Genomic DNA, 106258 nt, shown 5'->3' on the forward strand with positions numbered 1-106258 from the left:
AAGGCTATGAGTTTTAATGCTCATAGCCTTTTTCTTATATACTCTTGAAAGTATTATCTGAGTTTTCGTTTATTGTTTTAAAACCACTTTTTATTGCAAATAAAACTCCTGCAGTCATAAATACAAATACTACTATTAGAGGGATATAATTCATATTTGTTATCAGACCTTTTATCGCAAATTCTAATTCATAGTTACTTCTATAGGCTCTCAATGCAATTCCAATAATGAACATAAAGATATAGGCTAAGAAAATATTTTTAAACAATATTTTCCCCTCTCCGACGACCATCTTTTCCATTTGTTTTTCTGTCATACCTGCTGTTGATAGAAGTTTAAAGTCATTGAATCTTGCCCTAAGGTTTCCTTTGAAACTATTGTAGGCATTGGAAAGAGCAATTGTTATAAGAATGATTTGGATAGCTAGATTTAGGAGTCTTTCATTCCTTGTTTGTTCTTTATCCATGGCTGCTCTAATAATTTCTGTAGAAGTGCCATGATCTGATTTTGGAACATAGGTCGAAATCACTTTTTCTGCATCTTCAAATACTTTTTCCTTGTTTTTATCAGCCTTTATTTTTACAAAATAATAGTAAACAGGATTTGATTCATCTATTCCATACTCGTCAATAAATTTTCTCATATTACTTGCGCTAGTAAATATAGGTATTTCGTTGTCATTATAGGCTTCTAAATCATAAGGTATTTCTTCTATACTTCTATCTATATTTAAATTTATGGGTTGTCCCTGTGCATTATATTTTAAGGTAAGATTTCCTGTATCCTTATCAGAAATTTTTATATACTCACTAAAAGCATACGGAGTTTCATTATCTTTTCTTATCTTATTAAGTAATAAATAAGATGCATGAGAGATGTTATTTTCTTTTAAAAGCTTTTCAAAATCTTCATCTGTTAAGGCGTATATGCTTGCATATAGTCTATCTTTTGCTATTTTTCCATTATCAAGAGAATTTTTTAAATCCTTAGACATAAAATCTTTATTATCGTCAAGGTAAAATTTGGTGTCATTTCTTTGATATAGGTGAAACTCTTTTATACCTTCGACTTTTTCTAAGCCATCTAATAAGTTTTCATCTAAACTCTTATCAGTGTAAATACTTGAATTAAAATTGTAAGGACTTTTATAAGAGTTATATTTTTCATTCAAAGCTCTATAGGACTGGCTAACTAAAACTGCTGTCAAGGCAAAGGCAGACAGAGCCATTGAAATTACAATAATTCGATAGGTTGAACGATAAGACCTGTAATAATCTTTTGCTAAAGTCTTTTCAATAGGTCCATTTATTTTTGACTTACCCAATTTAATGCTTTTTTCTGTAATCCCATTTAAGCCTTCTATTATTTTTATTTTTGCACTTTTCCTAGCAGGAATTATCGCAGATAAATAAACTGTTAGGATCGACAATAATATAATCATTATTATAGAAATAGGGTTTGGATAGACAAAATAAAAACCTGGCGATTTTAAAGTTTCTCCCAATATCTCAGACATATTTTTATAGGATATTGAATTATTAAGCCACATCAAGTATAAGAGAAGATTTGCAAATGCCAAAGATAGAATTGTTCCCAAGGCTATTGGTAAGGTTGAAAGTTTAAAAGCTTTCTTTCGAATCATTTTTTTGACCTGCTTATCTGTCATACCTGTGCTTTTTAAAAGAGCAATTTCCTTTAAATCCCTATTGTTCCACACATTAAAAGAACCATAAATGATAAAAGCAAAAAGTAGGCAAAGAAAGAAGCCTGCTCCATATTTTTCTATAGCTAAGTTTACAACACTCTTTGGTGGGATGATTCCTTTTGGATAGACCATCTTATATTCTAAGATATCTTTATTATAAAAAACTCTCCCAATATCTAAGGCATGGTTCTCGTCAATATTCATTTCAGACAAAACTTCCCTAGTTTTTGTATAAGTATCCCTTATATTTTTATACCAAATTTGGGCTTCTATTTCATCATTTTTTTCAAATAAACCTTTCTTATCATCACTTTCAGTCAAACCTATAAGCATAGAATCTTCAAATGATTTAGAATAATCATCATAAATTCCAACTACTTTATAAGTTTTATCACGAACAGTTATTTCAGAACCCAAACCATACTCTTTACTTTTTATTAAAAATTTCTCTGGAACTAAAATCTCGTTTGAATTATTAGGTTTTCTTCCCTCTTTAATATCAAAACCTATAAGACCAGTAGGATCTCCAAATTCATAGATAGTTGCATTTAAATCTGTCTCTATGATTTTATTAAAAGAAATCTTTTCTATACCCTCATCATTTATTAATTTATCATAAAGTTTCTCGTCAATTTCACTAATTGACACATGGTAGTCTCCAACATTTTTTTTAACATAGTTATACTGTTCGATTCTCATAGCGTTGAAGATAAAAATTACAGTTCCTAGCAGCATAACTGCTAAAAGTATTGATATCTTAATGGCAAAACTGTCTTTTTTATTATTTTTTACAGCTCCATCAGCTAGGTCATTAATAATTTTCATAAGTTCCATCTCCTAAGAAATTTAACCTACCATCTACCATTCTATAGACCTTGTCACAAGAATTTGCTACTTTTTCATCATGAGTAATGATCATAATTGTAGAATTTAATCTCTTATTTACAAGTCTGAAAAGTCCTGTGATTTCTTCTGAGTTTTTCCTATCAAGATTTCCTGTAGGCTCATCTGCAAGGATAATGGCAGGTCTTGTAATCAAACTTCTAGCAATGGCAACTCTTTGTTGCTCGCCACCAGATAACTGTTTTGGATACCTATCAAGCTTTCCTGCTATTCCTAGTATCGATAAAATTTCCTTTAAATATTCTTCATCTGCCTTTTTATTGTCTAACAAAAGAGGAAGTAGGATGTTTTTTCTCACATTAATATTTGGAATGAGGTTAAAAAATTGGTAGACAACGCCAATATTTCTTCTGCGAAATACTGTCATTTGGTCTTTATTAAATTTAGTAATATTTTTATCTTGAATAAATATATCACCACTTGTTGGTGTATCTACTCCTGCAAGTAAATGAAGTAAGGTAGATTTGCCAGAGCCACTGTCTCCAATAATGGCAACTAGGTCTCCTTTTTCTAGTTCAAAGTTTACATTTGAAAGGGCATTTACTTCTACTCCGCCCTTATATGTTTTTGTTAAATCAACTGTTTTTACTATATTCATATTGTATCCTCCTTAACTTGTCTATAGTTTATTAGACTTAAGTGACTGAAAAGTGACTAGAAAAAAGACCATGTCTTATTTTTAGACACAGTCTTATAATTTAATTATAAAATCTTAGTTCAAAGGCATTTGATTTCTTACCCTTATGATATAAAAGTTCTCCATTTTGTCTTTCCATTACTGATTTTGCCATTGGAAGTCCAATACCATAGCCTTTTGAATTTGGATCTATCTTATAAAAACGCCTAAAAACTTTTTCTAACATTTCTCTATCTAAACCTTTAGAAAAATCTTCGACAAAAATGCTCTTATATAAGTTCGTTTCTTTTAAGTGAATTTCAATATGTCTATCTTCTGTTGCTTCGATTCCATTTTTCATCACATTAAATAATGCTTCATAAGTCCATTTCTTATCGCATATAAGATTAAAATCATCTCCATAAAGAGGAATTTCAATATTATCATTGATAAAATAATCTTTTAGCTTTTGCATGATATCTTCAATTAATTCTTGGGCAGATATCCTGTCTTTTGCCATTTCTATTGTTCCAGAATCAAGGGCTGCAAGTTTTAATAAAATATCAGACAAATTATGGAGCCTAAGTAAATTATCTCTAAGTCTTTCTATATATTCTTTGGAAAAGTTGTCATCTTCGTCTTCTAATAAATCTAGCAGTAATAAAGATCCAGTTAATGGTGTTTTAATTTGATGAGCAATATCTTCCGTATATTCTCTTAAAATTTCCTTGTTTTTCTCGGCATTCTCAGCAATCCTCTTGTTTTCTAAAATAATTTTAATAATCTCATCTCTTAATTTTCCAAATTCATCGTCTATTATTTCATAATTATCTGAGTTTATATCAAGTGAATGGAGGAGCTTAAATACATTATTAATTTTATCCTCAAGAACCTTTTCTTTTTTCTTTTCAATTTTTGAAATAACTACAAACAGAATTATATTTATAAGTAAAAAACCTATAAGCGTTAGAATATCAAATCTTGGATTAAGATAAACTAGAAACAAAGACATTAATAGATTTAAAATTAAGACAAGTAAAGTTTTTTTATTCATTGTCCCACCTATATCCTATTCCTCTAAGAGTTTTTATATGGTTACCGTAATCTCCAAGCTTAGATCTCAGTCTCTTTATGGTTACAGTTAGGGTATTGTCATTCACTTCATAAAAATCATAACCCCAAACATAATCTAAAATTCGCTCTCTTAGTAGATTTATATTTTGATTTTCTAAAAGCATTTCCAATATAGCAAACTCTTTTAAGTTAAGGTCTAGATCTATTCCATCTATCGAAGCTTGTTTTGAAATGAGATCTAAAGATAAATTTTCAAAAGTCAGTTCATCAACCTTTTTTATTCTTCTGCTAAATACATTGTCTATTCTCGCCTTTAAAACAGGGAGAGAAAAAGGTTTTGTAATATAGTCATCTGCTCCTTGAGAAAGACCTTTTATTACATACTCATCTTCGTCTTTTACAGTAAGCATTATTACAGGAAGGTCAGAAAATTCCCTCAGCCACTTTAAAAAATTAAAGCCTGATCCATCTGGGAGATTGGCATCAAGGAGAATTAAGTCAAAGTCATTAAAATTAAGATTTTCTGTCTGAAAAAGATTGTTATAAATAATGGTTTCAATATTATGCTTGTTTAAGTAAGTTTTAACAGCAAAGGCAATTGTGCTGTCATCTTCAATCATTAGTATCTTTTTCAATGAAATGCTCTCCCTTATATAAAGCTTTAAATACATTATACCATTATCACTTATATTAAAAAACAGACCCTTTACGGATCTGCTTGCTTTTAAATATTTATTTTATTTTCTCAAGAAGAGAAACTGATTCTACATGGCTTGAGTGGCAGAATGAATAAAATTTCATATTTCTAAAAAGCCTTGTATATGGGAATAAATCCACAAAATCAAGTCATTCACTTATAATATATCCAAAATTGCTATCGATTTTTCTCTAATCATAGTATAATCTTTAAATATGATCCTTATTAATTGAATTATAAAAAACCTTATCTAATGATATAATCAATTCTTAGGTGCAAAACCATATAGTATTTACTTGAAAACTGAAATTTAATTCAAGTTTAAATAATCATCATAAAAATTAACAAACTTTTTGACCAGTTTTATATCCAGTCTGTTAGACCATTTTTTCCTATCAAGATTAGCATCAATGAAGTCTGCCTTATCCTTTACAAAACTGTCTTTATTTTCCTTCGCTTTGTAATCATAATCCAGGGATGAAGTCCATTTATCAAATGCAGTATTGAACTCTTTTTGGTAGGTGTTGTTGTCATCAACAAAAAAACTATGTCCTTTGTCTTTAAAGCGAAGAAAGGTAAATCTCGGATTTTCCTTATATTTATCATTATATGTAAATACTGAAAAATACCAAACAATACCGACTATTAGCATAAGACAGATTATTACAATATTTTTTACTATTTTTTTGATTTTTCATAGTGAATTAATTTTACAACCTATCATAAAAATAAAATATCACCATTTATGAATTTCACCATTTATGTTAATTGCGAAAAAGATGTTATAGATGTAAATCTGAATAGTTAGCATAATTAGTATAATAATTACCCATAGAATTATGGGTTCATAATAGCTATATTTAAACTTTGCTTTGGATTTTTTAATTAGTGAATTAGAAATAAATCTATTAAATAATTTGTATACACCGTATCCTAAACCTAATCCAACTGTATTTGTAATTAAATCATTTACATCTGTCGTTCCAAAACCAAACATTTGAATAACTTCTATGGACAATGAAAATAAAAATCCAATGAGTAAAACTTTAGACAAACAATTATATTTCTTATAAAGTAGAGGTAGGAAAAATCCTAATGGAAGAAACAAAATTATATTTAAAATTGTATCTTTTGGGCCTCTAATCATATCTATAAATGGTATGAACGAAAATGTTGGAGAATAATTAGGTTTCAAGCAAATACCAGTTGTAGTTAAAACTCCAACAAGATAAAATGAAAATACAAAAGTCAAAATTATACGTTCTTTATGTTGATTATTTCCATATATTTTTAAGACTATAAAATATAATGTTAATATTAAAACAGTAGGTATATAGCCACTTATTGCGTGACTAAAAACAAAATCCCAATCCATTCAGATATCCTCCTCTATTTTATGAAAACATTATATCACTATCAATTAGTCAAGTCCAAAATATTGTGCTAGTAAATTTTACGCAATATTATGGATCTGACTTAAACTAAGATATCCAAAAATATAATTAATAATAAAAATAAGACTTTAGGAGTCATGTCAAGCTCTTAAAGTCTTATTTAAATATTATTTTTTAAGATGAGTGATTACTTCCACATGGCTTGAGTGGCAGAATGAATAAAATTTCATATTTCTAAAAAGCCTTATATGTGGGAATATATTAATCAATACGTATCTTATAATTATAAGATCATTTTAGAACTAAGAAAAAAACAGCCCTCAAAAGGCTCATTGAATTAGGGATTTTAGAAAAACTGATTTAGAGAGTCTTTAGGTGGCAAGATAAAAGGCTATGAGTTTTAATACTCACAGCCTTTTTTATTTCTGGTTAACATAAAAAATGTTATTCTAAACTTCTTATTCTATCTACAAGACTATTTTGGCTATGCTTTTCATAAAACCTACCTGTAAATATTATCCCAATGATTATATTTACAAAGTTGACAAGAATAAGTGGCATGATTACAAATTTATAGGAAGTCCACTTAGTTTGTTCCATAAAACCTATCAAGATGTATTTATCTACAAGAAGCATAATGATGAAAGAAAATACTAAGCCACATAAAGAATAGATCAAATTCTTTTTCACCAAATATTTTTTAATATTTTTCTTTGTCATTCCAATTGCTTCAAGAATTGATAAGTTAACCATATTTCTCAAAATTTCAGTAGCAATAACATTTATAAAATTCAGTACAGAAATTAAAAACAATACTATAGATAAACTATACCCCACAAATTCTATAAGATTTTTGAAATCTTTAAAAGACTTTATTTGAAGATCTCTTGAATCGTAGGAAAATCCTGGTTCATTTTCAAAAGATTTTAATAACTTATCAAAATTTTCCTTTTCGCTATCTTCTACATCAAATCCATAGGACATTATACTATTATCGCCTGTGAGTTCTTTGTACAAATTAGGATTTAAATAAAAATATTCTAAATCTAACTCAGGGCTAGACTCATCAAATTGATTTTCCTGGATAATAGGATAATATCTCAATCCATCGGAAAAATTATAATTAATCTTTCCCATAATTTGGACTTCTTTGATACTATTATTTACTTTGATCTTTATTTTATCTCCAGCTTTAAATGAAGATTTCTTATCACTATCTTCACCTACAATGGCATACGATCCGTTATTCCATTTATCTTTATCAAACTCTCCATCTATAAATTTTTGTTTATTTATTAGAAACTCATCCATACCGAATAGAATTGGTGCGACTTTATGATCTTCTATTTTTATACTTGCAAAGGAGTACTCATAACCATAGGAATATAAAGCTCCTCCAGCTTTAAATCCCTTTTGATTTTCTATTTCATCAATGAAATTATCCTTGATACCGTCCTCACTTCCTGAGTACATATACCTAAAATATTTTGGGCTTGCTATATTATAATCCGTTGCAATTACATCAGAAATCCCCTTTTCTAGATCAATATTGCCTGTATAAGTTAAGACACTATTCAAAATAACTGCAGAAAGGCTAATAGATAGAACTATGGATATAAATCTAAATTTATTGGAAAATACTTGTCTTCTTGACAGCTTTTCTAGAGAAATATTCACGCTTTTATATTTCTTTTTTATCGTGGTTTCATTGTATCTGCTGGCATCTATTGGAGAAACTTTTGCTGCGAACCTAGCTGGTCTCATCACTGATAGAAATACTGTAAGCAAAGTGAAGGCTGTCGAAAATAAGATAATTAAGACCATTACCGTTAGTGATAATTTTACATCCGTTAACATCTCATTACTTGCAAATATTTTGTTTAAAATGATTTTTCCGATAGAAATTCCAACTATATCTCCAATTATTATTGAAGGAAGTGCGACTGCTAAAGACTCAAGATGAATAAGCCTTTTGATTTGTGGCTTTGTCATTCCAATTGTTTTTAAAAGTCCTAGAAGTTTAATATCTTCATTTACGGATATCTTAAAAATATTATTTATTATTAAGTATCCCGCTACAATTACTAAAATCAAAAAAGCTAAGAAGGGTAGAAATGTTTTAAAATCAAAACTAGAATCACCAGATAAAAGATATGCAAAGTTAACACCAATTCTTATTTCTTTGTCGGATAGATTTCCAGGGTCATCTACCACTTTATAACCATTTCTCTCTGCAATTTTTAAAAGTTTATCCCTTATCATAAAGGAATTCTTTAGCATTACTTCCAAATCTTTATTATTTTCTGGAAGGGATAATTTATCTACATAAGCTTTTGATAAATAAATTTGTCCTACACCAACGTTGGAGTCAATAGGATTTTGAAAAGTCCCCGATATAATAAATTTCTCACTTCTTTTTTTGATAATTTCTCCTGTGTAAGGTTTTTCTATAGTGAAAGGAATCTCTATCTCTTCTCCAATTTCTCCTTTATAACCTAACTTTTTTGCAGTTGCTAAATCTATAAATACGTCGTTTTCTTTTTCAGGAAATTTCCCTTTAACTTTTTCTATTAGCGACCATTCAAATCCATTGTTATCCATATAGGATAGTTCTGCACTTATTTTTTCATCATCAAGAATACCAACTTTCTCTCTTATTGAAAATTCCTTTATGTCTTTATCCTTGGATAAAATACTTATGTCTTTGTCAGAAAGTTCTTTAAATGATCCGTGGCTGATCGACCCCACAGTTTTCATCGTTTGGGTTTCCATGCTCTTTCCTAAACCTAAGGCTACGGAAAATAGACTTGTAAATAGTATAGAAGTCAAAGCAATTGCTAATAAGAGAATGTTTCTCCTGCTTTTATTAGCATTTAAAATATTTTTTGCAAGCCTCCTTATATAAGCTTTATTTTTGACTTTCATTATTTCCCACCAGCTTTCCATCTTCTATCCTTAGAGTTTTTTCTGCAGCTTGAGCTACAGCATCATCGTGAGTAATCATAAGAATAGTGTTTCCAAGCTCTTTATTAATTTTTTTTAATAAGTAAACAACCTGGGAAGATGATTTTGAATCTAAATTTCCTGTAGGTTCGTCAGCTAGAATTAAAGATGGTTTGGTAACCAAGGCTCTTGCTATGGCAACTCTTTGTTGCTGTCCACCTGATAATTCATTAGGCATTTTATATTTTTGATCACTTATTTCTAGAATGTCTATTACGGAATCAACATATTTCTTATCTACTTTGTCCCCATCAAGACCAAAGGGAATAATTATATTCTCATATACATTTAGCATGGGCAAAAGATTATATGCTTGAAAGACAAAACCGATATTTCTTCTCCTAAAAATGGTTCTCTCATCATCTTTCAATGCATAAATGTCGGTATCATCAATTAAAACTTTTCCGCTTGTAGGATAATCAAGTCCTCCTAGTAAATGTAAAAGAGTTGATTTACCAGATCCGCTTGCTCCAATTATAGAAATAAATTCTCCTTTTTCCACATCGAAAGATACTCCGTCAAGAGCTCTTACTTCCACGTCATTTGTTTTATAATATCTTTTTAAATTTTCTACTTTTAACATATCTATCACCTCTTTACATTTAATATAACATTCATATCTTACAAAGTACTTACAAGACTTTTTACAGTTTTGTAAGAAAAAAGACTTCTCACAAGGGGAAGTCTACTGAAAATTTTATTCTATTTTCATCCAAAGATGCTCTTATATTTCCGCCATGTTTTTCTATAATTTCTCTGGCTATAAAAAGACCTAAACCCAAACCGTCCTTTGAAACTGAATTTTTTCCTCTATAAAATCTTTCAAATATTTTTGGCAAAGTTTCTTCTGATAAGTCTTTGCACTCATTTTCTATGTCTAGATTATAGTTTAGGTAAGATTTATAAACTGAAATATTAATAGCAGAACCCTTTTGCGAGTATTTTATAGCATTATCTACTAGATTGTGGATGGCTTCTTTAAGCCATCTTTCGTCCAAAGCGAAAAATAAGTCTTCATCTTTTAAATTTATGCTTATTTCTTTTTCATCTAATGTAACTTTAAATTCTTTCAAAACATCTTCTACTATGTCTTTTAAATTTGCTTGATGTTTTTGTAAGGAAATAATATCGGATTCTAGCCTAGAAGATTTTACTAGGTTTTGTATTAAAAATTCTAGCTTATTAAGTTCATACTTTATAATTTCAAGATACTCATCTTTCGGATCATCTTCTAATAGACTGATGTATAAAGAAAGGTTGGTAATGGGTGTCTTGGTTTGATGGGATATATCTGCTATTAAATCTTTTGTTTTACTTTCTTCTGTATTTATTTTCGCTTCTTTTACTTGGCTGGCATACAAAAACTTAATAAGCTTTGATTTTATTTTAGATAATTCCTTTTCATCAAATTCTGTAATTTCTAAATTTCCATCCAAAGCCTTATCAATATAGTCTGAGAGTTCACGCATTTCACTTCTCAAGACAACATATTTATATAAAATAATTCCAATTATAAGAACAAGAATAACTATTAAAAATTCCATTTATATCCAACTCCAAAGACTGTTTCTATTGGGTCATAGGGTTTTAATTTATTTCTTATCCTAGAAATGTTGACGCTCAGTGTATTTTGATCAATAAATTCATCATCTATTCCCCAAACAAACTCAAAAAGTAATTCCTTAGTAATGACTTGAGACTTGTTTTTTATCAGGTAGTATAAAATTTTTGTCTCTGTCCTTGTGAGATCTATGTTTTTATTGTCTACATAGAAAGTATTTTCATTGAAATTAAAGTCTAGACCATCTTTCTTGTAAATATTTAAATCACTAGACACTATTTTTTCAAAAGCTCTTTTTATCTTTGCTTCTAATATTCCCAAAGAAAAAGGTTTTGTTAGATAGTCGTCTGCCCCTAAATTTATGGCTGAAATGATATATGCTTCAAGATCTATGGCTGATAGAACTATAATAGGAATTGATGAACTTTCTCTGGTATACTTTATTATTTCAAGCCCATCTCCATCTGGTAAATTCATATCAAGGAGAATTAAATCAACACTAAAAATAAAATTTTTGGCTTTGCTAACAGTGCTTACAGAGAAAACCTCAAAATCTTTATTTAAGGCTATGGAAAGTCCTTTATTTAAATTTTTATCATCTTCAATTATTAATATCTTTTTCATAGTTTCTGACACCATCAATTAAAGTCCGTAATTACAAATATAATACAGAATTCTTATATAAACTGTCACTTATTTCTATACTCCAATATTTCTGATATATCACACTTAAAATATTTACAAATTCTACCAAGTATCTCCATACTCACATTCTCATCTCGCCCCATTTTAGCTATGGTTCGTGGACTTGTATTTATGGTTTTTTGTAGGTCTAGTTTATTCATCTTTTCATCGATTAATTTTTTCCATAACCTATCATAGGAAAATCCCATAACCCACCTCTTGAGTTTATTCCACTTTGTATAGTTTTTCTATAATAGTATATCATATCCTATAGCCTAATCTTTATCTATTTCTTAAGACAGTCTTATTTCTGTCTTTTTTAAGCAAAAAATTGACATTAAAAAATCGGCACAAGGGTTAATAGCTCCATGCCGATCAAATTTTAAGAAAAATTGCCCATTAAAAAGGGACCCTTTAAAGGGTCCCTTTTTCTTTATGCTAATTCTTCCGCTTCTACACTGACAACTTTTTTCATGCCACGGCCTTTTCTTTCGAATTTAACAATGCCGTTTGCTGTTGCAAAAAGTGTATCGTCGGAACCACGGCCTACATTTTCGCCGGGATGAATTTTTGTTCCTCTTTGACGTACTAGAATATTTCCAGCGAGAACATATTGTCCGTCACCTTTTTTAAGTCCTAGACGTTTTGATTCAGAATCACGACCGTTCTTTGACGATCCCATTCCTTTTTTAGAGGAGAACAATTGTAGATTTAATCTTAACATTTTTTACCTCCTGTAATTTTCAAATAGGGCTGGGCTGTTTTTTCAATCATTTCTAAGCCACAGACCATTGTTTGAAAAATGATTTGAATGGTTTTATCCTCTGCAGTAGCTGGGTCTATCTCAACGCTTAAAAAGCCATCTTCCATCTGGTAGGGGATGTCTTTTTCTGCTAGGCCCGCCACTTGATGTAAACTTTCCACACAGGTTTGGGTCAAGATGCTGACTGCGGCGCAAACCAGGTCGTATTCGCCTTGGTTGTTGCCGGCATGGCCCTTGGCCTTAAAGCCTGTCAGGATACCCTCTACATCATAAACATCAATTTGGATCATTACGCAATGGTTCCAATTTCAATAAATGTATATGGTTGACGATGTCCTCTTTTATTCCGGTAGTTTTTCTTTGCCTTGAACTTGTAGACAATGACTTTTTTTGCCTTGTTTTGTTCAAGAACCTTGGCTTCAACTTTTGCTCCTTCCACGTATGGACGACCAACTTTTACTTCGTCGCCACCTAGGAAAAGAACCTTGTCAAAAGTTACGGTATCGCCTACTTGGGCATCAAGTTTTTCGACACGAAGTTTGTCTCCTTCTTGCACCTTGTATTGCTTACCGCCGGTTTCAATTACTGCGTACATTGTAGCACCCCCTTATTTTCTAAGACTCGCCTAGCCAGGTAATAAATTTTAAAGACCTGTTTCGTGCGGTTACATCTAAGTATTTTAGCATGAACTTTGCTAAATTGCAATATCTTTCTCACTTTTCTTTTCTCTTGCGAACCAATTCATAGAGGCCCATGGGGGAAAAACCGTAGAGGATTGCCTGGGGGTCTTCTTGAAAGGCCTCTTCCAGGATTTTTTCCAGGTCTTTTTTCTTGTCCTGGTCACAGGTAATGAAGTCAATGACTAGCATCCCTCTAAGGTCCCGTCTAAGAATTTGCTGGCTGGCTTTTTTGGCTGCCAGGATGTTGATTTCTTCCGGGGTCAGACCCTGGTCTGGACCCTGGGAGCTATCTACATCGATGCTGGTTAGGGCTGCGGTTTTTTCAATCCGGATGAGGCTCCCTCCCTCCAAGGGGACTTGGACCTTGTTGAGTTCTTCTAGGTCTTTTCGGTAGTCTTCCATGTGGTAGAGGGAGTCTTCCACATGGGTCCAGCCCCTTTCCCGGGCCAGGTCGGGGTCGTTGGTATAGACCCTTTGTCCTTTCGGGACCTGGTTTTTGTGGTAGAGGCACTTGGCCTTGGGGGAAAGTTTTTCTTCCTGGAGAAATTTTTGCCAGACCTGGTAGAGGTCCTTGGCTTCTTCCAGGTCTCTTTTTGGGTCCTGGGCCCCGGTTCGGATGAGCCAGCCTCCCGGAGGCAGGTCATTTTTTGCCTTTTGCCAAATTTTTTTCAGGGTCTTTTTATTTTTTAGGGAATAGTAGAGTTTCTTGCCCTGGGGAAAGTAGACCAACCGGTCTCCTGGAATGGAGAGGTCGGTTTTCAGGCCGGGATATTTTTTACTATAGGCATCCTTGGCCACTTGAACCAGGACCAGGTCCCCCTTGGCCAGGTCCAGGTCTTCTTGTAAAAAACCCCTTTGCCCCTGGCCCAGGTCCAAAAAATAGGCCTTAAGTTGGGGAACCCGGTGGTCCACCCGGCCCAGGTAGATGTTCCCCACTAGGGATTCTTTATAGGGTCGGACCCGGTGGATTTGTCCTTCCTTAAATTCCACCAAGACCGGGTCTTTGAACTTGTCAATAAAGATAAAGTCCTTATCTTCCGTGAAAGACTTGTCCGTTTTCATCATAATTGGTCACCCTTTTTACGCCAATTTCATCCATGTCCCAGGGAAGGTCCAAGGCTTCTTTCATGGCCTTTAGAAAAAGGTCAGGTCTTAGGGTTGCCCCCTCCTTGCTGGAAAATCTTCCATAGAGGATGGGACCCTCCTGCCAAATTTCTTCCACCAGGTCATAGGCATCTTCTTCCACCAAAATTTTCTTCCGGCCCTTCTTCCGCCGTCTTTGGATCATGAGCTTGTCCAGGTCCTTAAAGGCCTGGGCCAGGTCCAGCTTGTCATCTCCTAAGTCAAAGGCATAGAGACAGGCCTGGATCCTCTGTTGGATGGCTGTCTTATCAAAGTCGGCAAAGACTTCTTTAATAGCCACCCCCTGAGGCAATTCTCGGTTGAGCCGGTTTTTCATTTCCTCCAAGGGATAGCCGTCTTCAACCTGGATATCCATAAATTCACTTTGACTTTCCACCCCCAGGGACAGGGGGTTGCCCAGGGTGAACTTGGGATGGGGGTTGAAGCCCTCGGAATAGATTACGGGAATCTTGGCCCGTTCAATGGCCCGTTCAAAAAGCCGGACCAGGTCCAGGTGGCTAATGTAACGAATCATTCCCAGTTTTGTATATTCAGCGCGTACCTGCATGAAAATCCTCCCACATGGAACAATTTTTAATTCCACATCCATGGCAGCCCTTGCGGCAGTCCAGGGTGGTTTGGCCCTCAAGGGCCCTTTGGTATTCCTTCTTTAAATAGGCCTTGGACACCCCAATATCAATAAAGTCCCAGGGCAGGACCTCGTCCAGAGGTCTTTCCCTATAGGCATAAAAGTCCGGAGAAATTCCCGTATCTTCCATGGCCTGGATCCAAAGGTCTTCCTTGAAACCATCGGTCCAGCCGTCAAACTTGGCCCCCAATTCAAAAAGTCGATAGAGGAGTTTCCCCGTCCGACGGTCTCCCCGGGCCAAGACAGCCTCACAAACAGAGGTGGCCGGGTCGTGGTAGCGGAAGCGAATTTTGGGGTCCTTGACCCTTTCCTTGATAAAGTAGGCCTTTTGCAAAAAGTCTTCCTTGGTGTTTTGGCCAAACCACTGGAAGGGGGTAAAGGCCTTGGGGACAAAGCATGAGGCCGAGGCCGTCACGGTAAAGTTCCCCTTGATTTCTTCCTTGGGCCGGTTGAAAAAGGCATCCTTAACCATTTCTGCCAGCTGGAGGATTCCCAAAAGGTCCTCCTCTTCTTCTGTGGGTAGGCCAATCATAAAGTAGAGTTTAATCTTGGACCAGCCCTCCTTAAAGACGTCTTGGCAGACAGCTAAGAGGTCTTCTTGGCTAACATTCTTGTTGATAACATCCCTAAGTCTTTGACTCCCTGCCTCTGGTGCAAAGGTCAGGCCGGTTTTTTTCACCTTTTCAATTTCCTTTAAGACATCGATAAAAAAGGTGTCCAGTCGGAGGGAGGGCAGGCTCATGGCCACCCTTTGGTCCTTGAATTCTTCCATAAGGTCCTGGATCAGAGGCAGGAGGTTGCGGTAATCACAAGAGCTCAAAGAGGACAGGGAAATTTCCCGGTAGCCTGTTTGGTCAATAAGCCTCCGGGCTTGGTCCAGGAGGTTTTCCTTGGACTTTTCCCGGATGGGCCGGTAGATCATCCCGGCCTGGCAAAAACGACAGCCATGGGTACAGCCCCGAAACATCTCCAGGACCACCCGGTCGTGGACAGTTTCAATAAAGGGAACAATCTGCCTCCTGTTTTGGGCCATTTGGTCCACCTGGTCCACCTTGCGTTTTTCAATGACTTCTGGAAGGTCAGCCAGGACTTCCCTGTGGGAAATGGTCCCGTCTTCCTTGTAGACTTCCCGGTAAAATTTTGGAACGTAAATCCCCTTCATCTTGCCGGCAGCTAAAAGAAAGTCGTCCTTGGTCCCACCCTGGTCCTTGATTTTTTGGTAGAGGCGGATGAGTTCCAGGTTGACTTCTTCTCCCTCTCCCAGGATAAAGAGGTCAATAAAGTCCGCCAATGGTTCTGGTGTATAGGCCACAGGACCTCCGGCTATGACCAGGGGCCCTTCCTTGCGGTCCTTGGCATAGACTTCCAATCCCGCCAGGTCCAGCATGTTTAAAATATTAGTAAAGGACAATTCATATTGGAGGGTAAAGCCCAAAAAGTCAAAGTCCTTGATGGGGGTCTTGGTCTCCAAACTGTAGAGGGGGATTCCCAAGGTCCGCATCTGTTCTTCCATGTCAAACCAGGGGGCAAAAACCCGTTCACAGGCTATGTCTTCCTGGTCGTTTAAAATTCCGTAGAGGATTTGCAGGCCCAGGTGGCTCATGCCGATTTCATAAAGGTCGGGAAAGGCAAAGGCAAAACGAACCTTGACCTGGTCCGGGTCCTTGACCACGGCCCCCAGTTCCCCACCAATGTAGCGGGCGGGCTTTTCCACCTTTTTCAAGGCTGCATCTAATTTTCTTAAGTCCATACTACCCCCTTAAAAGTCGATTCCAGAAAGTTTTTTTCCGGACTCCCAGGTCCATACAAGCCGGGTCGGTATAAATTCTCGCAAAATCTTGGGGGTAGAAAAAAGCCTGGCCCTCTTCTGGGCCATCCAGCCTGGGAAGACTTTTGACTGGGTCAAAGGAAAGTCCCACCTGGTCTATTGCTTCTAGGAGCTTCTTGGGGTCTTCCACACCAGTAAAGACAAAAGTCGCCCCTTGGCCCCAAAGACGGTTGTTTAATTTTGCCTGGTCCATGGCATAAAGTCCCGCCCGGTCCCCAGAGGAGACAAAGTAGACTTCCTCCACTTGGATAAGGCTCTCTAAGTCCTTCCAGCTGGAACCCAGGTCCAGGAAGATATGGTCATAGGTCTCTTCCAATTGGTCCAGGACTTTTTTCAAGCCCTCCAGGTCCAGGTCCTCCCTCTTTTTTAAAAGGGGGCCTTCCAGGATATGGACTCCTTCTCCTTCAAGGATACAATCCTCCAAGAGGGCACCACGGTTACAGGCGTCATAGAGGTCGTAGATGGGAGAGGGTAAGTCCAGGCTAATTGAGGCATCCTTGCGGCCAAAATTCAAGCTGACATAGATGGATTTTGGGGTGGTTTTTGCTAACACTAGAGCAAAAGAGGTGGTTCCCACACCTCCTTTTGCTCCTAAAATGATTGTTTTCATTTGCTTCCTTTCTAAGGGGTTAGTTGGTTTTCAATGGGGAGGGTTTCTGTAACAACCTGCTTGTTCAGGCCGAAGTATTCTGCCATGACCCCTCTTAAAATGGGGCCACAGTTCATACCAGACCCTCCTTGGAAGAGGACAGCCGCCACGGCAATTTCCGGATCCTTGTAGGGGGCAAAACCTATTTGCCAGGAAAAAGAATCGTAGCTTTCTCCCGTATAGGGGTTGACCCCGGCCCTTTCAGCCGTTCCGGTCTTAATGGCCACTTCCACAGGGAAGTTTTTATAACAGCGGTCATTCCCATTAGCCAGGGCGGCCAATTGCATCCCCTTGGTTACTTCGGCAATGCTTCCCGGCCGGTTTAATTTAATTTGTTCTCCCTTGGCCTTGGGCTTATAAAGGGAGGAGGCATTGTTTTCGTCCTTGACCTCTTGGACCAGACTCAAGGGGTAGAGTTTCCCCCCATTGGCCAGGGCCATGGCATAACGGGTCATTTGGGCCAGGGTGTAGGAATTAGCTCCTTGGCCAATGGTGATGTTCATGGTATCGGCCATGTTCCAGTTGGCCTGGTTGTAGTAGTCAGACACCATGCAGTCCACCAGGGGTCTTTTTTTCTCTTTCAAATAGTGGTTGGGGTCAATGTTGAAGCCTTCTAAGAGGGTCACCACTTCTTGGCGACTGGGGGCCTGGTTTTTATCCATAAGGTCTGTCAAGGCCTTAATGGCTTCGGCCTGCTTTTCTTCTGTTAAAACCTCGTTACTAGCTTCCTTTAAGGACTGGTCTAGGAGGTTTCTAAGAAGTTGCTTCATGGTTGCTTTTTTCTGCTTGGGATCCGGCAGGGTCCCCTTGGCTTCGGCAGGCATGGTGATTTCCATCCCGGTCTTTTTCCCCAGACCGAATTTTTCAGCCATGTCCTTGATTTCTGTTTCGTTGATTTGCAGGGGAAGTTTTTCGCCCCTTCTTTGGTCCTCTCCCAGGCCCAGGGAGAAAAAGTAGTAGTTACAGGAATCCCGAATGGCATCCTTCAAAGTTTCATCCCCGTGGGTCTGCCTGGATTGGTTCCAAAGCCAGCAGCCGAAAATAGATCCTCCTACATCCACATAGCCCCCGTCTGGGATGGCCATGTTGGGGTCCAGGCCCTTTTCCATTGCCGCCAGGGCCGTAACCATTTTAAAAATGGACCCGGGTTGGACAGCGGTTTGGAAGGGGATGTTGTAGAGGGGTCTGGCAGCCAGGGGATTTTTTTCTTCCAGGGGAATCAAAGACTCCCAGTCTACACTGGAAATCCCTGTAGCAAAGAGGTTGGGGTCATAGGATGGGAAGTTGGCCATACAGAGGACCTTGCCTGTTTTTACATCTACGGCCATGACGGCTCCTGAAGTGGCATGGATATAGGGTCTGCCCTTTTCCCTGGAAGCCAGGAAGGGGAAGTTGCCCCATTGGCTTTCATAAACCCCACCCTCTTGGATGAGGTGGAGGGATTGGGCCAGGACTTCCTCGGCCTTTTTTTGCAGGTTCAAGTCTATGGACAGGTAGACATTTTTCCCGGCAACAGGTGGTCTTTCGTCTAAGACGGCCGTGGTATTTCCCTTGGCGTCTACTTGGACCCTTTGCCGGCCATTTTTCCCATGGAGATAGGATTCAAAACTTTCTTCGATACCGGTTTTACCAATAATGGCATCCCGTTCATAACCCTTTTTCGTGTATTTTTTAATATCTTCTTCGGAAGAAATCTTTCCCAAGTAACCCAAGACATGGGCCGCCGTCTTACCCAGGGGGTAGGCCCGGATGGGTTTAGAGGCAACGGCAATCCCTGGATTTTCAGAAAAGTTTTCGCTAATCCGGGCCACAGTTTGGTCCTGGATCTTATAGGCCACAATAATGGGCAGGTAGGCTAGGTTGCCCTGCTTGTTTAATTCATAGTAGAGGTTTAAAATTCCCCGGGCATCGTAGGGGCTAATCTTAGGCGACAGGTCGTACTTGTCTCTTAAGCCCTGAAAGGCTTCTTGGTCCTTGCCCTGGGGATCAAGTTTATTGGCCTGGTAAAAATCTTCCTTGTTCTTGAGGCTGACATACTTGTAGCCACCATCGGCAATGGAAATGCCCGTGTAGATGCCCTGGTCAATCAAGACTTCTTGGGCCAGGTTCCGAACGGAATCTTCTTCCAGCCAGGCCTCCAGGACCTTGAGGTCCATGAGTTTTTGAGAGACATAGTCTCGGGCATTTTTCCCTTCCTTGGTCCGGTAGATTCCTTCCTTGTTTTCAGGCTCCAGTTTGATTTTTTCCTTGCCCTGCTTGTTCAAGACCTTAACCAGGTCTTTTTTTGCCTGGATGTCCTCTTCCTCCCGGCTCTTTTTAAAGGCCAGGTCTCCGGCTCCCTTGTCCTTAAAAATCGTTAGGAAGTCTTCCTTGGCTGAAGATTGGAGGGTGATTTCCGGATAGGAATCCATCCAGGCCATCTTGGATTTTTTGTAGTCCTTGTCAAATTTATTGGCATAGGCCCTCAGGGTCAAGGGCTCGGCCAGGCCCTTGGAGGCCACCAAGTCAAAGGCCAGCTTTCGAGCCTGGGCATTGGATAGGACTTTTTTCAGGGCCGTAGGATTTTCTCTTAAGAGGACCACTAGGGCCTCCTTGGCTGTAAATTTAGGGTCCAGGTGGTTGGCCTTGAGCCAGTCGGCCTGGTCCTCTTCGTTGTTAAAGGTCATGCCGTTTAAACTGTAGCGGATGGGGGCCTGGCCTTGACCCAGAGCCCTTAGACATTCCCGGGCCATGAAAAAGGTCTTGACCTGGCCTAGGGAATCCACCTGCATGGTTTGGTCCACCAGGTCTGGCAAGAGGTCATTGTCCAAAATCTTGGCAATGAACATATCCATGGCGCCTTCCTTGATGGACACTTCCTCTTGGACAGACTTAAAGTCGATGTCATTGAGGACCAGGGGAAAGTCATCCACGACATTGGCCCCGTCTTCTTCTAAAAAGTGGACCAGCTTATAAAAGTCCCGGTTTTTTTCTTCCCGGTCCAGCTTGTCCAATTCATCTTTTCTCAATTCTACAGTATAAACCGGTTTGTTGCCGGCAATTAAAAGGCCGTTCCGGTCCCGGATTTCCCCTCGGGGAGCCGTCAGAACCAGGTCCTTGGCCCGTTTATTTTCCGAAACCTCTCGCCAGTGGCTGCCCTGGATAATGGTCAGTTGGAAGAGCCGGAAGATCAAGAGGAGGACCAAGAGGGCCACAAAGCCGCCGAAAAAGCGAAAGCGGTTGATTTTATCGAGTTTTTCAATCCAATAACGAATCATACTTTCCCCCCTTGTAGCGGTTTAAAAAAATAAAAATCAGCCCCTGCAGGCCCCCTTGGACCAAGAGCCGGAGGTTGACACTTTGCCTTAGGACCATTTCCGTTGCCAGGCCAGTCCCCAGGAGTTGGTGGAAGACCCCGGTAAACAATTGGTAGAATAAAAAGGCAAAAATCCCTGTCAAGATTGCAGAGACGAAACTATTGCTATTGAAATAGGAAACCAGGCTTTGGACAAAAAAGCCCGTGGCAAAAAAAGACAGCATGTAAAAGCCAAAACTGTCCAGAAAACACAGGTCATAGAGAAAGCCCAGATAGAGGCCCAGGTAGATGGGCTTGATCCGGGAATGCTGGTAGGCCATAGCCACCAGGACCAGGAGGAGGAAGTTCACTTCATTTAAGAGGGGGACTTGTTGGAAGAGGGAAATGTCCAGGAAAAAAACCAGGCTGGAAATAAGAATTGCAGAAACCATGACCTAGTCCACCACCACAAAAACCTGGTAGATTTTTTTAAAGTTCACTGCCGGCTTCAGGCTAATTTCTTGGATCATCTTTTCCTCATCCCTCTTGACCTTGTCCACCGTTCCCAGGTAGACATCCCCCTTGTAAAGGTCTCCCACTCCGGAGCTAATGAGCCGGTCTCCCGGCACGATATCTGCCGCATCGTCATAGCTGTAGCCCCAAAGAAGGTCACCGGACTTACCGGCCAGGATTCCCCCCTCCTGGTTGCGGATATTTTTAAAGGCCACCGATTGGTTTTCATTGATAATGGCCGTAACCTTGGCCCAGTTGTCTCCCACATCTACCACCCGGCCCACCAGGCCTTGGGCGATGATGCCTTGGGGGTCGTCTACTCCTAAAAGGACTGTGGCATCTTTTTTGACCCCGTCCTTCTTGCCCCGGTTGATTTCAAAATTGGAAAAATAATTGCTGGGGTCCTTGCCAATAACCCGGGCTTCCACCAGTTTATAGTCTGTGGACTTCTTTAATTCAGAAGCCGCCCTTAAATAGTCTGTTTGGCCGATGATTTGATTGAGCTTGCGGTTTTCATCTGCCAGGGCCGCCACTTCTTTTTCCAGGGCCTTGTTTTCCTTGTAGAGCTTGGGCAGGTGGACCAGGCTGGTAGCCCCTTGACCCAGGCCTTGGCCCAGGCTGGCCAGGCCAGTTTGAACAGGTTGGGTCACATCCAGTAAAAAGCGGTCCAGGACATGCAAACTAAGCCTACCAGTATTGGTAAAGCCCAGTAAAAAAATAAGCACTGCGGATATTCCAAGCAAGATGGCTCTTTGTCGATATTTTTTTAATTTATCCATGGCCTAGTCCACCAATTTCCCCTCTTCTAAAAAACTATAATACCGCTTACCACCTACAATGAGGTGGTCAACCACAGGTATCCCCACCAGGTCCCCCACCTGCTTAAGGCGTTGGGTTAGATGGATGTCTTCCTGGGAAGGCGTCACATCTCCTGAGGGATGGTTATGTACTAAAATCACACTATGGGCCCCACAATCCAGGCAGTGCTTAAAGACGTCCCTGGGGTGGACCACAGTATAGTTGATGGTCCCCTTGGTCATCCTGTGGACAGAAATCAATTCCTTTTTTGTATTTAGGCACAAGAGGACAAATTCTTCCACCGAGGCCCAGCTCATTTGTCCCAAGACAAAATCAGCCACCTTTAAGGGGCTGTTGAGCTTGTACTTCATGGGTTCCTGGCTAAAGCTGACCCGCTTGGCCAGCTCCATGGCTGCCAAAATACTGGCGGCCTTGGCATCCCCTACTCCCTTGATTTCCTTTAGGTTCTTAAGGCTAATCCGGCTGAGACGGGATAGGCCCGATACGGCTTTTGAATCCAGAGCCTCCATGTCCTGGCACTTGGTCAAAATTTTTTCCGCCAAACGCAGGGCCGATTCCTTTTGGGTTCCCGACCCCAAGAGGATGGCAATGAGTTCTACATTGCTCAAACGGTCTGCCCCATAGGTCAAGAGTCTTTCCCGGGGTCTTTCTTCCTCTGGCAGGTTGAGGATGGTATAGGATTCTGTCATTGGTCCAAGTCCTCCAAATAATCACACAACTTACTGGGTAGGCCAATGACATTGTTTAAGTCTCCGTCAAGGTCCCGGACAAAATTTCCTGCCCCGGCTTGGATGGCATAGGCTCCGGCCTTGCCCTCCCATTCCCCAGAATCCAAATAGCCTTCCAATTCTTGGTCTGCCAGGTCCTTAAAGGTCACAGAAGTCACGTCATAGTCAATGATTTTCAGCTTTTGGTCCAGGTTCACCAGGGCAAAACCCGTATAGACCTGGTGGGTCTTTCCAGACAGGTCTTGTAAAAATTCCCGGGCTTGGTCCCGGTTTTGGGCCTTGCCATAGACCCGGTCTTGACAATAAACCAGGGTGTCTGCCCCTAGGACCAAGTCAGCAGGATGGTTTTTTGCCACCTTCAAGGCCTTTTCATAGGCCAGGGCCATGACCAGGCTTTGGGGGTCCTTCCCCTCTTTTTTCTCTTCAATATCTGCCGCCTCAACGGTAAAGTCGTATGAAAATTTCTTTAAAAGATCAATTCTTCTTTGGGAAGCACTGGCTAAAATCATTTCTACTCCTTAAAGACAATATTATTTCTTTTCATCTGGTCCACAATAAAATTGGACCCCAGTCCCACAAAAAATCCTGTAAAAATCCCCAGCAAAAGGAGCATGGGCAGGTAGGCAAAAATCCGCCAATTCCACACCATGAAACAGGCCACGCCGACCTGGCCCAGGTTGTGGAAGCTGGCCCCAATCAAGCTAACACCGATGGAGGAAATCCGGGGCATGATCCAACGGATGGCCCCCATCATGGCCAGGCAGGACAGGATGGACCCTGTAGAGCTGTAAAAAAAGGCCATGACATTTCCCGTAACCAGCATTAAAAGTAGGGACTTTAAAACAGCCACAAGAAAGCCTTCCTTGTTGCCAAAGACCAAGAGACTGGTTAAAACCACCAGGTTGGATAGGCCCAGTCGGGCTCCCGGTAGAGGCAGGGGCAGGGGGATCATGGATTCAATAAAGCCCAGGGCCACCCCCAGGGAAACCAAAAGGGATAAAAAAACCATTTTTTTAATCTGTTTATGCATAGGCTACCTCAACAATAAGTCCAAGTCATCCGGGCCCTTTTTGTTGGCCTTGATTTCTACTAAAAATTCATGGGGCAGGCAGATAATGGTCTCTCCCACCTTTTCAATGGGGGCCATATGGACACAAATCTGGTCGGGGCAGTTGGATTCTTGGACCCAGACCTTGCCATCCTTGACCAAGACCTTGTTGGTCCCCAATTTCGTTTTAAATTTGTACTCCCGGGTCTTCTTGCCTCCCTGCAAGGGAATCTTTTGGACCTCCCTGCCGGCAATTTGGACACTGGCATACTTATTTTGGGCCTCTCTCAGGGTCTGGCTGGTCAAGAAAAACAAGACCAGGCTAAGGACGATAATCGAGGCGAGAACAATCATATCTCCCTTTTTCATGCTTTCCTCCGCTGTCTTTATTATAGCATAAGTCCCCGGCCGGACCCAGGTCTTGCCCGAGTCGGCTTGGATTTTTAAAGGGCCTTAATCTTTTCTGCCAAGAGTTGGTTGACTACTTGGGGGTTGGCCTTGCCCTTGGATTTTTTCATGACTTGTCCCACTAAAAATCCCAGGACCCGGTCCTTTCCGGCCTTGATTTGGTCCACACTTTCTGGATTTTCAGCCAAGACTTGATCCACAAAGGATTCCATGGCAGAACTGTCTTGCATTTGTAAAAGACCCATTTTTTCCACCAGGTCTTGGGGCTTGCCCCCTTCTTCAAACATGGCCCTTAGGACCTTTTTCCCGGCATTGTTGTTGATCTTGCCTTCCTTGACCATCCTTAAAAGGTCCAGAAGGTCTTGGCCTGGGAAGGGTAGGTCAAAGCCTTCTTCCAGGTCCACCCGTCGCAAAACTTCTCCCATGATCCAATTGGACAACATGTTGTAGTCGTCAAAGTCCTTGGCCAGGTCTTCATAGTATTGGGCCAATTCCTTGGAAGAAGTCAGGACTTGGGCATCGTAGTCTGGCAACTTGTAGTCTTGGATAAAGCGGTCCATCTTTGCCTTGGGCAGCTCCGGCATCCGGTCAATAATCTTGTCCAACCAGTCCTGGCCCACATAGAGGGGAGGCAGGTCCCCTTCCGGAACAAAACGGTAGTCGTTTTCTGTGTACTTCACCCGCATGATGACAGTTTCTGTCTTGACGTCATCCCAACGACGGGTGGTTTTCTTTTCCTCTCCTCCAGCTTCCATCAGGTCGATTTGTCTTTTGGTTTCAAAGTCAATGGCCCGACCGACGGCCCGGAAGGAGTTGAGGTTTTTAATTTCCGCAATGGCTGACCGTTGGCCAGTTTCTAAATTTTCCACATTGATGTTGACATCACACCGCATGGACCCTTCTTCCATCTTACAGTCCGAAATCTCCAGGTAGCGGAGGCTGGACCGGACCGCTTCCAAGAAGGCCTTGGCTTCATCGCTGGAGGCCATGTCTGGCTCTGTAACAATTTCAATTAAGGGTACCCCACAGCGGTTGTAGTCCATAAGACTGTCCCGGTCGTCTGAGTGGAGGGCCTTACCTGTATCTTCTTCAATTTGGATTTGGTGGATGCCGATTTTTTTCTTGCCCCCTTCTGTGTCAATTTCCACATAGCCGTCGTTGCAAAGGGCGTGTTGGTTTTGGGTCAATTGGTAGCCCTTAACCAGGTCGGGGTAAAAGTAGTTCTTCCGTTCAAAGATACTTTTCCCATGGATGGTGCAGTTAAAGGCCTTGCCAGCCATGGCTGCATATTCCACCACTTCCTTGTTTAAAACCGGCAGGGCCCCTGGCATCCCCAGGCAAACTGGACAAACCCGGGTGTTGGGTTCTCCCCCGTACTTGTTTTCACATCCGCAAAAAGCCTTGGTCTTGGTGGACAATTCCACGTGAATTTCCAGGCCGACAATGGTTCTATAGGTCATTTTTTATCATCCCTTCCAAGGCCTTTCCGTAGGAAAGACATACATTATCCTTAAAGTGGTCACTTGTCAATTGTAGACCCATATAGAGTCCATCTCCCAGAGGATAGGGCACAGACACAGCCGGTAGACCGGCAATATTTACCGGAACCGTACACAGGTCTGCACTGTAGATTTCCACCGGGGTCATTTCTTGGTCAATGAGATAGGGCTTGACTGGGTAGGTTGGCGACAAGACCACATCATAATCTTCGAAAATCTTTTTGTAGTCGTCCATAATTCCATGGCGGACTTGCAGGGCCTTGTCATAGTATTCCTTGGCCAGGTCCAAGGACAGGATATGGGTTCCAATCATAATCCGCCGCTTGACTTCATCTCCAAAGCCCTCGCTTCTGGACTTGGTAAAGAGCTCGTTGATGTCGGAATAGTCCTTGGCCCGGTGGCCAAAACGCAGGCCGTCATAGCGACTCATGTTGGGAGCAATTTCCCCGTTCACCAGGATATGGTAGACGATAATGGCGTATTGAAGGTTCTTGGTTTCCACCCGGTCCACTTGGGCGCCTCTGTCTTTGAGCTTGGCCAGGACCTCTTCAAAGGCCTTTTTGATGTCCGGATCCATTTCCATATCCATATGACAATCAGCCACAGCAATCTTCATCTTGGACAGGTCAATGTCCTCCAACTTTTTAAAGACGTCATTGCCCAAGGCTGTTGCATCTTTTTCGTCGGCCCCTTGCATGATGTCCAATAAAAGGGCCACGTCATCTATATTTTTTCCAATGACTCCAGGTTGGTCAAAGGTGTTGGCCATGGAGGCAACTCCTGACCGGGAGATGGACCCGTAGGAGGGTTTCATACCAGGCAGGCCACAAAAAGTTGCTGGTTGCCGGACACTTCCTCCAGTGTCGGTACCCACAGCCAAAAGGCAGGAGTCCATGGCTACAGAAGCCCCGGCTCCACCACTAGACCCTCCAGCTACCCTGGTGGGGTCCAAGGGGTTTTTGGTTACGCCGAAATAAGAATTTTTCGTAGAGGACCCCATGGCAAATTCGTCCAGGTTGGTCTTGCCAATAATGACGGCGTCTTGGGCCAAAATCTTGTCCACAAGACTGGCTTGGTAGGGGGGAACAAAGTCTTCCAACATTCGGGAGGCGCAGGTCATCTTGATGTCTTTCACAGCAATATTGTCCTTGATGGACACCGGCACCCCAAAAAGAGCCCCCAGGCCTTCCTTGTTTTTCAACTTTTGGTCCAGGCGCTTGGCCGTTTCCATGGCCAGGTCTTCTGTAATGGTGATGTAGGCATTGGTGTCCTTGTCTTTTTCCTTGACCTCTTTTAAGAGTTGGCCAATATAGTCGGTTACTGTCAATTGGCCACTTTTATATTTTTCAATAAGTTGGTTTACAGATGTGATCTTTTCCATAGGTCCTCCTAGTCTACATAGCGGATAATGTCAAAGTATCCGTATTTTTCAGACTCAGTATTCCGAATTGCCTGGTCTTGACTGAAACTTTCCTTGACCTGGTCTTCCCTAAGGTGGGACCCCATTTCATTAACTTGGAAGGTTTTTGTGTCTTCCGTGGCCACTTGGCGAATTTGGTCCACAAAGTCCATGGTTTCGGAAAAAGAATCGGCAAATTTTGCCAGCTCTTCCTCGCTAAAGTCCAACTTGGCAATGTTGGCAATGTGTTTTATTTCTTCTCTTTTCATTTTCCCACTCCTTTATTGAGCATTTCTTTATAGTCCTCTTCACTGATAATGGCCACGCCCAATTTTTGGGCCTCTTTGGCCTTAGACCCGGCCTTTTCTCCAGCCAAGACATAGTCGGTATTCTTGCTAACCGATGAGCTGGTCTTACCCCCCAGGCTTTGAATTTCTTCTTCCACCTGGCTTCTTTTTCTAGACAAGGACCCCGTTAAGACAAAGGTCTTGCCGGCAAAAATCTGGTCTTTTTCGCTGGCCTTAAAGTCTTGGACTTGGATGCCAGACGCCTTGAGGTGGTCAAGCTCCTTGATGATTTCCGGGTCATGGAAAAAGGTCACTAGTTCTCGGGCTGTTACAGGTCCCATGTCAGGCACAGCTAAAATTTCTTCCTGGCTGGCCCTTCTTAAGGCTTCAAAAGATCCAAAGGCCCGGGCCAGGTCTTGGGCCCCCTTGGCTCCTACTTGACCAATGCCCAGGGCAAAGATAAAGTTGGCCAGGTCGGGGGTCTTGCTGGCTTCAATGGCCTCAATCAATTGCTGGGACCTCTTGTCGCCAAAGCCCTCCATGGACCGGAAGTCTTGAAAGTTTAAATCGTAAAGGTCCCCAATGGACCGGATATTTTTTTCTGTCATAAGCTTGGCCAGGGTCTTTTCCGACAGGCCTTCGATATTCATGGCTCCCCGTGAGCAAAAGTGCTTCATCTTGGCCAGGAGTTGGGGCTGGCAGGACAGGGAGTTGGGACAGAAGATGTGGACCCCCTCTTGGACAATTTCTGCATGGCAGTAGGGGCAGTGGTCCGGTTTTTGAATTTTCTCCTTGGGTCCATCTGAAGGTAGGACTCCCATGATTTCTGGAATCACGTCATTGCTCCGCCGCAAAAGAATCCGGGCTCCAATTTCCACTTTTTTTCTTAAAATATCGTCATAGTTGTTCAAGGTGGCCCGGCGGATGGTGACTCCCTCAATGTCCACTGGGTCGAATTCCGCCGTGGGAGTGACCTTGCCCGTCCGGCCCACATTCCAATGGACCTCCCGCAAGATGCTGGTAGCCTCCTTGGCGGCAAATTTATAGGCAATGGCCCAGCGGGGAAACTTGTTGGTAAACCCTAAAAGCTCCCGGGCTCCCATGTCGTTGATCTTAACCACCACTCCGTCAATGAGCACGTCCAGGTCCTTCCGAAAACCCTCGACTTGACGAATTCGTTTAAAAACTCCCTCCAGGGATTTTTCCAAATGGATAAAGGGGTGGACCCTCAGACCCAGGCTGCGAATTTTTTCCTTCATCTCCAGGTCTGTGGCAAATCCCGGCCCAGTCTTGTAGCCGATATTGTAAAAATAGGCCGTAAGGCTTCTTTCCTTCACCACATTGGGGTCCAGGTTTCTCAGGGCACCGGCAGCGGCATTCCTTGCATTTTTCAAGGGCTCTTGGGCCGTCTTGTTGTAGTCTTCCAAGGCCTTTAGGGGCATCAAACCCTCCCCTTGGATCTCCATGGTCTCCTTGTCCGCAATGGACAGGGGGATGGAGGGAATCCGACGGATTTGCTCTAAAATTTCTTCCCCTACTTGGCCATCTCCCCGGGTGGCAGCATGGGTTAAAATTCCATCTTCGTAGGTGACGTTGATCGTCAGACCGTCAAATTTTAACTCCACCACATAGCCTGGGTCTTTTTGGTAGCCAGCTTCTTCTAATAATTTTCGGTTTCGGCTCTCCCAGGCCTCCAGGGCCTCAAAAGTCTGGGCCTTGTCCAAGGAATAGAGTTGACCCCGGTGGGTGTATTTTTGAAAGTCCTCCAGGATTTTGTCCCCTACCCGGAGGCTGGGACTGTCTGCCAGGACCCTTCCTGTTTCTTTTTCCTCTTGGACCAAGCGGTCGTAAAGACGGTCGTATTCCCCATCGCTCACCAGGGGTTGGTCCAGGGTGTAGTAGGCGTGGGACCACTTGTTCAGGGTCGCCACCATTTCTTCCATGGTCATGATTTCACCACCTCTATAGGGGCAAAGGAAAGCAGGAGCTTTTTCAGGCCCTTGCCTTCAAAAGAAATAACAACTTCCGTATCCTGGCCCTTGGCTTGGAGGGAAACCACCATGCCCTGGCCAAACTTCTTGTGGCGGACCTTGGACCCAATCCGGATGTCTTCCTTGGTCTTGGATTGGTAGGCTGGGTCCTGCTTGGGCCCCTTTTGGTAACTAGCTCCCTCTCCCTTGTACTTAGACACTTGGAGGTAGTCAGACCGGCCGGTGGATACTTCTTGACTTGCACCATAACTATTATAGGCTTGGACCCGGTGGAGGTCTTGGCCCATTTCATCAATAAAACGGCTGGGCATATTCATAACGGTTTTCCCATACATGGTCCGGTTCCTAGCTGAAGAAATGTAGAGTTCCTTCTTGGCCCGGGTAATGGCCACATAGCAAAGTCGTCTTTCTTCTTCCACATTGGCCTCGTCTTCTTCCAGGCTCATGGCCGAAGGGAAGACCCGCTCTTCCATTCCCACCAAAAAGACCAGGGGAAATTCCAGACCCTTGGCTGCATGGACCGTCATTAATTGAACACTGCCCTGGGATTCGTCCGTCTTGTCCACGTCGGACAAGAGGGACAGGGAGGTTAAAAATGCCTCCAGGCCATCTTCCGGATTTTCCTTTTCATAATTTTGCCCTGCTGTAACTAATTCCTGGATGTTGTCCATCCGGTTTCTGGCCTCCAGGGTATTTTCTTCCTTGAGACTGTCCAGGTACTGGCTTTCGTAAATCACTGCCTCCATGATTTCAGAAATGGTCAAGTCCTTGGCCTTTTCTTGGAGGAGGTGGACCAGCTGGACAAATTTTTCAATATTTTTCTTGGCCCGGATCTTGGTCTGGCCGTCCTCAACCAGGTCTTCCATCACCTGGAAGATGGACTTGTTTTCTTGCCCTGCCAGGACCCTTAATTGGTCCAGGGTGGATTCGCCAATTCCCCGCTTGGGAACATTCACCACCCGGGCCAGGGACAGGTCGTCTTGGGGGTTGGCCAAGAGGGTCATGTAGGCCAAAACATCCTTGACTTCCTTGCGGTCATAGAACTTTAGGCCCCCTACTACCTTGTAGGGAATTCCCTCCTGGATTAAGTATTCTTCAAAGCCCCGGGATTGGGCATTGGTCCGGTAGAGGATGGCCATGTCTGAAAAAGAATGGCCCTTGTTGTGCCTTTGGATGATTTGGTTGACCACGTCCTTGTTTTCTTCTTGGGAGTGGCTGTATTCCCTGTATTCCACCAAGTGGCCCTCTTCCAGGTCCGTCCAAAGCTTCTTGTCCCGCCGCTTGGGATTGTTGGAAATCACCTTGTTGGCTATGGACAGGATATTTTTCGTGGACCGGTAGTTTTGTTCCAAGAGGATGACCTTGGCCTGGGGAAAGTCCTTTTCAAAATTTAAAATATTGGAAATATCCGCCCCCCGCCAGGCGTAAATGGACTGGTCATTGTCCCCCACCACCGTCAGGTTGGGGTCCGGCTGGCAAAGCAGCTGGATCAATTGGTATTGGGTGGCGTTGGTGTCCTGGTACTCGTCTACAAAAATATAGTTAAAGTGGAATTGGTAGTAGGTCCGGACCTCCTGGTCCTCTTTTAAGAGTTGGACCGTATAGAGGAGGATGTCGTCAAAGTCCATGGCATTATTCTCTCTTAACTTCTTTTGGTAGGCCCGGTAGATTTCAATGACCTTTTCCTCGTAAAAGTTGCCACTGGCCTGGGGGTCCAGGTCCCGGGCCATGATGCCTTGGTTCTTGTAGTTGTTAATAGCTGCCAGGATGGACTTTTCCTTAAACATGTCCTTGGCCAGGTTCATCTCCTTGACCGTTTCCTTAACAGCCCTTAATTGGTCCGACCGGTCATAGATGGAAAACTGGCTGTCAAAACCCAGCCGGTCGTGGTAGCGTCTTAAGATTCGAACACAAATGGCGTGGAAGGTCCCAATCCAAAGTCCTTGAACAGAGGCATCCAAAAGGGCCTCCACCCGGTCCTTCATCTCCTTGGCTGCCTTGTTGGTAAAGGTAAAGGCCAAAATTTCATAGGGGCTAACCCCCTTTTCTTGGATTAAATAGGCGATTTTTTGGGTTACGGTCTTGGTCTTGCCAGACCCAGCTCCCGCCAGGATCAAAAGAGGACCCTGGGTTTGTAAAACAGCTTCTTTTTGCTCTTTATTTAATGAATCAATTTGGCTCATCTTATCCTTCACTTTCATCTGTTTGCTTCAATTCTTCCACCCAATGGTTCAAGAGGATGCTGGCTAAAAAATACCCAGCCACCGGCGGCACAAAAGACAGGCTCCCCGGCTTGGACGTCTTGGGAAAATCCTCCGACCTCTGGGGACTTTCCTGGGAGAAAACCACAGGAAAATCTTTTATCCCCGCCTCCTTACACTTGCGGCGCAGGACCCGGGCCAGGGGGTCTACCTGGGTCTTATAGAGACTTCCAATCTCAATCTTTTCAGGATGGCACTTGTTCCCCATCCCCATAGAGGACAGGAGAAAAAATCCCCTTTCCTGGGCAAAACCATAGAGGGAAAGCTTGGCCCCAACATCGTCAATACAATCCACCACCCCATCATAGGAGTCTGTAAAAAGAGAAAAATCCTCCTTTACCATGATCTCATGGACTTGGACCTGGGCCTGGGGGTTAATATCCAGGACCCTTTCCTTGGCCACCTGGACCTTGGGCCGACCCAGAGTCTTTTCCGTAGCCAAAAGTTGCCGGTTGAGGTTGCTGGAATCAAAGACATCCCCATCCACCAGGGTAAAGTGGCCCACATTTAACCGGGCCAGGGCTTCCAGGCAGGCTCCCCCCACTCCCCCGAGACCAAAAATTAAAACTTTTTTGTCTTTTAGGGCCTCTTGAGCCCCTTTCCCAATGATCATTTGGCTGCGAATTGTATCCATACTTCCTCCTGTCTATATCTTATTAATTATACCATAAGTCACCGGGCCTTGACTTGGATTTTGCCATAAAATCTGGCAAAGATAAGGCCCCTTAAAAAGAAAATTCCCTGGCCTTCTTTAGGGCAAAAAAAAGCATGGATTTCTCCATGCTTTAAAAAAGGTTCTATAATAAATGTTGGGGTCCCCCTAGACTCCAACATTTATTTTTTGCCATAAAAAATGCACTTATCTCTTTTTTCCTTTACAATAAAGTTACCACAACAAAATGAAAGGGTGAGATAAGTGCAAAACTATACTAACACAAATCTATTGAATTTAAAAGGTGTCTCTATTGACGAGGTGGTCTCTTTTGATGACCACATTGATGTAAAACTCCATTCTTTATACAAGGAGGGACTTTGTCCTGTTTGTGGTCATAAGACCTCTCGCATCCATGATTATCGTCTGCAAAGGATCCAACACACGCCTATTGGCTTACGGAAGGTCTTTCTTTTTCTTCGGAAGAAACGCTTTGTTTGTCCTCATTGTCAGAAGCGCTTTTATGAGTCTTTGGATTTCTTAGCTCCTTATTCTAGACGGACTAAGGATCTCCACTTCTTTATCCAAGACCAATTAAAACAGGTCCGGTCTTTATCTTCTATTGCCAAGGACTTGGGTTTATCTTCCTCTTGTCTCACAAGCTATCTAAAGTTGGCTCCAAGGAGGCGGCCAAATCTTCCTCGGGTCTTAAGTATGGATGAGTTTAAGGGAAATGCTGGTGGGGATAAATACCAATGTATTTTAGTGGATCCAATCCATCACCAGGTACTGGATATTTTACCCTCTCGACGAAAGAAGGCTTTAATGGACTACTTTTCTTCTTTTCCCAAGGAAGAACGAAGAAGGGTGAAGTATGTGGTTATGGATATGAGTCATCTTTTCTACGCCGTCTTAAAGGAATTCTTCCCTCAGGCAACCTTCATTGCGGATAAGTTTCATTTTGCCAGACAAGTCTTTTGGGCCTTAGAGAATGTCCGCAAGACACGACAAAAGACAAGGGATGCAAAGTATCGCCTCTACTTTAAACGGTCCAAGTCCATCCTACGGAAAAAAGGCAGTCGGCTAAGCCCCGAAGAAAAAGAAAAGCTGGAACTAATGCTTTGGCAAGACAAGGAAATCAAAGAAGCTTATCTCTTAAAAGAACGCTTTTATGACGTCTTAGATGCCTCCAGCAAAGAAGAAGCAAGACAGGCCTTAGACAAGTGGCTGTGGGTTGCTAAAGAAAGTGGATTAAAGGAATTTAAAGCCAGTATTCGGGCCTATGAAAACTGGAAAGAAGAAATCCTAAACGCCTTTTCCACAGGCATCACCAATGGACAAACAGAAGGCTTTAACAACAAAATCAAAGTGATTAAACGGGTTTCCTATGGGTATCGGAATTTTGAGAACTTTAAGAGTCGCATTTTAATGGTCTTTCGAGCATAAGAAAGGGGCGAGAATAGATCTCACCCCAACATTTGACAAAGAGCCTTAAAAAATTATTTTTTATTAATTTCCAACCAGTCTTCAACTTTTCCGCCCTTGTCCCTTCTTTCGAAGTCGTGGCTGTTGGTTGCTTCCATGATTTCATAGAAGGCCCAGTGGCTGGTGGTCAGGTCTGAGAACTTAGAAAGTCTAGTGGGATTTTCCAGTTTTTCCTTCAGGCCCCGTTCATCCACAGACCGGCCCATAAGACTGTTGGCAATGGTGACTGCTTCTGCCCGTGTAATAGGTGCATCGGGTTTAAAGGTCCCGTCTGGGTAACCCTTGATTCGGCCGTTGCCATAGGCTTGGTTGATAGCCGCTTCTGCCCAATGGCCCTTGACATCCTTAAAGGAAGCCACAGCCCCATTTGCCTGGTCAATATTTTTAATCATTTGTGCAAATTCCGCCCGGGTGATCTTTTCATTGGGTCGGAAACTTCCATCTTGGTAGCCCTTCATGAGGCCATTTTTAAAGACCGCATTGATGGCTGCCTTGAACCAGCCCACCTTGGTGTCAGAGAACTTGGGAGCTGTCTTGTCAGATAGGTCGTAGCCCTTTAACCTTGCAATCATGGCTGCCGCTTCAGACCGGGTAATGTTGGCATCCGGCCGGAAGGTTCCATCCGTATAACCATACATATAGGCTTGGTGACGACCCCGTTCAGTAACCTGCTTGGTTTCCTTTTGAACCAGGCCTTGAGAAGCCCCGCCAAATCCTCCATTGCCAAAGAAGAACCAGCTTCCCCTACCGGCTTCCGGCCTTTCGGGTCCTTGTGTCTTTCCTTTGACGGTTTCTTCTGGTTTTAATTTACCAATTTCTTTTCCATCTTTATCTGTTACAGTTACTGATCCGTCATTGCCTACTGTTACTTTCGCATCTGCTGGTAGGTCTGGATTTGCTTTCTTAACTGCTTCTTCTACTTTACCTTTTTCTTCATCGGTTAAGTTAGATGGGTCTTTTACTTCAACTGGTTTTGCTGGAGCATTGATTTTATCTTCACCTGGAGTTTTTGCTGTAGCTTTTGATGTTTCAGTTGGTTTTGATGCATTTCCTGTCTCATCTTTTGCTACTGCACTTACTTCTGTACCATCTTTAACTTTGTCTGCAGGGATTACAATTTTTCCATCTTCAACTTTTAATCCGCTATCAGCTGGTACTGTCCATTTTCCTGTTTCTGGATCTTTTGTTGCTGTAACTTTCTTTTCGTTTCCGTCGTTGTCTTTGTATGTTACTTCAACTGTCTTTGTATCTGCATCTGTTGGTGGTGTTACTGTTACATCTCCATTGTCTTTTGCTTCTACTTTCGGTGCTGCCGGTGCTGTTGTATCAGTTTCTCCTGGTGTTTTTGCATTAGCTTTTGATGTGTCTGTTGGTGTTGATGCATTACCTGCTTTATCTTTTGCTACTGCACTTACTTCTGTACCGTCTGCTACCTTATCTGCTGGTACTGTAATTACGCCTGTGTCTGGATCGACGGTTACGTCTGATCCTTCTGGTACTGACCATTTTCCGGTTTGCGGATCTTTTGTTGCTGTAACTTTTACTGGTTCTGTCTTACCTGTTGGTGTATATGTTACTTCAACTTCTTTTGTATCGGCATCTGTTGGTGGTGTTACTGTTACATCTCCATTGTCTTTTGCTTCTACTTTTGGTGCTGCCGGTGCTTCCTTGTCTTTTTCTACAAGTAGAACGCCCGTGATTTTATCTTCGGATCCGTCACTATATTTAATGGTGGCATCTCCGTCGTCTGCAATGGTGATTTCTGTTCCTTCCGGCAAGGTACTATTTCCACCTTCTTTATTGGCATTTTCGATTGCCTCTTTAACAGCAGCTTTTTCATCATCTGTTAATGCTTCAGGTTTGGCGACAATCGTCTTGTCCGGTACCTTGGGCGTGGTCTTGTCGGCCAGGGTTGTGGTGGTGACGCTTCTTTCAGAAGACTTATTGCCACTGGCATCTTCCGCCGATGCACTTACTGTGGATGCCGGCTTAATTTTGTCAGCCGGGATATTGATTTTACCATCTTCCACCTGAAGGCCGCTTTCTGCGGGTACGGTCCAGTTTCCGTCGTTATCCCGCTTTGCTACAACTTCTTTAGGATTGCCATCTTTATCCGTGTACTTAATGGTTACGGTCTTAGCATCCTTATCTTTCGGCAAGGTGACGGTCACATTGTCTTGTTCGTCTTTTGCTATATCCGGTGCGTCAGGCGCTTTGTTGTCTTTCGAGGTCGCCGTGATTTCATCGGAGGTGTTGTCGCCGTCTTTGGCTACGGCTTTTACTTCCGAGTTATTTTGAATCTTGTTTGCCGGAATGGTAATGAGGCCGTTATCTTCGTTGACGGTTACACCTTCAACTGCCGGATCCAGTTTCCATTTGCCGTCTTCTTTTTTGGCAATAATCTGAGCCTTATTTCCTTCGGCGTCGGTGTAGTCTAGTTGAAGCTCTTTTGTTCTGTCGTCAATGGGACGTGCAAAGACGCGGCCATCTTCGATGGCAGTCATCCTCGGATTTTCAAGCTTCTTGACCACGGTATCGGCCGGGTCAAGTGAACCGTGCTTTTTACCATCAGCGGAGGTGACGGATACGGAACCGTCATTTGCCACGGTAATCGTCGCATCACTTGGCAAATCTTGATTAGCATCTTTTACCGCTTGTTTTACCGCTTCTTTTTCTTCCGTAGTCAAAGACTTCGGATCTTTAACAACGGTCTTTTCCGGTGCCTTCAGACTGATAGTTTTGGTCGTATCGTCCTCTGTAACCGTCTTTGACGGGTCAATCGTTTTAGTTTCATTGCCCATGGGAACGGTGACTTTCCCATTGTCATCCACTTGGATTTCATCATTTGTAAAAGCCAGGTCGGGATTGGCTTCCTTCACGGCTTCACGAACGGCATTCTTTTCCGCTTCCGTCAGGTGTTCTTTATCGGAAACTTCCGTTTTCTTAATGTTTTCATTTAATGTTTTACCCGTTCTGTCGAAAGGCTTCACGGTGTCGGAGCCTGCCAGTTTCCCAGACTTGTCGCCGTCGGTGACGGTGACATTGCCGTTAGCGTCAACCGTTACTACTGCATTTTCGCTTAGATTGGTTTTATTAGCTTCCTTAACGGCTTCCGCAACCTTATCTCTTTCAGGCCCGGTCAAGTTGTTGACGTCTTTAACTTCAACTTTTTCCGGTTTTTCCAGCTTAATGACATTGTCTTCTTTCACGACGGTTTTTTCGGAGGGCACTTTGCCTGTCTTGCCGCCCTTGTCGATGCTGACATTGCCCTTTTCATCAACGGTAATGTCCTCTTTCGTTAAGTTCAAGTCCGGGTTAGCTGCGATAATGGCATCTTTAACTTTGTCTTTTTCATCATCATTTAAGGCATCAGGATTTTTAACCTCCACGGGTTTTTCCGGTGGGTTAATGTTGTTTAAGACTTCTTTTTGCTTAACGGTTTTCTCTGCCGGAATTTCGCCGGTCTTGCCGTCCTTGGTCACCGTAACCTTCCCATCGCTACCTACGGTGATGTCGTCTTTTGTTAAGCCAGCATCTGGGTTGGCTGCGATAACGGCATCTTTAACGGCATCTTTTTCCTTTGTCGTCAAGTCGGTCTTATCCGAAACGGGAACGGGATTTTCAGGCTCTTTTAATTTTAATTCTTTGTCCGCATCTTTTGCCCAAACAGCGTAGACGGTTTTGGAAGCAGCGACATTATCGAAATCGGTGACATTTGCTTCTGTAGCATCTTTTTTATCTGCCCAGCCTTTAAAAGTGTAGCCTTCTTTTGTGGGATCAGCCGGCTTTGTTACCTTACTGCCTTCAGCTTTCGCCGTGGTCGTGTCCTTGCCGTCTTTAAACTTACCGCCATTGGCATCAAAGGTGACGACGGTATCATCGGAGTAGATGGCGTAAACAACCAAGTGTTTTGTTACTGGTGTTTCGTTGGTGAAGATTTGTTCTTTTTGAAGAGCATTGAATTTATCTGCAGTAACAACTGCCTTGTCGCCTAGTGCTTTTTTACCTTCTTTGGTTACCCAGCCAAGGAAGTTTTTACCTTGAAGCTTCGGTGCTTCGGGGAATTTGTCCCCTGTGTTAGTATCGGCATTGGCCCCTTCAAAGCCGTTGGCAGTATAGCCTGCTTCACCATAGAACTTGACGTTATCGGGAGCGATCTTAACGACCTTATCAACTTGTTTGCCGTCTTCTGTTAATTTACCGGTGTTTGCATCAAACAATACCCTGGCTCTGACTCTTGTTTCGATTAAGTCGGAGGGCAGGGAGGACCCGTCCGATGCAGTGGAAACAAACTTCATATCCTTTAATAAGGTTAAAGGTGTTTCGGTCTTATTATCAGAGTGGTAGGGAAGCATCTTGGTCAGATCAAAGGTATATTCATAGGCCTTGTAGGTCTTTTCAGCTTCTGCAAATTGCGCATCGAAGATGTCTTTCTTAGCAATGGTTAATTCTTTTCTTACATCTGGGCCAACTAATTCGCCCTTGTCATCATACTCATTGCCGGCAGCTTCAACCTTGCCAAAGAGCTTTTGAGGTCCTTCGTAAAGGGTTCTTACCTTACCGCCATCATACTTGGTGTAACCCACGATCTTTGTGGTGTCTGTATTGAACTTGTCATTATCAGCAGGAAGCACTCTGGGGTTCTTGTAGAAGTCGTCGGTTCCTTCCGCATAGTCGTTGGTAAAGAGGACTTGGTAAGGGGTGTAAAGGGATTTGTTAATGGATAAAACCGATCGCTTGTCCGAATGGTCTGTCCAGGTTAACAAATTCACTGTTTCTTTGGATTTTTCCAAGGGAAGGTATTTGAACCTGGATGTTTCGGATTCGATTTTATTTCCATCGGCATCGTAGGATTCGACGATAATGTCTTCGCCTTCTTTTAATGCCTTGGTATTGATATAGAAGTTCCCACCGGATGCTAAGGTCGACCCGTTAGAGACGCCGGTCAATACACCGTCTTTGTCTTTGTAAGACCAGGTAAGTTTAGGCTCGAATTTTAATTCGCCCTTGGTTCCATTTTTAAGTGTGTATTTTAATACAAAATGCCCCTTCTTCCCTTGCTTGTAAAGGTGCATATTGATGTTTCTGTCCTTTTGCAGGGTCAGGGTCGCTGCACCTTCGTTAATCTTGGTTCCGTTGTGGATTTGAAGGAAGTTGATTTTTTCATCGCCTTCGAAGGAAGAGGTGTAGGGCATGTAAATCTTTAATTTCTTGCCGCTTTTTACTGTTGTCCCTTCGCCAATGGTAAATTGGAAAATGCCGTCGGCAATTTCTTCAAAATTATCCAGAGCAGACTTGCTAAAGATATAGCCGTTGTAGTAGCCTTGGGGCCGCCGCAGGATAGCTTGCTCGCCCCCCACTTGGATCATGATTTGCTTGCCCTTGGCATTTGCTCCGGCATCCACCATAAAGGAGTCCCCTTCTTGGACGACGTAGTCATTGTCAAAGGGTCTTTCATAGACGAGCCAGCCGTCGTCGTTGGGGTTGGTCCAACCGGACATGGTGGAGTAGTCAAGCTTTCTCGTATAGTTGCTGCTGAAGGTGTTTTCAAATTGACCCTTGTCTACAAGGTAGTCAATGGCTGTAATGTAAACGCCCGAAAGCATGGTGTATTGGTCGTGTTGAGGAATGCCCACGACTTTTACATCGTTTTTATTTGTAAAGCCTGCCGGTGCCAAGACAACATATGCAAGTTCCTTGTCCCCTTCAACCTTTATTGTATTTATTTCCGATTTCTTTATCCCTATCTTGTGGGCATATGGGGATTCTTCCCTGCCGATCGTGAGAAGATTGATATAGGCCACATAGCCGTCATCATCTTCTTTTAAATAGTTGAGAAGGTTGGCATCAAAAACTTGGGTAAAGGCAATACGTTGATCGCCCACCGTTGGCGTGGCCGCACTTCCCGCTCTTTGACCCATGTATTGGGTCCGGATGATCCCTAAATTAGAAACGTCCTTGTATTGGTCGGGGTTGGCGATAAATTCCGACATAAAGAATTCTTGGTTGGTGGCATTGTTGCCGTCGGCTTGCAAACCGCCCTTGATAAATAGATTATTTAGATTGTCTTCCAGAGAGACGGATGTGGTCTTGGTATAACTGGAATAGTCCATAGACGACTTCCCGGGTGCATAGGCATAAACTCTCGTATAATCACTATTTGTAAGCCGCATTTGAATAATGTAGTTTTTCTTAGGCAGGCTTTCCAGGGTAACGCCGTCTTTTAATACTAGGTTAATGGGCAAGTTTTTTCGGCTGTTGGTTCTGTCGCCGACTGCCGTAGCTACATCAAAGCCTCTACCTTTAATGCCGGTGACCGGATCAAAGGTAAATCTGGTCTTGCCGTCCCTTCCAAATACATAGGAGTTGCCGAAGTCGATGTATTGGTCTAGGTCGCCAAAGTCAACTAAGGCCCTAGTCCAAACTCCGGATGCGGCTTTGCCTCTTTCTTTGTAAATGAGTCGAATGACGTATCGTCCGTTGGCGTTGATGTACATGCCATCGTAGTCGATGTCGTTCATTAGAATCGGGTCGGATGTGGTCACTCGAACTAAGTTTTGAGAATCTTCCACCTTCCAACGAGACTTGTCTTTAATTCTGGCTTCCCAGTTGGGCTTGGTGTAGTAGGTGGCACTTGATATGGTATCTGGACTTGCCGCCCTGTATAGGCCTAGGGATCTTGCCTGGCTCACCTTTTCAGCAACAATTTTCTCCCGCATGGTGGGAGTTGCCGCCGCCATGACATGGTAGGGTGCAGAGCCCAAGACCATGGAGGCCGCCATGGCCATGGCCAGGGGTCTTCTTAAATCTTTCTTTTTGCTCATTTTCTCTCTCCGTTCATCTTTCTATTTTTTCTACACTTTCGAATCTATTATACCATATCTTGTCAAATGAGTCTTGGGGCTTTTGAGCCTTTAAAATACAGATTTTTTAATAGAAATTCTCACTTTTACCGGTCCAATAAAAAAGGAACAGTTTTAAACTGTTCCTCTTCCATCTTAATAGAGACCGGAGGGTTTTTCCGATGTATTGATAAAGATGTTTTTCACTTGTGAATAGGCATCCAGCATCATCTTGTGGTTTTCACGACCGATACCAGATTTTTTGTAGCCGCCAAAGGGGGCCCCTGCCGGGAGTTGGTTGTAGGTGTTGACCCACATTCTTCCGGTTTCAATGGCCCGGGCTACTCGCAAGGCCCGGTTAATATTCCGGGTCCAGACGGCCCCTCCCAGACCATATTCTGAATCGTTGGCCATAGCCACAACGTCTGCTTCCTCTTTAAAGGGAATGACAACGGCCACTGGTCCGAAAATTTCTTCCCGGGCCACGGTCATGTCGTTTTTCACCTGGGTAATGAGGGTGGGCATGGTGAAGTAGCCTTTTTCTGTCCCGTTTCCACAGGCTTTTTCGCCTCCTATGGCAATTTGGGCTCCTTCTTTCTTGGCCAGGTCAATATAGCCCAAGACTTTTTCTGTTTGGGACCGGTTGACTTGGGCTCCGATTTGGGTGTCTTCTTCCCAGGGGAGGCCCACCTTGATTTGGCTGAATTTTTCAACGGCTCTTTTAACGAATTCATCGTAGATGCCTTCTTGGACAAAGACCCTGGACCCTGCACAGCAAACTTGTCCTTGGTTAAATAGGATTCCCATAGCCAGGCCGTCTATGGCCAGGTCCAGGTCGCAATCGTCAAAGAAGATATTGGCGGACTTTCCTCCCAATTCCAAGGTTGCGGGAATTAGGTTTTTGGCTGCTGCATCGGCAATCTTATAGCCCACTTCTGTGGACCCGGTAAAGGCCAACTTGGACAGGTTTTTGTGGTCCAAGAGATATTGGCCCGACTTGGATCCGGACCCGGTGACGATGTTGATGACGCCCTTGGGGACAATGTCTTTAATGAGTTTCATCAATTCCAAAAGGGACAGGGAGGTGGTGGAGGATGGTTTCATCACCACGGCATCTCCGGCAGCCAGGGCCGGTGAAAGTTTCCAGGCGGCCATGAGGAAGGGGAAGTTCCAGGGGATGATTTGTCCCACAACTCCCAGGGGTTCTCTCAAGACAATGGACAGGGTGTTTTCGTCAATGGCATTGGCGGACCCTTCTTCGGCCAGGATGGCTCCGGCGAAATAACGGAAGTGTTCCGATGCCAAGGGAATGTCCACAGCCCTGGTTTCCCGAATGGGCTTGCCGTTGTCCAGGCTTTCCACCATGGCCAGGTGGTCACGGTTTTCGTCAATGACATCGGCAATTTTATTCAGGATGGCGGCCCGTTCATAGCGGCTGGTTTTTTTATATTCTCTAAAACCCTCCCAGGCTGCTTCTACGGCCTTGTCTACATCTTTTTGACTGGCTTGGGCAATGTGGGCTAGAAGTTCCCCATCTGCCGGGCAGTAGCTGGCTAGGGTTTCGCCATTTTCCGCTTCAACAAATTCTCCTCCAATGAAGAGTTTATATTCTTTATCGAGTTTAATATCTGGTTTAGACACGATTTCTACCTCTTTCAAAAGTATTTTCGATTCAAAAGAATCTTTTTTTATTTACCCCAATCCGGAGGCTTAAAACACTTTTTTGATAGAATCTATCACAAGTCCATTTTTCCCTTTTGTCCTGGCTAGGCCTTGCGTACCTTGCGGTAGAGGACAAAGACCAACATGCCCAAGACGGCATTGACTACAATGGCCCCACCGGGTTTGATGTCCAGGTAGAAGGAGAGGATGATCCCCACCATCATGTAGACAATACCCAGGCCAATGGTTAAAAGATAGGCCGACTTGTAGGACCGAGCCACAATTAAGGAGGTGGCCACCGGCAAAACAATTAGGGAAGTCACCATAAGGGCCCCTACAATTTTTACGGCCAAGGCAATGGTAATGGCCGAGAGAAAAGTAAAGACGGCGTTCATGGCCTTGACCTTGACTCCGGACAATCGGGCCAGGTTGGGGTCAATGGAAATGGCCAAAAGTCCCGAATAACCTGCAATGGATGCACAGAGGATGGCCACAAAGACCAGGCTTATGTTGATGACATCCATATTAGTCACCGAGGAAATGGACCCGAAAAGGTAGGATTCAAAGGAATTCCCTCCCGGGGCAAAGTCGGACAAGATGGCTGCAATTCCAAGACCCGTAGACATGATTACGGCCGTAGCCATGTCGCCGTATTGGGGAAACCTCTTGCGGATGACTTCGATTAAAAAGGCCGCAATGACACAGATAATGGCCGAGCCAACCAAGGGGTCGAAACCTAAAATCAGACCCATTCCAACTCCGGCCAAGGCTGTATGGGACAGGGCGTCTCCAATCATGGAGGTCTTTCGGTTGACCATCACCACCCCAATCATGGGGATCATAATGGACAAGAGCAGGCCCGCTAAAAGGGCCTTACGCATAAAGGCAAATTCTAACATTGGACCAGCCTCCCTTCTTCAATGCTGTAACGGTGTGAAATTTCCAAACAGGATTCCACTTCTTTCAATTCATGGGTTACCATGATGACAGTAATTCCCAGGTCCTGGTTTAGGTGGGCAATGGTCCGGAAGAATTTTTCCTTGTTGACCTTGTCCACTCCAGCCGTGGGTTCATCTAAAATCAAGAGCTTGGGTTGGTTAATCATGGCCCGGCAAATCATGGCCCTTTGTTGGAGGCCCCCGGACAATTCATTTACTGGGTATTTTTTATAGTCTGCCATGCCCATTTCTTCCAAGAGTTGCTCTGCCTTGGCATAGTGGCTCTTTCTTGGAATCTTAATGGGGCCAAAGTCCTCATAGAGGTTCAGGGCCACCAGCTCTAGGCAGGTAATGGGAAAGGCAATCTTATTGACGATATTAATTTGGGGGACATAGCCGATTTCTTTAAAGGACCGGTAGTCTTGGATCTTCTTGCCCAGGAGGTGAATTTCCCCCTTTTGGGCCTTGAGTTCCCCCAGCATGAGTTTTAAGAGGGTGGACTTTCCCTACAATGTCAAGCAATTGTTACATAAAATTAGACGATATTTCTATCGCCTAATTTATATACAAAACTTTTATTTTAACTTTTTTATACGTTCACTTTCTGTTAGAATCCTCATTTGTTCAATAGCAATTGCATTTAATTTTTCTATCCTTTCAGTTGCATCTATTCCCTCATTTATAAAAACAGCATTTAAGTTCTCAAGATTTGATAAACACACTAATTGTGATATATCAGCATAGTCTCTCATATTTCCTTTTAACTCCGGATTATTTTCACGCCATTCTTTTGCTGTCATTCCAAACAAAGCTACATTTAATATATCTGCTTCACTTGCATAGATATAGTTTATTCTCTCCTTTGATAATTTTTCAGGGACAAGTTTATTCTTAATTGCATCTGTATGAATTTTGTAATTTATCTTAGCTAAATTTCTCTTGATATCCCAACCTAATTGTTTTTGCTCTTCTTCCTTTAAGCGCTCAAACTCTTTAATTAGATAGAGCTTAAAATAAGGTGATACCCACGACGCAAATTCAAAAGCTATGTCTTTATGTGCATATGTTCCACCATATCTTCCTGCTTTGGCAACAATTCCGATAGAATTCGTCTTATTGACCCATTGTTTAACCGATAAAATAAAACGATTAAAACCTGCTTCATTTTTAATTCCCTCGAATTCGGTGGAATTAAAATTCGCATTATACATTTCTTCCCATATTCCTAAAAATTCAATTGTATTTTTATTCCTTAGCCATTTTTCTATTAGTGCCACACCATTTTCAACATTTCTAACCATGTCGGTTAAAGAAATATAATCTCTATTATCTATGGCAATAATGCTAATTTCTGATCCTTTTACATTTATTTTAGACACAAAAATCACCTCACAATATCTCATTTTAACTATAATTATATCATTTTTTTATTTGTTCCTAAATATTTACCCTATCAACTCATAGTAAACAGTACTATTTATTTTCGCAAATTTCCTCGCCATTATTTTCACTTTGGCGTATTAAAATTAAAGTTGGCGAGATTATGAGTTACTTTTAATGCTATTCATCTATTTTTCTAAAATTTCTATTTCTCCACTTCTTGATACAATTATTTTATCAATTTTATTGTCTAAATAAGCCTTCAATAAACTTTCTTCGTCTAAGACTGTAATATCCGTTTCTTTCCTTGAATCAATCTTCTCTGACTTCAATTCTTCCAACTTACTCTCCAATAATATCTTTTTATCTTGTATAAGAGATTTTTCCTTTAGATACGCCTCTTTTGAAATATTTTTCTTTTTATAGTTTTCATAGATGATTTGTAAATTACTGTTTAATATGGATATTTCCTTTAGAATCTCTTCTTTTACATTATTGTGTTCTATGACTTTCTCTTCATTTAATGTGTTTTGTATCTTAAAATCTTTTAATTTGGGTTTTATAAGTTCAATAATATCTCTCTCTTTGATATTGTTTGGTGTTTTCTCAGCTTTACATAAATTACAATAATAACTTTTATACTTGTGTATTTTATCTGAATTTTTCTTTTGTCTAATATCACTGCGAAAACTCATATGTCTACCACATTCTTTACAAAAAATCTTATCAGAAAAAATAGAACGATTTTTATTTCCTGTATATCCTCCAAAACTTCTTTTTTCTTTTATTTTCTTTACCTCATCAAATACTTCTCTTGAAATAATCGCTTCATGGGTATTTGGAAGTATTTTCCACTCCTCTTCAGGAAGTAAAATTCTTTTTCTTCCACCTATTTTTGTTTCTTTGAATTTATTATATACATAATCTCCTGTATATAGTTCGTTCCTTGTAATCTGTGAGATAGCTGCGTTTGTCCAAACTCTTTTCTTTACCTCACTTCCAGTAATTAAATTTCCAGTATAATCAGAAAGTTTCAGTTCTTCTTTTCGTTCAGAGCGTGTAATATAACCTTTTTCATTAAATATATTAGCCACTTGAATACACGAATATCCTTTTAGCAATAAATCAAAAGCTTCTTTAACTATAAAAGCTGTTTTTTCATCAATGATGATACTATGTTTATCTTTAGGATCTTTAATATATCCAAAAGGTGCTGCCCAATTTATATTTTTCCCCTGCGATTTAATTTGCCTAATAGAACTTCTTACCTTTTCAGATAATTCCTTACTGAATAAATCATAATACAATGTCTTAAACTGTGTATCTGTATCTAAGCCATTACCTTGTTCTTTTAAAGAATCATAGTTGTCATTAATAGCTATAAATCGTATTTTTAGAAATGGAAATATATTGCTCAAATAATCCCCAAGTAGGATATAATCTCTTGAAAACCTAGACATATCTTTTACAATTATAGTTCCTACTTTACCACTCTTTATATCCTCAATAAGCCTTAAAAATGAAGGTCTATTTGTATTAGTAGCAGAATATCCATCATCTACATATTCTTCTATTTCACAACTTTTTAAAGATGTTTCATTTTCAATGTAGCTTTTTATATAATCTCTTTGATTTACTATACTTACACTTTCATCTACTTTGTGATAATCTTCTTCAGAAAGTCTTAAATATATAGCTATCTTATTCATGCTCTACCTCCAACTGCTTTCCCATATCTTTATCAAGTTTAAACTTAAAATATATGGTAACCTGCTTATACTCTGATATTTCTATATGGCTAATTAATGTATCGACCAATTCTTTATCAACTTCTATGCTTTTAGCATCCAAGCAGCAAAATAGTACATCTATAAATTCTATAATTTCTCTTTTTATCTTTTTTATATTTCTTATTCTTTCATCAAAAACTTTTAACTCATTTTTTAAGGTTTTTATTTGATTATCTATTTTTTTACTTTCTATTTTAAAATCACTTAAAAGAATATCTCCTTTAACATAGTTTTCATATTGTTCTTGTAGATTGATCCTAAGAGAAGCAATCTTTTTATTATTTACATCTGTTTTTATAGAAACTTGATTTATCTTTTCAGCACTTTTATTTTCTAAATATATTTTTAGTTGTAATCTTTTATCCTTTTTATAAAAGCTTGAAAACAGTCTTTTTAAGGTATCTACTAAAATTTTGTCGAGGTCTGTTTCATATATTCTGACATGAGATTTTTCCAATTTTAATCTGTCTCCACCTTTACAATAATAGCAATAGCAAATCTCATCATGATATTTCAGTCCTCGTGGTCCATATTGTTTTTTCAAATTTCTACCACAAACACTGCATTGTATGAGGTCGTCATACTTTCCTTCTTTTTTATAATCTCTTTGAATTTTTACTCCAACATTTTCTTTTCCGTCTTTTATTATGTTTTTCAGTGAATGGTAAGGTAGATAGTTTTGTTTTTTCTCCTTTATCTCTCTGATATTTTCAAATGTAGTTTTGTCTATTAACCCTTCGTGGGTGTTCTCTGTTATAATCCACTCTTCTTTATCACGAAACTTACTTTTCCTACTTGGATCATGTCTATTTGAGTATACTCTTTGAATCAAATTCCCAATATATACTTCATCAGAAAGCATTTTTGATATATAAGAAATATCCCATTGTTTTGTATCTTCTTTATCCTTAAAAATTTTACCTGTTCTTTTATATTCATCAGGTGTCGTATATGTTTTAGTCAATTCTCTTGCTATTTGCATATTGGATTTACCTTGACCTGCCATATAAAAGATAAGTCTTACTACATCTGATGCCTTTTCGTCCATCACCAGAACTCTTTTTCCATCAATTTTATCAACCTTATAGCCATACGGAGCCATCGCTCCTATAAAAGACCCTTGTTTCATTTTTATTTCTTTAGAGGCTTTTATTTTCTTTGAAATATCTTTTGCGTATAAATCATTAAAGATATTTTTTATTGCTATTTCATAACTCTGTTCTGATTTTATACCGTCTTTAGTATCCAAATTATCATTTACGGAAATAAATCGAACTCCCAAAAATGGAAATACTTTTTCGATATAGTTTGCGATTTCTAAATACTCTCTACCAAACCTTGACATATCTTTTACTATGATACAATTTATCCTACCTGTTCGGATATCTTCCATCATTTCAATAAATGCAGGTCTTTTAAAATTTGTTCCAGAATACTCATAGTCCTTGTATACTCTTAAAATCTTTATATCTTTTTCTTTTGCAGCATTTATACAAAGTTCTTCCTGCATTTCAAGTGAATTACTTTTATCCCTGTAAGCTTCCTTTCTTTCCTGTGATAATCTAGCATAAATACCGGCAATGTATATTTTTTCAATCACTTTTCCAACTTCTGTTTCTGATTGTGATATATGCCTGTTTTTTGTTCTAGCCACAGCATACCTCACTTTCAGCACTTACAAGACTTTTATTCATAACAGTGGGAATAGTTTTTGACTTCCTGCTTTTATCGATACTTTTCTTTTTTATAGTGTTAGCTTTAATGTCAGACTTATCCATTTTTGTCATTTCTTCAAGTAAAGACAATTCTTCAGTATGATTAAATCTAACATCTATCGTCTTATCTTCAGAAATAAAAATTTTATCAATAAGCATCACAACAGACAATCTATCTATTTCAGATAAATTTTTATACTTGTTAATGTCGATGATCCAACTCTTATTTTTGTCAATCTTCTCCTTAGTATCTTCCTGTTTTTTTAATCTATACTCGATACTTTCATCTAATTTAGTCAATTTCTCTGTATAGTTTTTTCTAAAAAGTTGATATTCTTCTTTACTGATAACATCTTCTTTTAGGTCAAGGTATAGAGAAGATAAGAGTTCTTCTGTCATTGCTTTTTCTCGTTTTAGTAGAGGAATTTGATTGTCTTTCAAATTTTTATTTATATCTATACACTGAACTTTAGAATATAGATTTTCATTAAATTCAATGTAGGACTTCATTATTTTAGATACTGCTTTTATCAAGGTTTCTTCTTTTATGCTGTGTCTTGTGCAAGATTTTTCCTTGTTGTACTTTGAACAGATATAAAAAACCTCTTCTCTTTTTTTATACTTTACAGTCCTTCTAATCAAAGAACTTCCACATTCTTTACAAAAAAGCATTCCTGTAAAAACATCAATTTTGTCCTTTCCACGAGAGTTATTCAAATCTCTTTTTAACATAGTATTTGCAATAGTAAAAACTTCTTTACTTATAATTGCTTCATGGGTATTTTCTACTCTTATCCATTCTTCTTTCTCTTTTTCTATCTGCTTTTTATTTTTATAACTTAAAGTAACACTCTTTCCCTGCAATGTATTACCAATATATACTTCATTTTCTATAATTCTATTTACTGTCTTTGCTGACCAAGTTCCACCTTTTGTATTTTGAAATCCATTACACTTAAATCCTTGACTTTCTTTATATTTTCTTGGAGTTAAAACTCCTAAATGATTTAGTTCATCTGCAATTGCCTTTGAGGAATATCCCAAGAGTTTCATATCAAATATATTTTTGATAATATCCGATATCTTTTTATCAATCACTAACTTGTTTTTATTCTCCTCAGACTTTTTATATCCATAAGGTGCAAAAGCACTGATAAAGTCTCCTTTTTCTCTTTTTATCTTTTGAGAGCTTTTTACCTTATTGGAAATATCTCGGCAATAACTATCATTGATGAAGTTTTTTATAGGAAGTATAAGATGTGTATCGTTTATATCTGCACTTTTACTATCGTAATTGTCATTTACTGATATAAATCTTATACCGTTTTCCGGAAATATTCTTTGAATATATTTTCCAGCTTCTATATAATCTCTTCCGAATCTTGATAAGTCCTTTACAATAATTGTATTGAACTTTCTATCATAGGCAGCCTTTATCATTTCTTTAAAATTGGGACGATCAAAATTTGCACCTGAATACCCATCATCTACATACTCTTTTACTATTGGAATTTGATTTTTTCTTGCATAAGAGTTTATAATTTCTCTTTGATTGGATATAGAGTTACTTTCTGTTTTTTCGCCATCTTCTTTTGATAATCTTAAATACATAACTGCCAAATTTTCTTTTGCTAAATTGTTTTTAAACATAAAAAAGCCTCCTTTAATTCAATTTACATACAATAAATCGAACCAAGGTTAGGCTTCCACAAAAATATTATAACGCTCCTTATATTTTTTGTCAGCCCCTAATATACAGAAAATTTTTCTTTGATATATTCCTCTACTAAATTTTCTAAGTTAAATCCATTTTCATTAAATTTAACTTCTATGTTCCAACCATCAATTTGATTTATCATCTGTTTATCTTTTTTATCTGTTTTCATTTCTGTGTTTATATTATGTTCATCACACATAATATCTTCTCCTTATCTTTAATTTTTTTAAGTTTTTTGACATTAACAGGCGTGTAGGTCACGACATTGGAATTTCACCACCGCCCCTTTTCAAGATGAGCCGGCAACAACTGTAGAAGTATCATTATCCCCATTTGCTTCAATGCATCAGTTTCCTAGGCTGAATATATAATTTCTTTTTGTCGCTCGTTTTCTTTTATCCTTCTTTTAACTAGAGTATTTATTTAAACCGAAACTCTGATCAGCAGAAAAGTCATGGCGAAGAAATTATAAAGCTCCACAAATGGTTAATGTCCTGTCCTGGTCTATTCAGTTGTCAAGGTTCAAATCTATATATAACGAGGTTTTAAAAGTCCCTCTATATATAAACCTTAATTTTTATGCCTCTTGTTTCCATTTTTTTGAAGTATTTTTTAATTTCCCATAAAACAAGAAGATCCTTAGTAATTCCCTAATCTTCTACATCGAGTAGTTTTTTTAGTTTTTGTAATATTTTATTTCTTGATGTGAAAATTTTTTTGGAAGATACATCTTTTTCTTTTGCTAGATCTCGGATTGTTTTTTCTTCAAAATATAAAGCATCGATTATCTTTCTTTCTTCCTCATTTAAGTTATCAAGTGCCTTATATAGATCCCCTATTCTAAGCTTAGTCTCAATTATCTTTTCTACATTTACACTTTTATCTACTATATTTTCTATAGCATCATTTTCGCTTGTAAAATAAAGATCTCTATACTTTCTATCTAGTCTTGATAGATACTCTTCACGATTCTTTAGTTTCTTATATTCTCTATAAATTTCATCGCTTACATATATTTTCTTTCCATCCACATAAATATATTTTTCTTTAGACATCTTGTCCTCCTTTTCTTTTTCAAATTTTTTTTGAAAATAAAAAAAGGAGGACTGCGACATTTAGACATGCCGCGTCCTCTAAAAAATAATAGTTTAAAAACTAAATGCAGTTTTTTATTAAATCTAAAAAATAAAAATAAATATGATGTTTAAATAGGTAGATAAACTTATTATTTCCTTATATAGATTTTTTATCATTAAAGTATCTACCTCCATTACACATATATCTTTCTAAATATAGATATGAGCATAATTATCTTTTTTAGTATCTAAATATTTTATTGAAAGTATTAATAACTAAAGCTTGTCATGAAATTTATCAGCTTCCATGCTTGTGTGATTATCTAAATTATTATTAAAATAATTTATAAATCTGAGTTTTATTTGTTCTTTCAAATTCTTAAATTTTTAATCATCCTTAGATTCAACTAAAAAATAGCATATATAGATCTGAATTCTTCACAACTGAATATTTTATCTATTAATATTTCTATAATATTTGTATTAATAATACTGTCTACATCCTTTAATACAAATTCTATGAATTTCACAAAATTAAATTTTTCAGAAATTAAATCATATAAAATATCCTCTTTTCTTTTATAATAACTATATAAGCATCCTGTACTTATTCCCGCTTATATATATCATTGTTGACTTATTAAACCTTTTGGAAATAAATACTTTTTTCCCAGTTTTTTTGTATTTGTAATTTTTTTGATTGACGGATAATCTTTATCTTTTTGAATTTTCATTCACAATGAAAATCTCTCCCTTCAAAGTCTAAATATATTATTTTTTAAAATATTATTTAGTTGCCTTTTACCATTTTTGAAAGAGCTTTTCCTTGCATTATTAATCCAACTATAATCATCAATAAATCAACTGCCGGCTCTGCCCACCAAACTGCACTACTACCGAAAATTTTAGGAAGTATTAACATAGCTGGAACAAATAAAATAAGTTGTCTTAGCATTACAATCTTTCCTGCCTTTTTGCCATCACCAATAGCTTGGAAAAATGTTATGGTCATAACCATTACTCCGTATAAAATAAATACTGAGTAAAATAATCTAAGATTATTCAATCCTTGTGATATTATTTCTTCACTTACATTAAATCCTGATAGAATTTCTCTTGTAAATATTTGTACAGGTATCCAAAATATTGCAGCAAGAACTAGTCCGCCTATTGAAAATACTTTCATAGTTTCTCTTACCCTATCAAATTTTTTAGCACCAAAATTTGTTCCAACGACCGGTTGAAGTCCTTGGCTCATTCCCCAAAGTGGAATGAATGAAAAGGCATAAATTCTTAAAGTTGCTGCCATTAATATGCCGTTTGTCTCTCCTCCGTATAAAAAGGCTTGTTTATATAAAAGTGTCTGTTGAATCATAAAGAAAACTTGCATAATCATTGCAGAAACTCCTACACCAAACATTTCTTTATAAACTTCTTTATACTTTCTAATTTTTCCTATTTTTACATTTTCACTTTTATTTTTAAAGTAATATAAAGTTACAATAGCTTGAATAATTTGAGCAACTACGGTTGCAATGGCAGCCCCTTCTATGGCATATTCTCCCATAGCTTTCATAAGTATTGGATCAAGAATAATATTTATAAAGGCTCCCATTGCCATAATTCCCATGGCTCTTTTCATAAGACCTTCGCCACGCATAACCATATTAGCTGATTGTGTGAAGTTTACAAAAATAGAGCCTAAAAATATTACCCTTAAGTACCTAACTCCAAGTTCTTTAATCTCTCCACTTGCACCTACTAAGTCTAGAAAATGTGGAGCTAAAATTATTCCTCCAACTGTAATTATTACGGAAAATAAAATTACAAAATAAATCAAATTTCCCATAATCTTATCTACGGTTTCTCTATCACCTTTTCCAAGAGATCTAGATAAAATTGATGCACTTCCCACTCCAAGTAAAGTTGATGTACCACTGTTAAAAAATGTAAGTGGAAGTGCAACTCCACAAGCGGTCATTGCACTTTGTCCTATAATATTTCCTGCAAAAATTCCATCCATTAGTGGATAAAGACCTATTACTATCATTCCTATTACAGCAGGTATGGATAATTGAAAAAGTAAATCTATAGGTCTTTTTGTTAATAATTGTTCTTTCATATCTTGTTTCATAAAATTACCTCCTTTTTTCATCCATATTTTTTAAGCAAATTTTAAGTTTGATTGAAGAATTCCCTAATTTTTTCCATATTCCTTTTATCTTTAACACCATGCCATTTGACTTTTCCAATCTCTATAAACATAAAATAATCACAACAGCATTCTACTAATTCCGGATCATGTGTAATAATAAAAATAGTTTTCCCGTCCTCTTTAAGCCTCATCATTTCATTAGAAACTTCTTTCATATTCCTAAAATCCAAACCACTTGTAGGCTCGTCCAAAATCAGAATTGTTCTATCAGAAGCGATAGCACTTGCAATTGCAACTCTTTGTTTTTGACCTCCGGATAATGACATTGGATTGAATTATCTATACTGTATATAGAATAACTTAAAGAAAAGGTGTATTATTTTTTGTTTCAATTATTTTCATATTAGTCTCAGTTCATTAAGTCATTATATTTTAATATTTAATATTGTTTATAGTTCCACTCTATATTAATTGCTTAGTTTCCAAGACTCAGCCTTAGATTTTGCATTAATCAAGTCAGAATAAAGTCCATTATTTTTAATCAGTTCTTCATGATTTCCACGTTCTACTATCTCTCCATCTTTTAAGACTAAAATCTGGTCAGCATTTCTTATTGTCTTTAGTCTATGGGCAATCATTATTACCGTCTTATTTTTTGTTAATGATTCTATTGCTTCTTTAAGTTTATCTTCATTTTCTGGGTCTATATTTGCAGTTGCTTCATCAAAGATAATTATATCTGCATCTTTTAGCATGGCTCTGGCTATGGAAATTCTTTGTTTTTCTCCGCCTGATAGACTTGCTCCACCTTCTCCGATGATAGTGTCATATCCTTCTGGTAAAGCTTCTATAAATTCATGGCACCTTGCCTTCTTTGCAGCTTCTACAACTTCTTCATGGCTTGCATTTTGTTTTCCAAATTTTATATTGTTTTCAATTGTATCTTCAAAGAGATAGACGTCTTGAAATACCATGGAAATTGAATTCATAAGATTTTCTATCCTATAGTCCTTAATATTCTTTCCACCTATTAAAATTTCACCAGAATTTACATCCCAAAATCTCGCTATGAGATTACAAAATGTTGTCTTACCAGATCCAGATGGTCCAACAATAGCAGTCATGGTATTTTCTTTTATCTCTGCTGAGATATTTTTTAAAATTGGTCTATCATCATAAGAAAAGCTGACATTTTTAAAGACTATATTGTGATTTTTTATAGGCTCTGTAATACTTCCTTCTCTCATATCAGGCATAGAGTCGATAAAACCTACAGAATCTATGGCATTTTCGCAAGCTCTTAGGATTGCCATGTTTGATCCTGCCCCGATTAATCCTTCAAAGATAATAAAGGATGCCATAATCATAAGAATTGTTTCAGCAAGTGGAAGTTCACCAGATAAATTTAATTTTAATGATACATAGACCATAGCTACTGTTGTTATTCCCATTACAATTCTTTGGATAACTGTGTATGGTGCTACAGATTTCTCCAGGTCTAAGAGTATTCTTGATGTGTCTTTTATAGACTTTCTTAAAGCCCTGTTATTTTCTCCACCAAGATTATAGGATTTTATAACCTGCATTCCTTGTAAAGTTGCTAATACTTCTTTTGTAAGCCTTGTTTGTGTTTCTGTCATTTTATCTGCATTAGCTGATGATTTTTTCTCCATCATTGATGTAACTATAAAGAATATTATTACACCTACTACTGCAACAAGCCCTACCTTTACATTAAATATTAAAGTTCCAAGGACAAAGACTAAAGTATTTAAAACCCCACCAAGTACAAGAACCAAAAGCATAGGCACCCACATTTCTGCTTGGGAAAGTGAAGATGTGGAAATAGTAGTTAATCTTCCTAGTGAAAAGCTTGAAAAGAAACCCATAGGAACTCTTTTTATCTTTTCTCCTATTTCTATCCTCTTATGGGCTGCCATAAAATATCCTGCATGAGTCTGTGCCATCTGTGAAATTTTTAGTGTCATAATTTTGCCAACAAGAGATATGACTAATATGCCGAGACATATAAAGATTCCCTTATAGTCTAAAGTTTTAGAGAATATATTTACTAGCATATAGTAAATTGCACCAAACTCAAGGGCATTAAATACTGCGTGCAAAAATCCAGCGAGAATGGATTTCTTAATATTTACCTGTTCTTCTTTTGAAAAATTCCATATCTTTTTAAACACATTAAGCATTTTCATCACCCCTTAAATTTGCAGCATACATTTCCTTATAAAGCTCTGATGACTTTAATAAGCCCTCATGAGTTCCATAGGAGTTTAATTTACCATCTTTAATAACAAATATCCTATCTGCATCAACAATTGTCTTTAGCCTATGAGCGATTATGATTAAAGTTTTACCCTTAACTAGATTTGCCAAGGCGTTTTGTATGAGAGCTTCATTTTCAGGATCTATATAAGAAGTTGCTTCATCTAAAATTACGATTGGTGCATTCTTTAGCATGGCACGAGCAATAGATATTCTTTGTCTTTCTCCTCCAGATAGATGACCTCCACCTTCACCAACTCTCGTATCATAACCATTAGATAGATTCATAATAAAATCATGGCAGGCAGATTTTTTACATACATCTATAATTTCTTCGTCAGAGGCATTCTTATTTCCAAGCCTAATATTTTCCTTTATAGTCATATCAAAGAGGAAATTGTCTTGGGATACAAAAGAAATAAGTGAAGACAAGTTTTCGAGCGACACATCTTTTGTTTCTACTCCGCCAATTTTAATAGATCCCTTATCTACATTCCAAAATCCAGCAATAAGTTTTGCTATTGTGGACTTGCCTGACCCAGAAGGACCAACGAGGGCTGAAACAGAAGATTCTTTTATTACCATAGAAAGATTATCAATGACTTTCTTTTCTCCATCGTAAGAAAAGTCTACGTCTTGAAGTTCTATATTATAGGATTGTATTTTTTCTCCCTTGTCAATATTTTCTAACTCTCTTGAATCTAAAACCTTTCCTATTTCAGAAGTTATAGTTGATATTCTTGACATATCATCCATATAGTTCATGATTTTTAAAATGCTAGAAACTGTAGCAAAGGATAAGACGATTAAGGTAATTAAATTTCCTAAATCAATACTTCCATTTATATAAAATAAAATCCCAAAAGGTATGATTGTAATAATTCCCATAGGAGAAAGTAATCTACCTATGGCAACCCTATTCATAGATTCACCCATCCAGTTATAATAAAAGCTTGCATTATCATAAACTGCATCAGCATATTTTTTATAAGATGATTCGCTTTGATTAAAAGTCTTGATTACTTCTATCCCATTTATATACTCAACAATGGAATTATTCATATGTTGACCAATGGCAACTGACTTTCCAAACATTTCCTTATAATGAGCATTCATAACAGACATCATGGTAGCCATTCCCACCACAAATGGAATTAGTGATAGCAAGGTCAATCGCCAATCTAAGGTAAACATATAAATAAATAATAGAACAGGTCCTACTAAATTTGCCGTAAATTCTGGCACTAGGTGGGCAAGTGAAGTTTCCATAGAATCAACTTGCTCAACTATAATATTTTTTAATTCTCCAGATGATCTTGATAATACATCTCCCAATGGCATCTTAAAAAGTTTCTTAGAAATATCATTTCTTATTTCTCCTAATGAGTTAAAAGTTGCGGTATGGGAAATACTTGTTGATATTCCTGCTGCCACTTCTTTAATAACAAATGTTATTAAAATACTTATGCAAAGTGGAGTGTATAAGCTAATATCCCTTATGCCATTAATCAAATTCACAATAATTTTCGCCATAAAAATATAAGAAAAGAGACCAGCCACTACTCCCACTATGGCAAGTAGTACGGATATAAAATATGAGCCTTTTCTTTTACTTACATACTCTTTTACTAAATTCATAAAATCCCCTCCTTAAATTAAAAATCCATCTTTAATAAATTTCAAAATATCTTTTTCATGTCCCTGAACATATACTTTCTTATATCCATCTTCTTCAAGCATTAACACAGAATTACAAACTTTAAAAATAAGTTCTATATCATGAGTTATTATGGCAAAAGGATATATTTTTGAATATCTTTTTATTATTTCAGAAATATCATTCATTCTCTTGTAATCTAAACCTGACGTGGGTTCATCAAGAATTATTAGTTTTCTACCACTTAAACAAGCAGTTAATAGAGCAAGTCTTTGTTTTTGTCCACCAGATAGATTTTGTGGATGGTCGTACCTATTTTCCCAAAGGTCAATATGTTTTAATTCGTTTCTAAGTCTATTTAAATATCCAACGTCATTAATTCTATCTTTTTGTAAAAGCTCATTTTCCACCGTATCAAAAAATATTTGGTATTCTACATCTTGCATCATATAATAAGAGTTTCTTAATCTTTCTTTTTTATTTCTCCCAAAGCTTGTCTTGCCTTTAAAGTTTAATAAACCAGCTAAAGATCTTGCAAGAGTCGTTTTACCTACTCCATTTTTACCTATAATCGCCATTATCTCATTTTCATATAAGCTTATATTTAAATTTTTTATTAATTCTTTTTTACCAATAGAAATACCAACTCCTCTTATATCCTCAACTACATTTTTGCAATTATCAATATTTTCAGATAGCAAAAAATTATAATTCGTTGTTCTTAAAGAGTAATTTTTACAATCCTCTTCTGTTAATTCACCTTTTTTAAAAACTTTTTCGATTTTACCATCTTTCATATACAAAAAATGATCATATAAATCATTTAAGTAGAACAATCTATGCTCAGATATTATTATCGTTTTTCCTAATGATTTTAATTTTTTAAGAATATTCTTAAGTTCGACTATTCCCCTATAGTCTAAATTTGATGATGGTTCATCAAAGAAAATTATTTTAGTATCATAAACAAGAGTAGATGAGATAGCAACTTTTTGCTTTTGTCCACCTGATAAAGAATTGATATTTCTATATTTTAAATTTTCAATTCCCATCACACTCAAAGAGTCATCAACTCTTTTCTTTAATTCTGAAAGCTCCATTCCTAAATTTTCTCCAACAAAGGCAAGCTCATCCTCAACAATATTTGCGAAAAACTGATCTGTTGGATTTTGAAAAACATTTCCTATATATTTTGCCAATTCTCCATTGTTATATTGCGAAATATCTTTTCCTAAAATAGATACTTGTCCATATAATTGTCCTTGATAATGATTCGGAATTAAACCATTTAATATTCTTGTTAGGGTAGTTTTTCCACAACCAGATAAACCACTTATAACAACAAGTTCCCCTTCTTTAATATTTAGCTCTATATCTTTTAAAATTACCTTATCATTTCCGTCATAAGAGAATTTTTTAATATCTGCTTCTATTACATTCATATTGACCTCCACAATAAGAAAATAGCTAAAAGTAAGAATAGGATATCAAAAAATTTAAAAGTTATTTTATGATAATTAGTCCTTTCCCCTCTATATTCTGCTCCTTTAGATATAATAGATGAAGTCAAAGTTTCACTCACTTGCAAACATTTATAGATAAGAGGGATAAAGTAAAGTTCAAAAGACCTAATAGGATGGAGGGGACTTAATCTTAGTCCCCTTACCTTCATGCCATTCTTTATTTCTTTAATCCTTAACCCCATCTCTGATATAAACTTCATTCCTATAACTATGCTTAGAGCAAACACATTTGGAATGTGTAAAAACTTAAGTGAACTCATCATTTTAAGCGGTGATGTATTCACAAGAATACCGCCAATAATAAATATCGGAAAGAGTTTTAATACGATTTCTACAAGACCTAAAATTGCATTTCCACCTATTCCTAAATCTATAATGGTTAATGTTCTGCCAACAATTAACAAGATAAGAAATGTTGCTAGTTGTTTAATAAATTGTTTTAAGGAAAAAGTTAAAGTTAGAAACATTGATATTCCTATCATAATATAGTAGCCAATATCATCTGTTATAAATAATATAATCGAAAACGCTAAAATTAAAACAAATAAGATTATAGGATTTACAAAACAGTTGTCATCTCTCCTTATTTTTTCCATTACAATATTCCTGATTTTTTACTCTTTTTAAAAAACTTATTATTTATATATAATCCAAATCTTCCTGCTATTAATACCAAGACGATATTAATGCCTATTGAGATTAGCATTGCCTTTGGTGTAAAAAAGGCATCCATAAAGGCAGCCTGTTCTTTAGTAAATACGCTAAAAACTTCAACAATTTTTTCTGGTCCAAGTAGTCTTACAAATGTCATTGCATGCATTGAAATAACAAACATTCCAGCAGATACTGCTAAGGCAACTCTATTATCATTTTTATAGTTACCTATAATTAATTCTGCTACAATAGCTGCGATGGCATTTACTATAAGCATTGGCCAATATCCACTTAATGCATAAAATACACCCAGCAACATGAAAAATATAAAAGCTATTCCTCTTTTTTGTAATTTTTTAGCCATAATTATAAATGGTGGAGCTACTACAAAGGAAGAAAATCCTGCCGCTATATATAAGGATAAAGTTCCTAACATTCCTGTGGCTGTTGATACAGCCATGTTTAATATAAACGCCACTACTGTAAAAATTGTAACTTGTACGATATCTTTTAATTTCATATAAACCTCCAATTTAAGATATATTTTTTCTTTCTGAGTAAACCCTAAGATTTACTTAGCATTATTATCTAAGATAATTCCTATCATTTTTTTTAATGCAAGTTTGTTCTTCACAAAACTTTCTCTTGCATTTAGAACTTCACAACCTAGAATAAATGTGTTAATCAAATCAGTAATTAATTCGATAGCTTCACTTAATTCACCTCTTACATCTTCATCAAATAACATTAGAATACTATCAGATGATGATTTTTTTAGTTTCTTATATAGGTCTTTTAACTTATCGTCATGATTTAATTCCTGCAAAAACATTGCATAAATTGAAACATAGTCACTCTGATATAGCATTTTTTCTAAAATAATCTCAGATAAAACTTCGCTAAAATCCTGACTTGTTTTATTCATCTTATCATAGATTATCTTCTCTCTGTATTTATTTCCTTCTAACATAATGTCGTATAAAATTTCATAGGTAGAACCATAATGATGATACAAACCACCTCTAGAAAGCCCAGTAGCTTCCATAATGTCATTCATAACTGTATTTCTAAACCCTTTTTTTAAAAATACAGCTATTGATGCTTTTTTTATTTGATCCAATCTATCTTTAACATTCATTCGCACTCTAGAAATACTACCGCCTCCTTAAAGACATCTGTGTCGGTATCTTTGAATATTATACCATATTTTTATGATAATCAACTCATTTAATTCTACTCTTTATCATCTCAATTATTATTTCTGGATGCTTACTTAAAGCTTCTGAATGCCCCATATCTTTTATTTCTTCTACTTCTAATTCTTTTTTTATTAACTTTTCTAAATAATTTAAAGAATCTTTTGCGTATATTTCTCTACTTCCAAAAGAAACAGATATGTCTTTCGTAGCTAATTTGTCAGAATTTTTATTTGTTATATCATAACTATATGCAGCTTTAAAGGCACTGTATAAAGTTTCATTGCTTATAGACTTAAATAACATTGGTTTTAATACTTCAATGTCGTTTTCATCATATCCCATGTTATCCCTGATTTCTTTTTGAAGATGATTATTTTCTAATAATCCAATAAATTGTTTTGACATTATATTTGAAAATAATTCAATATTTTCTCCCATATTTATATATTGACCACCATCTAGGATTACTTTTTTTATGTTAACTTCTCCACACAATATCGTTTCAAGAACAATACTGGCTCCTAAAGATATACCATATGCTAGTTCAATATTATCAACTCTTAAATCTTTAATTTCCTTTATTATCCTTGCAGCAACTTGTTCTACAGATTTAATTGGTTCTTCATTGATATTACTATGACCTGGTAAAACAGGTAATAGAATGCAATAACTTGATTTTAAAGATTCTATTATTTCCCTAAAACAATTTTCCCAATAGAAGCCAGCACCATGAACTAGCATAATTTTAGGATTGTTTAAATCACCCGCTATCTTCATTTATAACACGCCCTCCTCATATTCCTTTTTTTCTTTTTTAATATTTACTTTAACATTTTTCAATATCAAATCCCTTTCTATATCTTTAAAGTCTAAAATATCCATTGAATAATATAGCCCATTTTTATAATTTTTCTCCAGGATTTTCTTAACAAGATTAGAACAAATTACAGCACTCATTGTACTGCTTTCTTTACTTTCTACTTCAATCTCAATGTTTTCCATAGAATTTTTCGCAGAAATTATTAGCTTGTTAAAATTATTTTTAGAAACATTTGCTTTAAAAAATGAAATTATATTATCTATATCTTTACTATAACTACCCTCAAGTTTATCAGATTTTAATACTATTTCCTGCATTTTTCGAATAACTTTATCGTCATAAATTTGATTAAACCAATTTGCAGTGTTAACATTAAATTTTTCTGCTACTCTTAAAAATTCTTTGGTAATATAGTTCGATAGCTTATAAATATCACCATTAACATTTACAAATTTAATTCCATCTTCATATACAAGCTCACCATTTTTGTAATAATATAACGCTTTTCCAAACCCAGATAAATTTGTTAAAACAAAGTCTTCAATTGCTGATTTACTGGGAATTTCTTCACTTACATTAAAACCTGAAATAGAATCAACATTTTTTAAACAACTACAAGCATAACTTGCCATAATTCCACTTAATCCAGGGAAATATCCCGAAGATAAAACAAATATGTTGTTATCTAATTCTTCTTTTATTTTATCCTCTAAAAATGATTCACCTGATGGATCTATATATGGAATATTGCATTCACTTGCTATTTTAGCTATCTTTTCTCCATTTTTATATGATGCTCCAGCACAATTTATCAAAATATCGACTTGATTACAAAATTCAGTGACTTTACCCAAATCTTTTATGTCCATCTGTACATAGGTGCAATTTTCTGTATCTTGTTTTTTATTGTTCTTGTAGGTAGCATATAAAGGATATATCTCACTTATAATTTCCACACATTTTGAACCAATATTTCCACTTCCTCCCAATATTCCAATTATCGGATTTTTCATATATTCACCTCTCTTTTAGTAAATAAAAACCAATATGACTTCAATTTTTAGCTTGAATCATTAAATAATTTTATCATCTTGAATATTCCCTATTCATTAATGAATTTTAATATCTTCGTGCTATTTTGTTTTAGATTTTCTCCAGTTAAACAATCAAAATGTTGTCCTGATATACTGCTGTACACTATATTCCCAGCTAAATACTTCTCCCAAGTTTCTTTATCTTCTCCAAAAAATTCTCCATAAAAACTTTTTTCTGTTTCTTCACAAGAGAAAACCCTTACATTCCCGTTATATTTTGGGGGTTTATAAGTTGATACACATCCAAAATTTTGAGAAAAGATGTTAAATAGTGTATTTAACATTTTTATTTCATTATCTAATAAATTTACCTTATCTCTATTTATTGAATTATAAAGATTATTTAGTCTTTCGGAAATTGGAATTGAAGAAAGTCTTTTAAACTCAAGTCCTATATCCTCATACTCTCCAACAAGTCTCTCAAACGACTGTATTTTCAAGTCACCATCTAGATTTTTTACCATATATTTTATACAATCATCAAGTCTTTCATCACTTACAGTATGACCAGCTTTAAAAATATCAGCATTTATTAGCCTAGAAAATGTTCTTTCTAGCAGTAATTCATTTTCTAAACTTGTCTTTAGTGCTATATCGTATTTATTTCTTGATAAACAATGGAAAACTGTTCTTTTTTGTTCTCTTGGAATAGTCGTACTCAATAAAGTTACATCTGATACATTCATATTTTTATTGGTTATATAGTTCGCAGCCTCAATAGCTATCAATCCACCAACGCAATGTCCAATAAGGATATACTTGGAATAACCGAGTTTACATAATACCTCTCCATATTTTTCTCCAAGATTTTTAAATGTATCCTCAGTTTTCATAGAAATATATTCAGCCTCATCTCCAAAAGAAAAGCCCAATACATCTTCGACATCATTACTATCTTTTATAATATAATCTAATAATTCTGTATATGCAGATAATGTTCCTGTCCCTGCGTGAAATAAAACTTTAGCAGTTTTCTTATCATTTTCTAAACTGGATTTTTTTAATATTGATAAAGACTTATCAATCTTTTTATCAATATTATCAAATCTGTTTTGAATTTTTTTGGAAATTTCTCTGATTGTCGGCGTTTGCATCATTTCAGTAAGCAAAGAACTCCAGTCCCAATCTTTTGCTTCTTCTACTTTTTCCAGAATTTCACTTATAATTTGTGCTATTAAAAGAGAGTCTCCTCCTACACTATAAAAGTTTTCATCTAATCCAATAAAAGACTTATTTAGCTCTTTACACCATATATCTTCAATCTTTTTTTCTATCTCTGTCATTTGTGATTTATCAATACTAATATCATCATCTTCTACTTTGAATAAACTTATTATTTCATCTTTGTTAATTTTCCCATTGCTTGTTTTGGGTAAATTTTGTAATATTTTTATATCAGATGGAATCATATAGTTTGGCAAAGAATCATTTAAATGCTCAAATAATTCTGTTTTGTCTATGGTATAATATTCATTTTTAAATCTCGTTACAAAAACACTTTGTCCTGATACTTCTAATAACTCACTACTTGGGAATGCATAAGTTATACTGCCATCATTTCTATCTATAATATCTTCCCATTGTTTTTTTTGAGAAAAATGTTTGTTCGCTTTCTTTTCTTTCATCTTCAAATCCTATCAATCCATCTTTGAATTCCATTGATGTTAATAACATATAACTCATTTTTGTTTCCTCTAATATAATCAAGGTTCCGGAATCTACTAATAGATTTTTTAAGTTTTTGATAACGAAATCTATATTTCTAGAATTGTGTAATACATTTGCACATAGTATTAAATCAAATGAGAACGCATCTAGACCCTGCTTGTAAAAATCTTCATTTATATCAAATATTTTGTATTTTATCCAATCATATTCATGAAATATGTTTTTTGCGTTGTTAAAAAAGAATTCAGAAACATCAGTGAAATAATATTCAACTTTTGAATCTTTTAATTTAGTAATTACATCAATAGTTGTTCCACCTACTCCTGCTCCAACTTCTAAAATCCTAAATGGTTTATTGTTATTTTTCATTTTTTCATTACATAAATAATGTATTTCATTAGCTATAAATCGATTATTGATTCTATTTATTTTATTGTCGTGATATGATGCCAAAGCAGGTTTTAAATCCCCTTTTGGAAAAAGTAAATTTAACGGATCTTCGATTCCTGTTATTAGTTCAGGTAGAGAATCATTAGATTTTTTTAAATAATCAAAAAAATCCTTACTGTAATTAAATTCATTTTCTACTTTATAAAAATTACTCCATAGTTGTTCAAGCGTTTCTCCATTCTCTTCACCTAAATATTGGTATTGTTCCTCATCTAATTGTAATATTTTTTCTTTAACCAAAACATTTAGCCATCTCTTTAATAACTTGTCTAACTTATCAGGTACGTTTATTATTTTTTTAATCTCTTGAATATTATATGTGCTTTTTTGATCAGTAAAAATTCCAAAATGTTGAAATGTTCCTAAAATAGACATCAATGATACTTGGTCAGCACAATATCCCCACTTTATTAGTAAATTAAGATTCATATTCTCTAAGACACTTGATTCTAACTTTTTTAAAAATTCAATTTCATCACAACACAAATAAAGATCATTAGATACATAACTTTTAATCTTAGGAGTAACCACAGCATTTATTCTACCATCTAAAGATTTCCCTTTTGTATATACAACTTGTGCAGAATCTACTTTGTTATAAGAAACAATTGCATCCTCTATTTCTGATAATTCTATTCTATATCCATGAATTTTTATTTGTCCATCTCCAGACTCTCTACCAGTAAAAATAATTAAACCATTTTTTAAATAATAACCTGTATCACCTGTTTTATAAATGATTCCTCCATCTTTTCTTCTTATAAATTGTTCTTTATTTAATTTTTCATCTCCAATGTATCCCTTGGATATTCCCTTACCGCCAATATACAATCCACCTTTAACATAGTCGGGGCAAGGATTTAAATCTCTGTTTAAAATAAAAAATTTTTGATTTGACATAGGATATCCATATGGAACACTAATATCAAACTTCTCATTTTTATCTATATCATAATAGATAGACCAAATGGATGCTTCTGTAGCCCCTCCCATGCTGACAAGCTTCACATTTTCAAAAATATTGTATACTCTGCTTGGTAAATTTGTTGGAATCCAATCTCCCGACAGCATACATAGTCTTAAATATTCACTCTTTTTTATTTTTTCAGATGCCTCTAAATAATTAACTATTAGTTGCATTTGAGCTGGCACAGAGTTCCAAATAGTTACTCTATGAAGCAACATTAAATCATAAATATACTTTGAATTATTTGTTTTATCTGATTCTGGTAGTACTAATGTTCCTCCAATATCAAAACACCCAAATATATCATATACCGATAAATCAAAAGATAATTTCGCTAACCCCAAAAACACGTCTGTTTCTTGTATCCTATATCTCTCATTGACATCAATTATTGTATTCATAGCTGCATCATGCGTTATTCTTACGCCCTTAGGTTCACCGGTAGTTCCAGAAGTAAAGATTACATAAGCATCATCCATATAATATTTCTTTAAATTTAAATCTTTCATGCTACAAAATTCACTTAAAGAAATATTGTGTAAATTTATATTTTTAAATTCAGAATTACTCAACTCTTCATCACATGATAGAACCACTTTAACATCTGCTTTTTTTAGAATCTTGTTTTTTCTATTAATAGGCTGATCTACGTCTATTGGGACATATACAGCGCCACTTAATACAATAGCTAGTACAGATGCAATCTGCCACTCATTTTTTTCAATATTAACTGCTATTCTATCTCCATATCCTATTTTATTGTTTTTTAATACTTCCATTATCGAACTAACATACAAGCTTAATTTTCTATAAGAATAAGTATGTCCCTTGAAAACTAGAGCTGTTTTCTCTGGATTTTTATTTAGCATTTTTAAAAATCCATCTCCTAAAGTTCTTTTTGGAAAATTTCTTTGTGTTGAATTAATATCATTTCTAACTTGCAGAATATTTTCAGGTAATTCCACTGGATTTTTCAAAACTAGAATTTTATGCGGATTTTTACATAGTCCCTTAATTATATTTACAAAACCTGCGAACATTTCATCAATAACAACTTGATCAAACACAAATTTTCTAATATCCCAATTTATTCTAGCTCCTGTCCTTTCCTCTGCTAACTGACAATCAATATAAACTTGAGGTGTTTGGCTGATTTTATAATTGACTTTTCGCTTTAGCAATACGTCATTTTCATTTGACAGACCAACTGTGCTTGTAAAAACTAACGGCACTACAACACTCTCACCTTTTAATCTGCTAAGCATTCTTAACACTTCAACTCCAGAAAATGAGTTATGCTCCATATCCATCCATAAATTCTTTTGTAGATTTATTATCCTATCTTTAAATGTTAATTTACTGTCTATGTCTATTGCTGATACATTCACATCCGTAAAATCTCCCACTATTTCATTAATATCTTTTATATTTAAAGAACTCCTCTTAAATAAAGTGGTGTTTATGCAAAATTTATTTGTGCCTGACCAGTAATATACTATTTCTGACAATACTGACATAACCAAAGCCGAAACTGTTACACCAATATTTTTTGACAAATCAGAGAGTTTACTCCACATGTCTTCATTTAAAAATATACTTTTTTGAAGAAAAGAGCTATCTTCTATATCTACAGTCTTTAGTGTCGGTAAGAATGGTGCGTTTCCCATATTTCCTATCTTATTTTCCCAATATTTTTTATCTTCTTGGCTATTAGCACTTTTATTTTGTTTTCTCCCTTTTTCATATATAACGATATCTCTATAGCTATTAGAATTACACACTTCTTTTTCGGGGTTATAATAAAAATCTTCTAAATCTTTCAATATGATATTCATGCTTATATAGTCAGCAACTATCATATCAACAGAAAAGTGAAGCAACGTTTTTTCATTTATTTTAGTTATTGCAATATCACACATTGGCCATTCACCAATTTTATACTGTTTGTTGGCTAATTTCTCCCTCAAAACTAATTCTTTTTCATCTATTGAAAAATTCTCTTCAACTTCAACAAATGGTACATCCTTTTGTACTTTTTGTTTACCATTCTTATATATGATTGCTCTAAGCATATCGTGTTTTTTTATGACTTTATTCCATGCTATCTCTATTTTTTTCTTATCTAAAAGCTCGTTATATTCAATTTCCATATACCCATGGCAACCCACACCACCCAATTCAAATGCTTTATTTCTTCCCAATAAATATGAACTCTGTATTTCTGTTAAATCAAATTCTTCATAACGATTTACATCGTCTCTTTTAAAATATACATTTCTTTCTTTATCCAAATATTCTAAAAGCATTGATTTATTAATCTTAAGTTGTTCTTTTAATTCATCTGTTAAACTCCCCTTAGGTGCTTTAAACTTTACGTTACAACCCTCTTTCCAAACAACTATATTTTTATTGTTTAAAATATCTAGTAATTCTGTTATACTCATTAAATCCATCCTTTCTTTTATTAAATTGAATAAACTTCTATATCTTCAAGAATTTCATCAATCTTATCCGATATTCTTTCTATTGTTAGATTTGTAAATATTAAGTTCATTGAAATTTGGTTTTCTAATTTAAAAACCCTTTTAATTTCATTGATTATACCCATAGCTTTTAAGCTATCACCTCCAATTTTAAAATAATTATCATAAATAGATATTTCTCTCATATCTAGATGCTTTTTCCATATAGCAATTATTTTGTTTTGTGTTACTGTTAGATTTATTGCATCAACTCTCGACTTTTCAGCTACAGGTGCATAAATACTTTTATGCTTATTATAATTAAAATTACACTCTTTATACTCTCTATATTGTAAATAATTATTTGAAATTTCATTTTTTGCAATCCAATCATCATATTTAGTTAGTCTTAAAAGTTGTTCTTCTAAAGAATTTAACATATCATCTAACATTTTTTCAGGGAAAAGTTCATCTACACTGTCCCAGCATAATACTAAATCTCCATCTTTTATATAAGATTGGAAATCTAACCATACTCCTGGGGTTTGTGATACCATATATGTAATTTTGCCCAAAGCTTTACTTGAAGTTTCAGTTTCTAGTGGATAATCTATGTTGCACGCAAAAACTACAGGTGAAACATTAAGACTTGTACCCTGTGATTTCGATATATCTCTTTGAACTTGTACTCCACTATAAGATGAATGACTAGCATTGTCTATAAAGGTTTCGCTTATTCTATTCAAAGTTTCTAGGAAAGAAGTATCATTTTTTCTTTCATGTTCTACTAATAAGATATTTGTAAAGTCTGCCACCATATCTTTCAGGTTTTCGTTTGAAAGATCTCTATTAAATAATGGTAAGTTTATAAAAAACTTATCTTGGTTAGTCCATCTTTCTAGAATTAAAGCATATGCAGTTAATAAAACCATCGATGGAGTAGATTTATAGCTTGCTGCAAGCTCTTTTATTTTGCTCCATTTATCTTTTTCAATAACTCGTTTTCTTCTAGTAAATCTCGTTTCTTTAATTTGTTCAGGAGCTTTCTTTAATGGTAAATTAGGTCTTTCTATCTCAAATGAGTCTATTTTTTCTTTCCAAAACTCTTGGTCTTTTTTATAAATTTCAGAGTCTACTTCAAGATTGTTTATATAGTCTTTAAAGGTATAAGTGTTTAGATTGTCTAATTCTTTTCCTAAATACAATTCTCCTAATTCTTTCAAAAGAATACTCATACTCATGACATCGGCAACAAGTAAATCTAAATCAAAGAAAATTTTATTTCTATTCTGTGACAGATTTGCAAGTTTTAATCCTGCGACTTCTCCCATTTCTACTCTGAGTTTTCTATGCGATAAATTTTTTCGTATTTCATCTAATCTAATTTTTCTTTCTTTTTCATCTAAATTAGATAAGTCAAAAACTTCAATTTCTTCACTAAAAGGTTTATCTAATATTTCTTGCTTTCCATCTTCTGTGAATCTTGTCCTGAGCATTGGATGTCTATATTGAAGTTTATTCCACGCATCATTCAATCTTTTATAATCTATATCTTTTCCATCTATTTCAATATAGGCATGACAACCCACTCCACCTAGAGTTTGATCATCACTTCTGCCTATAAAATAAGAATATTGAACATCTGTTAGATTGAATGAATCATTGCCATCATTTGATTTCTTATTATCTTTTGAATGTTTCTTAATAATTTTTGAATTAGCTACTAGGTCAAACCATGAATTAAGTGTAGGATTCTCAATGAGCTTTGCGAAGGATATTCTAAGTCCTTCTTTTTTAAGAATTCCTGAAAGTTGCATTACTTGCATGGAACTCAAGCCTTTTTCTATTAAATTGTCATTTTCTTTTATGTCTGATTTCTTCAAGGTATCTTTTAACCATTTTTCAATTATTAGTTTAATTTCTTTTCTTGCATCAAATTCCATGTTTTGCTCCTTTCACTCTATTCTTTTTAATTTATTTCTATCAATTTTCCCCAAAGCAGTTAGCGGCCATGAATCTATATATTGTATAGAATCTGGCAATTTAAATTCCGCTACATTCTTATTTGCTAGAAATGTCCTAATATCTTCTAATGAGAGTTCGTCCTTCTCATCTTTTAATATGAATACTCCTATTTTTTCTCCCAAAAGTTCATCAGGTACTCCTACAACTTGAACGTCTTTAATATTTTCATTTGATAGTAAAATGTCTTCAATCTCAGAGGGATTTATCTTTTCTCCAGCCCTATTTATTGTTTCTGAAATCCTTCCAACTACTTGGTAGTTCCCATCTTTTAGTTTTCTTGCCTTATCTCCCGTTTTGAAGTATAAATCTTTACTTATACACTTTTTATTTACTTCATCTAAATTATAGTAACCATAAATTGTGTAAGGTCCTCTAACTATTAGCTCGCCATATTCTTCAGTCAAAACTTCAGTATCATTTTCATCAACTATTAATATCTCATCAAATTTACTTATAGGTTTTCCTTGGACTGTAAAAGAAGTTTTGTTATCGTCACCTAAAGAAGTTGTCATTATTAAACCTTCAGCTATCCCGAAAATTTGTTGCAACTTGCACTTAAATTCTTTTTCTATTTTCTCAGCAAGTTTTTCTTCTAGTACTGATCCTCCAACTTGAAGAACTTTTAATGAGGATATATCGTAGTCATCATCTTTTAAGAAATCTATACATATATTTGCCATAGCAGGAACAAGACCTGTTATAGTTACTCTTTTTTCTTCTATTAAAGGTAAGATTTCATCAGGGCTTGTAACAGGGCATAATATAACTTTTCCTCCTATAGAAAATGTTCCTAAAATTCCTGGACAGCAAAGAGGGAAGTTATGAGCTATCGGTAAGGATGCTAGGTATACGCTGTCCATATTCATATTACATCTCTTTGCAGTTTCTTTTGCTACATAGATATAATCGCAGTGTCTCCTTGGTATCAATTTTGGTATCCCAGTTGTACCACCCGATAAAAGTAATAATCCTATCTCTTTATAATTGATCTCTATTTGTTGAGATAAATAATCTTTATCATCAAGATTGTAAAAATTTTTATATCCTTGATTATCTCCAAGAATATAAACTTCAAAATCTATATTTAATTCTTCCTTTACTTCTTTTATCATATCAACATATGAAAAGCCAAGATATTTATCCTTAGCTATATATGCTTTTGCCCCTGATTTTTCTAATATTCCCTTTATTTCATTTTTCCTATGTGCTGGAAGTGATAATACTGGAATCACACCAATCTTAAACATGGCAAAAAGGATAATAACAAATTCGTGACAATTAGGAAGTTGAAGAACGATTCTATCTCCCTTTTTAAATCCAGCTTTCAATAAACCATTGGCATAATGGCAAGCTTTTCTATTTAATTCTTGATATGAAAGTTCAACATCTCCATCTACTAAGGCAATTTTATCCCCATATTTTTTAGCACAATCTTCAATAAATTCTCCTAAGGTCATATGCGGCCATACTTGTTCATCATAAATTTTTTCTAATTTTTCTTTTAATTCAATGTTCATTAATTTTCCTCCAAGCATATTGCCCCGAAATATTTGTCATCATAATTTAATGGCTGTAATCTAATTATTATATTGTTTTTATTATCGCTAATTTCTATAACTTTATTTCCATAAGAAATTATTTCAATTTCTTTCAAATTTCTTATAATACCAATCCCATCACATTTAAGATAGGCTTCTTTTGCAGTCCAATATCTATAGAAACTGATTATGTTGTTATCTATATTTATTATTTCATCTTTAGTGAAACAATTTTCTAATATATCCTTAAACTCAAATTTATAATTTATTTTTTCAACATCTACTCCTACTTCTCTTTTAAAAAAAGCTAACAGGACTAAGCCTTCAGTATGTGAGATGTTAAACTTTAATCCTAGAGTGCTTTCTACGTAGGGTTTATTATTTTTATCTCTTTTGACTGTTAAATCATCAATTTCTTTTTCTAGTAAACCTTTTAGGGCTAAATTAAGTATTGCCCTTGATACTAGATAATTAATTTTTGCTATTTCTGATTTATAATCTTCTAATTTTATTATCTCCTCTTTAGTTAAGTAAGGAAGTAATTTTTCTTCTAATAATTTATCTGTATAAGCCTTAATTAGTATTAAATTATTACTAGCTAATTTATCTTTTAAATCTTCTAAAGTAAGAAAATCATTAATTTTTCTTATTTCATATTCTTCAATTTTCATTTACTTTTATAAACTCTTTTATCTCTTTAATGACACTTTCAGGAGATGTATTGACAAACATATGCTTGCCATCGATATATCTATAAGTGAATTCTTTTGTGGTATAATCTTGCCATTTTATAAGTTCATCTAAAGTCATTTCTTGATCTTTATCTCCCATAAGACCTAGTATAGGTGATTCTAATTTCTCAAATTTTGTGTCTTGATAGTCTTCATCTATTACAAAATCTGACCTAAGTGTTGGCAAGAAAATAGAAATTAAATCCTTATTGTCTAAAATTTCTTTTGGTGTTCCTTCATATCTTCTCAAGCCTTCTATAAATCCGTCATCGTCAAGATGATAAATTGGATGAGGTTCTTTATATAATGGAGCACGCCCTCCAGATATAATTATTCCTCTTGGATTTATGTAATCCGAATTTTTAATTCTTAATGCAAGTTCATAAACTATTTTTGTTCCCATACTGTGTCCAAATAAATAATAAGGTTTTCTAAAATCAAAACTTTCTTTCATGTCTTCAAATAAACTATCCACTAAGATGTTAATGTCACTTATAGCCTTTTCAGAAAACCTGTTTTCTCTTCCTGGATACTGGGCAACAAATAATTTTATATCTTCAAACTCATCTTTCCATCTTCTAAAGGCAGACACTCCTCCACCTGCAAACGGGAATATAAAAAGATTTGCTATTATATTATTTTCATTAATTTCTTTACTTAGTATTTCAAAGTTTTTTGACATAAATTCACCTTTTTATTTATTTTCTGTTAGTATTGGCTAACTCAAAATTATTATATACCATTTGATAGCTTTTATCAATAGCTTTGAGATGTTTTTAAAAATATAATTTTAAAAATAAAAATAGCATAGACATCTCATTATGCGAGTCATCTATGCTATTTACTATAAATTATAATCGAAATGTTTTTTTAATTTTTCAAAAGTTTCATCAGAAATAACATGCTCTATAAGACAAGCTTCGTCTTCAGCATTTTTTGCATCTATTCCAAGTCTTATAAATACGTCCGTCAAATATTTATGCCTTGTATACATTTTTTCGCAAAATATTTTTGACTCCTCTGTTAAACGAATTATTTTATCTTCACCATAAATAATCAGCCCTTTATTTTCAAGTTTTTTTAGCATTCTTGTAACAGTAGGTCTTTTATATTCTAAGTAATTAGCAAGATCCATATTTCTTACTTCCTCTTTTTCCAAAGATAAAATATATATAGCTTCTAAATAATTTTCCTCTGCAAATTCCCTGTGTAGAATAGATTACCCCTCCCTCAAAATAAAAATAATTAGATCCAAATTTAGTAAATACGAAATTCAAGAACTTAGAATATGATTTCCTTAATATTTACACTATTTCATTATACTTATAAAAATCCTTATTTAAAAGTAATTTTTAGAATATTCCTTGAAGTTTATCTTATATTGTTTATTAACTTCAATAAATGCGGTATAATTAATAAAACTGAATAAACGCTTATAACTCTAATAGACCAAGCACATAAAACAATCCCATTTCATCCCTAATATCTATAATTTTATCATAGATGATTAGGTTCATTTTTAAGAACTATGCTTAAAGCTGTTCTTATACTATTAGTATATGAGCAAGCACAGTAAGTGCATATGCACTTACTAAAAATGAAATAAGAATACTACGATTATATCGCTTATTTTTTTCCATTTTACTTGTTGGGGAATATCCCCAAACCCCTAAATTTATAATAATTAAATTCAGCAACAAACGCTTATAATAGCTTCAACGTAAACTTGAATATTATCTCAAAAAGTGATAAAATATAAGCAATAAAAAATTAAATCAGGAGATTTCCAGACGAAATATATAGAATAAATTAAACCTGTAAGTCAAGTTATCCTACTTGAATTTACAGGTTTTTCTTTTTTATTTCGATTAATAAATTTATTAGGAAGAGGAACTTCAAGGAAGTTTACTACGAGATCTATCTATATAATTATTATCACATAAGAAAGAGGGATTGTGAACAAAATGTAGTATTTATTATTACAACTACAATATACGAGGAGGTTAAATTATGACAAGTAGATTTAGAAATAACGGAATCTATTTAATGTTATCTGATGAGGAGTTAGAATTGCTAAATGAAAAATATAAAGCATCTAAGTGTAAAACTCTTAGGCAATTTATTATGAAATGTATTTTAGAAAAAGATATTTATGTATTAGATATGGATGTCTTTCGTGAAATGTCAACAAATATAAGTCGTACTTCAAATAATATAAATCAAATTGCTAAAAGGGTAAATACTACATCAATCATATATAAAGATGATGTAGAAGATTTAAAAAGCTTATTAGAAAATCAAGCAAAAGATATTTTCTCTATCCGTAAAAAAATATACTCTCTTACTAATTCTAATAGCATAAATACTGAGAAAGAATAATGGCAATTACTAAAATTCATCCTATAAAATCCACTTTGAAAGCAGCACTTGATTATATTATGAATAGTGATAAAACAGATGGAAAAATTCTAATTTCCTCCCTAAACTGTAACCCTATAACTGCTCATTTAGAATTTGAACAAACAAAAAGAGAATGTAATTCTAAAGCAAAAGTTTTGGCAAGACATTTAATTCAATCTTTTTTCCCCGGAGAAACTACTGCTGAAGAGGCTCATCAAATAGGTATAGAACTATGCGATAAAATCTTAAAAGGAAAGTATGAATATGTTCTTACTACCCATATAGATAAGGGACATATTCACAACCATATACTATTTAATAATGTTTCTTTTGAAACTGGTAAAGCATATCAAAGTAACAAAAAAACTTACCACCAAATTAGAAATCATAGTGATGATTTATGTAGAAAGTATCAGCTATCAGTTATAGATGAAGATTATGTTAAATTTAAAGAAAAGTATAAAACCAATGGAAAATCCTACAAAGAATATATTGAATTTAAGAAAGGAAAATCTTGGAAACATAAACTTCAAATTTCTATCGATCATGCTATTAATAAAGCAAATAGCTATGAGAATTTCTTAAAGCTTATGGAAGAATATGGATATGAAATTAAAATCGGAAAATATCTTTCTTTCAGACATAAAAAACAAGGAGAAAAGGGACGATTCATTCGTGCGAGGGAAACTACCCTTGGAAAAGATTATACAAAAGAGAAAATAAAAGAAAGAATTGAAAATAAGGTAAATGAAAATTACAAAAATAGTGAAGTATATTATTCTAAGAAATCTTATAAGAAACTTGATAATATAATAGACATAGAAAGCAATGAAAAGGTTAAATCTTCTAAAGGTTATGAAATATGGGCTAAAAAGCATAACATGAATACTATGGCGAAGACCTTAAATCAGCTTAGAAAATACGGCCTATCATCTAGTATTGATTTGGAAAATAAACTCCAAGAAGAAGCTGTTAATAGGCAAGAAATCCTAAATAAGATTAAAGATGTTGAAAAAGTTATGAGCGAAATTTACGCAGCTATTGAAGACATTAACACTATAAAAATAAATAAGGTTATCTATAAAACCTATAAAGAAAACTCAAATGATAAAGATTTTTATAGTGAATATAAGCCTCAAATTATCGCATATGAAAAAGCAATAAATACTTTAGAAAAGTGTCAATATAAAAATCTAAGTATAAAAGAGTTGTCAAAATTATATGATGAATACAAAAATAAAAAAGATATTCTTATGGATGACTACGCCAACGAGAATATATTGATAAATGAATTAACCCAATTAAGAAAGAATACTGATAAGTATATTTATAATGAATTATATAAGTAAGGATCTGGTGTATCAGCTTCTTCGGATAGATTTTGAGCTGATATTTTTTCAATATAACCCACCATTTTTCCTTAAAGACAACCAATAAAAAAATACAGGAGGCAGACTAAAACCTGCCCCCTATAATCTTTTACCTTTCTATGCTATTATCCTTTTTCTTCTTTTCATCCACTTTCATATCCCCTTTAGTCTTAAATTCCTTTAATTTCCCTAGTGTTGATGCTTTTGCTTTAGTATGCTCTTTAGCTTTTAATAACTTTGCAGAGTATACTTTTAGACTTGTGTATTCCTTATTATCCTTTCCCATACTTTTCTTTTCTTTGCCAAATAGGTGTACAAAATCTCCTTTTTTCAAATTTTTTACTTGATTGATTTTATCATTATAGGCGTAGCAGCTGATGAATTTTGCATTTCCTTCCTTGTCATTTTCAGCAATAGAAAAGGAGGCTACTTTAAAGTCCCTCCCATCTTTTGATTTTAAATCTTTAATTTCTATATCAGTTGCTATATTTCCATCTATATTTAATGTATCCTTCTCTTTATTATCTATATCTCTCATCTCTTTATCTCCTTGTTCTTGATTAACTTCTAAGTTTTCTTTTAACTCTTCTTCATCTATATATTCAATAAACTTTTCATCAATAAGCCCCATAACTGAATCGTTCATATAATTATCATAGGCATCATTAAGAACATTTTCATTTTCTACTCCTGTTTCAAGAGATATAATACCTTTTACAAATTCTTTATGATTATATTCTGCTAAAAAATCTATTGTATTTTTCATGCTTTCAAAATTTGTATTTTCCATATTTGCTATTGTTTTTATATCACTTGCATATCTAACAGAATCCCATTCATACTTTCCACTTTCTTTATTAAATTCTACTCCTGTGGCTAAAATAAATTGATTTCCGTCAAATAAAGTAGCTTGATTATCTTTCACATCCAATACCATAGTGTCTCCAAATTCAGTTTCAATTACATTTCCCTTTTTTATATTCATTTTTATTCCTCCATTTCTATTTTTATCTTTCTTATCTATTAAATCTTTTATTTCTTCTTCCTTTCCATCACTAATAATAAATTGTTTTATTTCTTCAACTGTTGGATCATCAATTGTAGTCTGAATAAATTCAACTAATTTATCTTCTGAATCGGCAAAATTTTTAATTCCATATTCAACTATATTGTTGATTATTCTCTGAGTATTACCATCAAAAGAAAATTTTTCTCGAATAAATTCATTAAAGCTATATCTATCAAATTCCATATTCTTTGTCCTCTAATAATCTGATTTAAAGTTTTATCTGCCACATGGTTCACTATTATTTATTTCTTTTATATTATTATTTACTGATAAATTCCCCTTATATTCCTTTAATTTATCCATAATAGAATTTTTTTCTTTCCTTTCAAAATCTCCTATTTCCTGCACTTTACTATCTCTAAAGTCAGCATCATTTCTATCTATTATTCCATCTAAATCCATATCTTTAGATAATGGATCATAGAAGTTGCCATCATCATCTATTTCAAGTCCCATTACTTCTCTCAGTTTTTCTTCATTTACTGATACAAGCTCACTAAAATCCCAAAAGCCAATAGATGTCTTTATCTGTACTAGCTCTTTTAAATCACTTGCATCTAAGGGATCATAGGTGTATTGAAAGCTGTCAATTAGGCTATTATCTACATAGGTGTTCATCTTGTAATTTATTAAATCTAAACTTACTTGTATTTCATGTTTTTCATCTGGTGTAGTTGTATAAGCTATTCCTATATCTGTTAAGTCAGGAAATATAGTATCAAAGTCCTCTAACCTGTTTTCTTCATCATATTCTCTGTTAAGGAAGTCTATCAATTCTTCCTTTACTTCTTCTAGTAATGGATTATCTTGGCTTATATCTTCACTTTTTCCCATATCTAGTAAATTATTTACTTCTGCAAGTCTTAGTGTCTTATCCTTTAAAAGTTCAGCTTGTGGAAATGTCTTTTGTATTTCAATTTTAGCTGTTTGAAATTGCTCTTCTATATCTTTTAGTTTTGAAATTGTATTTTCTAATCTTTCTGGTAATTTATCCAATACATTATCCATTCTTGTTATATTACCTATTTCATCTGTTCCAAACTCTCCTCTATATTCTCCCTTACCTTTTAATATAAAGTTATATTTATTGAAAAAAGAATCATATTTTATGGATAAATCAAAATTTCTATATTCACCTATTTTTTCTCCATCTTTATCCATTTCCCTATATATTTTAACTCCCTTAATTTTGTTCAACAAAAACTCTCCAGCTATTTTCTTATCTATATACTTCTTTCCGTCAATAATTAGAGAGGTAAATTTATTATCTTCTTTTAAATTTTTATCTACTTCTCTATAAGGCTCAACATTTTTAATATCTTCCTTTAAGTTCTCTATCCTTTCTTTTAATCTTTCTATTTCCTTTGGATAAAATTTAACTACTTTATCTTCCAGCTTGTAAAGATTTGATTTAAAATTGGACTCTAGCATTTTAAGTTTAGAAACTTCAACATCAAGGTCCATCTTCTCCTTTATTAATGGATTTCCTGTTGCAAGAGCTTTGATTTCGGCATAGTTTAATGTGGCTTCGTCTACATCTTCTGCAACTCTTACAGGAGTCTTTGAAGTCATAATTTGGGAAATATATTTTTGTTTATTCTCTAAGGTTTGAAATAGGTAGGCATCAAAAGTATTTTCTGTTACATATCTAAATATATGGACTTCCTTATTCTCATTTCCCTGCCTCACAATCCTGCCTGCTCTTTGAGAAAGATCAGCAGGTCTCCATGGTATATCAAGATCGTGAATTGCAATTAGTTTGTCTTGGGCATTAGTACCTGCTCCCATTTTCTGTGTTGAACCAAGTAAGACTCTTATTTCTCCCCTTCTTACCTTATCAAAGATAGCGTCTTTTTCCATATTGTTTTTTGCCTTATGAATAAATTCTATTTCCTCTTCAGGTACTCCCATATCTATAAGTTTTGTTTTAATATCATCATAGATATTAAAATCACTACTTGGTGTAGACATATCACAAAATATTAATTGAGCAGATTTTTTATCTTTATATTTATCCCAAATGCTAAATACATTTTTTATACAGGTATTTACCTTACTATTAGGAACATCAGGAAGTAAAGGATTGATTAATCTTTGGTCAAGTGCCATTTTCTTTCCGTCATTTGTAATCAAAAGCATATTATCAACGCTTGCGTCCACTTCCTTATTTCTAACCTTATCTGCTCTCTCGGAAAAAGTTTCAAGAATTTCTTTTTGTTCTTCGGTAGGCTTTGTTTTTATAGTTTCATAATGGGCAATTGGTGTAGGAAGATTTAAAACATCAGCTGTTTTAATATCCATAAATCCTTTTACAGTATTCATAAGTTCAGGAAGATTATAAAATTTTGCAAATCTGGTTTTGCTCCTATAACCATTACCCTCAGGATTTAATTCTATTGCCGTTATTGTTTCTCCAAAAGTAGATGCCCAAGAATCGAAATGTTGCAATTTCATCTTTTTTAATTCATCATACTGTAAATATCTCTGCATGGTATAAAGTTCAGCCATACTGTTACTTACTGGTGTACCTGTGGCAAATACTAATCCTTTATTATTAGTTATTTCATCCATATAGCGGCATTTCATAAGCATATCTGATGATTTTTGTGAATCTGTAGAAGTAATTCCTGCTACATTCCTCATTTTAGAAAATAGATAGAGGTTTTTGTAGGCATGGGCTTCATCTACAAATAACTTATCTACTCCCAGTTCCTCAAAGGTTACAACGTCATCTTTCTTATAATCAGCATTTAGTTTTTCTAACTTTGTCTCTAATTTTTTCTTTGTTTTTTCTAATTGCTTTACAGTAAATCTTTGATCCCTTTCTCTTTTATATTCATCTATATAGTCAATGATTTCATCAATTTGACCTTGCAATTCATATTCTTGTCTTTCTTTTGATATAGGAATTTTTTCAAATTGACTGTGCCCTATAATAACAGCATCAAAACTTCCTGTAGCAATACGACTACAAAATCTTTTTCTTCTATCTGGTGTAAAATCTTTTTCTGTAGCACATAATACATTAGCTCCTGGATAAAGTTCATTAAATTCTCTTCCAAATTGCTCTACAATGTGGTTAGGAACAACAAACATTGACTTATTACTCATACCAAGTCTTTTTGACTCCATGGCTATACCTATCATTTCAAAGGTTTTTCCTGCTCCTACTTCATGGGCAAGTAAAGTATTTCCACCAAACAAACCTCTTGCTATGGCATCTTTTTGATGTACTCTTAATTCTATTTCAGGATTCATTCCCTCAAAAGTAAGATTAGATCCATCATATTCCCTTTGTCTTATGGAATTGAATCTTTCGTTATAATCTTCTACTAATCTATTTCTTCTTTCCACATCATCAAATATCCAGCTTTTAAATTCTTCTTTTATCATCTCTTGCTTACTTCTTGCAAGCATTGTTTCTTTTTGATTAAGCACAGATTTTTTCTTTCCATCACTGTCTTCTACTTTGTCAAATACCTTAGTATCTCTTAAATTTAAAGTATCTTCTATCAATTTATAGGCATTTACCCTATTTGTACCATAGGTAAAAGAAGCAAGGTCATTGTCCCTATCAGAGCTTTTTCCTTCAACTCTATACTCTCCTGTAAAGTCAGAATACTTAATATCTATATTCCACCTTGATGAAACTGGTGTTTTCAACAAGTCAAACATAAATTTTTTGTAATCTTGTTCCGGTATCCATGTTGCGCCCATTCTAACTGTAATTTCACTTGCATCTAGTGCTTTAGGCATAACTTCCATTAGTTTTGCTTTTTGAAAATGTAACTTTTTTAACTCTTCTTCTAACACCTCTCTATCTGCTGAATTTTCTTCCTTTTCTAATTCTCTTTCAATATTTTTAATATAAGAGTCTACAACTTTAATTTTATCTCTTATATTTCCTGACAAGTATTCATCAGCACTTACGTAAGGTCTTGAAAAATCTCCTAGCTCATTAGCAGACTTAAATGGATTTATATCATTAGGTTCAAAGGAATCTAAATTTAAAAATATTTCTCCCTTTAATTCTTCTATTAATTTATCTCTTGTTTTTCCTGTCAATTCTTCCATATAATCAAAATTTATTTTACCTTTTTGACTAATAGAGAGTACCAGAGCATCTATTGCCCTATCTGTATGATCTATTATTACAGCTTTTTTTATAGTTCTCTTGTTAAAGATATCAGATTTTCCTATAAAGTTTCCTTCTTTATCTAATTTTTCCAAGGTTGAAATCAAGGAAAAATTGGAATCTTCTCTAAATAACTTTTTACTAGCTTTTGAATTTAACCTCCCATATTTTTTTGAAAATTCATCATATAGGCTATTTAGTTTTTCTTGTTCTTCTTTTATCTCTTCATCTAAATAATCTTCCTTTTGAAAAGTGATTACATTTCTCAGACTTGCATTTAATTTTAAATACTCTTCTACCTTTCCCTTATCCTTTTCATTTAAGGATACTTTTTGCATAATAGAATTTTCTCTAAAATATATTTCATCATCTACTAGAGCAAATGAATAATTTTTAACACTATCATCGGCAGGTATTAGTTTTTCTCCCAAGTTTTCATCTATTTGAACCTTTTCATATTTTCCTTTAATATTCTTTATGGCTAATTTTAGTCCTTCTTCTAAGGAAACATCTTCTCTTTCTATACAGGAAAGACTTGTTCCAAATCTTGATGATATTTCTTCCATAGTCCCTATTACCATATCTGGATTATCAACAAAGTATTTATTGTAACTTAATCCTTTTTCATCTTTATCTAACTTAACCCAATCTTCATCTATCTTTAAAAGTCTATCTCTCTTTTTTAAGAAAATTATATCCGAGGTTACTTCTGTACCGGCTTGTCTTTTAAAAGTAGTATTTGGTAATCTTATAGCTCCTAAAAATTCTGCTCTTTCAGATATATATCTTCTAACGTCTTCACTCTTTTTATCCATTGTTCCCGATGATGTAATAAATGCGATAATCCCTCCATCACGAACTTTATCTAATGATTTAGCAAAAAAATAATCGTGAATAAGAAAGTTATTTCTTTCATACTCACGATCTGCTACTTTAAATTCTCCAAAAGGAATATTTCCTATGGCAACATCAAATAAATTATTGGAAAAATTTGTATCTTCAAAGCCTTTAACTTGTATATTAGCATTAGGATATAAGTGTTTAGCAATTTTACCACTAATACTATCTAACTCTACTCCATAAAAGTCTGACTCATTCATTTCTTCAGGTAGATTTCCTATAAATCTTCCTGTCCCAGCACTTGGTTCTAAGATGTTACCTTTTTTAAATCCAAAATTAGAAAGAGTTTCATAGATAGAGTCTATAACTAATTTAGGAGTATAAAAAGCTGTTAGGGTAGATTCTCTTGCTCTATTATATTCTTCACCAGTTAAATTTTCTTTTAAGAAATTTCTCGCATCAAGCCACTGACCTTCCTTTTCTTCATCAAATACATCAGCAAGTCCTCCCCAGCCTACATACCTTGCTAAAATTTCCTGTTCTTCCTTTTTTGCAAATCTATTTTCTTTCTCCAAAGTCTTTAAGACACTTATAGCTTCTATATTATTCTTTAGCCTTTGAGAAGGCGCTAAGCTTTCTTCTTCATTTAAGATTTTATAGTTTTCTAAAGAAACTTCAGAAATCCCTTCTATATTTTCTCTATCAGTCTTTTTGTCTTTTTTAACTTCTTCTTCGTTATTATTATCAATATCTTCTAAGCTGATTTGTTCTACTAGTTCCCCTTTATCAATAGATTGTTTTTCTTTTTCGCTAGATTTATATACTTCTAAATCAAGATTTTTGTAGTCATTAAAAAGAATTGTTTCACTTCCGGTAATAAAACCATTCATTAGTCCTGTGCTATCTTCTAATTCTATAGTTTTAGGACTTGTAGTATCGTTAATGGCAGTTATAGTGTATTCTTTTCCTTTGTATCTAACACTCATACCTTCTTTAAATGGATTTTCTTCTTGCCTTGTTCTATCATTTTCAATTTGCTGATTTAAATATCCATTTAAAAGCACTTCTCTATGTTTATCATCAAGTAAATAAGGTAAGTTACTTAATATGTCCTTATAACTTTTATATTTTATAGCTTGATTAGAATTTAAAATATACCCATTGTATCGTAAATTTTGTTTAAGAGATTTCCCCTTAACATCTAAGATTAGCTCTACCTTATACCCTTCTTTTCCATCTATAATATTTTCTGGTTTTTTTAATAATCCATCTTCTATTTTCTTTGACAGTAGTAAGTATTCTTCATTTTGAGGATCAAAATAGTATTCTCTTTTTTCTTTGATATCCTTATCTATTAACTTGGAAAGAACTTCTTTTTTATCTCTTATTTCTTCAATTTTTGATTTTTCTTCTTGAGATAAATTTATATTAAAAGTAATTTTATTTTCTTCATTTATGTGTGCTAAATTTTGATATGCTCCATTGATTTCAAGATTTTTATTAAAAACATATATATCATTATAGTAATCTGGAAATTGCTGATTAAAGCTTTGAACATCTATATCATAGCCTTCCTCAAATTTTGTAACTTTATCATCAGTAATTTCAAATAAACCTTCCCTTTCCAATTCTAATACATCATTTAAATTTGTAAGGTTTACTTCTTTCATTTTGACAGTAATTTCATCAAACAAACTGTCTATTTTTCTGCTATCCTCAAAAGATTTCCCTTTATATAAATTGTAGATCTTTCCTTGTGAGTTTTCCTTTCTTGGATAAACTCTAATTCCTGTTTCTTCTAGTTCTATATCCTTTGTTTTCTCTTTATCTACTAAAGCATAATAATATCCTACTTTTACTGCTAATTTATCTTCTACAATCTCTTTTGTTAATTTTTCTTCTACTTCATTTCTTAATACTTCTAAAGCTTTTAAATTGCTTCCTTTAAAGGAATGTGAAAATAGTTTTAAGTCCTTATCAAAATAGGCATCATATGAATAATATGTTATTGGATTATGGTTATTATCATATCCACTGGAAATATCTTTTATTTTTAAATATTTATTATCCTCTGTTCTAACTATATCTCCCACTTTTATAGAGAGGATTTTCTTATCATCTTCTATATTGTTTTTAAGTGAATTATTTAAATATTCTCTATATCTATTTTCTATTCTAATGCCTAATTCTTTAACCTTATCTATTGACTTCATATCATCCGGAAGATTTCCCTGCTTATCGGCAACTTCTCTCATGATTTTCGCATATTCTCTTTGAAATACAGAGTTAAAACTTGCTAAGGTATTATTTCCTAAGTTTTCTCTTGCCTTTATAATTTCATTTTCTAAAGCTTTATCCTTAACTAATACATCGAAAAGTCTATCTTCAATTTGGTCTATGGAAATTATTTTTTCATCTATCTTATTTTCTTCTATAGTTTGATTAAGTTCTATCTGACTTTTTCCTATTTGTTCATAAAGAAATTCAAAATCTCTTTGGTTGATCTCATTTCCATCACCTATGTCTATCTTATAGTGATCAACAATTTTTCCATCTACTATATGGTCAAAATAGAATTTGGAATACCCCTCCCACTTATCAGTCATCTGCCCATATTCATCTTCTCCTAAGGTCTTATTATGAAGTCTTATCTTTTCATCTATTTCTCTTATTTCATCTAATAGTTCTTTGGTCAGCCTTTGTCCTGTATAATCTTTTTCTATTAGACTCGAACCCTCATTAAACTCAATTATCCAATAATCATCTTTTATATGGCTATCTAAATCAAAACCTATATTCTCTTTATTTTTATTAGGATAAAATTCCTTAAATTCTTCAAAACCATTTACTATATCATCATCTATAACTTCTTTGTTAGAATTAACTATAATATTTGGAATATCATCATATTGACTTTGACTTTCTAAAAGGTAATATTCTCTTCCTTCTATTTCTTCCTTTTCTTTAATATAAAAAGTGTCATGTATTCCCTCAAGAATAATTCCATCGTCTAACTGGTCTAATGGTATATCTAATTGTTTTTCAAAGGCTATGGAATATATATCTTCTTTTAAAAAGTTTGGTATAAATTCATCATAAATGATAAGTTTTCCATCATCACCTATACTTGCTACAGACTGTCCTTGATAATAATATATAGAACTATTATTTGTTCTTTCTATATATACATCATTATCAGTTGGAGGCAAATCATCTTGATAATTTATATACTCCTGGCTTTCTTTTTCTGTTTTATTTATTTGCTGATCTGTTTTTTTCTCCCTATTTTCTTCAAAACTTTCTTCATCTATATATCTATTCTTTTTAATAAGGTCATTAATTCTTCTTGCAACATTAGACCAAGATAGTAGTATTTCTTTTGCATTACCTTTATTATATTTTATTCCCTTCGCATCGTGCCACTCACCACTTTCTCTTGCAGCAGATAGTGCATGAGAACTTCCACCTACGCCATATTCATTTTTCAAGAAATCTGCTTGTTCTTTTAAATCATGCTTTTCAGTAAAAAATTCATATATTCTTTTCTTTCCATCAGAAAACCCGCTTCCTCTTTTTAGGCTTTCATCTATTTCATCTTGTGTTATAAAACTCTGAATAGGTGCAATATCCTTTAAATTTGACCTATATAATTTTCTTTCTATTTCTAAATCATTGATATCATTATAGATTCTAGATAATTTATAATGATGAAATCTTAAAATATCAGGATTAATCTTATATTCTTCTAAAAATACCTCGTATTCTTTTCTGAGTTTATTTATAAAATTTTTATCTTCAAGTTTTTTCCCGAGATTTTCTTTTTCATCTTGGAAGCCTATTCCTTTTATATCATTAAGACTCGATAGATATCTATCCTTAGTTTCATCAGTAAGATCTCTCTTTAAATACAATAATGTTTCTGCTATTTTTTCTCTTTCATATGTCGCGCTTTCTACAATCTCAACATTGCTAGCAAATTCTCCTCTATCTAATAAATTATTAATATTATTAGCTAAATCTTTCCAAGAAACTATATGCCCTTCTCTATATCTTGCCTCATCTCCATCTTTAAAAATTGCTCCTTCCTTTCCAAACCATGCAGATATCTTTCTTCCTTCAATTTCAAGACCATTGGCTCCCCTATATATTTCTTTCAAAAAGTTTGCCTGTTCTTCTAAAGATTTACCCTTAGAAAATTCTGCTATTACTGCTAATCTTCCATCTTCATGATTTCCTCCATGAATTAAAAATGTATCTATTTCTCTTTGACTTATTGGATTTGAGAAGGATATTTGCTCTCCCTGATTTTTAGCAGAAAAAAAGGAAGTAGACTCTACTTCCTCATTTTTTAGATTAAGATTATCTCCCTTTCCCCTATTTCTTGCAGGGTCATATCCATGTTCTTCTTCAATCTCAGATATTTCAGATAGTCCTCTTCTTTCAGTTCTTCTGTCAGCCCCCAAGTTTCCATCATTTTGACTTCTTCCCTCGTGATAAAGTCCTCTATCTCTTTTTCCTTTGATAGAAGATGATCCATTAATATCCCTTGCAAATACATTATCTGATAATCCTCTTCTTTGTTCTCCTTGAGAAAGTTCAATCTCATCCTTCCCCATCTGTTGAGTTTCTTTAAATCTATTTCCTTGGGAATTGCCATATTGGGTATTAGGACTTCCATGCCTTCCTCCAATTCTTCCATCTTGTATGTCCCTCCCTGTCTCTCGAAGGAATTCTCCTTGACGATTGGTGTGTAAATCCCCTCCTCCATGAGGTATTCCTTGCCTGCCAATGTTAATTTCTCTTTCATCTTCCAAGCCTCCTTTAAAATTTATTTCACCGTTTATATCAGAACTTAATTTATTATAACGCTCCTTAAGCTCTTTTGTCTGCTCCAAATCTTTTCTTTCTTGAATTTTCTCTAAAATTTCTAATCTTTTTATTTCACTTCCCAAATCAAGTAAGATATTTTTACTTATATTAGCACTTATACTTAATACTTTGTCTATGTCCGAACTTGATATTTTAGACAGTAAAGATAAGTTTTCTTCTTTTAGCTGATATGAGACCTCCATTCTCTCGCTTATAGAAATTTTTACGGATTCTTTTAACAAATTAAAAAGGTCTACCTTTTGAATGCTTTTTAAACTTTCATCAGATAGACTTTCTAAAATTTTATTGAATTTTCCTCTAACATTACTTTCTACTAAGGCAGCAATTTTATCTTCTTGGCTTAATAGAAGCTTACTATCTTTTTCTTTAAACTTATCTATCATTTCATCTAGTAAGTTTAAATGCTTTTTGCTATCATATTTCCATAACTTTACCTCAGAAATATTATGATTAATACTTACTGTTTGCCTTATGTCGAAGATATATTTTATCCTTCCACTATCTATATCTAAAAGTGGTATTCCTTTTTCGCCTCTTTTAACGCTTCTACCTATACTTTTCCAATAATCAAATTCTGCACAGGCTGTTGCTTTTGGATCCATATTGTATATAGATATTTGATGTATATATGGATACTTATAGTTATTGCCTGATACCTTTAAATATTCCTCATATTTTTTTATATCTTTCTTAAATTCTTCTTTTGCAAGATAGATTGTTCTACTTAAATCTACTATATCATATCTTGGCATTTTATCCCTCCTCATTATAGTGATAAAAATGAACTAAATTTTTATATATTTATTTATTAAACTTTATTTCTTTCTATTTTTTAAATTTCTGTAAGCAAAAGATAACTTTAAAATGTCATTTACGCTATCTTTTTATTGCAATAAAAAAACGATTGGAATTTTTTACTTTTCTAATCGCTTTAACTGCCTTTATTCTATTGCTTCCAATCCAACATTGCTTTTTCTAACTTTGAAAAATTGCAATTTGCTCTTCTTATAATTCCTGTTTTCTTTTGATTTTTGTATATTTTTTCTACCTTTATCAAGACCTTTGTTTTTATTTTTAAACAAAAAGCGTATTCTTTTTGAAATAAGTCTTTATATCTAATATCCTCAAGTTCGTTAAAATCAATTCTTTCATAACAATCAGTCGGTACAGGAATCATTTTCTTAATATCCAATATAGATAATATGTGCATTTTTTTCTATCAGAATAATATTTGTAGATATCTCCATCTATAGTAATACTATTATCGATCACTTCATAAATCAAAAAATGCTCATCAGAAACATTCTTCCATTTTTTATGTTTTTCCTTTGCAGAAGAAATTGGAATAAAATAATTATAATTTTCTATACCAACAATAATTCCAACAAATGGTTTTATACTGTTTCTATACGATGGGTTGTAATAAACTTCTGAATCTACTTTATTTAGATATTCAAGGTAATCAGAGTTTACAGTATAAAATCCATATTTTATAACTTCTACCATTATTTTCTCCTAAAAAAACAGAGAGGTTTAATCCTCTCTGCTTGCTTTAATGCTTCACCTTTGGGATATAGGTAGTGAGACACCTTCTTTAATGCTCCACCTTTAACGGTAGTGGGACACCATCTTTATCTGATAAGAGTATAACATATATTCATAGTAATATCAAATAAGTAAATTTCCTAATGCCTACTCTTTTATCACTTATATTATACCCTATTTCTTTCATAAATCACTCCTTTCTTCATTCCTATAACCGTATTCAATTTTTTATAATCAATTTACTTATAATATTTACCTATAGTATTTTTTATTTCTTCTTCAATTTCTTTTAAAAAATTCTCTTTATTTTCCTTACCCTTTGCTATATCACTTAATCTCATTTCCCATTTTGCTGTTGTCTTTGGAGATTTAAACTCATCTATAACTATAGTAACTAGGTTTAATCCCTTCCTAGTTGATATTAGGTTTTTCTTTTCTCTTTTTATATAACCTTTGTATATCAAATTTTCTATTATTCCCGCTCTTGTAGCAGGAGTACCAAGTCCTTTTCTTTCAATTTCAACATCCTTAACTAATTCATCATTTCCAGCTATTTCCATTGCTTTTAAGAGTGTGTCTTCAGTGAAGTGTTTAGGTGGATTTGTATACTTCTCTTTTATATCTTTATTTTCAATATATAAAAAATCTCCTATTTTTACATCAGGAAGTTGTATATCTTCTTTCTTCTTTGATGTATATTCTTCTAAATATTTTGTAAACCCTTCTTCTGCAATTATTTTATAAGTGTTTATAAATTCAAACCCGTCAAATTCAGCCACTATCTTTGTTGTATTTTCTACAAGTGGATATCCAAAACTTGCATAGAGTTTATTTGTTATAAGTCTATATACTTTGGCTTCGCTTTCCGGGAGATTTGAAATATCCTTATTTAATGAACTTATCGTTGGAATTATTGCATGATGATCTGTAACTTTTTCAGAATTAAAAACTACCTTAATTCTTTCTGTGTCAAAATCATTTTTTCCTATAATATTATTTACGGTGCTTTCTATCATGTCTACTGTCAAATATCTTGAATCTGTTCGTGGATAGGTAATATACTTCTTTTCATACAGGCTTTGGGCATAATCTAGGGTTTGTTTTGCACTGTATCCAAAATACTTATTACATTCTCTTTGAAGTGTTGTTAGGTCAAAGGGCAGGTTAGGCTTTGTAATCTTTTCTTTTTTAATTACATCGGTTATTTCAATTTTTTCTCCGATTAAATTTTTAAGCTGCTCTGCCACTATCTCGTCATCAATTCTATCTGTCGACAGTGTAAATCCATTCATAAAAATCTCTACTGTATAATATTTTTCTTTTTTAAAACTATTTATCTCATCATCTCTATTCACAATCATTGATAAAGTTGGTGTTTGTACTCTGCCTACACTATAATTTTCATTATATAGACAGGAGTAAAGTCTACTTATGTTCATTCCAACAAGCCAATCAGCTATGGCACGAGCCTTAGCTGAATCAAAAAGATTATCATAGTTACTTCCATCTTTTAAGTTGCTAAATCCTTCTTTTATGGAAGAGTCTTCCATTGAGGAAATCCAAAGACGTTTCATTTTCTTCTTACAATTTGCCGCCATATATACAAGTCTAAAGATAGCTTCTCCTTCTCTACCAGCATCACAAGCATTGATAATGGTGTCAACTTCATTACTATTCATTAGCCTTTTAAGAATATTAAACTGTTTTTTAGTTGTCTTCGTTACCTCATACTTGTATTCTTTTGGGATAATAGGTAAATCTTCAATTCTCCACTTCTTATATCTTTCATTATACACATCAGGATTTGACATTTGTACTAAATGTCCAACACACCATGAAACAATATATCCGTTTCCCTCATAATATCCATTATTTCTATTTTTTGCTCCTATAACTTTTGCTATTGATGCTGCAACACTTGGTTTTTCTGCGATTACTAATTTCATTTTTCCTCCTTTAATTTTTTAATAAAAAAATGAGAGATTAAATTTTCAATCCCTCATCTCTTTATAGCTCTACTGATTTTTTATTTTTTCTATAATATTTATTCCATTATCTATTACATCTTCAAACTTTATGTCTCTAGCATAAAGATTTTTCTTCGAATAAGAATTCCATCTGTATAAAAAAGCTTGATCCGTTTTTAGCATTCTCATTAAACTTATGATTTTATCTATATCAAATTCCGTTTTTCTATAATCAAAAGTTCTAATACATGCTTCTTTTAATATCTTGGTATCAATTTCTTTATCTTTTAATTTATAAATTATATAAAGATCATAGTAATCCTTACTTCTACTATTTAAAAACCCCCTAGAGTATATTGTTTGAATTTTTTCTGCCACAATTGTTTCAATAGGATAGGCTTTAATTAAAATATCTTCTTGCCCAAAAGCACTTATATATTTATAATCTATGGGATGTGGTGTGATAACATCACCTGTTGCAATATCAAGAGGTACAATTTGTCTTATATTCTCCATCCTACAAAGTATACTTACACGAAACCCTCCATACTGGTCATCTTCCTTGATTGTACTTATTCCATGTACTTTATAGGATATATCATCTGAATGACTTGCTTCTAGTAATTCTTGTATTATTTTTAATACATTTTCTTCTGATAAATGCATATTTCTTAAAAGAAGATCTATATCTACTGTACTTCTTGAATCTATGCCTACTACATTAGATAAAAGAAAACCTCCTTTAAAAATAAATTTTTCATGATACTTACTCTGTGCTAATTTTTTTAATATGCTTTCCAAAAAATAATATAACATTACTGAATTAAATGGGAGTCCTGATTCTTTGCTTATATTATGACAAATGGCGGTTAACTTTGCTTTATTCATATACCACCTCCATAACTTCCCTTACTTTATCTTCTATTCCCATTTTTCTTGCTATTTCATATAGAGAATGTATATCCTTATCCTTATATTTAAAATAGTAACGAATGAGTTTTACATAAACTTCAGTATCCATTTTTTCTTTGTTGGAAATAAAATCACAAAGTATTCTTTCGTAGGAGTAAACATTCACAATGTTTCCAAACATTGTCTTTTTCTGTATAATTCCTAGATTATAAATAGATTTTTTTACATAATTGATATTAAGTGTATTTTTCTTCTCATTAAATTTATATCCATTGTATACTGTAACATCTATTCTCCATGGAATTTTGTCCGTTACCCCAAGTAGAAACAAAGCTGTCTCATAGGAAAATATCGCCTTTTTATACTGATATTGGAAAAAATAGTACTCATCGTAATCACCATCTTCAATAATATATATTCCTTTTTGAACTCTAAACAATTTTCCTTCTTTTGCTAGTCTACTTAAATATACTGTAGGTATGTTATTTTCTCTGCAATAAGCAGATGTTATAATGCCACCTGATTTTTTTAGATGTATTTCAATTTGCTTTCTATAATTCATTATATTCATCCCCTTGTTGTGTTTACACTTATATTATATATTTTTATAAGTGTGTTTGCAACAAGGCTTTGAATTTCTATCCCACTTTGTTTCAAAAATTATCAAGAAATTTCATATCATCAAATTCTTAATTATACAATCAATCATTTATACTTAGCTTTACTTATATATTAAGTTTGGGCTGTCGTTTTGTTCATCGTTTTTTATTAAAATTTCAGAATTCTAATTGTACTTTTTTTATAAATTTACAAGATAATTGAGTTTATTGTTGTCCTTAATCTACTGCTTAAATCATTGAGAAGATTAAAATTCATCTTCATCTGGAATAATTTCTGTATCTTCCTTATCTTCAAGATCATAATCCTCCCCTTCAGATTCATAATCATCTTCTAATTCATTATAATCTTGCTCCTCTTCAAAACTTTCCTCTTCATTTTTTTTATAGATTTTGAAGTAATATCCTGCACCCATTACACCAACAATAATTAAACCCATAAATAAATAAAGTCCTATCCCTGATTTCTTTTCTTCTTTCTCCTCTTTCTTCGGTTTTTCCTCCACCGGTTCTTCTTTTTTCACTACTTCTTCTTTTGGCTTTACTTCACTTTCTCCTTCAATCATATTTAGTAGATCTTGTTCTCCAACTTCTGTTAGTAGTTGCACATTTTCTTGATTTTCCGAATGATCTACAATGAGGTGCATAGTTTTTCCACTCTTTGTTTGAAAGGTTAAAAATTGTCTAACATCTATTGGATTTTCCTTTTTTTCATCTCTTGATGTTTGATCTTCTACTTTCGGTGTAATATCCTGTCCATTTTTATCTACATTTTCTATAACTGTTCCTCTTGCCTTATTTTCTTTTGTAGCTAATGGATTAATTGCTTTAGTATTGCCACCTTTAACAAGTTTAGATGGCTTTTCTTTTTTATCTACTTGCTCATTTTTTATGTTATTTTCTTGTATTTTCGGCACTTCCTGATAAGGAATTTTTTGACTCTCATTAGATGGTTCATATATATCTTCATCAAATAAGCTTTCTAATTCTTTACTTTTTTCTGGCAAATAAATATCATTTGACTGATTTTTTATTTCATTATCATTGCTCTTAGCTATGGATATGCTTGGCATACTTAATAGTAAAAGGAGTAGCACTAAGGCTACCCCTAATCTTTTTTTCTTCATAGTTATCTCCTTTTCTTACTTTATATTCTTAAAGACATAAACTGCCTTTCTGCTATTATCCCATTCTATACTTTGATCTTTTTCATCTCTTATATCCCCACAGCTTGCATTAAAAGCTTTAGCTATATTGGAAATAGATGCGTGAATTCTTCCATTTATAATTACAGGTTTAGTGTCAGAATGATAAATGTTTCCTTGACTATCTTTCATAACACCAGTATCTATATTTAATCTTAGAGTTTTTTTAGGTAAGGCTGTATTTTCTTTATTTGAAAAGATAGCCTCTCTATTACTATCATCATATTCTACATTAAACCCAAGAGTATAGGCTGCATATCTAACAGGTAGCATAATGCGATTATCCTTAATATATGCTTTTACATCCATATACACAGTAGTTTTCTTTCCATCTTTTATAATGTTATAAAAGTTTTTGTCTACTTGAAAAACTGCAAATTCTTTTTCATCTTTAACTTGTTTTTTACCTTGTTGTTCCTCTTGCTTTTTCATCTTGTTAAGATCAAATTGATTTAGGATGTTCTTATCATCAGCTTTCAAAAGTTCGTCCCATTTTTTATCTTGAGATTTCTTATCTTCTTTCTTCTCTTTGTTTTCTTTTTGGAGTTTTAGAAGTTCATCTAATTTCTTAGATAAGCCTTGGTTTATATTTTTTTCTTTTTCATCTTTAGCTTGCTTTTCAAGTTCTTCTTTAACTTTTTTATTTGCTTCCTCGATTAACTTCTTGGCTTCTTCAATTTTCTTATCTAACTCTTCTTTTAGCTTTTTAATTTCTTCTTCAGAAGCTTTTTGTTTTCCTTCTAGTCCTTTAATCTTCTCTTCTAATTCTTTTTTTGTATTTTCAGAAGATTCTTTTAAACTATCAATAGCCTTTTGAAGCTCTTCAATTTTCTTACAGCATTCTGACTTAGAATTTTCTGTTTCTTTCTTTTTAGACTCTAAATCTTTTATCTTATTATCTTTTTCATCAAGAGCTTTTTCTAAGCCCTTAATTTTATTATCTTTATCCTCAATTTCTTTAGTCTTTTTTGCAAGTTCTCCTTCTAAAGACTCAAGCTTTTCTTGCATTTCTTTGATTTTATTTTCGTTTTTATCTGTCTTTTCTTTCTCAGCTTCTAACTCCCATTTTGTAGATGAATAATCTTCTTTTAGTTTTGCATTTTCATCTTGTAATCTTTTTAATTCATCTTTAAGCTGAGTAATTTCTGCTATTAGTTCATCATTATTGGAGTTTTTAAGATCCTCAATTTCTTTATTCAATTGAGCAATCTTATTGTCTTTATCTCTAATTTCTTCTTCTAGCCTAGCTTTTTCTTGTTTTAGTTTCTCTCCATTATCTTTGCAAGATTCTAACTTTTCCTTTAACTCATCTATCTTTGATTGATCTTCTTGTTTCTTATCATTTAAGTCTTTGATCTGATTTTCTAAGTCCTTAATGTTTTTAGTTAAATCATCAATCTTATTGTCCTTTTCATCAATATCTTGTCCTGTCAAATCAGTTTGAGTACCAATGGAATATTTATTTGGATTGTATATAGTCATCTTTCCTTGATACATATCATTGTTATAATCAAATTCAAGTTCTACACTATCTACGTTCTTATCAAAGACAAACTCTCCATTTTCAAACCTTAATCCATTAGGAATAGATTTGAATCCTTGATTTCCGTTGAAACCAAAATGATTTTCGTAAAATGGATTTTGTTTTGGTCTATATTCAACTTCTTGATTATGGAATACTCCCTTACTGTTAATATTTGGATTGCCTAAAACTTTTATAGTGTGCAATTTATTTCTTGAAAAAGCATACTGTTCAATTGTCTTCACAGACTTCGGTATAATTATTTCTTGGAGGTTATTTCTTTCAAAAGCATTATGTTCAATATTTACTAGAGTACCAGGTAAAGTCACTTCTCTAAGTCCACAATTGAAAAATGCTAAACCACCAAGATAAGTTAAGCTATTTGATAGTTTTACCTGATCTATACTTGCTTCGTAAAAGGCAGCATAACCTAAATGCTTAACAGAATCAGGAATAATTACTTTATCCCAATGTTTGCCACGTCCAAATTCTCTTTTATATCTAAGTTCATCGTTTGAATGACTTAAAGAATAATTTCCATTTATAGATTTCGTTCCTTCAGGAAATACTAGAACATTTGTCTTTTCTTTCTTTTCTAAGCCCTTATCACTAAAGGCTATTATATTTCCCTCAGAGGAATACATAAAATCATCTTCCGTCCACTCTACCTTATAATCTGTACTTGCATATACAGGACTTACAGCCACTATATTCACTAGACTTACAAGTAGCATTATCACAGCTAAAATTCCACTGGTTATTTTTTTCATAAATTTTCCTCACTTTCATTTGTATCTTTTCTTTTAAGTTCTTTTCTTTCTCTATTTTCTTCTTCCTTATTTTTTCTAACAATAAATAAAAATTCATCAAGAGATATTTTTCGACTTCGAAATTCCTTGATGACCTCTAAATTTTCTATTTCTTCTTGTTCCTCTACTAATAACTGAAGTTCTATTTCAATTTCTTCTTTTTTCTTTCTTAAATTCTTCTGTTTTTCTATGTTTCTGATTAATTTTTTATTCATAGATTTTTACTCCTTCCCCTTATTTTGGTCTACCAAAGGAATAAAAGTGATTTTTCCAATACCTTGAGTTTATACTGGTATATTGGATAGGATCTCCTGCATGGAGCATCATTCCATTTCCGGCATATATCCCTACGTGAGAAATTGGCGTACCGGAATTATATGTGCCTTTAAAGAAAATAATATCCCCAGGTTTTGCCTCGCTTGGAGATATTGGATTACAATAGTTTTTATAAATAAGCCAAGCTGTAGTTCTTGGCATTTTCTTTACACCAGACTTTGTAAATGACCAACATACAAAACCTGAACAGTCAAAGTTAGATGGTCCACTTGCTCCAAACACATATCTTTTGCCTATGTGTTTTTCTGCTTCATTAAATAAGGCTTTGGCAGTTTCAGAATCAAAAGCAAGACCGGGATTTCCAAAGTTTGGATTGTCTATAATCTCTTCCAAGTTCCCATAGCTTGATCCAAAATATCCACTCATATTTCCCTGACTCTCAAGTAAAGCTAAATAATGAGCCATATTTGTTTCATAGTTTGCAAATTCTTCTCTTGCTATTTCATCAATACTTTTCTTTTTTATAGTTAATGTTAGAATTCTATAGGTATATGGATTTCCTTCACTGTCATATTTTGTAATAGACTTTGAAGTATATTTTTTCTCATACATTTGATTAAATAGCTTTTTTAATTCCTTTTGTATCTCTTCAGCTGACTTAATCTCTCCATATCTTGCTGTTAAATAGCTAAAAAGCTCGTGTAGGTCATGACCAACAGAATCTCCTTTTATATGATATTCATCATAATTTGGATAATTTTCTTTAATACTATCTATTTCATCTTGTAAGGCATATTCATAACTTGTAAATTCATTGTTAATATCCATTAAAACTTCTTCTTTTGATAGATAGCTTGTAGCTATAACATTACTTGTTAATCCTGAAGTAAGACTGCCAACATTGCTAATTCCTTGAAATAGCATAAAAAAAAGTCCTAAAATACAAAGGGCAATTAAAATTTGCTTATATCCTTTGTTTTTTAAAGCTTCCAATGTTTTCTTTCCAATATTAGCGAAAGATTTCTTTATTCTATTTACTAAACCTTCCCCGTGTTTCTTCCTAAAATCTCTCTGAAACTTCTTTTTCATAAAAAATCGATTCAATTTATTAGAGTTTTGATAAGCTTTAGTCTTCTTCAATTCTTCAAAATTTCTTTGAAAGAGGAGTTTACTTTCTTTCTTATAAATTTTTCCTTCTAAAGATTTTATTTTTCTCTGAGTTTTTAAAGGTTTTTTTCTTCTAAGATGGCTAATTTCTCTGCCAATAGCTTCAGTAGTTCTACTAAGCTTATAAGCAGCGTTAACGCCTGCATTATCATCTTTCCCACTATATAGATAGTTTGCCGTCATAGCACTCGCAAAAGTAATAGGTTGTTCTAAACCCGCTTTTTTTGACTTTTTCTTATCCTTAATTAACTCTTTTTCCTTTTTATTCTTTTTCTCATATAGTTTTGATATTTTATCTTCCTTTTTATAAAACTTATCTTTTTCACTTTTGTTATCTTTTTTAGAATGGAATTTAGTTTTATTTTTTGTATCTACCTTATTTTTTTCAGATACATTTTTAGAATCCTGTACTTCTTTTTTTGTCCTGGTGTATTCTTTCTTTGGATCAAAGTTGCTTTTCTTTATAGTATTATCAAAAGCGTCTTTTATTTGTCTTTTCTTTACCTTGTTTTTATTAGAAATTCCACTATGATTTAAATCAAGTTCATCTACTTCAAGATTCTCATTTTTTATTACGTTTTTTTCCTGTTTGAAGATTTCTTTTTTCGTGCCTATTTTTTCTTGATTCTTTTTATTTATATTATATTTATCTTTATTTTTTTCAGATTCACTTTTAAATCCTTCAGATAGGCTATCCTGTCTAAATTTCCCACTAGAAACCCTACCCATTAGCATATTTTTTTCTTCTAAATTTCTAACTTTGCCTTTGAAATATTTGCTATTTTGTTTTTTATTAGTATTCAGGTCTTGAATTATTTTTTTATCTTCTTCATTTGCCTTATATGATAGACCTTTTCTTCTAAACTTCCCATTTAAAGATTTTAATTCTACTTTTTCCCCTTTATCCTTAAACTGCCTTTGAGATTGATAAAGTTTTTTTAAGGTATTTTTTTGAAAGCTTTCTTTCCCTTTCTTACCAAGAATAGAATAACCATCCCAATTTTTTCTTTGCACATCAGAAGATGGTAAATACTTATAGTCATCTCTTGTATCCCTATAGGATACATTGCTATCACTAAAGTTCATGTCATAGCGATCTATGACACCATCATTATCTGAGTCCTGTGATAATGGATCATATGTCGAACTTACCTCTCTATTAAAATTCTTATCTTCTTTTCTAAATCTCCTTATTTTTTTCTCTGGAATATCATTAAAACTTTCACTCTCAACGTTTTTCTTCCATTTTAAATTACTATTCCCCTTGCAATTTTTTTGGGGAGAAATGCTACTTTTTATATTAGAATTAGTTGAAATTGGTCCATCATTAAAATTTTCTTTAAAATTACTTAGCCTGTATTCTGTTTCTTGCCCGTGATATTCACCATATCTACTTTCCTCATTTTCTTCCATTTTTCTATGCTGCCGTTGCGAATATTCCGGCTGATATTCATTATGATAGGAGGCTTCTGCAAATTTTTCCTCATGGATTTTTCTTTGTCTTCTTTCTCTATTTGGCTTTTCTTTTTCTTTGAATAAATTCTGACTATTTTCTTGCAAATGATCTGAGTAATATTTAGAGTTTTCAACATTATTGTCTATGTTGTTCCTGCTTTTTACTTTATTTATTTCTTTTTTTGAAAAATCTGATGGACTCTCTATATTACTGAATTTTTCATTACTTTCTTCTTTCTTTTCTGATATAAGCTTGGTCTTTGGTACATCTCTTGGGTTTACTTTCCCTTTCTTTTTCATATACACCTCCTATTTAATATTTTTCTCAATCCTTTCTTTAGCTATTTGACAGTAATCTTTGTTTATGTCGATTCCAATATATTCTCTGTCCATCCTAATAGCTACCATTCCAACAGTTCCTGAACCCATAAAGGGATCAAGAATCAAGCCTTTTTTAGGACATCCTGCTTTTATACAAAGTTCTACCAGTTTTGGTGGAAATACCGCATAGTGTTTTCCTTTAAATGCACTGGTGTTAATAGTCCAAATATCTCTATTGTTTCTAAACTTAGGGACATTATCTCCTATATATTCTCCATACTCTCTTGCTTCATTTATGCTCTGTCTTTTAGCTCCTGTACCTTCTTGTAAATACTTATTATTTTTTCCTCTTGCCCTCATATATCTTTTCTTGCTTATTTCTTTTATTGGTTCTTTCATAGCGTCAAAGTTATAGAAATACTTTCTTGCTTTTGATAGTAGGAAGATATGTTCATAAGACCTTGATGGTCTATCTCTACAAGACTCAGGCATGGCATTTTCCTTATGCCAAATAATATCACTTCGCAAATACCAACCGTCCTCTCTTAATTTTAAAGCTAGTTGCCAAGGTATCCCCATTAAGTCTTTTGCCTTGTAGCCACTGAGTTTTTCTGTAATAGACTCTTTTTGACCACTTCTTCCTTCTATGTTTTTAGGATCTTTATATTCTTTTTTGCTTCTTGTCCCTGCATAAGAATCTCCAATAACTACCCAAAGTGTTCCTTCTTTTTTTAATACTCTTTTTACTTCTCTAAAGACTTCAATTAATTTATTTAAATATTCCTCCGGACTTTCTTCTCTTCCAATTTGTCCTTCTGCTTTATAATCTCTAAGTCCATAATATGGAGGAGATGTAATACAGCAATCAAATGTTTTATCTGGAAATTCCTTTAGAGCAGAAATTGCATCTAAATTAATAATATAGTTAGTTTTTAACTTCTCTCTGTCTATCAATTTCTATCCCTTCCTTTAATTCTTCTGGTTTAGTTGTCATTAACTTATACAATTTTGTATCTTTAGGAAATCTATCTACAAAAGGTACTATTGTGTTTCCATAGAATAGTAATCCCTCTCCCTCATTGGAATTTGTGACGTAGGATAACTGATAAAGAGATATATTTAACTTGTTAGCTAAAATTTCCCTATCACCACTAGCTTGATTAAGCATTAAGATAAAATCTGTATTATCAAATATATTTTCTATTTCGGGACTGGCTAAAAGGTCCTTTACATTTTGTGTTAATCCTGTTGGAATCCCGCCCCATTTTCTAAATCTCTTCCAAATTTCTATGGAATATGAGGCTGTTTGTTCTTCTCTTAAAAGCAAATGGAATTCGTCACAGTAATATCTGGTTTCCTTCTTATTTCTATTAATAGTTACTCTATTCCACACTTGATCTTGAACAATTAACATACCTATTTTTCTAAGTTGCTTTCCTAATTCCTTAATGTCATAACAAAGAATTCTATTGCCTGTATCTACATTAGTCCTATGGTTAAATACATTAAGACTACCTTTGACATAAATTTCCATTTCTACCGCTAATTTTTTCCCTACCTTTTCTTCTTGTTTTAAAAGTAAATTATATAAATCTTCTAAAATTGGCATATTTTCAGGAATGGGATTGTCGAAGTAATCCTTATATAATATCGGAAGACATCTATCAATTACTGAAGTTTCTTCTGCACTTAATCCTTCCTTTCCTACTACAAGTTCAAACAGTGAAAGAATAAAGTCAGACTTTAAAGATAAGGGATTGTCTTCATCGGCATAGTCTACATTTATATCCAACGGGTTTATATAATCCTTACTTGTTGGCGATATTTTTATAACTTCTCCACCTAGTGCCTTAGTTAAATTTCCATACTCACCTTCCGGATCACAGATAATGATGTCATCTTGTGTAATTAAAAAAGCATTGGTAATTTCTCTTTTAGCCGAAAAAGATTTACCACTACCAGGCGTTCCAAGTATTAAACCGTTTGGATTCTTTAAAAGCTTTCTATCTGTCATAATGATGTTACGACTTAAAGCATTTAATCCGTAGTATAAGCTCTCTCCTTCTAAGCACAACTCTTCTGTTGTAAAAGGAATAAAGACTGCTGTAGAGCTAGTTGTAAGTCCTCTTTTTATTTCGATTTCATTTTTCCCAAGTGGTAGGGAGGAAATTAGTCCTTGTTCCTGTCTATAGTTAAGATTTTTCAATACACAATTATGCCTACCTGCTATTGAATTTAGTTGAAAGATTATATTACTCAATTTCTTTCTACTTTTTTCCATATTTGTAAACAAAATAGTTATGACAAACATTCTCTCATTATGATTTTGAAGTTCTACCAATAGTTTCTTAGCATCATTACCATAGGTAATTAAATCGCTTGGAAGAATATCAATATCATATCCTGATCTTATAGCCTTCTTATTTTCTTCAATTTTCATTTTATCCAAGTCCGTTATTTTTCTTTTAATCATCTTTATAGCTTCTGTTTGATCAATGGAATTTATGTGAAATGTTACAATCATATTTTCTTCAACCCCTAAAAATTCTGATAATAATCTATCTGATAATTCAGGTGCTAGAATTTGCAGAAAGTTTACTTCTCCAAAGTATTCTCCAATTTTAAATTGATTGTGAGATGAAAAGTTAAATGATGCTGGTACTATATAATCCTTAGTAGATAGTCCACTATATTTTAGGTCTTCAAAGGAAAAAACAAAATTCTTATTCGGATTTAAGATATCGTGAATAACCTTTAACCTTTCATATCCACTTAATACATAAGCTTTTACTCCCATCTGCTTAAAGTTATTTAATATATCCATTTCCATTCTTTCAAGTCTTGTAGTTGCCTCTTTTAAATCTTGTGCTTGTAAGCTAAAGGTGATATACATATATTTAGTAAGTCCATTATTTCCTTTTTGACTCTGATTTTTTAGCATTTCCCTGTACTCTTTTCGTATTTCATTATATGAATCGTTTCTATCCGGAACATTGATGTTTTTTTCTACTTCTTCATTTTTTCCTATGCGATTAATATATGAAAGTTCTATATCAACACTTGGATCAAAATAGTTTAAAAAACTTGAAAATTCATTAAATATACTTTCCTTATCTTCTTCTGTTGAAAGCTGGTAGTTAATATCTAAAAAACGTATCATTTTATTAAATTTGTTCTTCTCAACTTGGCAAATCCCATTTCTCAACATTCTTAAATAAGGGATTGTTTCCTGAACGCTCTTTTTCTTCTTCCCACCAAAAAAGGAAAGCCTCTTTTTGGGTTTTCCTTTTTCTTTAGAAATATTTGCTTTTTTCATCTTTTTTTGACTTATACTAATGCTTTTTAAATCTTCTTTTTGTTTTTTTAAATTTCTTTTTTCTTGATTTAATTTTTTCTGTTGTTTTTTCTGTATTTGATTCATTTACTCCTTTCCTTTCTTTGTTTCTTTATATCATAAATACATTCTGTCTTGTATATCCTTATACTTGTCTGTCTTTTCTTATCTATAATATACTTTAAATATTTTTCAAAATAGATCCCGTCCTTTTCATAAAGAGTTGCAAATATTATAGGAAAAGACACACCTATCATAATTAACATAGATAGGTCATTAGGCAGCACTTTTTTTACCATTAAATATACTGGAAAGCCTATTAGACCTGCAATTGTAAAGCCAATTAATTGTCTTTTTGTTAGATTTAGAGCTACCTTTGTTTTTACTTTTGTTAAGTCCTTTGGGACATTTACATAAGCCATTATTCTAAACCCTCTAAGTAAAAGCCATATATGTCTTCTCTGTTCAGATCTTCTAATGATTTTCCCATATTCACTGCTATTTCTAAGACTTTTTCATTCGTTTCTTCTCTATTATCTAAAACTTCCGATGTTTTTCTTATAATCATTCTATTTTGTATTTCTCTTGTAATATATCCCCCTATTAAAAGTATTGGGAGTCCTATTGTTCCAAGTGTTTTAAAATTAATTTTTTTGTCCTTTTTTCTTCTAATTTTCATCATCTTCTCCTTTTTTATTAATGAGCATTTAAAATTGATTTTGCTATACTACCTGATTTCATCATAGTTATACCAAGTATTAAGGTGTATCCTAGTAATTCAAAAATACTCTTGTGTATGTCAGATATATTTAAAGTCTTAACAAGTACGGCATAAATTCCTACACATATAAGTAGGAATAAACCTTGCAAGCCAAGTGCGAAGAGCCCTCTTATATAGTTTGTTCCAATACTTCCCCATTCTTTATTGCCCATTGTGGCAAAAGGTATGGCGCAAACTGAAGTATAAATATATATTTCTATCATCCTGCCGTATAGAATAACTGTAATGAGTATTGATATCCCTTGAATTATCATCTTTACAATTGATGTCTCTAATACTATAGTCATTAATTTTCCTATTGACTCTCCTTTTAGGCTATCTACCATATTAGCTATATCACCTGGAGAAACTTTTGCACTAGCATTTGCCACACCTGCTGCCTTTCCTATTAAATTCTGTGCCACATCAAATACTGCCATAGAAAAGTCAAAAGCATGAGATACAAGCCATACTGCTATCCACATTTTTATCATATATTTAAAAAAATCAAAGGTATCTGTGTCATGCATATTATTTTTGTTCATTACCATTTGAATTAATTCAATACATAGTACAGCCGTTATGATAAGACCTGCTATGGGAAGTATAACATTTTCTGAAATAGACTTTATGAAGTGGAAAACCTCCGAGTTCCATCCACTCGGAGTCTTTCCTACCTCATTTGCTATCGTTGATACTTTGTCATTTATATCAAGGAGCATTCCGCTTAAATTTTCCTTGATCATATCAATAAGTATCTCCGAAAAAAACTCTTTGATCTTATCTACTATATTAAACATTTTATTTTAACACGTTTGCTAATAGCGGTATTAGTTTTAAACCTATGAGTACAATTCCCCCTCCAGCCATAAGCTGCTTTATGCCTAATTAGAGATTGTAAAATACTTGTAGTGTGTCTGTATTTCCTATGAAATTGTAGTAAATATCAATTGTTTGGGTGATTTCTCCATTCACTACTTCTTTTTCGTGAACATAGATTTTTGAGATGAGTTCGTTTAAGGTTTCTTTGTCCAGCTTCTTTATATCCCTATGTTTTTTTATGAGTTCAATCCATTTTTTGACATTAATATCTTCAAGATCTTCTTTAACAATCAATTTTTGATTATCTTCTATTCTTTGGTTTAGATAGTCTTGTTCGTTTTGTGATTTTTCAAGAATTTTTTGGAAGTTGCTTTCACTTATCTTGTTATCTAGCCAGTCATCATATAGTCTTTCAATCTTTTTAGTTAAGTCTTCTACTCTTATCTGATCTTCGTAAATCTTATCCATGATAAATTTTTGTTCTTCTTCATTATCAATTTCTCGTGATTTTTCAAGTGCTTTTATAATTTCTTTTTCGTCTTTTAATGCTATTTCTGCATTATTTCTAATATCTTTAAGCACTATCTCATAAAGAGTATCGTAATAAATTCTATGTTGACTACATAATGACTTTCCGTATCTTCTATAAGTGTTACAAGTGAGTAACTTTTCTCTTTTTTTCGATTTGTTTCTTCCAAGATTTAAAGATTTTCCACAATCGGGACATTTCACAATGCCTGCAAATATGCTTTCTTCTCCATTTTTAAATGGTCTTCTCCTGCTCTTTAATTTTTCATTTGCTATATTATAAATATCTTCAGAAATTATTGGTTCGTGTGTATTTTCTACTATTATCCATTCCTCTTTAGGTTTATCGGATAACCAACCTACTTTGAATTTATAATTAACTTTTTGACTAGCAATATGACCAATATAAACTGGGTTTTCAATAATTTCTTTTAGGGTTGTGCAGTCCCACCAATACTCTCCACCATCTACGGTCATTTCTAACTTAGTTTTTTTATTTCTAAGTCCTTTTTTTCTATTCCACCAGGTAGGTGTAGGTATTTTTTCTTCAAAAAGTCTTCTCCTAATTGCTTGTACTCCATAACCACTAAAAGCAAGATCAAAAATTTTTTCAACAATCCATGAAGTTTCATCATCGATTACTAATTTATGTGGATCATCATTGTCTTTCCTATATCCTATTGGAGCAAGACAACCAATAAATTTTCCTTGCCTTGCCCTTGTCATATAGGCAGATTTCATCTTTTTGGAAACATCTCTTGAATAAAACTCGTTTAAAACATTTTTAAAAGGAACTATTTCATTGTTTTCTTGAAAGGTATCTACTCCATCATTTAAAGCTATATATCTGACATTGTTCTTTGGGAAGAAATTTTCTGTATAGTATCCAGTCTGCAAATAGTTTCTTCCAAGCCTTGATAAGTCCTTAGTGATGACTATATCCACTTTCTTATTTTCAATATCTCTAATTAGTCTTTGAAATGATGGTCTATTTGTATTTAATCCAGTATATCCATCATCTATATATACATCGTAAATACTCCAACCTCTTGATTTTACATAGTTTTCTAAAAGTTCCTTTTGGTTTTGTATGCTGGCACTCTCTCCTTTCTGCTCATCATCTTTAGATAGTCTGCAATAAATTGCAGCTTTGAATGAAAATTGATTTGAATTTGTTTGTATCATTTCCTATTCCTCCTTGTTTGAGTTTTCAGAAATAACACAACTTTCTCTAAAACTATTTTTATTATAGCACTCTTTTTTATTACTATCAATATTATATTTGTTATACTCAATTTCATTGTCCTTACTTAATTTGCTTGATTTTTTTATTAGTCTTAGAAAAGCTTCTGTATCTGTTCTTCTGTTATCATAATTTCTTTTTACAATGTATTTTGTTTGTCTTTTTGTCATAGCTTATCCTTTCATGCAATAAAAAAAGGCGATTAGATTTTTAATTTTCTAATCGCCTTTTAAGTGTCATATTTATCTTTTTATTATATCTGGCATACTTTGATACCTTTTTAGACTTAAAGTCTTTAATAATGGCTTTCCACCTCTTTTTATCTATAAAGATTCTCCTACATCATAGTTCATTTTTTTATTTAAACCTTTCTGTGTTAGTTTTTCTTTATCTTCTTCATACCATTTTAAGATTGTCGCATAGTGGTTTTGATAGGTCTTACCACTGCTTTCCATGTATCTTGATAGTTTATTTATCATTATTTCTGTGTGTGAGTTTAATTTTTCTTTAAGATTCTTATATTCTTCTTTGCTTAACCTTACATTTTTGAATTCTCCATAAAAGATGGGGGTGGACTGTTCTTCTCTCCCCTTATCTATACTAACCTTATCTAATCTACCCTTATCTATACTGGGTTGACCACTTGACAACCTTTGGTTAACCAGATGACAACCATCTTTTTCTTCTAAAATATATGCTCCATTTTCCGTTTGATAAAGCTGTTGTTTCTGCTCTATATACATTGTTGGCTTATATCTGTCTTTTCTAATATAGTTATTTATCTTCCAATGAGTAATGACGATTATTCCCTGATCAAAGACTATCACAAAGCCTTTGGCAATAAGTATTTTCAGGTCATCTTCATTAGCCCCGATAATTTTGATGATTTTCTTAGGATTATTTACAAAACCATCATCATCTGCCCTCATTGATAAATGAAAATACAGACATTGACTACTTAGTGGCATATCCAAAAATAAGTCGCTATCCACTATCTTTAGTGAAAACATTCTTTTATCTGCCATGCTCTCCTACC

General features: G+C 34.7%; 82 protein-coding genes, 1 pseudogene and 1 other annotated feature. Of the genes and pseudogenes, 3 read left to right on the plus strand and 80 right to left on the minus strand.

What is annotated here, in order from left to right:
- Nucleotides 1-34 precede the first annotated feature (34 nt).
- The 32 genes from BQ7400_RS04085 to BQ7400_RS10590 form a co-directional block, all read right to left on the minus strand.
- On the minus strand, nt 35-2530 hold the full coding sequence (locus BQ7400_RS04085; protein ID WP_072469567.1) for an ABC transporter permease: 2496 nt from the start codon (nt 2528-2530) through the stop codon (nt 35-37).
- Entirely contained in the window at nt 2517-3206 is a 690-nt protein-coding gene (locus BQ7400_RS04090; RefSeq protein WP_072469568.1) for an ABC transporter ATP-binding protein, read from the minus strand. Before BQ7400_RS04090 ends, BQ7400_RS04085 begins: the two co-directional genes overlap by 14 nt.
- Before the next feature lie 100 nt (nt 3207-3306).
- Nucleotides 3307-4278, minus strand: a complete 972-nt coding sequence (locus tag BQ7400_RS04095; protein ID WP_072469569.1) for a sensor histidine kinase — start codon at nt 4276-4278, stop codon at nt 3307-3309.
- On the minus strand, nt 4271-4918 hold the full coding sequence (locus tag BQ7400_RS04100; RefSeq protein WP_072469664.1) for a response regulator transcription factor: 648 nt from the start codon (nt 4916-4918) through the stop codon (nt 4271-4273). Before BQ7400_RS04100 ends, BQ7400_RS04095 begins: the two co-directional genes overlap by 8 nt.
- A 387-nt stretch (nt 4919-5305) precedes the next feature.
- A complete protein-coding gene (locus tag BQ7400_RS04105; protein ID WP_072469570.1) occupies nt 5306-5647 on the minus strand; it encodes a hypothetical protein in 342 nt (113 codons plus the stop codon).
- Nucleotides 5648-5731: 84 nt separating this feature from the next.
- Nucleotides 5732-6370: a VanZ family protein gene (locus tag BQ7400_RS04110; RefSeq protein ID WP_072469571.1), complete on the minus strand. Its 639-nt coding sequence runs from the start codon at nt 6368-6370 to the stop codon at nt 5732-5734.
- A 463-nt stretch (nt 6371-6833) separates the two neighbouring features.
- The gene (locus tag BQ7400_RS04115) at nt 6834-9335 is read right to left on the minus strand and encodes an ABC transporter permease (RefSeq protein ID WP_072469572.1); all 2502 of its coding nucleotides are present in this window, start codon (nt 9333-9335) and stop codon (nt 6834-6836) included.
- Complete coding sequence (locus tag BQ7400_RS04120; RefSeq protein ID WP_072469573.1) at nt 9298-9975, minus strand: ABC transporter ATP-binding protein; 678 nt, start codon at nt 9973-9975, stop codon at nt 9298-9300. The genes BQ7400_RS04115 and BQ7400_RS04120 overlap by 38 nt, the downstream gene beginning before the upstream one ends.
- Before the next feature lie 88 nt (nt 9976-10063).
- Nucleotides 10064-10936 (minus strand): sensor histidine kinase, encoded by an 873-nt coding sequence (locus tag BQ7400_RS04125; RefSeq protein WP_072469574.1) that lies wholly within the window; start codon nt 10934-10936, stop codon nt 10064-10066.
- Nucleotides 10924-11577, minus strand: a complete 654-nt coding sequence (locus BQ7400_RS04130; protein ID WP_072469575.1) for a response regulator transcription factor — start codon at nt 11575-11577, stop codon at nt 10924-10926. Before BQ7400_RS04130 ends, BQ7400_RS04125 begins: the two co-directional genes overlap by 13 nt.
- A gap of 65 nt (nt 11578-11642) precedes the next feature.
- Nucleotides 11643-11846: a helix-turn-helix domain-containing protein gene (locus BQ7400_RS04135; RefSeq protein WP_034438865.1), complete on the minus strand. Its 204-nt coding sequence runs from the start codon at nt 11844-11846 to the stop codon at nt 11643-11645.
- A 224-nt stretch (nt 11847-12070) separates the two neighbouring features.
- A complete protein-coding gene (gene rpmA, locus BQ7400_RS04140; RefSeq protein WP_009430025.1) occupies nt 12071-12361 on the minus strand; it encodes a 50S ribosomal protein L27 in 291 nt (96 codons plus the stop codon).
- Nucleotides 12355-12690 carry a ribosomal-processing cysteine protease Prp gene (locus BQ7400_RS04145; RefSeq protein WP_072469576.1) on the minus strand — a complete coding sequence of 112 codons (336 nt, stop codon included), beginning with the start codon at nt 12688-12690 and terminating at the stop codon, nt 12355-12357. The genes rpmA and BQ7400_RS04145 overlap by 7 nt, the downstream gene beginning before the upstream one ends.
- A complete protein-coding gene (gene rplU / locus BQ7400_RS04150) occupies nt 12690-12995 on the minus strand; it encodes a 50S ribosomal protein L21 (protein WP_072469577.1) in 306 nt (101 codons plus the stop codon). The genes BQ7400_RS04145 and rplU overlap by 1 nt, the downstream gene beginning before the upstream one ends.
- Before the next feature lie 12 nt (nt 12996-13007).
- Nucleotides 13008-13076: a sequence feature (ribosomal protein L21 leader region), on the minus strand.
- 37 nt (nt 13077-13113) lie between these two features.
- A complete protein-coding gene (locus BQ7400_RS04155; protein ID WP_072469578.1) occupies nt 13114-14145 on the minus strand; it encodes a ribonuclease E/G in 1032 nt (343 codons plus the stop codon).
- Nucleotides 14111-14770: a TIGR03936 family radical SAM-associated protein gene (locus BQ7400_RS04160; protein ID WP_072469579.1), complete on the minus strand. Its 660-nt coding sequence runs from the start codon at nt 14768-14770 to the stop codon at nt 14111-14113. The genes BQ7400_RS04155 and BQ7400_RS04160 overlap by 35 nt, the downstream gene beginning before the upstream one ends.
- Nucleotides 14754-16601 (minus strand): TIGR03960 family B12-binding radical SAM protein, encoded by a 1848-nt coding sequence (locus tag BQ7400_RS04165; protein WP_072469580.1) that lies wholly within the window; start codon nt 16599-16601, stop codon nt 14754-14756. Before BQ7400_RS04165 ends, BQ7400_RS04160 begins: the two co-directional genes overlap by 17 nt.
- Nucleotide 16602: 1 nt before the next feature.
- On the minus strand, nt 16603-17289 hold the full coding sequence (locus tag BQ7400_RS04170) for a CpaE/TadZ family protein (RefSeq protein ID WP_072469581.1): 687 nt from the start codon (nt 17287-17289) through the stop codon (nt 16603-16605).
- 11 nt (nt 17290-17300) lie between these two features.
- Nucleotides 17301-20585, minus strand: a complete 3285-nt coding sequence (locus BQ7400_RS04175; RefSeq protein ID WP_072469582.1) for a penicillin-binding transpeptidase domain-containing protein — start codon at nt 20583-20585, stop codon at nt 17301-17303.
- Nucleotides 20566-21054, minus strand: a complete 489-nt coding sequence (mreD, locus tag BQ7400_RS04180; protein ID WP_034438887.1) for a rod shape-determining protein MreD — start codon at nt 21052-21054, stop codon at nt 20566-20568. Before mreD ends, BQ7400_RS04175 begins: the two co-directional genes overlap by 20 nt.
- Before the next feature lie 3 nt (nt 21055-21057).
- Nucleotides 21058-21894 (minus strand): rod shape-determining protein MreC, encoded by an 837-nt coding sequence (gene mreC / locus BQ7400_RS04185; RefSeq protein ID WP_072469583.1) that lies wholly within the window; start codon nt 21892-21894, stop codon nt 21058-21060.
- Between the two features lie 3 nt (nt 21895-21897).
- On the minus strand, nt 21898-22623 hold the full coding sequence (radC, locus tag BQ7400_RS04190; RefSeq protein ID WP_072469584.1) for a RadC family protein: 726 nt from the start codon (nt 22621-22623) through the stop codon (nt 21898-21900).
- A complete protein-coding gene (locus BQ7400_RS04195) occupies nt 22620-23171 on the minus strand; it encodes a Maf family protein (protein ID WP_072469585.1) in 552 nt (183 codons plus the stop codon). The genes radC and BQ7400_RS04195 overlap by 4 nt, the downstream gene beginning before the upstream one ends.
- Before the next feature lie 2 nt (nt 23172-23173).
- Nucleotides 23174-23692, minus strand: a complete 519-nt coding sequence (locus BQ7400_RS04200; protein WP_072469586.1) for a Gx transporter family protein — start codon at nt 23690-23692, stop codon at nt 23174-23176.
- 3 nt (nt 23693-23695) lie between these two features.
- Nucleotides 23696-24079, minus strand: coding sequence for a NusG domain II-containing protein (locus tag BQ7400_RS04205; protein ID WP_072469587.1), 384 nt, complete (start codon nt 24077-24079; stop codon nt 23696-23698).
- 74 nt (nt 24080-24153) lie between these two features.
- Nucleotides 24154-25578: an Asp-tRNA(Asn)/Glu-tRNA(Gln) amidotransferase subunit GatB gene (gene gatB / locus BQ7400_RS04210; RefSeq protein WP_072469588.1), complete on the minus strand. Its 1425-nt coding sequence runs from the start codon at nt 25576-25578 to the stop codon at nt 24154-24156.
- Complete coding sequence (gatA, locus tag BQ7400_RS04215; RefSeq protein ID WP_072469589.1) at nt 25568-26998, minus strand: Asp-tRNA(Asn)/Glu-tRNA(Gln) amidotransferase subunit GatA; 1431 nt, start codon at nt 26996-26998, stop codon at nt 25568-25570. Before gatA ends, gatB begins: the two co-directional genes overlap by 11 nt.
- Nucleotides 26999-27006: 8 nt before the next feature.
- Complete coding sequence (gene gatC / locus BQ7400_RS04220; protein ID WP_072469590.1) at nt 27007-27285, minus strand: Asp-tRNA(Asn)/Glu-tRNA(Gln) amidotransferase subunit GatC; 279 nt, start codon at nt 27283-27285, stop codon at nt 27007-27009.
- Entirely contained in the window at nt 27282-29252 is a 1971-nt protein-coding gene (gene ligA / locus BQ7400_RS04225) for an NAD-dependent DNA ligase LigA (protein WP_072469591.1), read from the minus strand. The genes gatC and ligA overlap by 4 nt, the downstream gene beginning before the upstream one ends.
- A complete protein-coding gene (locus BQ7400_RS04230; protein WP_072469592.1) occupies nt 29249-31477 on the minus strand; it encodes an ATP-dependent helicase in 2229 nt (742 codons plus the stop codon). Before BQ7400_RS04230 ends, ligA begins: the two co-directional genes overlap by 4 nt.
- 1 nt (nt 31478) lies before the next feature.
- A complete protein-coding gene (locus tag BQ7400_RS04235; protein WP_072469593.1) occupies nt 31479-32189 on the minus strand; it encodes a tRNA threonylcarbamoyladenosine dehydratase in 711 nt (236 codons plus the stop codon).
- A gap of 38 nt (nt 32190-32227) precedes the next feature.
- A complete protein-coding gene (locus BQ7400_RS10590) occupies nt 32228-32389 on the minus strand; it encodes a hypothetical protein (protein ID WP_180371951.1) in 162 nt (53 codons plus the stop codon).
- A 109-nt stretch (nt 32390-32498) separates the two neighbouring features.
- Here BQ7400_RS10590 and BQ7400_RS04240 point away from each other — a divergent pair, with 109 nt between their 5' ends.
- On the plus strand, nt 32499-33653 hold the full coding sequence (locus BQ7400_RS04240) for an ISL3 family transposase (protein WP_165478613.1): 1155 nt from the start codon (nt 32499-32501) through the stop codon (nt 33651-33653).
- Between the two features lie 53 nt (nt 33654-33706).
- On the opposite strand, the gene BQ7400_RS10320 is transcribed toward BQ7400_RS04240, so the two are convergent.
- The 27 genes and pseudogenes from BQ7400_RS10320 to BQ7400_RS04375 form a co-directional block, all read right to left on the minus strand.
- Nucleotides 33707-40516, minus strand: a complete 6810-nt coding sequence (locus tag BQ7400_RS10320) for an S-layer homology domain-containing protein (RefSeq protein WP_083553268.1) — start codon at nt 40514-40516, stop codon at nt 33707-33709.
- A 174-nt stretch (nt 40517-40690) separates the two neighbouring features.
- Nucleotides 40691-42175: an aldehyde dehydrogenase family protein gene (locus tag BQ7400_RS04255; protein ID WP_034438910.1), complete on the minus strand. Its 1485-nt coding sequence runs from the start codon at nt 42173-42175 to the stop codon at nt 40691-40693.
- 125 nt (nt 42176-42300) lie between these two features.
- Complete coding sequence (locus BQ7400_RS04260) at nt 42301-43095, minus strand: metal ABC transporter permease (RefSeq protein ID WP_072469594.1); 795 nt, start codon at nt 43093-43095, stop codon at nt 42301-42303.
- Nucleotides 43089-43640 (minus strand): annotated as a pseudogene (locus tag BQ7400_RS04265) (metal ABC transporter ATP-binding protein); the annotation flags it as partial. The pseudogene BQ7400_RS04265 and the gene BQ7400_RS04260, both read right to left, overlap by 7 nt.
- Nucleotides 43641-43709: 69 nt before the next feature.
- The gene (locus tag BQ7400_RS04270; protein ID WP_072469595.1) at nt 43710-44513 is read right to left on the minus strand and encodes a KilA-N domain-containing protein; all 804 of its coding nucleotides are present in this window, start codon (nt 44511-44513) and stop codon (nt 43710-43712) included.
- Nucleotides 44514-44702: 189 nt separating this feature from the next.
- Entirely contained in the window at nt 44703-46223 is a 1521-nt protein-coding gene (locus BQ7400_RS04275; RefSeq protein WP_072469596.1) for a recombinase family protein, read from the minus strand.
- Complete coding sequence (locus BQ7400_RS04280) at nt 46216-47958, minus strand: recombinase family protein (RefSeq protein WP_072469597.1); 1743 nt, start codon at nt 47956-47958, stop codon at nt 46216-46218. The genes BQ7400_RS04275 and BQ7400_RS04280 overlap by 8 nt, the downstream gene beginning before the upstream one ends.
- A complete protein-coding gene (locus BQ7400_RS04285) occupies nt 47951-49669 on the minus strand; it encodes a recombinase family protein (protein WP_072469598.1) in 1719 nt (572 codons plus the stop codon). Before BQ7400_RS04285 ends, BQ7400_RS04280 begins: the two co-directional genes overlap by 8 nt.
- 98 nt (nt 49670-49767) lie before the next feature.
- A complete protein-coding gene (locus BQ7400_RS04290; RefSeq protein WP_072469599.1) occupies nt 49768-49935 on the minus strand; it encodes an aminoacyl-tRNA hydrolase in 168 nt (55 codons plus the stop codon).
- A gap of 451 nt (nt 49936-50386) precedes the next feature.
- Nucleotides 50387-50791 carry a sigma factor-like helix-turn-helix DNA-binding protein gene (locus tag BQ7400_RS04295; protein ID WP_072469600.1) on the minus strand — a complete coding sequence of 135 codons (405 nt, stop codon included), beginning with the start codon at nt 50789-50791 and terminating at the stop codon, nt 50387-50389.
- Between the two features lie 811 nt (nt 50792-51602).
- Nucleotides 51603-52946 (minus strand): MATE family efflux transporter, encoded by a 1344-nt coding sequence (locus BQ7400_RS04300; RefSeq protein ID WP_072469601.1) that lies wholly within the window; start codon nt 52944-52946, stop codon nt 51603-51605.
- 41 nt (nt 52947-52987) lie between these two features.
- The gene (locus BQ7400_RS04305; protein WP_072469602.1) at nt 52988-53293 is read right to left on the minus strand and encodes an AAA family ATPase; all 306 of its coding nucleotides are present in this window, start codon (nt 53291-53293) and stop codon (nt 52988-52990) included.
- Nucleotides 53294-53434: 141 nt separating this feature from the next.
- Nucleotides 53435-55171, minus strand: coding sequence for an ABC transporter ATP-binding protein (locus BQ7400_RS04310; RefSeq protein ID WP_072469603.1), 1737 nt, complete (start codon nt 55169-55171; stop codon nt 53435-53437).
- Nucleotides 55164-56885, minus strand: coding sequence for an ABC transporter ATP-binding protein (locus BQ7400_RS04315; protein WP_072469604.1), 1722 nt, complete (start codon nt 56883-56885; stop codon nt 55164-55166). Before BQ7400_RS04315 ends, BQ7400_RS04310 begins: the two co-directional genes overlap by 8 nt.
- Nucleotides 56886-56897: 12 nt before the next feature.
- Nucleotides 56898-58346: an ABC transporter ATP-binding protein gene (locus BQ7400_RS04320; RefSeq protein ID WP_072469605.1), complete on the minus strand. Its 1449-nt coding sequence runs from the start codon at nt 58344-58346 to the stop codon at nt 56898-56900.
- Complete coding sequence (locus BQ7400_RS04325) at nt 58343-59023, minus strand: energy-coupling factor transporter transmembrane component T family protein (protein ID WP_072469606.1); 681 nt, start codon at nt 59021-59023, stop codon at nt 58343-58345. The genes BQ7400_RS04320 and BQ7400_RS04325 overlap by 4 nt, the downstream gene beginning before the upstream one ends.
- Nucleotides 59023-59601, minus strand: a complete 579-nt coding sequence (locus BQ7400_RS04330; RefSeq protein ID WP_002838928.1) for an MptD family putative ECF transporter S component — start codon at nt 59599-59601, stop codon at nt 59023-59025. The genes BQ7400_RS04325 and BQ7400_RS04330 overlap by 1 nt, the downstream gene beginning before the upstream one ends.
- Before the next feature lie 51 nt (nt 59602-59652).
- On the minus strand, nt 59653-60219 hold the full coding sequence (locus tag BQ7400_RS04335; protein ID WP_083553269.1) for a TetR/AcrR family transcriptional regulator: 567 nt from the start codon (nt 60217-60219) through the stop codon (nt 59653-59655).
- A gap of 85 nt (nt 60220-60304) precedes the next feature.
- On the minus strand, nt 60305-61057 hold the full coding sequence (locus BQ7400_RS04340; protein WP_004837854.1) for an alpha/beta fold hydrolase: 753 nt from the start codon (nt 61055-61057) through the stop codon (nt 60305-60307).
- Nucleotides 61058-62113 carry a saccharopine dehydrogenase family protein gene (locus BQ7400_RS04345; RefSeq protein WP_072469608.1) on the minus strand — a complete coding sequence of 352 codons (1056 nt, stop codon included), beginning with the start codon at nt 62111-62113 and terminating at the stop codon, nt 61058-61060. It abuts the gene before it with no gap.
- Between the two features lie 89 nt (nt 62114-62202).
- Nucleotides 62203-63819 carry a thioesterase domain-containing protein gene (locus BQ7400_RS10810; RefSeq protein ID WP_245759408.1) on the minus strand — a complete coding sequence of 539 codons (1617 nt, stop codon included), beginning with the start codon at nt 63817-63819 and terminating at the stop codon, nt 62203-62205.
- Nucleotides 63755-67723: an amino acid adenylation domain-containing protein gene (locus tag BQ7400_RS04350; RefSeq protein ID WP_245759409.1), complete on the minus strand. Its 3969-nt coding sequence runs from the start codon at nt 67721-67723 to the stop codon at nt 63755-63757. Before BQ7400_RS04350 ends, BQ7400_RS10810 begins: the two co-directional genes overlap by 65 nt.
- Nucleotides 67724-67743: 20 nt before the next feature.
- Entirely contained in the window at nt 67744-69684 is a 1941-nt protein-coding gene (locus BQ7400_RS04355) for a condensation domain-containing protein (protein ID WP_072469609.1), read from the minus strand.
- Between the two features lie 12 nt (nt 69685-69696).
- The gene (locus BQ7400_RS04360; RefSeq protein WP_072469610.1) at nt 69697-71283 is read right to left on the minus strand and encodes a (2,3-dihydroxybenzoyl)adenylate synthase; all 1587 of its coding nucleotides are present in this window, start codon (nt 71281-71283) and stop codon (nt 69697-69699) included.
- Entirely contained in the window at nt 71283-71975 is a 693-nt protein-coding gene (locus tag BQ7400_RS04365; RefSeq protein ID WP_072469611.1) for a 4'-phosphopantetheinyl transferase family protein, read from the minus strand. Before BQ7400_RS04365 ends, BQ7400_RS04360 begins: the two co-directional genes overlap by 1 nt.
- Nucleotides 71965-72717: a thioesterase II family protein gene (locus tag BQ7400_RS04370; RefSeq protein WP_072469612.1), complete on the minus strand. Its 753-nt coding sequence runs from the start codon at nt 72715-72717 to the stop codon at nt 71965-71967. The genes BQ7400_RS04365 and BQ7400_RS04370 overlap by 11 nt, the downstream gene beginning before the upstream one ends.
- Before the next feature lie 162 nt (nt 72718-72879).
- Complete coding sequence (locus tag BQ7400_RS04375; RefSeq protein WP_012797113.1) at nt 72880-73251, minus strand: metal-dependent transcriptional regulator; 372 nt, start codon at nt 73249-73251, stop codon at nt 72880-72882.
- Nucleotides 73252-74045: 794 nt separating this feature from the next.
- Here BQ7400_RS04375 and BQ7400_RS04385 point away from each other — a divergent pair.
- The gene (locus BQ7400_RS04385; RefSeq protein WP_035111045.1) at nt 74046-74414 is read left to right on the plus strand and encodes a plasmid mobilization protein; all 369 of its coding nucleotides are present in this window, start codon (nt 74046-74048) and stop codon (nt 74412-74414) included.
- On the plus strand, nt 74414-75784 hold the full coding sequence (locus tag BQ7400_RS04390) for a relaxase/mobilization nuclease domain-containing protein (protein WP_072469613.1): 1371 nt from the start codon (nt 74414-74416) through the stop codon (nt 75782-75784). The genes BQ7400_RS04385 and BQ7400_RS04390 overlap by 1 nt, the downstream gene beginning before the upstream one ends.
- 130 nt (nt 75785-75914) lie before the next feature.
- Here the strand turns inward: BQ7400_RS04390 and BQ7400_RS04395 are convergent, their stop codons facing one another.
- The 21 genes from BQ7400_RS04395 to BQ7400_RS04490 form a co-directional block, all read right to left on the minus strand.
- Nucleotides 75915-77057: a single-stranded DNA-binding protein gene (locus BQ7400_RS04395; protein WP_072469614.1), complete on the minus strand. Its 1143-nt coding sequence runs from the start codon at nt 77055-77057 to the stop codon at nt 75915-75917.
- 33 nt (nt 77058-77090) lie between these two features.
- Nucleotides 77091-86312 (minus strand): helicase-related protein, encoded by a 9222-nt coding sequence (locus BQ7400_RS04400; protein WP_425445222.1) that lies wholly within the window; start codon nt 86310-86312, stop codon nt 77091-77093.
- Nucleotides 86198-86656: a TnpV protein gene (locus tag BQ7400_RS11005; RefSeq protein ID WP_084230046.1), complete on the minus strand. Its 459-nt coding sequence runs from the start codon at nt 86654-86656 to the stop codon at nt 86198-86200. The genes BQ7400_RS04400 and BQ7400_RS11005 overlap by 115 nt, the downstream gene beginning before the upstream one ends.
- Before the next feature lie 1029 nt (nt 86657-87685).
- Nucleotides 87686-87931, minus strand: coding sequence for a type III toxin-antitoxin system ToxN/AbiQ family toxin (locus BQ7400_RS11010; protein WP_261795379.1), 246 nt, complete (start codon nt 87929-87931; stop codon nt 87686-87688).
- On the minus strand, nt 87913-88245 hold the full coding sequence (locus BQ7400_RS11015) for a type III toxin-antitoxin system ToxN/AbiQ family toxin (protein WP_008901382.1): 333 nt from the start codon (nt 88243-88245) through the stop codon (nt 87913-87915). The genes BQ7400_RS11010 and BQ7400_RS11015 overlap by 19 nt, the downstream gene beginning before the upstream one ends.
- A gap of 278 nt (nt 88246-88523) precedes the next feature.
- Nucleotides 88524-90230 carry a DNA topoisomerase 3 gene (locus BQ7400_RS04415; protein ID WP_072469616.1) on the minus strand — a complete coding sequence of 569 codons (1707 nt, stop codon included), beginning with the start codon at nt 90228-90230 and terminating at the stop codon, nt 88524-88526.
- Between the two features lie 69 nt (nt 90231-90299).
- Nucleotides 90300-91139, minus strand: a complete 840-nt coding sequence (locus BQ7400_RS04420) for a nucleotidyl transferase AbiEii/AbiGii toxin family protein (protein ID WP_072469617.1) — start codon at nt 91137-91139, stop codon at nt 90300-90302.
- Nucleotides 91132-91725, minus strand: coding sequence for a type IV toxin-antitoxin system AbiEi family antitoxin domain-containing protein (locus BQ7400_RS04425; protein ID WP_005956659.1), 594 nt, complete (start codon nt 91723-91725; stop codon nt 91132-91134). The genes BQ7400_RS04420 and BQ7400_RS04425 overlap by 8 nt, the downstream gene beginning before the upstream one ends.
- A gap of 303 nt (nt 91726-92028) precedes the next feature.
- Nucleotides 92029-92907: a CD1107 family mobile element protein gene (locus tag BQ7400_RS04430; protein ID WP_070737665.1), complete on the minus strand. Its 879-nt coding sequence runs from the start codon at nt 92905-92907 to the stop codon at nt 92029-92031.
- Between the two features lie 15 nt (nt 92908-92922).
- Nucleotides 92923-95277 carry a leucine-rich repeat protein gene (locus BQ7400_RS04435; RefSeq protein WP_072469618.1) on the minus strand — a complete coding sequence of 785 codons (2355 nt, stop codon included), beginning with the start codon at nt 95275-95277 and terminating at the stop codon, nt 92923-92925.
- Nucleotides 95274-95531 (minus strand): hypothetical protein, encoded by a 258-nt coding sequence (locus tag BQ7400_RS04440; protein ID WP_072469619.1) that lies wholly within the window; start codon nt 95529-95531, stop codon nt 95274-95276. Before BQ7400_RS04440 ends, BQ7400_RS04435 begins: the two co-directional genes overlap by 4 nt.
- 19 nt (nt 95532-95550) lie before the next feature.
- Nucleotides 95551-98514 carry a C40 family peptidase gene (locus tag BQ7400_RS04445; protein WP_072469620.1) on the minus strand — a complete coding sequence of 988 codons (2964 nt, stop codon included), beginning with the start codon at nt 98512-98514 and terminating at the stop codon, nt 95551-95553.
- Nucleotides 98515-98523: 9 nt separating this feature from the next.
- On the minus strand, nt 98524-99489 hold the full coding sequence (locus tag BQ7400_RS04450; protein ID WP_008901375.1) for a DNA-methyltransferase: 966 nt from the start codon (nt 99487-99489) through the stop codon (nt 98524-98526).
- On the minus strand, nt 99461-101956 hold the full coding sequence (locus BQ7400_RS04455; protein ID WP_050198405.1) for a VirB4-like conjugal transfer ATPase, CD1110 family: 2496 nt from the start codon (nt 101954-101956) through the stop codon (nt 99461-99463). Before BQ7400_RS04455 ends, BQ7400_RS04450 begins: the two co-directional genes overlap by 29 nt.
- A complete protein-coding gene (locus BQ7400_RS04460; protein ID WP_002838958.1) occupies nt 101953-102291 on the minus strand; it encodes a PrgI family protein in 339 nt (112 codons plus the stop codon). The genes BQ7400_RS04455 and BQ7400_RS04460 overlap by 4 nt, the downstream gene beginning before the upstream one ends.
- Nucleotides 102291-102548: a hypothetical protein gene (locus tag BQ7400_RS04465; RefSeq protein ID WP_050198402.1), complete on the minus strand. Its 258-nt coding sequence runs from the start codon at nt 102546-102548 to the stop codon at nt 102291-102293. The genes BQ7400_RS04460 and BQ7400_RS04465 overlap by 1 nt, the downstream gene beginning before the upstream one ends.
- Before the next feature lie 17 nt (nt 102549-102565).
- On the minus strand, nt 102566-103429 hold the full coding sequence (locus tag BQ7400_RS04470; RefSeq protein WP_004838430.1) for a VirB6/TrbL-like conjugal transfer protein, CD1112 family: 864 nt from the start codon (nt 103427-103429) through the stop codon (nt 102566-102568).
- Nucleotide 103430: 1 nt separating this feature from the next.
- Nucleotides 103431-103511, minus strand: coding sequence for a Maff2 family mobile element protein (locus BQ7400_RS04475; RefSeq protein ID WP_202947905.1), 81 nt, complete (start codon nt 103509-103511; stop codon nt 103431-103433).
- Nucleotides 103512-103517: 6 nt separating this feature from the next.
- The gene (locus BQ7400_RS04480; RefSeq protein WP_072469621.1) at nt 103518-105164 is read right to left on the minus strand and encodes a recombinase family protein; all 1647 of its coding nucleotides are present in this window, start codon (nt 105162-105164) and stop codon (nt 103518-103520) included.
- Between the two features lie 3 nt (nt 105165-105167).
- A complete protein-coding gene (locus BQ7400_RS04485; protein WP_072469067.1) occupies nt 105168-105392 on the minus strand; it encodes a hypothetical protein in 225 nt (74 codons plus the stop codon).
- Nucleotides 105393-105545: 153 nt separating this feature from the next.
- The gene (locus tag BQ7400_RS04490; RefSeq protein WP_072469062.1) at nt 105546-106247 is read right to left on the minus strand and encodes a replisome organizer; all 702 of its coding nucleotides are present in this window, start codon (nt 106245-106247) and stop codon (nt 105546-105548) included.
- Nucleotides 106248-106258: the final 11 nt, after the last annotated feature.

Source organism: Urinicoccus massiliensis, assembly GCF_900120405.1.
Lineage (GTDB): Bacteria > Bacillota > Clostridia > Tissierellales > Peptoniphilaceae > Urinicoccus > Urinicoccus massiliensis.

Bases quoted from the DNA above. Each gene is read 5' to 3' on its own strand.
- BQ7400_RS04085 (WP_072469567.1), bottom strand. From the start codon at position 2,530: ATGAAAATTATTAATGACCTAGCTGATGGAGCTGTAAAAAATAATAAA.
- BQ7400_RS04090 (WP_072469568.1), bottom strand. From the start codon at position 3,206: ATGAATATAGTAAAAACAGTTGATTTAACAAAAACATATAAGGGCGGA.
- BQ7400_RS04095 (WP_072469569.1), bottom strand. From the start codon at position 4,278: ATGAATAAAAAAACTTTACTTGTCTTAATTTTAAATCTATTAATGTCT.
- BQ7400_RS04100 (WP_072469664.1), bottom strand. From the start codon at position 4,918: ATGATTGAAGATGACAGCACAATTGCCTTTGCTGTTAAAACTTACTTA.
- BQ7400_RS04105 (WP_072469570.1), bottom strand. From the start codon at position 5,647: ATGCTAATAGTCGGTATTGTTTGGTATTTTTCAGTATTTACATATAAT.
- BQ7400_RS04110 (WP_072469571.1), bottom strand. From the start codon at position 6,370: ATGGATTGGGATTTTGTTTTTAGTCACGCAATAAGTGGCTATATACCT.
- BQ7400_RS04115 (WP_072469572.1), bottom strand. From the start codon at position 9,335: ATGGAAAGCTGGTGGGAAATAATGAAAGTCAAAAATAAAGCTTATATA.
- BQ7400_RS04120 (WP_072469573.1), bottom strand. From the start codon at position 9,975: ATGTTAAAAGTAGAAAATTTAAAAAGATATTATAAAACAAATGACGTG.
- BQ7400_RS04125 (WP_072469574.1), bottom strand. From the start codon at position 10,936: ATGGAATTTTTAATAGTTATTCTTGTTCTTATAATTGGAATTATTTTA.
- BQ7400_RS04130 (WP_072469575.1), bottom strand. From the start codon at position 11,577: ATGAAAAAGATATTAATAATTGAAGATGATAAAAATTTAAATAAAGGA.
- BQ7400_RS04135 (WP_034438865.1), bottom strand. From the start codon at position 11,846: ATGGGATTTTCCTATGATAGGTTATGGAAAAAATTAATCGATGAAAAG.
- rpmA (WP_009430025.1), bottom strand. From the start codon at position 12,361: ATGTTAAGATTAAATCTACAATTGTTCTCCTCTAAAAAAGGAATGGGA.
- BQ7400_RS04145 (WP_072469576.1), bottom strand. From the start codon at position 12,690: ATGATCCAAATTGATGTTTATGATGTAGAGGGTATCCTGACAGGCTTT.
- rplU (WP_072469577.1), bottom strand. From the start codon at position 12,995: ATGTACGCAGTAATTGAAACCGGCGGTAAGCAATACAAGGTGCAAGAA.
- BQ7400_RS04155 (WP_072469578.1), bottom strand. From the start codon at position 14,145: ATGATGAAAACGGACAAGTCTTTCACGGAAGATAAGGACTTTATCTTT.
- BQ7400_RS04160 (WP_072469579.1), bottom strand. From the start codon at position 14,770: ATGCAGGTACGCGCTGAATATACAAAACTGGGAATGATTCGTTACATT.
- BQ7400_RS04165 (WP_072469580.1), bottom strand. From the start codon at position 16,601: ATGGACTTAAGAAAATTAGATGCAGCCTTGAAAAAGGTGGAAAAGCCC.
- BQ7400_RS04170 (WP_072469581.1), bottom strand. From the start codon at position 17,289: ATGAAAACAATCATTTTAGGAGCAAAAGGAGGTGTGGGAACCACCTCT.
- BQ7400_RS04175 (WP_072469582.1), bottom strand. From the start codon at position 20,585: ATGATTCGTTATTGGATTGAAAAACTCGATAAAATCAACCGCTTTCGC.
- mreD (WP_034438887.1), bottom strand. From the start codon at position 21,054: ATGGTTTCTGCAATTCTTATTTCCAGCCTGGTTTTTTTCCTGGACATT.
- mreC (WP_072469583.1), bottom strand. From the start codon at position 21,894: ATGGATAAATTAAAAAAATATCGACAAAGAGCCATCTTGCTTGGAATA.
- radC (WP_072469584.1), bottom strand. From the start codon at position 22,623: ATGACAGAATCCTATACCATCCTCAACCTGCCAGAGGAAGAAAGACCC.
- BQ7400_RS04195 (WP_072469585.1), bottom strand. From the start codon at position 23,171: ATGATTTTAGCCAGTGCTTCCCAAAGAAGAATTGATCTTTTAAAGAAA.
- BQ7400_RS04200 (WP_072469586.1), bottom strand. From the start codon at position 23,692: ATGCATAAACAGATTAAAAAAATGGTTTTTTTATCCCTTTTGGTTTCC.
- BQ7400_RS04205 (WP_072469587.1), bottom strand. From the start codon at position 24,079: ATGAAAAAGGGAGATATGATTGTTCTCGCCTCGATTATCGTCCTTAGC.
- gatB (WP_072469588.1), bottom strand. From the start codon at position 25,578: ATGACCTATAGAACCATTGTCGGCCTGGAAATTCACGTGGAATTGTCC.
- gatA (WP_072469589.1), bottom strand. From the start codon at position 26,998: ATGGAAAAGATCACATCTGTAAACCAACTTATTGAAAAATATAAAAGT.
- gatC (WP_072469590.1), bottom strand. From the start codon at position 27,285: ATGAAAAGAGAAGAAATAAAACACATTGCCAACATTGCCAAGTTGGAC.
- ligA (WP_072469591.1), bottom strand. From the start codon at position 29,252: ATGACCATGGAAGAAATGGTGGCGACCCTGAACAAGTGGTCCCACGCC.
- BQ7400_RS04230 (WP_072469592.1), bottom strand. From the start codon at position 31,477: ATGAGCCAAATTGATTCATTAAATAAAGAGCAAAAAGAAGCTGTTTTA.
- BQ7400_RS04235 (WP_072469593.1), bottom strand. From the start codon at position 32,189: ATGGATACAATTCGCAGCCAAATGATCATTGGGAAAGGGGCTCAAGAG.
- BQ7400_RS10590 (WP_180371951.1), bottom strand. From the start codon at position 32,389: ATGTTGGAGTCTAGGGGGACCCCAACATTTATTATAGAACCTTTTTTA.
- BQ7400_RS10320 (WP_083553268.1), bottom strand. From the start codon at position 40,516: ATGAGCAAAAAGAAAGATTTAAGAAGACCCCTGGCCATGGCCATGGCG.
- BQ7400_RS04260 (WP_072469594.1), bottom strand. From the start codon at position 43,095: ATGTTAGAATTTGCCTTTATGCGTAAGGCCCTTTTAGCGGGCCTGCTC.
- BQ7400_RS04275 (WP_072469596.1), bottom strand. From the start codon at position 46,223: ATGAATAAGATAGCTATATATTTAAGACTTTCTGAAGAAGATTATCAC.
- BQ7400_RS04285 (WP_072469598.1), bottom strand. From the start codon at position 49,669: ATGTTTAAAAACAATTTAGCAAAAGAAAATTTGGCAGTTATGTATTTA.
- BQ7400_RS04290 (WP_072469599.1), bottom strand. From the start codon at position 49,935: ATGTGTGATGAACATAATATAAACACAGAAATGAAAACAGATAAAAAA.
- BQ7400_RS04295 (WP_072469600.1), bottom strand. From the start codon at position 50,791: ATGTCTAAAGAAAAATATATTTATGTGGATGGAAAGAAAATATATGTA.
- BQ7400_RS04300 (WP_072469601.1), bottom strand. From the start codon at position 52,946: ATGAAACAAGATATGAAAGAACAATTATTAACAAAAAGACCTATAGAT.
- BQ7400_RS04305 (WP_072469602.1), bottom strand. From the start codon at position 53,293: ATGTCATTATCCGGAGGTCAAAAACAAAGAGTTGCAATTGCAAGTGCT.
- BQ7400_RS04310 (WP_072469603.1), bottom strand. From the start codon at position 55,171: ATGCTTAATGTGTTTAAAAAGATATGGAATTTTTCAAAAGAAGAACAG.
- BQ7400_RS04315 (WP_072469604.1), bottom strand. From the start codon at position 56,885: ATGAATTTAGTAAAAGAGTATGTAAGTAAAAGAAAAGGCTCATATTTT.
- BQ7400_RS04320 (WP_072469605.1), bottom strand. From the start codon at position 58,346: ATGAATGTAATAGAAGCAGATATTAAAAAATTCTCTTATGACGGAAAT.
- BQ7400_RS04325 (WP_072469606.1), bottom strand. From the start codon at position 59,023: ATGGAAAAAATAAGGAGAGATGACAACTGTTTTGTAAATCCTATAATC.
- BQ7400_RS04330 (WP_002838928.1), bottom strand. From the start codon at position 59,601: ATGAAATTAAAAGATATCGTACAAGTTACAATTTTTACAGTAGTGGCG.
- BQ7400_RS04335 (WP_083553269.1), bottom strand. From the start codon at position 60,219: ATGAATGTTAAAGATAGATTGGATCAAATAAAAAAAGCATCAATAGCT.
- BQ7400_RS04340 (WP_004837854.1), bottom strand. From the start codon at position 61,057: ATGAAGATAGCGGGTGATTTAAACAATCCTAAAATTATGCTAGTTCAT.
- BQ7400_RS04345 (WP_072469608.1), bottom strand. From the start codon at position 62,113: ATGAAAAATCCGATAATTGGAATATTGGGAGGAAGTGGAAATATTGGT.
- BQ7400_RS10810 (WP_245759408.1), bottom strand. From the start codon at position 63,819: ATGAAAGAAAAGAAAGCGAACAAACATTTTTCTCAAAAAAAACAATGG.
- BQ7400_RS04350 (WP_245759409.1), bottom strand. From the start codon at position 67,723: ATGAGTATAACAGAATTACTAGATATTTTAAACAATAAAAATATAGTT.
- BQ7400_RS04355 (WP_072469609.1), bottom strand. From the start codon at position 69,684: ATGGAATTTGATGCAAGAAAAGAAATTAAACTAATAATTGAAAAATGG.
- BQ7400_RS04360 (WP_072469610.1), bottom strand. From the start codon at position 71,283: ATGAACATTGAATTAAAAGAAAAATTAGAAAAAATTTATGATGAACAA.
- BQ7400_RS04365 (WP_072469611.1), bottom strand. From the start codon at position 71,975: ATGAAAATTGAAGAATATGAAATAAGAAAAATTAATGATTTTCTTACT.
- BQ7400_RS04370 (WP_072469612.1), bottom strand. From the start codon at position 72,717: ATGTCAAAAAACTTTGAAATACTAAGTAAAGAAATTAATGAAAATAAT.
- BQ7400_RS04385 (WP_035111045.1), top strand. From the start codon at position 74,046: ATGACAAGTAGATTTAGAAATAACGGAATCTATTTAATGTTATCTGAT.
- BQ7400_RS04390 (WP_072469613.1), top strand. From the start codon at position 74,414: ATGGCAATTACTAAAATTCATCCTATAAAATCCACTTTGAAAGCAGCA.
- BQ7400_RS04395 (WP_072469614.1), bottom strand. From the start codon at position 77,057: ATGGAATTTGATAGATATAGCTTTAATGAATTTATTCGAGAAAAATTT.
- BQ7400_RS11005 (WP_084230046.1), bottom strand. From the start codon at position 86,656: ATGAAAGAGAAATTAACATTGGCAGGCAAGGAATACCTCATGGAGGAG.
- BQ7400_RS11015 (WP_008901382.1), bottom strand. From the start codon at position 88,245: ATGGTAGAAGTTATAAAATATGGATTTTATACTGTAAACTCTGATTAC.
- BQ7400_RS04415 (WP_072469616.1), bottom strand. From the start codon at position 90,230: ATGAAATTAGTAATCGCAGAAAAACCAAGTGTTGCAGCATCAATAGCA.
- BQ7400_RS04420 (WP_072469617.1), bottom strand. From the start codon at position 91,139: ATGAATAAAGCAAAGTTAACCGCCATTTGTCATAATATAAGCAAAGAA.
- BQ7400_RS04425 (WP_005956659.1), bottom strand. From the start codon at position 91,725: ATGAATTATAGAAAGCAAATTGAAATACATCTAAAAAAATCAGGTGGC.
- BQ7400_RS04430 (WP_070737665.1), bottom strand. From the start codon at position 92,907: ATGAAGAAAAAAAGATTAGGGGTAGCCTTAGTGCTACTCCTTTTACTA.
- BQ7400_RS04435 (WP_072469618.1), bottom strand. From the start codon at position 95,277: ATGAAAAAAATAACCAGTGGAATTTTAGCTGTGATAATGCTACTTGTA.
- BQ7400_RS04440 (WP_072469619.1), bottom strand. From the start codon at position 95,531: ATGAATAAAAAATTAATCAGAAACATAGAAAAACAGAAGAATTTAAGA.
- BQ7400_RS04445 (WP_072469620.1), bottom strand. From the start codon at position 98,514: ATGAAAAAGAAAGGGAAAGTAAACCCAAGAGATGTACCAAAGACCAAG.
- BQ7400_RS04455 (WP_050198405.1), bottom strand. From the start codon at position 101,956: ATGAATCAAATACAGAAAAAACAACAGAAAAAATTAAATCAAGAAAAA.
- BQ7400_RS04460 (WP_002838958.1), bottom strand. From the start codon at position 102,291: ATGGCTTATGTAAATGTCCCAAAGGACTTAACAAAAGTAAAAACAAAG.
- BQ7400_RS04465 (WP_050198402.1), bottom strand. From the start codon at position 102,548: ATGAAAATTAGAAGAAAAAAGGACAAAAAAATTAATTTTAAAACACTT.
- BQ7400_RS04470 (WP_004838430.1), bottom strand. From the start codon at position 103,429: ATGTTTAATATAGTAGATAAGATCAAAGAGTTTTTTTCGGAGATACTT.
- BQ7400_RS04480 (WP_072469621.1), bottom strand. From the start codon at position 105,164: ATGATACAAACAAATTCAAATCAATTTTCATTCAAAGCTGCAATTTAT.
- BQ7400_RS04485 (WP_072469067.1), bottom strand. From the start codon at position 105,392: ATGACAAAAAGACAAACAAAATACATTGTAAAAAGAAATTATGATAAC.
- BQ7400_RS04490 (WP_072469062.1), bottom strand. From the start codon at position 106,247: ATGGCAGATAAAAGAATGTTTTCACTAAAGATAGTGGATAGCGACTTA.